Origin of the sequence: Clostridium sp. AM29-11AC (assembly GCF_003480545.1) — a bacterium.
GTDB lineage: Bacteria > Bacillota > Clostridia > Lachnospirales > Lachnospiraceae > Otoolea > Otoolea saccharolyticum_A.
In genome coordinates this window covers 1-115,343 of record NZ_QUJI01000003.1, presented here as the reverse complement: position 1 = coordinate 115,343, position 115,343 = coordinate 1, and the positions used below count along the sequence as shown (strand labels likewise).

Below are 115,343 nucleotides of genomic sequence, written 5' to 3'. Positions count from 1 at the left end.
GAATGAACGCTCCGCCATGCAGATGACGGCGGTATATTCCTGTGTGCGTATCCTGGCGGAGGCAGTGGCAGGCCTTCCCCTGCATTTGTACCGCTATAAGGAGGACGGCAGCAAGGAGAAGGCACTGTCTCATCCCCTGTACCTTTTGCTCCATGATGAGCCAAATTCGGAGATGAGTTCCTTTGTATTTCGGGAGACGCTGATGACCCATCTTCTCCTGTGGGGAAATGCCTATGCTCAGATTATTCGAAATGGCAGGGGCGAGGTGATCGCACTCTACCCTCTGATGCCGGATCGGATGGCGGTAGACAGGGACGTAAACGGGCAGCTTTACTACGAGTATACTACCAGCACCGATGACGTGCCTACGGTAAAGGGGAGCATCGTCCGGCTGAAGCCTTCGGATGTGCTGCACATTCCAGGCCTTGGCTTTGACGGCCTTGTAGGATACTCGCCTATCGCTATGGCCAAGAACGCCATCGGTCTTGCCATTGCCACAGAGGAATACGGCTCCAAGTTCTTTGCCAACGGCGCACAGCCCAGCGGTGTGCTGGAGCATCCGGGAACCATCAAGGATCCCCAGAGGATACGTGATTCCTGGATGAGCCAGTTTGGCGGCTCGGCAAACAGCAACAAGATTGCCGTGCTGGAGGAAGGGCTGAAATACACACCCATCTCCATCTCACCGGAGCAGGCACAGTTTCTGGAGACAAGGAAGTTCCAGATCAATGAGATTGCTCGTATTTTTCGTGTGCCTCCCCATATGGTGGGCGATCTGGAAAAAAGCAGTTTCTCTAACATTGAGCAGCAGTCACTGGAATTTGTGAAATACACGCTGGAGCCCTGGCTGGTGCGCTGGGAGCAGTCTATTCAGCGGACACTTTTTTCTTCAGATGAAAAGAAAACCTACTTTGTCCGTTTCAACGTGGAAGGGCTTCTCCGTGGAGACTACGCCAGCCGCATGAACGGCTATGCTGTGGGACGGCAGAATGGCTGGATGAGCGCCAACGATATCCGGGAACTGGAAAACCTGGACCGCATCCCTGCTGAAGAAGGCGGGGATTTATACCTTATTAACGGCAACATGCTCCCGTTAAAGAACGCAGGAGCTTTTGCAGATACACAACCAGGAAAGGAGGAAAACCCCGATGAAGAAGTTCTGGAAGTGGACAAACAGAACGGTGACGAATCAGGAGAATCAGACGGAAACAGCGGAGAGGACGCTGTTCCTGAACGGCACCATCGCCGAGGAAAGCTGGTTTGACGATGATGTCACGCCGCAGCTTTTTAAGGAGGAACTGATGGCAGGAAGCGGCAACATCACGGTCTGGATCAACAGTCCCGGCGGCGATTGTGTGGCGGCTGCCCAGATCTACAACATGCTGATGGACTACAAGGGCGATGTGACGGTAAAGATTGACGGCATTGCGGCATCTGCCGCAAGCGTCATTGCTATGGCAGGCACAAAGGTGCTGATCTCTCCGGTAGGTATGATGATGATCCATAATCCGGCCACCATTGCCTGGGGCGATTCAGCGGAGATGCAGAAGGCCATTGAAATGCTTGGAAGCGTGAAGGATTCCATCATCAATGCCTACGAGATCAAGACAGGGTTATCCAGGACGAAGCTGTCCCATCTCATGGATGCGGAGACATGGATGGATGCCCATAAGGCGGTGGAGCTTGGCTTTGCCGATGGGATTCTTGGAAGGGCTGACCTGCCGGAGGATGTGGAGCCGCCAGCAGTCACCATGCTGTATTCCAAGGCGGCTGTGGTTAATTCTCTGATGGATAAGATCGCAGCAAAGTGTGCTACAAAACCGAAAACTGAACCTGCAGGCCGCAGCGTAGACAGTCTCTACGAGCGGCTTAACTTATTGAAGAATTAAGGAGGATTTCGACAATGACTATTTTAGAGCTTAGAGAAAAGAGAGCAAAGGCGTGGGAAGCGGCAAAGGCATTCTTAGATTCTCACAGAAATGACAAGGGTGTGCTGTCCGCAGAGGACGACGCCGCCTATACCCGTATGGAGCAGGAAATCATCGACCTGGGCAAGGAAATCTCCCGCATGGAACGCCGTGAGGCGCTGGATGCCCAGTTAAACCTTCCGGTGAACCAGCCTTTGACTGGTAAGCCTTTAAACGGCAGGGAGACTGCAAAGACCGGACGTGCTTCGGATGAGTATCGCCAGAACTTCTGGAACATGATGCGTTCCAAGACTCCCATGCCTACTGTGATGAATGCCCTGCAGATCGGCACGGACTCCGAGGGCGGGTATCTCGTACCGGATGAGTATGAGCGAACCCTGGTGGAGGCGCTGGAGGAAGAGAACGTGTTCCGCCAGCTGGCCAAGGTGATCCGCACCTCCAGCGGTGACAGAAAGATCCCTGTGGTGGCTACTAAGGGAACCGCTTCCTGGATTGACGAGGAAGGGGCTTATCTGGAGAGCGATGATGCCTTCGGCCAGGTTTCCATCGGGGCTTACAAGGTGGGCACCATGATCAAGGTATCGGAAGAGCTGCTGAATGACAGCGTCTTTGATCTGGAGGCCTACATCTCCCGTGAGTTTGCCAGAAGGATTGGCGCTAAGGAGGAAGAGGCATTCTTTACCGGTGATGGTTCCGGCAAGCCTCTGGGTGTGCTGGCGGCCACCGGCGGAGCGGAAACCGGGGTGACTGCGGCATCTGCTACGGCCATCACTGCTGATGAGCTGATTGACCTGTTCTACTCCCTGAAGGCACCTTACCGCAGAAACGCCGTGTGGGTGTTAAACGACTCCACCATCAAGGCCATCCGTAAGCTGAAGGACAACCAGGGACAGTACCTGTGGCAGCCTTCCCTGACCGCAGGTGCGCCTGACCTGCTGCTTGGAAAGCCGGTACGCACCTCTGCGTATATGCCTGCCATTGCAGCAGATGCAAAGACGGTAGCCTTTGGTGATTTTAGCTACTACTGGATCGCAGACAGACAGGGACGTTCCTTCAAGCGTCTGAATGAGTTGTATGCGGCAACCGGCCAGGTGGGCTTCCTTGCCTCCCAGAGAGTGGACGGCAAGCTGATCCTGCCGGAGGCCATCAAGGTGCTGGCACAGAAGTCTGCGGGCTAATGATTCATAAAGTGGGCGGTATGGGAAACTGTGCCGCCCTTCATTCTGGAGGTGAGGATGATGGTGACATTGGAAGAAATGAAGAACTATCTCCGGGTGGACTACGAGGACGATGATGCCTTAATCCAGGACATGATTACAGCAGCGATCCGGCAGTGTATGGATATCCTGCGGACGGACAGCGAAGAAGACCTGGTTGCAGCCCAGAACGGAAAAATCGCTGTCATGTTTACAGCGGCTTATTTGTACGAACACCGGGAGGAAGCTGACCATCACGCTCTGAACCTGACGCTTCGGGCGCTTCTGTTTGGAAGCCGGAAGGAGGGATTCTGATGGATGTGGCTCTTTTCAACCGGAAAATCGTTGTACAGAAGAATTCCGTTACAGTGGATGCCATTGGAAATCATCTGAATGAGTGGGTGGATTTCTATTCCTGCCATGCCACCATCAGCGGGGAATCTCCAAACGAGAGTACATCTGCCGGAACGGTGGTGGATAACACCAAGGCAGACTTTACGGTAAGGTGGTGCAAAGCTGTGTCGGAGATCACCTCTGACGGATACCGAGTCGTGTATAACGATGAGATTTACAACATTCTTGGCATTGACCACCAGAATTACAAGAAGAAATCGATAAAACTTAAATGCCAGAAAGCGAGGCGGTGAGGATGGGAAGAAATGTGCAGATCGGTGATCTGGCGGATGCCATTAGGGAGACGCTGGAGGATTATGCTGACCTTGCCGCTGAGGATGTAAAGCAGGCGGTCAGGGAAGCCGGGGATACGGTACGGGATGAAATCCGCACACATGCTCCAAAGGATACTGGGGACTACGCAAAAAGCTGGGCGGTAAAAAAGAGGAAGGAAACATCCAACAGCCTCACTCTTGTGGTGCATTCCAGAAACCGCTATCAGCTGGCGCATCTGCTGGAGTTTGGCCATGCCAAACGGGGCGGAGGCCGTGTATCTGCACAGCCTCATATCGCTGCTGCGGAAGCAAAAGGCATGGAGCAGCTGGAGGATGAGATCCGGAAAGTACTGGAGGGATGAGATGGAGAGACTGGTTTCGATCATAAAAGAGATGGGCATTCCTTATGCCTATGATCACTTCGCAGAAGGGGAAGCGCCGGACCCGCCCTTTCTCTGCTATCTGCTTCCGGGAAGCGACAACTTTTCCGCAGACGGGAAGGTATATCATAAAATCAGCGAGGTGCGTCTGGAACTGTACACGGACTTCAAAGACCTGTCTTCAGAACAGCAGGTGGAGATGGCTTTGGATGCGGCGGGGATATTTTACAACAAGACAGAAACCTGGATTGACAGCGAGAAGCTGTATGAGGTTCTGTACTCTTTTGATATGGAGGGAATGTAAATGCCGAATAAGAAGAATAAAGTAAAATTCAACATCTGCAATGTGCATTACGCACTGATCACGGTGGATGAGGATGGGGACATTACTTTCGGGACGCCGGTAGCCATGCCGGGTGCGGTATCTCTGTCCCTGGAACCCAACGGTGAGCCGTCCAATTTTTACGCGGATGGGTATGCCTATTATACGATCTCCAACAACATGGGCTATGAGGGGGATCTGGAACTGGCCATGGTACCGGAGAGCTTCCGTACCGATGTGCTGAAGGAGTCTTTGGATGACAACAGCGTGCTGGTGGAGAGCGCCAACGTGGAGACGGCGAACTTCGCCCTGCTCTTTGAGTTTGACGGGGATGTGAAGAAGATCCGCCATGTGCTGTATAACTGCTCGGCGGCAAGGCCGAACATCGAGTCCACTACCAATGAGGAGGAGATCGAGGTACAGACGGAAACGCTGGCCATCACGGCGGCTCCCCTGGCTAACGGCTATGTGAAGGCCCGCACCGGGGACAGCACCACGGATACGGTCTATACCGGCTGGTATACCTCGGTGTATATGCCGGCGGTGACGGACCCGGAGACGTCCGGGACCCAGCAGTCCAGCCTGCAGAATTTTGAGGAAGAAGAAACGGGAGGAGAAACCTTATGAGCATGAAGAAAAATATCACGATTGACGGGCGGGAGGTCGCTTTCAAGGCCTCCGCCGCCATCCCCAGAATCTACCGGATGAAATTTCACAGGGATATCTTCAAAGACCTGCGGGACCTGGAAAAAAGCATTGACAAGAATGACCCGGAAAATTCCAGCCTTGACCTGTTCTCTTTGGAGATGTTTGAGAACATTGCCTATGTGATGGCGAAGCACGCGGACTCTTCCATTCCAGGCACGCCGGAGGAATGGCTGGACGGCTATAACACCTTTTCCATTTATCAAGTACTGCCTCAGATCATCGAGCTTTGGGGACTGAACACCCAGACGGATGTGCAGGCTAAAAAAAACTTCGCCCGACTGACCGGGAAATGACAACGCCCCTGTTTCTTTTACGGTGCGTGCAGCTGGGGCTGTCCATCCGGGATCTGGATCTTTTGACCATCGGGATGGTGAATGATATGTATGTGGAGAGCCGGAACGATGAATATAAGTATGCGGTGGTGGCAACACAAAAAGATTTCGATCAATTTTAGCGGCTGTCCTGAATTTTCTTTGATTTGACGGATTGCTTAAATACGGTTTCTCTGTTATACTCGCCTTGTGCGCACAAATAAAATACAGGAAGGGGTATGCTGTTTGAAGAACAACGGATGTGCTATTGTATCAAGCCGGGAGGCTTGCGTGCAATAACCCGGCAAACCTCCCGGAGGATTTGGATACATCAAAGACTTTCAGGAGGAAAATACAATGAACCGTGAGAACAAACGGAAAAAATACGAGAAACATTATTATAAGAACCATGCCTGTACCGAATCCTTTACCTGTAAGGTATGCGGCCGTCTGGTCGTTCCTGGAGGGGCAGGATCAGACCACAGGAACCACTGCCCGAACTGCTTAAGCAGCCAGCACCTGGACAATGAACCCGGAGACAGGGAGTCAGACTGCGGCGGCGTGATGGAGCCTGTTGCAGTATGGGTAAGAAAAAATGGCGAATGGGCCATCATCCACAGGTGCCGTATCTGCGGCAAACTGTCATCTAACAGGGTGGCAGCGGACGATAACCCGATGAAGCTCATGGCAATCGCCATGAAGCCCTTATGTGAACCTCCGTTCCCAGTGGAGCGCATTGAGGAACTGACCGCCCTTATGGGAGGGGAAGGCAGCTTAAAATGATGATTATGGAAAGCATTTGTCACAATGGCAAATGCTTTCTTTTATGCTCGGAGCAATCCGGGCTTTTTCTTTGCCCATTTTCAGGAGGTGAGTGATACATGGCAAGCCGGATCAAGGGAATCACGGTGGAGATTGGCGGCGATACCAGCGGCCTGGAAAAGTCACTGTCTGACGTCAACAATTCCATAAAGAAGACCCAGAGCCAGCTGCGGGATGTGAACAGCCTCCTGAAACTGGATCCGTCCAACACGGTTCTCCTTGCCCAGAAGCAGGAGCTTCTGCAGCAGGCCATCAGCGATACCGAGAAAAAGCTGCAGGCCTTGGAGCAGGCGCAGGAGGACGTAACGAAAGCCTTTGAGCGGGGTGACCTGGGGAAAGACCAGTACATGGCTTTCCAGCGTGAGGTGGAAGAAACCAGGGGGACACTGAACCGCTATAAAGCCGATCTGTCCGGCCTGCAGTCTGAGCAGGAACGACTGGCTTCCAACATGGAGCGGCTCAGCAAGCTGTTTGCCGCTACGGAATCCAATGTAGATGATTATGCGGATGTGCTGGGAAGCCGATTGGTAAATGCCATCAGAAACGGCACAGCATCCTCAGACCAGCTAAAGACTGCCATTGAGAAGATCGGGAAATCCGCCACAGGCGGGAAGGCGAACATCAGGCAGCTGACGGATGCCCTGGATACGGTGGATGACGGGCAGGCGATACGGAACCTGATCGAGGACCTGAATGATGTGAGGAACGCTGCCCAGGATGCCGCAGGCGATATCGGGGAGATCGCGGGAGCCACAAAGGGCGCAGCCCTCATGGAAGCCGCCGACCAGCTTTCTGCTGTCGGTGATAAGATCCAGGATATCGGGGATAAAGCGGTGTCTGCTTATGCGGAGACAGAAAATGCAGTCACAAAGGTGAACGCTTACTTCGGGGAAACGGGTGCCGCAGCAGAAGCCAGTGCCGCAGTCGTCAAAGAAGTCTATGGGTCTGGTGTTGGACAGAGCATGGATTCTGTGGCGGAAGCGGTCATCATGGTAAAGAAGAACCTTGGGGAGCTTTCCGATACAGACCTTACGCACCTGACACAGCAGGCGCTGACGCTGGATGAACTGTACGGTATTGACATGAACGAGACCCTCCGTGGCGTCAACTCTCTGATGAAGCAGTATGGCATGACGGCGCAGGAGGCGATGGATTACATCGTCACGGGTACGCAGAATGGCCTGGACAAGACCAACGAGCTGGGCGATAACCTGTCTGAGTATTCCGGCAAGTTCGCCCAGGCCGGCTACTCCGCATCCGAGTATTTCCAGCTCCTGCAGAACGGCCTGCAGGGCGGCGCGTACAACCTGGACAAGGTTAATGATGCCATCAATGAGGTGACCACCCGTCTGGCGGACGGGACCATTGGGGATTCCATTGACCTATATTCCCAGAAGACCCAGTCCATGTTCCTAGCATGGCAGAATGGGGAAGCCACCCAGAAGCAGGTCATTGATTCCATTGTGGCGGATATCGCAAACTGTACCAATGAGCAGCAGGCCCTGAACATGGCGGCGGAAGCCTTCGGTACGATGGCTGAGGACGGGAACCTCAGGTTCATCACTTCCCTGACTTCGGTAGGCGAAACCTACGACAGTGTGGCCGGTTCTGCGCAGAACCTGTTTAACCAGACAGGCACTCCCATGCAGGAGATGGAGGCCAATACCAGGAAGCTCCAGCAGGCCCTGATCCCGCTGGGCGAGAAGATCGTGGAGCTTGCCAATGTGGTGCTGCCGCCCCTGGTGGCGGTTATTGAGACTGTGAGCGGGATCTTTGGCATGCTGCCGGAGCCGGTGCAGAACTTCGTGGTGATCCTCGGAGCGCTGCTTGTGGCTTTTACTGCCCTGACACCGGTTATCGCAGCGCTTTCCGTGGCATTCGGGGCACTCAATATCTCTCTGCTCCCGGTGATCGGCATCATTGCCGGAGTGGCTGCGGCCATTGCCGCGATCATAGCTATTGTGAAAAACTGGGGCGCGATCACGGAATGGTTCGGCCAGCTCTGGGAGACGGTATCCGCAAAGCTGATGGAACTTTGGGACAAGGTGGTGGTGTTCTTCACGGAAACCATCCCTGCGGCGGCGCAGGAGTTTATCGACTTCTTCTCTGCTATCCCGCAGTGGTGGAGCAGCCTGTGGTCGCAGGTTTCCGCATTTTTCGTCAATATCTGGAACAATATCAGAAATACAGCCGCACAGGTCTGGAACACCATCAGGCAGATAGCGGTCGATGCGGCGAATGCGCTGAAGCAGGGTGTCCAGAATATTTTTTCTGCGCTTTCCCAGTTCATTTCACAGATCTGGAATACACTGAAGCAGACAGCGTCCAATATCTGGAATGGTATCAAGACTACGGTAGTAAATATTGCCACAGGATTAAAGGATGCGGCGGTAAATGCCTTCAAAAGCCTGGTTTCCGGCATCCGTTCCGCCCTTTCCGGGCTGGCATCGGTTGTGCAGAACGGTTTTTCCGGCGCGATCTCCTTTATCACGAGCCTGCCGGGGAAGGCCCTCCAGTGGGGCAAAGATTTCATACAGGGGCTGATCAACGGAATCAAGAGCATGGTGCAGGCAGTGGTTGACACGGTATCCGGCATTGCCAGCAAGATCGCATCCTTCCTCCACTTCTCCGCCCCAGATGAAGGCCCGCTCTCGGACTATGAGAAATGGATGCCGGACTTCATGAAGGGACTGGCTGGCGGCATAGAAAAGAGCCGCAGCCTGGTGGAGAAAGCGGTAAAGGATGTAGCTTCGGATATGGTGATTACTCCGAAAGCAGGTGTGTCCGGATATGGAGACACAGATGGAATGATGGCTGGCACCAGCATGTCGGATATGATCGCTGGAGTCTCTTCTGCGGTATCGGAAGCCCTGGCCGGTTTTTCCAGCCCGCAGGGGAACATCGTAATCCCGGTGTATGTGGGCGGTACGTTGCTTGATGAACTGGTGGTGACAGCGCAGGCGAGACAGAACCTGCGGTCAGGAGGGAGGTAAGCGATGGCATTTATACAGTATCTGACTTTTGACGGCACAGCCCTCCCCCTGCCGGATTCCTATGAGGTACAGATGGATGACATGGAGGCGGATTCCGGCGGGGAGACAGAAGCCGGGACGGTGCAGCGGGATGTGGTGCGCGCAGGCGTGGTGAGCATCCCGGTGTCCTTTTCCGTTTCTGCGAAATGGCTGAGAATTTTGACGGAATTTAAGCAGCAGGAAAAGATTACTGTAGGGTATTTCGATACAGAGACGCTGGCGGTAAAGACGGCGGAGATGTATGTGGAGGGGTATAAGGCTTCCCTTGTCAAAGATACGTCCCGAAAGGGATTGTGGACAGTGAGTTTTACGCTGAGGGAATTTTAAAGTGGAGGTGATGCCCTATGTACCCGGTAAGTGAAGCATTCCTGCAGGCGGTGCAGATCAACACCCGGAAGTATTACTGGACTGGAAAAATTACAACAACAGCCGGGCTGGAGTATCCGTTTACGCAGAAAGATATCGTCAAAGGGAGCGGTTATATCACAGCGCAGTGCTGCGGCAATTCTGAGATCGAACTGGGTGCGGTGTACGCGGCGGAGATGGGGATCAGCCTGTTCCTGGACATTGACCGGTACACTTTGGAGAACGCAGAAGTGGAACTGTCTTACCACCTGCGGCTGGCGGACGGGATTTATGAAGCTGTCCCTATGGGGATCTTTGAGGTGAGCGAGGCAAACCGGACGGTGCATGTACTGGAACTGAAGGCTTATGACCGGATGCTCCGTTTTGACCGGGCTTTCAATGGTTTTGAGACCATCGGCACGGCTTACGGGATGATGGCGCTGTGCAGTACCGCCTGTGGGGTGAAACTGGCACAGACACAGGCGGAGATTGAGGCGCTCCCGAATGGTTCAGAACTGCTCTCCATTTATCCGGAGAATGACATTGAGACCTATCGGGACGTGCTGTATTTTACGGCGCAGGTGCTGGGCGGCTTCTTCTGCATCAACCGGGAAGGGAAGCTGGAGTTTCGGCAGTACGGGGAGACTCCGGTGATAGCGATCCAGCAGAAGCACCGGTTTTCCAGCAGTTTCTCTGATTTTGTGACCCGGTACACGGCAGTCAGTTCCACCAACCTGCGGACGCAGACTTCCGAGTATTACGCTTTGGAAACAGACGATGGGCTGACCATGAACCTTGGAGTCAATCCATTATTGCAGTTTGGTTTGGAAGAGACAAGGGCAGAGCTGTGCGGGAACATTTTGACGGCCCTGTCCGCAGTCAATTATGTGCCCTTTGATTCGGATACCATCGGGAACCCGGCGCTGGATCTGGGTGATGTGCTGACCTTCTCCGGCGGGCAGGCGGATGCCCAGCAGATCACATGCGTGACGTCCTTTACGGTCAAGATCGGCGGCAGGCAGAGCCTGAAATGCGTGGGGAAGAATCCCAGGCTTTCCCAGGCAAAGTCCAAGAATGACAAGAACATCTCCGGGCTGTTAAATCAGATCGAGGCGGGGAAAATCGGGATCCATACCTTTACGAACGCCTCTGAGTATACCATCGGGGAAACAGATGTGCGGATCATCAGCATTGAGTTCGCTTCCAAAGAGGAAAACCACGCCCAGTTCTTCGGGCAGGTAGTGGTGGACGTGGAAGCGCAGGCGGCGAAGAAATCCGCCCAGGCCAGCGGCACCATCGTGATCCCGTTCCCGTCCGGGAATGTAGGAGACAGCGGCGGGGCGGCGGATACAGAAAATGGTTCTGAGGATGGAGCTGCCGGGGAAGAAATCACGGATATTCCTGTAGATGTAAGCCTTCCGGTGACCTGGACGGAGGACGGGAAGGCGGTCTGCTATGTGACCTTTGAACTGAACAACGCGGAGATCCTGCTCCATCATCCGGTGGAGACCTGGCACAGCGGGAAGCACATCCTGTCTTTGTATTACCCCATTGAAAATATCGTGCCGAACATCACAAATACCTTCAATGTGTATCTGCGGATGGAGGACGGCTCCGGCAGCGTGGGGATCGGGGACTGCATCGCTTCCATCAGCGGCCAGGCCATGGCTGCCGCAGCGGCCTGGGACGGCAGAATCGATATTGAGGAAACGTCGGCACTATTTTCTGTCAGCGGCGGCCTTCAGGCAAGGGACTTTACGGAGGCAGTCGATGTGGGGACGATGGAACTGGTACAGAAAAGCTATGCGGATACTATGACGGGAAGGACTGGGATCGGCGCATTCTGCCGGCCGGTCACACTCACTTAAGCAATGGGAGGATTGCGATTATGGTTTTGAAAGGCGTTATGACGATCGAACTGACGGATGAGAATACCGGGGCGGTGGAAACTGTCACGGAAGAAAATATGATCACGGAAGCAGTAAACAACATCCTTGGCCTGAACCCGATGGGGATTTTTTATGCCGCCACCGGGGAATACGACGCTGCAGTCTTGTGGAACGACACCCTTCTGCCCATCTGCCCCAACATGATCGGCGGCATCCTACTGTTCTCCAAAGCCCTGGAAGAAGATGCGGGACATATCTATGAGCTGTCCGACAACCTTCCTGTAGCGTATGCGTCCAACGATGTAAATTCCACGGCAAACACAGCCAGGGGAAGCCTGAACCTGACGGAGAGCATGGCCATTGCAAACGGTTATAAGTTTGTCTGGGAGTTTACGCCCAGCCAGGGAAACGGCACCATCGCGGCGGTGGCGCTTACCAGCTCTTTCGGCGGTCAGAATGCCTACGGGAGCCTTGTGGGGGACGCCAGCACATTCCTGCAGTTAAAAGCGGCGGACATCGGACCGATCCCGGATGCCAATAAGATGGTACTTTTTGAAGCCGTGGAGATGGATTTCGAGAACAGCCTGCTCTATTCTATCACTTACGAAAATGACAGCGTCCGGATACGGAAGCTGCGGATCCCTGTCTTTTCCATCGGGCTGAACGAGCGGCTGGATGATTCCACCTATACCGTCCTGGAGGACGAAGTGCTGACACCGGAGACCTTTGAATTCCTCGGCAGCTATACGAAATATGGGGAGTTCATGGACGGGCAGGATGGGTACTGGTACGGTTTTTCCAATGAGGAAAATTCTTCTGGGGATGCCGTGATGCTCTGGATCAAAATATCCAAGGCAGACTATTCCTTTACCGAAGGCCAGTGGACACTGTCCAACGCGAAATTGATGGATGTGGGCACCCGCGACCTTGATACCTTTGCGGAACGGAGTGTGAAATGCTGTGTCCGGGGCGGGTATCTGTATGTGCCGGCCTATGACAAGACGGGGATTTACAAGATCAATCTGGCCAACTCCACGGATGTGACACTGATTGAGTTTGGCTTTACATCCGAATGGACGCCTTTATGCGAAACCGGCTCCTGTGAACTGTATCTGACACTTATTGGGGATCTGATCATCGGCGGGGACTTCCAGATCACAGCGGAGGATACGGTGGTCCACACCCAGGGGAGCGCAAGGCTTAATAATGCCGCTACTCCCCTGTTCCAGTACAAGAACTTTCTGGTCGGCTGGGGCGGAAGCTATGGGAATGAGTATCGGACGGCATATCTTCTGGCGCCGTACCTGGCGTCCATCAATAATCTTCCGTCAGCGGTGGTAAAGACCGTGGACAAAACCATGAAGATCACCTACACGCTGACGGAGGAGTGAGTCCTGGAGTTAGCAGGTCATTTCGTTCGGGAACGGTAGCCGTGGGAGCTTTCCGCTACAAGGGAAAGTGCCTGGAGATCCCCGTTCAGGCTTTTTTGGAGTTTGCGGATGGATGCGGATTTGGCTGCAAGTTCCTTTTTAAGTTGTTCCCTCCGGCAGTCAGCCAGTTCCTCCTCCGTCATCTGCCGGATACGGATGGAACCTTCGTCATACTCTACTACGATGGTGCTGCCGATGGAAAAGCCAAGCTCTTCAAGCCATCTGCCCTCCATCTGGATCTTCGGGACCTGGGTGTAGGAGCCGCCGGTGCAGCGGCTGGTGTATGCTACTTTGATGTTTTTCTGCTTCATGGGCGTACCTCCTTGTGCGGTTTACGGCGGCTTTTCCTGGAAAGCCAGCAGGCATCGTGGTTTCGGATCTGGCCGAGACAGCCGGAAAGCGTGGCCCCGTGGCCATGCTCGTGATAGGGTGTTCCCCTGTGATGGGTGTGGTAGATCAGACAGCTTCTGAAATGCGGGTACTCCTGCAGCAGGATGTGCCAGCAGTGTCCGGTGTTTTTTGACTGGATCGTAAGGGTGCATCCGCCGGACGCGATGACGGAAAAGTACCCGGCATCAATGTTTTTCAATTCCTTCGCAGTAAACATTTTTGACCTCCTTCCTGCGGTTTTTGTGATTGTATCTATCACTCTGCCCGGCAGGAATAGCAACCTGATTCTGTGCCATAAACTGCACGAATCTTTACCCGCAGAATTGTGCGGGAAGGCACTGTATATAGAAACTTACAAACGGGCGCTCTTATAGGGCATCCTTTTTCGTTCAGGAAAGAGAGGAATTTCGTTATGAAAGAATTCTGGAACACCATCCAATTCATCTTTACCGCTGTGGGCGGCTGGCTTGGGTACTTCCTTGGCGGCTGTGACGGCCTGCTTTATGCGCTCATCGCCTTTGTGGCGATCGACTACATCACGGGTGTGATGTGCGCCGTCATCGACAGGAAGTTATCCAGCGCGGTCGGCTTTAAAGGGATCTTCCGCAAGGTGCTGATCTTCTTGCTTGTCGGCATTGCCAATATCATCGATGTACAGGTGGTCGGCACCGGGGCGGTCTTACGGACAGCAGTGATCTTTTTCTACATCTCCAATGAAGGCGTGAGCCTGCTGGAGAATGCAGGGCATTTGGGCCTTCCCATCCCGGAAAGGGTCAAAACGGTATTAGAGCAGCTCCATGATAGAGCAGAAAACGGAAAGGAAGGTAATGAATAATGGCTTACACAAACAGTTCACTGGTATCTTATACAAACTTAAGTCCGAACCACTCCGGGCTGAAGACGCATTCCATTGACCGGATCACGCCCCACTGTGTGGTGGGGCAGCTCTCCGCAGAGAGTATCTGCGGATGCTTTACCAGCCCTTCCAGAGAGGCCAGCTGTAACTACGGCATCGGAAAGGACGGGAAGATCGCCCTTTGTGTGGAGGAGAAGAACCGCTCGTGGTGTTCTTCCAGCAGCGCCAACGACCAGAGGGCAGTCACTATCGAGTGCGCCAGCGATCTGCATCATCCCTACGCAATGACTACTGCTGTTTATAATTCCCTCGTGAAGCTGTGTACGGACATCTGCAAGCGGAATGGGAAGAAGAAACTTCTCTGGCTGGGGGATAAGAATAAGACGCTGAACTATTCCCCGAAGTCCGATGAGATGGTGCTGACCGTCCATCGCTGGTTCGCCAACAAGTCCTGTCCGGGAGACTGGCTGTATGGAAGACTTGGCGACCTTGCGGCAAAGGTCACAGCACAGCTTGGAGAAATGGCTGCTGACAGCGGCGGGACGCTGTACCGGGTGCAGACAGGCGCTTTTTCCAAGAAATCGAATGCTGACGCCCTGGAAGAGAAACTCAAAGCCAGAGGTTTTGATACCTACATGGTGCCAAGCGGCGGGTTTTACAAGGTACAGGTCGGCGCATACAGCATCAGGGCAAATGCCGAGACAATGATGGAAAAGGTTAAGGCGGCCGGATTTGACGCTTTCATTACGACCGCATCTGGGTCAGCTGTATCTTCTTCCAATGCTAAGTCCATTGATACCCTTGCCAGAGAGGTGATTCGCGGCGATTGGGGAAACGGCGCGGAAAGAAAGCAAAGGCTGTCGGCCGCAGGATATGACTATGCGGCGGTGCAGCAGAGAGTAAATGAGTTGTTGTCATAACAGGAACGAAACGGCCTGCGGGTATCTCTTCGGGGAACCTGCAGGCCGCTTTTTTCTTTTTTGGCCAATTCTTCCAATGCTGTCCAGATAGGTAATTGAGGAATTCTCTCAGATTGGAGGAAAACACAATGATTCTATCTACCGGATCAGATATAGCACACACTGCTGCGCTTGAAGGCATAAGCACAGAGCATCTTTTCACACCTGAACAATTCCAACAGGATGTGGACTATTATAGAGCCCAGTGCATTACAAAATCACTGCTGGATTCTGGACTTATTTCCTTGTCGCAATTTAACAAATTAACCGCATTAAATCGGAAATCTTTCTCTCCTTTCCTCGCCGAAATCATGCCAGAACCCGTTGATATCACCTCCATTCAGAGGTAATATGTCACACTACCGAAGGGAGGTGAAACCGTGAAAAAGATTACAAAAATCAGCAGCGATAAGCCTAAGCAGAATGCAAAGAAGCTTCGTGTAGCGGCCTACTGCCGTGTCTCCACGGATAATGATGCTCAGCTTGAAAGTCTTGAAGCACAAAAAAAACATTATGAGGATTACATCTCTAACCGTGAGGATTGGACATTTGCAGGATTATATTTCGATAAGGGTATCACCGGCACGAAGAAAGAAAAGCGGCCGGAATTACTGCGGATGATTGCGGACTGCAAAGCAGGTAAAATCGATTTTGTCGTAACAAAATCCATCAGCCGTTTTGCAAGAAATACCACCGACTGCCTGGAATTGGTTCGCAAACTTTTGGAATTGGACATTCCTATTTATTTCGAGAAGGAAAATCTGAATACCAGTGCAATGGAAAGTGAATTATTCCTGTCTATCCTGAGCAGCATGGCCGAGGGCGAGTCCTCCTCCATTTCTGAAAATAACAAATGGTCCATTCAGAAACGATTCAAAAACGGCACCTTCAAGATCAGCTATCCGCCCTACGGATATGACTGGAACGGGGAACAAATGGTTGTAAATCCGGAGCAGGCCAAGATTGTAGAATGGATTTTCTCCCAGATTCTTTCAGGAAAAGGAACTCTGGCCGTCGCAAACGAACTGAATAAGAAAGGTGTGCCCACGAAAAAAGGCGGACGCTGGACAGCTTCGACCGTGCGCGGTATGCTCGCCAACGAAAAATATACCGGCGATGTCATTTTTCAAAAGACCTACACAGATTCTCAGTTTAATCGTCATACGAACTATGGAGAAAGAGATCGCTATGCCCTTGCCGGCCACCACGAAGCCATCATCAGCCGTGAAGATTTTGACGCTGCAGCCATCCTGATCCAGCAACGGGGCCGTGAGAAGGGCATCGTAAAGGGCAAGAATAAATACCAGAATCGCTACTGCTTTTCTGGAAAAATCTTTTGCGGCGAATGTGGGGATACGTTCAAACGGCGAATACACACCTGCAGCAATTACAAGTATGCCGCTTGGTGCTGCAATACACATATTGAGGATAAAAACCACTGCTCTATGAAATTTATCCGGGATGATAATCTAAAGGCAGCCTTTGTGACAATGATCAACAAACTGATCTTCGGACGACGGTTAATTCTCAAACCCTACTTAGAAGCATTAAAAGACTCCAACAAGGACAATTCCCTGCGAAGGATCCAGGAAATTCAAAGTCTTTTGCTGGAAAATTCAGAGCAGCGCGAAACCCTTGCAAAGCTGATGGCCCAAGGCTATATCGATCAGATTCTCTATAATGAAGAAAACAACTTGCTTTTAGCACAGGCCGATCAATATAAAACGGAGATTTCCGCTTTAAACAAAAGCATCTCTGGCGATGCCACACTCGTTAAATCTACCCTCGATCTGCTGCGCTTTGCGGAGAAAGGTGTGATGTTGGATGCGTTCGACGAAGCATTGTTTGAAAACGTGGTAACTCGCATTCGGGTACTCTCCCGACAGAAGATCGTCTTTGAACTGAAGTGTGGACTTACCCTAACGGAAAGGATGTGATGGAATGGGACACACACCATACGGATATCGAATAGAAAACGGGGTTGCCGTCATTGATGAGGCGGCTGCCGGAAAGCTGCGAAAACTCTATAAAAATTATCTTTCCGGTATGGGACTGCAAATGGCTGCGGCAGAAGCTGGCATTCAAACATACCACGGAACTGCCAAACGTCTGCTGATGACACAACACTACCTTGGAGATGATTTCTATCCGGCGATCATTGATGAAGAGACCTATCATAAAGCACAGGAGGAGCTTATGACGCGTGCGGCTGCTCTCGGCAGACTGAACAGAACCACTAAGCAAAAGCCCATCAAAACTCCAACTCTTTTTACTATCCGGGATATTGAAAAGCATTTTGATAACCCGGCAGCACAGGCTGAATACCTTTACAGCCTGATTGATTGTGAGGTGGGCTGATGGGAAATGTAATGGTCATCCCTGCAAGAAGACAGGTCGGCAATAATGTCAAAAGATCTGAGAAGCCAAAACTCCGAGTCGCAGCGTACTGCCGCGTCAGTACTGACAGCGATGAGCAGGCTACCAGCTACGATGCACAGATCGAGCATTACACAGAATATATTTCAAAGAATCCCGACTGGACTCTGGCTGGCATATTTGCGGATGACGGAATCACTGGCACTAACACGAAAAAACGTGAAGAATTTAACCGTATGATTGACGAATGTATGGCTGGGAACATCGACATGATTATTACGAAGTCAATCAGCCGTTTTGCCCGGAATACATTAGATTGTCTAAAGTATATTCGGCAGCTCAAAGAGAAGAATATTCCAGTTTTCTTTGAAAAAGAGTCCATAAACACAATGGACTCAAAGGGCGAGGTGCTTCTGACCATTATGGCTTCCCTTGCCCAGCAAGAAAGCCAGAGCCTTTCTCAGAATGTTAAACTTGGCCTGCAGTACCGTTACCAGCAGGGACATGTACAGGTCAATCATAACCGCTTCCTCGGCTACACCAAGGATGCTGACGGGCATCTGGTCATTGATCCGGATCAGGCTGAGATCGTCCGGCGCATTTACCGAGAGTATCTGGAAGGCTCCAGCATGGATAAAATTGCTGCAGGCCTGGAAGCGGACGGCATCCTGACTGGCGCTGGAAAAACAAAATGGCATACCAGCACCATCAACAAGATTCTCCGCAATGAAAAGTATATCGGCGATGCGCTTCTGCAAAAGACCTATACCACAGACTTTCTGACTAAAAAGCGCATCAAGAATAACGGCATCGTTCCACAGTACTATGTGGAGGGCGACCATGAAGCAATTATTCCAAAGGACATCTTTTTACTGGTGCAGGAAGAACTGGTCCGCAGGCGGCGCGTCCACACCAGCAAAAGCGGCAAGCGCCATTGCTACTCCTGCAAACATTGTTTTGCCCAGATCGTGTTCTGCGGCGAATGCGGAGAGTTTTACCGGCGAGTCCACTGGAATAACCGTGGCTGCAAATCCATCGTCTGGCGCTGCTGCAGCCGCCTGGACAACACCGGCCATTCCTGCCGCAGCCGCACGGTAAATGAAAGTCTACTGGAACAGACAGCTATCGATGCCATCAATCAGGTGCTCTGTAAAAAAGATGATTTTCTGAAAACCCTGCAGGCCAATATTACTACAGTCATTAAACAGGGAGACAATCTCTCACCGGAAGTAATCGATACACGCCTGCGGGAGCTTCAAAAAGAACTTCTGAAAAAAGCCAATCAAAAAGACGATTATGATGCCATTGCAGATGAAATACTCAGGCTCCGGGATATGCGCAAACAGTCCGAAGTGGACAGCGTGATCAAGGATGAGCAAATGAAGCAGATCAATGATCTGCAGGATTTTATTCGAAGCCAGCCTACTACCATCACAGAATTTGACGAGGTACTGATCAGGAGGCTTATTGCAAAGATTACAGTCTTTGCAGATCACTTTGCTGTAAAATTCAGGTCTGGGATTACAATCAGAGTATAAATCACTTAAAGCCCTCCCGATCAGAATTGCTGAACAGGAGGGCTATTGTTTATTTTATAAAATCAAACATTGTTAGTTGTGATTTCTTAAATGATTCCATTTTGCGTTCCTTTATTACATCTTCAGAACTAACCTCACCAAAAAGGAGTGGTGATAAGGGGTTATGCACTTGGGTGTTTCTTTTGACTGTTTTATAGCTATAATTGGCATAACAATAAAGACACCCGTTTTTACAGGTGTTATATGTTCCTATATCAATACTTGAAACACAACCACATTCTGACCTTTGATTTTTATCTTTCCCTACCGCAAGCTTACAATTTCCTATTCGTTCAAATCGTTCTCTATCGATGCAGCAAGCATGTGTAATACCGAATTTGTCAAGTTCAATCGCTTCAGAGCAAGTATCAATATAGATACCATAAGATTTTGCAATTTCAGAAAATCTTTGCATTAGCTCTATTTGCAGCTCTTTTGACTCTGATTGAATATTTAATGGCTGAGTGTTTCTTGTTGTATTGCGGTAAAAGTCTAGAAAACTTACAGTGCATTTTTCAGTATATTCTCCTAGTTTTGCTGCTAAAACCCTGAAATATTTGCAGTGATATTCCATAGTATATCTATCATTGAAAAAGATCGGGTCATACCGCCAAATGACCTTTTCTCTTCCTATTGATTTGGATAATTGCTGGAATGCAGGAATTATTATATTGTTTTTAGATGGGATATTCGGTTCCACATCCTTATCATAAGCTGTTAATGTAAACTGAAAGTAATAATTATATCTTTCAAGTTCCGACAAGCGGTTTAGCATAGGCACTGGATTTTTTGTCCAAAAAACTATTCCATCAACAACATCGGGTGAGAGATTTATCCTTCCTATTTGATGAATATTCATCGGATTCCTGACTAATACATATTCTTCTTTAAGCCTGTTAAAAAGCCAGTCAGAATAATATGTTGGAATGTCAGTTCTTCGACTGGCACTTATTATCATTTTACCACCTTCTTTATTATCATTTGCGCACTTGCACAAGTGTCAAACGGGGAATAACGCTTCCAACGAGACCAATCAAATCGATTGGTATTTTTAGGGAATTCTTCTCCGTACGGATAGCCACCTGCATAATAACCTTTTCTGTGATCATTATGAAAATGTCCTTTCTCATAAATAACATTATCTAACTTTGAGAGTAGCTTGTCAAAATACTCTCTCCCACCACCATAGCCGCATCCCAGATTAACATCATTAAGAATGATATATGCATTAGGAGTAACTTTCGAATTAAAGTATTCGGCAAATATATTTATGAATACATCTATCTCCTTGTGTGATGAATGTTTCTGCATATCAGAAAAAACATACTGGAAAACAACAAGATTTGGTACCCAATTTCCTTCTGCGATTTCATGAATCAATCGGCATGCGTCTTGATAATAAAATCGGAATAAACTGTTTGCAGATTGCATAGATTCAATGTCTCCATGAATCCAATTCCAAACTTTTCTACTGTAATCAATACCACGATATTCTATCTTATCATAACTAATCACCCCACACTCACGCAAAGCGTCAATTGCAAATAAGTCTGTACAAGGTCCACATCCAAATGAAAGCACCTTAAAATCCCTCAAAAAATGTAAGTCTTTACACAGTTCAAGTGCATACATTATTTCCGATGCATAGCGGCAAGAATACTTACAAGTATAGAAATCGGCCATATGAGTACAGTCATATTTTCGATCAGGAGCACCCTCTGGTGCATGACTTGGGTCATGAATGAAGTCCAAACATTTTTCGCAATCATGTGGGCAACACTCTCCATACGAACAATCTTCACACTGTTCATTCTCTGGTTTCTCATAGCGAGCATCACACCTTGAAAGAATTTTATTAAGCATCATAACATCATTCCCCCATTCTCTTTAAGTAATAATCACATGGAATATCTCTATTTCACACATTTAATTTCTATTTACACAATCAATACTTTCTCGCCACTATTGAAATATCCAAACCACGCACACAACCCTACTGAAAAAACATCTAAATCGCTAACTCACTCGGTCTACATCCAAATCGACTACTCAACCCTCTGTAAATTTCAGTAGATATGTTCTGTCATAGGCTATTTCGCAGTCAGTTCCGGTCTTCTGCTCTGACGGCAAGATGCTCGAAAACACCCAGAAATCAAACACTTTTCATGAGTCAATCCTTCACGCGTGACATCAATACCACCGTCTCCACATGCCCCGACTGCGGAAACATATCCACACACCGTACTCTCTTCACCTCATACCCCTTCTCTCCAAGGTACTTCACATCCCTGGCCAGCGTAGCGGAATCGCAGCTTACATACACCACCTTCTTCGGCCCCATCCTGACGATGGTTTCCAGGCACTTCTCATCGCACCCCTTCCGCGGCGGGTCCACCACAATCACATCCGCATACACCTGGTTTTTCTCATACTGCTCCGGCAGAACCTCCTCGGCCTTTCCCACGAAGAATTCCACATTCTCCATTCCATTGATTTCGGCATTCCCCCTCGCGTCGTCTATCGCCTGGGGCACAATCTCCACGCCGTACACCTGTTTTGCCTTCTGGGCCAGAAACAGGGAGATTGTCCCTATGCCGCAGTACAAATCCCACACAGTCTCATCTCCCGTCAGCCCGGCATACTCCAGAGCCGTCCCGTAAAGCCGCTCCGTCTGCACCGGATTGACCTGGTAAAACGAAAGGGGGGAGATTCTGTACTTCACATTCCCGATATAGTCGGTAATATATCCCGGCCCGTAGAGATTCACAATCTCCTTTCCAAGGATCACGTTGGTTTTCTCCCTGTTTATGTTAAAGGAGATACTGGTCATTCCGGCAATTTTCAGCAGCCGTTCCACCAGAATCTCTTTTTTCGGAAGCTCTGTGCCGTTTAGAATCAGGCACACCATAAGCTCTCCCGTCCGAAAGCCCTTTCGTATCAGCACATGGCGCACGAGTCCCCTGTGAAGTTCCTCATTGTACGGCTCAATTTTATATTCATTCATGAAATTCCTGATAATATCAAGAATTTCCCTGTTTTCCTCCACACCCAGCAGGCAGTCCTCATTTTCCACTATGCAGTGGGTCCTCCCCGCATAGAACCCTGCTATAATCCTGCCGTCCTTATCCCTTCCAAAGGGAAACTGAGCCTTATTCCTGTACCGCCAGGGCTCCTCCATCCCGATAATGGGCTCCATTCTGACTGTCTCTTCCCTCTTCTTTTCAGTACCCTTCAGGTTCTCCTGCCCCTTTTCCTCTGGAAGCAGAAGCCCGGAAAGCCCTCCGATCCGCTTCAGATTATTGTATACCTTCCTCTCCTTAAACCGCAGCTGCTCCTCATAGGCCACTGCCTGCATCTGGCAGCCTCCGCAGCGGCGGGCCACAGGACATTTTTCCTCAACCCGGCAGGCGGACGGCTCTATCACGCGCACCAGGCGGGCAAAGCCAAAGTTTTTTTTCATCTTCATTGCGCTTGCCTCAATCCGGTCGCCGATCACCGCATCCTTCACAAACCAGATATAGCCGTCCAGACGTCCAATGCCCTCCCCGTTTTCTCCCATGTCCTCTATATCAAGTATAAACCTGTCATTTTTCTTCATCTCCACGCTCGTTTCGTATCCTTTCCTTTTTTCGCATCTCCCTTTTCGGTTTTATCCGTCTCCCCCTGGCCAGCTGTCACTCTTTCAGCTTTCTCCGGGCCGCTTCCATCCACTTTTTCTCTGCTCTCCCTGTCTCTTCTCTTTTCCCTCTCTTATTTTCTCCTTCTACCTGTACCTTGCCCTCTCTCCGCCGATGTATTTAAGCCTCGTTCTGGCGCAGTTTACATGGGCGCTTCCGATCTCCCGCAGGGAGGTTCTCACCGGAACAGCTACGGGGCGAAGATGCATGCCGATCAGGGTATCGCCGATGTCAACTCCTGCATGGGCCTGTATGCGCTCTACAGCCACCGGATTCTCAAATCCCGCAAAGGCGGCAGTGGCAAAGGAGCCTCCTGCCTTGAGCTGCGGCACGACATTGACCATCTCAAGCCCGTATTTCAGGGCACACTCCTCCTCCACAATCAGCGCTCTGTTTAAGTGTTCACAGCACTGGGCAGCCAGATAGATGCCCCTGCTTTTAAGCTCCCCGTAAATCACCTCAAACACAGCTCTTCCAACCTCCTCGCTGGAATAAGAGCCAATCCGATGGGCCTCTATCTCGCTGGAGGAACAGCCTGCCACCAGTATCTGTCCCTCTTTCATCACGGCGGCGTCGAGAAGCTCCCGAAGCACCTGAGCCGTCTGCTCCTTTATCCTGTTAATCTCCTCCCTGTCTGTGGGATTCTCTGCAACTCCCTTAACTGACATATGCCTGTTCTCCTTTCATTCTGTCTTTCTCTGTCTTTCACTGTCTTTCACTGTCTTTCACTGTCTTTCACTGTCTTTCACTGTCTTTCGCATCATTCCCATATCCAAAAGAAGATGCCGCGAAACCGGCATCTTCCCACACTGCAGACGGCAGACAAATTCACGGCTGCGCCGTCCGCTTACCTTGCGTAAAACTCCTTCACCCGATCCATCCTGGCGCCCATTCCGCACAGCATCATGTCAGCCACTGTGAAGGCGGCCATGGCCTCCACCACAACCACTGCCCTGGGGACAATGATCGGGTCATGGCGGCCCTTGATGCTTATCTCAATCTCCTCGCCGTCCCTGTTCACGGTCTGCTGAGGGGATGCAATGGACGGCGTCGGCTTAAATGCAGCCCGGAATACAATATCGCTTCCGTCGCTGATTCCTCCCAGGATTCCGCCGGCATGATTCGTCGCTTTTACAATCCTCTTTCCTCCCCGCATTTCTTCCGGGCAGGCTTTTCTTCTCTCTGCGGCTTTCTGAGACTCTTCCCTCAGGATCTCCCTATCCAGGATCTCTTCCTCCTGAGGCCCTTCCTCACGAATCTCCTCCGCCCAAATCTCTTTCTCACGAAGCACTCTGAACGCATCGTTATTTTCGGCTCCTGTGGAGGCTGCGGCGGCAAAGCCGTCGCCGATCTCAAAGCCCTTCACAGCTCCTATGGAGCAGACGGCCTTGGCAAGATTGGCGCTGAGCTTCTCAAAGACAGGTTCCCCCACGCCTGCCGGAACGCCGGAAATCACACATTCCACAATCCCTCCGGCTGAATTTTTCTGTGCCATCTTCTCCTCCAGGAACTGCTCTGCCTCCCTGGCAGCCTCCTGATCCGGCATATAGAGGCGGTTTTTCTCCCTGTCCTCCAGGCAGAAACACTCCGGCGATATGCTTACAGGCCCTATCTGCCTGGTATATGCCTTTACGGAAATCCCCAGCTCCCCCAGAATCTTTGCCGCTACGGCTCCCGCCGCCGTGCGGCCGATAGTTTCCCGGCCTGAGGAGCGTCCGCCTCCCCGGTAGTCCCGAAATCCGTATTTTGCGTCAAAGGTATAGTCTGCATGTCCCGGCCTGTAGCAGGATGCAATCTCTCCATAGTCCCTGGAACGCTGATCCTGATTCCTGACCATCATGGAAATGGGAGTTCCCGTCGTCCTTCCCTCAAAGATGCCGGACAGGATCTCCACCCGGTCGCTCTCATTTCTCTTTGTGGAATATCTGCTCTGCCCCGGTTTCCTCCTGTCTAAATATGCCTGGATATCCTCCTCGCAGAGCGCTATCCCCGCCGGGCAGCCGTCCACCGTCACGCCCACCGCCGGGCCATGAGACTCTCCCCAGGTTGTCATCGTAAGAATCGTGCCAAATATTGATCCTGCCATCTGTAATTCTGCCTCCTGCCTCTCACTGCCGTGTTTCTCTATCTGATTCTCTTTTCCGTCCTCTTTTTCCTCTGCCGGCCGGGCCTTGTACGGCTGCGGCTTGCTTCTCCAGCCTGACCGGGACTTTCTTTCTCTGCCTTTCGCCGCTTTCGTCCTTTTCGTACTATTCCTTTGGAATCTTTGTGATCACGCAGCAGTTGGGCTCATTGACCTCGATGGAGCGGTGATTCATCATCAGAAGCCCGTTCTCATAGTCGACACTGAAAAAGGAGATCGTACCGCTGGCGTGATTGATGCTGGCCAGATGCTTCTGATCCGGGAAAACGGCAATATCTTTCGGATAGTCTCCGCTGATCGGGAGACAGCATATCAGGGTGAGAAGTCCCGTTTCCAGATCTCTCCTGTAGATGCTCACACTGTTGTCCCCCGCATTGCTGCAGTAGAGGTACCTGTCATCCGGCGACATGCGGATGGCGCAGGCTGCCGTAAGCTGGCCGGCCGGTGCATCCCCTGTGGAGGAAACGGTCTGGACTCTCTCAATGACCGGGACTCTCTCGCCTGTCTCATAGCTGAACACGTCGATGGTATTCTTTAACTGGTACATTAAATAGAAATATTTTCCGTCCTGGCTGAAAATAAACTGTCTGGGAGCAGATTCCAGCTCGCAGCGCAGGGCATCCACCAGCGTCATGGTTCCCTTATCCCCGTCGAATCGGTAGATTTTCACCTGATCGATTCCCAGATCTGCCACCATCAGGAACTTTCCGTCCGGCGTCCGTCTGGTGCAGCTGATATGAGGCCTGAAATTTCTCTCTGCCACGCTTCCCAGACCTTTGTGGAATACCTTGTCCGCAATCTCCCCCACAGAGCCGTCCGGGTTCAGGCGGAGGGTAGTCTCTTTTCCGTCATGGTAACCGGATACAAAGATAAATTTGTCTTCCTCGTCCGTGGCCAGATGACAGCCCCTCATCCCCTTGATACTGGCCCTGTTTAAACGCGCAAGCCCCCCGTTTGGAAGGATACGGAAGGATACCACACCCTCGTCTGCAATGGAATACAGAGTCCTGCCGTCGTGGGACACAGTCAGGTAGGAGGCGTTGTCCACCTCCATCTCGCATCTGTATTTAAAGTATCCGTTCTTCACATCTACATCGTAAACTGTAATTCCCTTTGCCTGTCCATTGTAGGAATAAGATCCCACGTAAGCCATGTACTTGCCTGTCATAATACGTTCTCCTCCTAACATGCCGGCAGCTGCCGGCTCTACCAAGCCTTCCGGCCGCAGCAGTCCTCCGCCTTGCCCGGCAAAACTGTCAAGGCCAGACCGCCGTCTCAAATCAGCCATTTTGATAAACACATAATAGCACAGTTTTTACGGTTTGTGAACCTCAAAGACCTTATTCGGGAACCTGTCATTTTCTGACAGATACGTGTCGAATAATGGTTGACACCCTGGTAAAACCATGTATAATGATAGTTGCTGTCTGTTTATTATTAGTAAACTTTATTTTTATTTTTACATTCATTTAGCAATAATAAACTTTAAACTTATTATCATACAACCTGCGCTCCTGTTTTCCGGGCGGCGCAGGCAAAGAGCGCGCCGGCTAAGAAGCGGAGACGAAACAGAGCCAGAAATGAAGCGGCACCGGAGATAAAACACACCGGAGACGAAGCAGCACCGGAGATGAAAAACGCCGGAGACGAAGCAGCACCGTGACACAGACAGAGCGTGCCGCAGACAGGGCCGCAGCAAAACGAAGGAGGGAAGGCATTTGAGCATCGGAGCAAAATTAAAGGAGCTGAGAATCCTCAAGGGACTTACGCAGGAGGAGCTGGCCGACAGAGCCGAGCTGTCCAAGGGCTTCATCTCGCAGGTGGAGCGCGATCTCACCTCTCCGTCCATTGCAACGCTGATGGACATTCTTCAGTGCCTCGGCACAACCATCGGAGAGTTTTTTGCGGAAACTGCTGACGAGCAGATTGTATTTGGAAAAAATGATTTCTTTATTAAAGAGGACGGAGAGCTTAAGAACACGGTCAAATGGATCGTTCCCAATGCCCAGAAAAACTGCATGGAGCCCATTCTCCTGACACTGGAGGCCGGAGGCGCAAGCTGTCCCGATTCCCCCCACGAAGGCGAGGAGTTCGGGTACGTTTTAAGCGGGAGCATAGCCATCCATCTGGGAAACCGGGTTTTTAAGGCAAAGAAGGGAGAATCCTTCTATTTTACAAGTGACAAAACCCACTATATTGAGAGCAGAAGCGGAGCCTCCCTTCTCTGGGTCAGCTCACCGCCCAGCTTTTAGGAGGATGCGGGCAGCTGCCTGCTTACTAACTTTACGGAGGATTTGGAAATGAGTCAGCCACTGATTGATCTCGTAAATATTACGAAAAGCTATGACGGCACGATTGTCCTGGACGATCTGTGCCTGTCTGTCAAGGAAAATGAATTTGTCACCCTGCTGGGCCCCAGCGGCTGCGGGAAGACCACTACCCTGCGCATTATCGGAGGCTTTGAGTCGCCGGATAAGGGAAGAGTGATCTTCGGCGGGCAGGACATCACAAACGTGCCGCCCAACAAACGGCAGCTCAACACGGTTTTCCAGAAATATGCTCTCTTTCCCCATATGAGCATTGCAGAAAACATCGCCTTTGGACTGAAAATCAAGAAAAAGCCGAAAGCCTACATTGACGATAAAATCAGGTATGCTTTAAAGCTCGTAAACCTGGACGGCTTTGAGAACAGAACCGTGGACTCCTTAAGCGGAGGCCAGCAGCAGCGAATTGCCATCGCCAGGGCCATTGTCAACGAGCCGAAGGTCCTGCTTCTGGACGAGCCCCTCGGCGCCCTGGATCTGAAGCTTCGTCAGGATATGCAGTATGAGCTGATCCGGCTGAAAAATGAGCTGGGAATCACCTTCATCTACGTCACCCACGACCAGGAGGAGGCCCTCACCATGTCCGACACCATCGTCGTCATGAACCAGGGCTATATTCAGCAGATGGGCTCCCCGGAGCAGATTTACAATGAGCCGGAGAACGCCTTTGTGGCTGATTTCATCGGGGAGAGCAACATTATCGACGGCCTCATGATCCACGACGAGCTGGTGGAGATCGCCGGGGCGAAATTCGCCTGCGTGGACAAGGGCTTCGGGAACAGCAAGCCGGTGGACGTGGTAATCCGGCCGGAGGACATCGACCTGGTAAAGCCGGAGGACGGAACCCTTCAGGGCACAGTCACCCACCTGATCTTCAAGGGCGTCCACTATGAGATGGAGGTAACAACTCCTGACGGCTACGAGTGGCTGGTTCACAGCACAGACATGTTCCCGGTTGGGGAAAAGGTAGGCATCCATGTGGAGCCGTTCGACATCCAGATCATGAACAAGCCTGCCTCTGAGGACGAGGAGGCCGTGGGAATCGATGAATAGGAAACACAGAAAATCACTGAAACAGTACCTGGCAGGGCCTTACCTGATCTGGATGACCGGCTTTACCATCATCCCCCTGTTTCTAATCGCATGGTACGGACTGACGGACGCCTCCGGCTCCTTCACCCTGGACAACGTGCTGTCCATCGCCACGCCGGAGCACGCAAAGGCTCTGTTTCTCTCCCTGGGACTTTCCCTCTTGAGCACGGCAATCTGCCTGCTGCTGGCCTATCCGCTGGCCATGATTCTGAGGAAAAAGAACATCGGCCGGGGCAGCTTCATTGTCTTTATCTTTATTCTGCCTATGTGGATGAACTTTCTTCTGAGAACACTGGCATGGCAGACGCTGCTTGAAAAAAATGGTGTGATCAACGGAATTCTGTCCGCACTCCACCTGCCGAATATCGCGATAATCAACACTCCGGCAGCCATCGTGCTGGGCATGGTGTACAACTTCCTGCCCTTTATGGTGCTTCCGGTCTACAACGTGCTGATCAAGATCGACGACAATACCATAAACGCCGCAAAGGATCTGGGCGCCAACAGCTTCCAGACATTAATCCACATCTGGCTTCCCTTAAGCCTTCCGGGAATTATCAGCGGCATCACCATGGTGTTCGTGCCTGCCCTCACCACCTTTGTTATCTCCAATCTCCTTGGAGGCAGCAAGATCCTGCTCATCGGAAACGTCATTGAGCAGGAATTTACAAAGGGAAGCAACTGGCACCTGGGCTCAGGCCTTTCTCTGGTGCTGATGGTCTTCATCCTGATCAGTATGGCTCTCATCGCCAAATACGATAAAAACGGGGAGGGGTCTGCATTCTGATGAACGGAAAATTAAATGTAAATGAAAATGAAATGATAAATACTGCGGCGGCGGACGTCATCTCTTCCTCCGGTGAAGCAAAAAACAGCCCCCATCTCTGGAAGAGAAGGCTTCGGAAGTTTTTTCAGGATTTTTACCTGGTGATCATCCTGATTTTCCTGTACGCCCCGATTTTCACCATGATGGTTCTGTCCTTCAATGACTCCAAGTCCAGAACCATCTGGGGCGGGTTCACCACAAAGTGGTACGCGCAGATGTTTGAGAACCAGTCTATTATGGATGCCCTCTACAACACGCTGCTCATCGCCTTCATCTCAGCCCTGGCGGCCACCATCCTCGGAACTCTGGCAGCCCTGGGCATCAACAGCATGAAGCGGGTTCCGAAAAACATCACCATGGGCATAAACAATATCCCGATTTTAAACTCCGAGATCGTGACTGGTATTTCCCTGATGCTCACCTTCATTGCCTTTGGAATCTCCCTGGGCTTTAAGACTATCCTGATTGCCCACATTACCTTTAACCTGCCCTTTGTCATTTTAAGCGTCCTGCCCAAGCTTCGGCAGACCAGCCGCTACACCTACGAGGCTGCCCTGGACCTGGGCGCAAACCCGCTTCAGGCATTTTTCAAGGTAGTGTTTCCGGACATTATGCCCGGCGTGCTGTCAGGCTTTCTGATGGGCTTTACCCTGTCCCTGGACGACTTTATCATCACCCACTTTACCAGAGGCGCAGGCATCAACACCCTGTCCACCCTGATCTACAGCGAGGTGAGAAGGGGAATCAAGCCCTCCATGTACGCCCTGTCCACGATCATCTTCGTGACCGTGCTGGCCCTCCTTCTGATTACCAACTTTGCTCCGAAGGAGAGTGGAGCGAAACCGCAGAAGAACATGCAGCAAAGCGCGGATAAGGGAAGGAAAATCTCCGGCCCGCATCTGAAGAAAGGGCTTTTGGCCGCTGCCTCCTTCGCCATTGTAGCCGTTGTCTGCTTTACCACCTACATCAGATATACGTCAAAGCCGGCGAATGAGCTCTACGTGTACAACTGGGGTGAGTATATTGATCCGTCTGTCATCGAGGAATTTGAGGCGGAGACAGGCATCAGGGTTACCTATGACCTCTTTGAGACCAACGAAGAAATGTATCCCGTTGTGGAGGCTGGAGGCGTAAGCTATGACGTGGTCTGTCCTTCCGACTACATGATCCAGAAAATGGCGGAGAACGGCCTTCTGGCTGAGCTCAACTACGACAACATTCCAAATATTAAGAACATTGACAGTCAGTATCTGGAAAAGTCCGAGAGCTTTGATCCCGGAAACCGGTATGCGGTTCCCTACACCTGGGGAACGGTGGGTATCCTCTACAACACAAAGCGGATCGAGGAGCTGGGCGTACAGCCCCCATCCAGGTGGGCGGATCTGTGGGATCCGGCCTACAAGGGCGAGATTCTCATGCAGGACAGCGTCCGGGACGCCTTCATGGTAGCTCTCAAATCCCTGGGATATTCCATGAACTCCACAGACGAGGGAGAGCTTGCCCAGGCAAGAGATCTGCTGATTGCCCAGAAGCCCCTCGTACAGGCCTACGTCATTGACCAGGTGAGGGACAAGATGATCGGCGGCGAGGCTGCCGTGGGCGTCATCTACTCCGGCGAGATGCTCTTTATCCAGGAGGAGGTTGCCAGACAGAATCTGGATTACAGCCTGGAATACGTGATCCCGGAGGAGGGAACGAATATCTGGATTGACGCCTGGGTGATCCCGAAAAATGCGAAAAATAAGGAAAATGCAGAAAAGTGGATTAACTTCCTGTGCAGACCTGATATTGCCAAGAAAAATTTTGAATACATTACCTATGCCACCCCAAACAAGGCGGCAAAGGAGCTTCTGGAACCGGAAATCCAGAATAACAAGGCCCTCTTTCCTGACACGGACAAGCTGGAAAATTCCGAGGTGTTCCAGTATCTCGGCGATGCGGTGGATATGATTTACAATAACCTCTGGAAAGAGGTAAAATCTCAGTAGGCGGCAGAAACAGCTCTTATTTTAGGCGAAGAAAGGAGTTTTTTATGAAGATAGCAATTCCCTATGCAGACGGCCTTGTCTTTCAGCATTTTAATGAGGCCTCCCTTTTTAAGATTTACACGGTGGATGATTTCGACATCCTGTCCTCCGGGCTCGTGACCATCTCCCAGGGCACGCCGGCGCAGACTGCTGAAAGCCTTCGGGAGCAGGGCGTCAACGTAGTCATCTGCGGAAATATCGGAGTGGCATCGCTTCTGAACCTGCAGGATGCAAAGATCCAGGTCATGGGAGGCGCCTACGGGGAGGCGGACGCTCAGGTGGAGAGCTTTCTGAACGGCCAGCTCCACTTTGAGACAAAGGAGAGCCGCAGGGAACAGAAAGACGGGGAGAGCAACGGAAACGTGAGCGCCTGCGGCAGCACCCAGTGCTTCTAAACTTCTCCTTCTGCTTATCTGCCCAACAGGAACTTTCCTGCAGGGCAGGTAAGAAGAGTAAACAAGCGCAGCGCCGGACAGGCTTTAAAAGATGCCTGTCCGGCGCTGCGCTTATTCTTTCTCTCTGTTTTTTAGTCAACCAGCTTGTCCAACTCTTTCACATGCTCCGTCTCATTGGAGGTCTTGTGCTTTGCCTTGGCCGCATACTGGTTTACTGCAACCTGGGACTTCTTGATCGGCTGCATGGTTCCTGCTCCGGCCACACATCCGCCTGGGCAGGCCATTCCCTCAAGCAGATAGCCGTTGTACTTTCCTGCCTTTGCCAGGGTTAAGAGCTTGCGGCAGTCCTTTAAGCCCTCTGCGTTGGCCACCTTGATCTCCCGATCCGGGAACCGGTTCTTGATAACGTCCACCACGGACTTGGCCACTCCTCCGGCTACGGCAAAGTTACGTCCGTCTGTGGAGGCGTCATTTACACCGTCCGGATCTTCTTCGATATTCTCAATATCCACATGCTTTGCATCAAAAATTCCCGCCATCTCCTCAAAGGTCAGAACGAAATCCACCTCGCTGCGGACGCTCTTTCTCATGGCCTCCAACTTTTTAGCAGCGCACGGTCCGATGAATACAACCCTGGCATTCTCGTGCTTGCTCTTGATCAGCCTTGCTGTCAGAGTCATAGGAGTCAGGGCCATGGAAATGCAGTTTGCATAGTCCGGGAACAGTTTCTTGGCCATCATGGACCAGGCCGGACAGCAGGAGGTTGCCATAAACGGGAGCTTCTCAGGCACTTCCTTCACAAAATCAATGGCCTCCTGAGTTGCACAAAGATCCGCTCCGATCGCCACCTCAAATACATCGGCAAAGCCCAGAGCCTTCATGGCTGCACGGAGTTTTCCAGGTGTTACCTTCGGGCCGAACTGTCCCACAAACGCCGGCGCCACAGCAGCGTACACACGCTCACCGGACTGAATCGCCCTGATGACCTGGAAGATCTGGGACTTATCTGCAATCGCTCCGAATGGGCAGTTTACAAGACACTGGCCGCAGGAAACGCACTTGTCATAGTCAATGTCAGCCTTTCCGTTCACGTCGGAGTGGATGGCATCCATGCCGCAGGCAGCAGCGCAGGGGCGCTCCTGAACGATAATGGCGTTATATCCGCAGACCTCCTTGCACTTTCCGCACTTGATGCACTTATCCTGATCAATGTAGGAGCGTCCGTTTGTCCGATCCAGGGTGACAGCTCCCTTGGGACACACCTCCACACACGGGTGGGCCAGACAGCCCTGGCAGCCGTCTGTCACATAGACGCGCTTTTCATGACAGGCGTTGCATGCAAATTTGATTACGTTAATTAACGGCGGCGTGTAATAGGTCTCGGCCCTGTCAGCCGCCTCAATATTGTCAGACAGCGGCGCGTGCTCGCCGGCTCCCCTGCAGGGAAGGCCCATGGCAAGTCTCAGTCTCTCGCCTACGATTGCCCTCTCCAGGAAGACGTCGTTTCTGAAGTTTCCTACCTCTCCCGGGATAATCTTGTAGGGAAGCTCCTCAATTCTCTTGTCCACCGGCCATTCTGTGTGATAGGCCATGCGTGCTACTTCGCGGAAAATCCTGTGTCTGATTTCCTGGATTCGTGTTTCTACTCCTCTCATACTGTAACCTCTCTGTCCTTTTCCTCATACTCTGTTTGATGGTTTTTATTTGCTAAAGGGCGCTTCATGCCCTCTATATGCCTGAACCGTTAAGAATATAACGCATTTCCGGACAAAATAGCAAGTTTTTAATTGCATACAATCCACATTTTAACAGGTTTTTTCTACCTTTCCCAGGTTTCGGCTTCCTCTCCGCCTCTTTTCCTCTCCTTTTTGTCTGCCCCCGCTTCCAGAATTTCCCTGTCCTTTTTGCCTTTCCCGGTATTCTGCAGAGCATCCATGGTCAGTTCGTGCAGTGCCTCTTTGCGGAAGCGGTCGCTCTGCATATAGTGAGAATAGAGAATATCTACCAAAATGAGAATAGGGAACTGAGGGGAAATGGCTCTTCCGTTTTCCATGTGCTCTTTCACCGCAAAGAGAAGCACCTCATCGCAGAAGGCGTCAAAGCTCCGATCCCTTCTGGAAGTCATTAAAACTACCCTGGCCCCCTGGGCCTTGGCCGCCTTCAGCGAATGGATTACCTCCTCCGTCTGTCCGCTGACGCTGATGCCGATCACCAGGCATTCATCTGATACGAGAACCGAGTGCATCTTCATCAGGTGGCTGTCTGTGATGGCCTGCACGTTGACGCCTATCCTCATGAAGCGAAACTGCATCTCCTCTCCCGCCAGACCGGAACTGCCCTTTCCGTATATATAGATTCTCTTCTTTGCCAGAAGCAGATCGAGAAAACGGCCTACCTGCGACTCGTCCACCACGGCATACGTTCTGCTGAGAAGCTCCTGGTAGGTTTCCAGCACATGCTTGGTGGTGTCGTTGGCCTTTTCCTCTGTCCTCTGCTCCTCAAAGCTGTCCAGATAATAAAAGAGAAATTCCCTGTAGCCCTTATAACCGCATTTCTTTGCAAACCTGGACAGGGAAGCCTCTGAGACAAAAAGGCGTTCTGCTACCGCCTTCGCTGCCAGATTTTCGCGCTCAGTATTGTGAATAAAGAAATCGCCGATTACCTTTTCCATGGGAGTAAAGGTGTGATAGGACGATTCAATAAAAGGGACGACGGTCTTCTTTCCCATAATCATCACTCCTGTCTACATCGGGAGGCCGCCATGGCGGCTCATAAAATGGCACCAGGCCCCCAGCATTCCTGCCTGATTCTGGTTCTCAGCGAAGGCCAGTCTCGTATGTTCTGATACTGCGGGGATCAGGTACCGGTCCATTGCTTTTCGGATCCTCCCATACAGGTACTCCTTCTGAGCCATAATTCCTCCTCCCAGCACTACCACCTGGGGATTCAGAACGTAGCAGATATTCGCAATTCCCATGCCCAGAGCGTCAGTCATCTCATCGATGGCCTCCACACAGTCCGGATCGCCTGCCTTGGCGTGCTCGAAAATCCATTTCCCATTGATTTTCTCCGCCAGCTTCGGCTCTCTTTCAGCCTTCCGCTGTGACACCCTCCTGGTCAGGATACGGCTGGCACCAATCTCCTGAAACGTGCTCCCCATCATGTGCATATAGCCTACCTCGCAGGCGCTCCCGGAATATCCGTGGAATACCTTTTTGTCTATTACGATAGCCCCTCCGATTCCCGTTCCTATGGTCAGGCAGAGGCTGATCCCTGCATCCCGGGCCGCTCCGAAGTGCGCTTCTGCAAGCCCTGCGCAGTTCACGTCATTTTCCACCTCACAGGGCAGGTGAAATTTCTCCTCTATCAGCTCCTTCACCCTCATTCCCGTATAATCCGGTATCAGGTGAGGCGCAGCGTGGAGAATCGTACCTGCCTTTTCGTCTACCATCCCTGCCGTGGAGATGCAGATTCCGGCAATTTCTCCTGAGATCTGCCCGTTCAGGGCCTCCCCGGATTTCACCTCATCGATAATCCGGTATATTTTTTCCATTATCGCAGGCCCGCCAGCCAGAGCATCCGTAGCTGTCTCCCCTGTCATCAGGAATTCTGCCTTTTCATTTAACAGGCCGTACTTGATGGAGGTGCCTCCCACATCGATGCAGATATATCGTTTCATACACTTATTTCCTTTCTGAAAACCGCACATGCTCAAACAGGGGGCCTGAAAAAGCCCCCTGCTCCCCTCTCGGGGATCAAATCTGAATTTTAAAAATTGCTTTTTTGATCATCCGGCTCACTCCGCCGGCGGCTACAGCCGTCCTGTGTCCGTCCTTCGGATAGCAGATGAGGAAATCTCCTTCTGTCAGAACCGCATGGCTGTTGGGTTCTCCCTCGCATGGAAGGAAATCGTCCTTCTCCACAAACTCCTTCTGAACCATATTGTCGATAAAGTTCAGATCGATCTGCTCTGTCCCGTCCAGCATAAGGTGCAGATCCAGATACTGTCTGTGGGCCTCCCAGAAACGGTTTTCCGGGACTGTTGTCTCGTACTCCACAATATTGACAAACAGTCTGTCCCCGTCAATGGGGTGGCTTCCCTTATCAAAGCTCTTTAAATCGTGCTCCTTTGCATAGTCAAAGCACTTCTTAACGGCGTCCGGCAGAAAACCATAGTCCCCCAGATCCCTGATATTTCCAAATATCATACTGTCTCCCTCTCTCTTTCTGTTTTCACTGACAGAATACCACATCCGGCACTAGCCGTAAATGGTCGTATGCTCCGGCGGTTCCTCCCCTGCTTTCTTCGTCGCCAGGCTGACTGGGATGCCCACAATCAGGGACACAGCGATGGAGATAATGGAGTAGGACCAGATAGATACTGCACCTGGCGGCGTCATGTACTTAATGGCAATCATCACAATGGAGGCCACCACAAAGGCTGCGTATGCGCCCTTTGTATTTGCACATTTCGTAAAAGTTCCAAGAATAAAGGTTCCCACGAGAATTCCCAGTACCAGTCCCATGAATCCGTTAAACCACTCATAGGCAGATTTGATTTCTCCGTTTGCCAGAATCATGGAGACAGCGATGGAGAAGATACCGACGCCCAGAGATACAAACTGGGCGATTCTCGTCTGCGTCTCAAAACTCAGCTCCTTCTTCGTAAGCCTCTCCTGAATGTCCAAAGTCCAGCTGGTTGCCACTGAGTTGAGGCCTGTGGACAGAGTAGACTGGGAAGCCGCATAAATCGCTGCCAGAAGAAGTCCCGTGATTCCCACCGGAAGCTGGAATGCAATGTAGGATGCAAAAATCTGATCCTGCTGCGCTGCCGGAGGAAGAGGGTTTCCCTGAGCCTGGTAGAACACATAAAGTCCTGTTCCAATCAGATAGAATACAGTTGCAATAAAGATGGAAAGCGCTCCGTTTGTGAGCATCATCTTGTTTAATTTTTTCGTATCCGTCGTCGTCGTGAAGCGCTGTACAATATCCTGACTGGACACATAGGATGCCATGGTGTTTAATCCTGCGCCCACAATCATCAGGAACACGCTGTCCCTTAACAGGTTCGGGTCAAAGATCGGCTGGTCTGCAGCCAGGAATTTTCCTTCCGCCGTAAACTCGTGCATAATGGCGCCGAAGCCTCCGTCGATTCCTGAAATCAGGTAAATAAGAGCGAAGGTAACGCCTACCAGAAGGACGCTTCCCTGGATAAAGTCTGTCCAGAGGACGGATTTGAGTCCTCCTGTATAGGAATAGATAATTGCAATCACGCCCATTACGATAATCAGGATATTGACGTTGATGCCTGTAAGCTGTGACAGAACCATGGAGGGAAGGTACATGATAATAGACATACGTCCCACCTGGTAAATGATGAACATAGCCGCGCCCAGAATCCGAAGCCCCTTGCTTCCAAACCGGATTTCCAGATAGTGATAGGCCGTATCAATATCCAGCCTGCTGTAGATCGGCAGGAAAAATTTGATGGTCAGCGGAATGGCAACCAGCATACCAAGCTGGGCGAACCACATGATCCAGGTTCCCGCATAGGAGTTTCCTGCCAGAGACAGGAAGGAAATCGGGCTGAGCAGCGTGGCGAAGATGGAAACGGAGGTTACCCACCATGGAATGGTTCCGTCTCCCTTAAAAAATTCTTTTCCCTTCATCTCCTTTTTAGAGAAATGAAGACCTGCAAACAATACGGCTGCCAGGTAGACAACCAGAATGACTAAGTCTATGACTGTAAATCCCTGCATTTTCTCTCCCCCGTGCTATTTTACACGTACTTTTCGATTGTTTCTCTTACCATTGCCGCTGCTTCCACAGCAATTTCTCTGTCAGCATCATTTAATCCTGTCAGAGGCTCCCGCACGCTTCCGATGTCAAGACCTGCATTAATGCGGAGCATTTCCTTTGCAACTGCGTACATGTTGCCGTGTCCGCTGCACATCTTGTAGATAATGGCGTTCACTGCGTGCTGAAGTTCACAGGCCTTCTCATTCTCATGGGCTTTAATGAGGTCATTAAGCTTCAGGAACAGCTCCGGCATCACGCCGTAGGTTCCGCCGATTCCGCCGTCTGCACCGATGGCCCGCCCGCTTACGAACTGCTCGTCGGGGCCGTTGAATACGATAAAGTCCTCTCCGTCTGCTGTTCCGGCAGCCTTAAACATCTGGATGTCCTGTGTGGGCATGGAAGAATTCTTGACTGCAACCACCCTCGGGTTCTTCTTCATCTCTGCAAACAGGCTCATGGTCAGAGCTGTGCCGGCAAGCTGAGGAATATTGTAGATGACGAAATCTGTATTGGGGGCTGCCTCGCTGATGGTGTTCCAGTAGGCAGCGATGCTGTACTCCGGAAGGCGGAAGTAAATGGGAGGGATGGATGCGATAGCGTCAACTCCCACGCTCTCGGAGTGTCTTGCCAGCTCTGCGCTGTCCCTCGTATTATTGCAGGCCACATGGTTGATTACCGTGAGCTTTCCCTTAGCCACTGCCATAACATTCTCGATGATAATTTTTCTCTCTTCCACGTTCTGATAGATACATTCACCGGAGGAGCCGTTTACATATACGCCCTTTACTCCCTTGTCCACAAAATACTGTGTCAGTGCGCGCACCCGCTCCGGGCTCACGTTGCCATTGTCGTCATAGCATGCATAAAACGCCGGAATAATTCCTCTGTACTTGTCTAAATTTCTCATTTTACCCTTCCTTTCAGGCCTCTTTGGCCACCCTGCGAAATCATTTATCTTTCCTTTGCCGCCTTTTCTCTCCCAAAAAGCAGCGGCGCCGCTGCCAGGCTCTCTGCCTACTTCCCGGCCAGTGCGTCTGTAAACGTCTTTGTAATTACCTGGGGTCTGGTGATAATGGAGCCCACCACCACGCTGAAGCATCCAAGCTCAATCACTCTCTTTGCTTTTTCCGGCGTGTTGATATTTCCCTCGGCAATGACCGGGTGCGTTACCTTTTCCAGAATCGTCCGTATGATCTCAAAATCATTGGCCTCAATCCTGTCTCCCCGGCTCTGCTCTGTGTAGCCCACCATGGTTGTCCCGATGAAGTCAAATCCCAGTTCATCTGCATGAAGGGCTTCTTCAATAGTGGAGCAGTCTGCCATCAGAGGCTGATTTGGATATTTTTCCCTGATTTCCCGGTAAAATTCATCCAGCGTTTTTCCCTCCGGTCTCAGCTCAATGCCGGCCTGAACGGCTATGATCTCCGGTTTCACCTCCATCAGCTCATCGATCTCCTTCATGGTCGGAGTAATGTATACCTGGCTGTCCTCATAATCTCTCTTTACAATTCCAATAATCGGCAGATCGACGTTTCTTCTGATCTCTGCTATATCCTCCTTCGTGTTCGCCCTGATTCCAGAGGCTCCGCCCTGCATGGCTGCCAGAGCCATTCTTCCCATAATGAAGGAAGAGTGGAGAGGTTCCTCCGGCAGTGCCTGACACGATACAATCAGATGCCCTCTCAGTCTCTCTAAGCATTTATCCATCATTCCGCTCCCTTTCCGTGTTCAGCAGCTTTCTCGCCTGCTTTATTCCGTTTGTGGCCTTAGTATAGCATTGCTGAAATTTTTTTCAATATAAAAACGCTCTTCTGAAAGTTCTTTCACGAAAACCAGAACTTTACCTCTCTTTTTCCTGAAATACTCCACCTCTTTTTGTGGAAAATGCATAGTTTTTGAAAGTCCTTTCAATTTTTAATTCCCATTGAAAAAACATATTCTTTTCGTTTATAATGGGTTTAACAGAATATAGATTGCCATATAAAGGAGATTTCAATCATGAGAATTATCAGAACTGAGAATTATGAGGAATTGAGCCGCAGGGCAGCCGATCTGATCGCTGCCCAGATCCTTGTAAAACCGGACTGTGTGCTGGGCCTGGCCACAGGCTCCACTCCTGAGGGAACCTACAAAGAGCTGGTAGACCGCTATGAGAAGGGGAGCCTTGACTTCTCCCAGGTTTCCTCTGTGAATCTGGACGAGTACAAGGGCCTCTCCGGCGACAATGATCAGAGCTACCGGTATTTTATGAACCACCACTTATTCGATCACGTAAACATTGACAAGACGCGCACCCACGTTCCAAACGGCCTTGAGCCGGATTCTGACAAAGCCTGTGCAGACTACAACGCTCAGATCCAGGCCATGGGAGGCGTTGACCTGCAGCTTCTCGGAATCGGCGGCAACGGACACATCGGCTTCAATGAGCCCTGCGAGGAGTTCATCGTGGAAACCCACTGCGTGGACCTGACTCAGAGCACCATCGAGGCAAACGCACGCTTCTTTGCCTCCATCGACGAGGTTCCGAAGAAGGCCTACACTATGGGCATCGGAAATATTATGGCCGCAAAGAAGATTCTTCTCCTGGCCTCCGGCAAGGGCAAGGCTCAGGCCATCTATGACACCTGCTTCGGCCCGGTTACGCCTCACGTTCCGGCCTCCGTCCTTCAGCTTCATCCGGATGTGGTGATCATCGCTGACGAGGACGCTCTCTCCCTGGCTAAGGAGAAGGGTGCCATCTAAAAACGGTCCTTTCATCAGAAAAGGCTGCCGTCGGAATTTTCATTCCGCAGCAGCCTTTTTTAATAACAGCAAGAATGCCGCTTTCGCGGCCCGCCGCAGGTGAAGAATCCTGCAAAGCAGGATTCTTTCTTATTTCATGCAAATTTCTACAGCATTTTCTTTCCCCTGCAGTACGTCTGGGCCACATCGTAGTTATCTTCCAGAACCACAAGATCCGCATCGTATCCTGCGCAGATTTTTCCCTTCCTGTCATCCACGCCCAGGCATCTGGCCGGGTTGATGGTGCAGGAGTTGAGCGCATAGTCAAATGGAATCATGGCCTTCTCCACCAGGATCTGAAGCCCTCTGTTCATATGGAGGGTACTTCCGGCGATGGTGTTCGTGCCCTTCAGATAGGCAAGACCCTCCCTGCTGATCTCGATGTCATGGCCGCCAAGCTGGTACTTTCCTCCCGGAGGGCAGTGCTTAGCCCGGAGGGAGTCGGTGATCATCATGGCAAAGTCGCGTCCCTTCAGCTGATAAAAATTGTTGAGGGCGGACACATCGGAGTGATGGCCGTCCGCAATAATCTCACCGTAAATATCCCTCACCCGGAATGCAATTCCTACCAGCCCCGGCTTTCTGTGGGTAAACGGCGTCATCCCGTTGTACACATGAGTCATGGATTTCGCTCCGTTTGCGATGGCTGCCATGGCCTGCTCATAAGTTGCGCAGGAATGTCCCATACTGGCCACAACGCCTGTCTTTGCCAGATAGCGCAGAAGCTCCATATCTTTGTCATGCTCCGGCGCGATGGTGATATAGCGGATATGGCCTCTGGCCGCCTCCTGGTACTTTTTAAACTGCTCCACGCTTGGCACTGCAATGGCCTCCGGCGGCTGAGCCCCCTTGTACTCCATGTCCAGAAACGGCCCTTCGAAGTGGATTCCGAGAATCTCCGCGCCCTCATACTCCCCTTCCATCACATCCGCCACATTTCTGACAGCCGCTGTCAGAACGTCCGGCATCTGCGTCACGGTAGTCGGAAGAATGGAGGTAACGCCCTCCTCAGGGATCCTTCTCATCCAGTTTTTCAGTCCCTCCGGCTCTGCGTCATTTGTGTCAAAGCCGTAGGCGCCGTGGGTGTGTACGTCAATGAACCCCGGTACAATCCGCTTCTCCTCCCAGTCCTCGTCGGCCTCTCTCTCTCCGTAGGCCAGGACCCGTGAAATCACGCCGTCCTCAATCTCAAGCTGGAACGGAAGGAACTGCCCTCCGATCCATACGCGTTTACTCTGAAGAATCATACTATTCCTCCTTTTCGTGTCTGACTTCCCATCTGCGCTCTGCCTTTTCAGCCATTTTTCGCGGCGGCAGAACTGCCGCTTTCTGTCTCCTGTCCTCTATTCCCACTCGTAATTTCTCAGATGCCCCTGCATGGTCATCTTCTCGAAGCCGTTCTGTCTGAGCGCCTCATAAAGAATGATGGAAACGGAATTTGACAGATTCAGAGAGCGGATATCGCCCCACATGGGAATCCTGACACAGGTTTCCTGATTTTTCACCAGGATGTCCTCCGGGATTCCCCGGCTCTCGGGGCCGAACATGATATAGCAGTCCGGCTCATAGCTGGCCTCTGTGTAGACATTGGGCGCCTTGGTGGTAGCCATATAGATTTTTGCCCCTGGATTTCGGTCGAGAAAATCCTGATAATCGCTGTAGACCGTCACATCCAGCTTGTCCCAGTAATCCAGCCCAGCCCGTTTTACAGCCTTCTCGCTCAGCTTAAAACCCAGCGGCTCTATCAGATGAAGCCGCGTGCCCGTAGCCACACAGGTTCTCCCGATATTTCCCGTATTGGCCGGCATCTCCGGCTCATAAAGCACTATGTTCATCTTACGTCAACCTCTGCTTCTGTTCTGTTTTCCCGCCGCATATCTGCAGCGTTTCTTTCTCCTGCCTGTGGGCTTCTCAGCGCCCTACAGTGTCCAGCCTGACTACGAACCGGCGGATCCTTCTGATCGCACGCTTCAGATCTTCCATGGAATAGGCGTAGGATACCCTCAGATAGCCCTCTCCGCAGTCGCCGAAAGCAGTTCCCGGCACTATAGCAATTTTCTCCTCCCTGAGAAGCCTGGTGGCAAACTCCTCCGAGGTCATGCCAAAGCGCTTGATACAGGGGAACATGTAAAAGGCTCCGTAGGGCTCAAAGCAGTCCATTCCCAGGGATCGGAACTCTCCTAACAGGTATTTTCTCCTCTCATTGTAGGAGCGCTTCATCTCCTCAATATCACTGTCCCCGTTTTTGATCGCCTCCACTGCCGCATACTGGCTGGTGGTAGGAGCGCACATGATAGCGTACTGGTGGATCTTTAACATCTGTTTTAAGATCTGCTCAGGCGCGCAGGCGTAGCCGATTCTCCACCCGGTCATGGCATAGGCTTTGGAAAAGCCGTTGATCAGAACAGTTCTCTCCCTCATGCCCGGAAGGGAAGCAATAGTCACGTGCTTTTTCCCGTAGGTCAGCTCCGCGTAGATCTCGTCGCTGATGATAAAGAGATCCTTCTCCCTCACCACCTCGGCGACAGCCTCCAGATCCTCCTTCTCCATAATGGCGCCCGTAGGATTGTTCGGGAAAGGCAGAATCAGGAGCTTCGTCTTCGGCGTAATCTTCTCCAGCAGCTTTTCCCTGGTGAGCCTGAACTGATCCTTTGCCTCCAGCTCAATCACCACGGGAACTCCGCCGGCCAGAATGGTGCACGGCACATAGGACACATAGCTTGGCTGAGGGATCAGCACCTCGTCGCCCGGATCCAGCATGGCCCGCAGCGCGATGTCAATGGCCTCACTGCCTCCGATGGTGACCATGACCTCGCTGCTGTAATTGTATTCCACCTTCATCCGCCGCTTCATGTAATTGCAGATTTCTATCTTCAGCTCCTTGAGTCCTGCATTGGAGGTGTAGAAGGTTTTTCCCATCTCAAGTGAGCGGATGCCCGCATCTCTCACATGCCACGGAGTGTCGAAGTCAGGTTCTCCCACTCCCAGAGAGATGGCTCCCTCCATCTCATTGACAACGTCAAAGAATTTCCTGATTCCTGACGGCGGAATCGTCACGATTGTACTTGATAACGGATTTCTCATGGGTTAATCAACATCCTTTCATCCTGGGGGCCGTCACTCAAGACAGTCCCATGGTCTTTATATTTTTTCAGTACAAAATGGGTGGCCGTGCTGATGACGGAATCGATGGTCGCCAGCTTTTCAGATACAAACTGGGCCACCCCGCGCATGGTCTTTTCCTCCAGGATAACGGTGAAGTCATAGGCCCCGGACATCAGATACACTGATTTCACCTCGCTGTACTGGGAAAGCCTCTCCGCAATCTTGTCAAAGCCCATCTGTCTCTGGGGAGTCACCTTCACCTCAATCAGGGCAATCACCTTCTCTTCCTCCGTGTTGTCCCAGTTAATCAGGGTGTGGTAACCGCAGATAACATGTTCTTCTTCCATTTTCGCGATCTCCGCCGCGACTGCCGCTTCGCTCTCCCCAAGGATTTCCGCCAGCTCCGCTGTGCTGATCCGGCTGTTCTTCTCGATGACCGCTAAAATTTTTTCTCTCATACTTTTACCTCCCGCTGATTTAAAATTTTCTCTATCTCATCCGGCTTTGGCCGGTCAAGAAACGTCTCTGTCTCTCCATTCAGGATCCGCCTTGCGATCCCTTTCTCCACTTTTCCGATGACGGCTCCCTCAACGCCTCTCTTCCTGAGAGCGTTTAACGCCGAAAACCCGTTGTCCGCCGCCATGAGAAGGCATCCGCCGGAGCTTAACCGGTACGGGTTTATGTCAAATACCTCACACACCTCCACCGTTTCCTGAAGAATGGGGATGGCGCGAAGCTCTATGGTACATCCAAGCCCATAGGCTTCCAGCAGGTTCCAGAGGCTGTTCATAATGCCTCCGTCTTCAGCCGGTTCTGCCTCCGTCACCCCTGCCTCCCGGAAAAAGCCTTCCCCAAGTCTGTTCTGTGCAAAGTTTTCTGCATCTTTGTCAAGGCTTAAAAGCCGCTCTGCATAGGAAGCGGAAAAACGTTCCCTGAGAGCCTTCTCACCGGCCCTCGCAGCTGCTGCGGCGCCGGTGAGACCGATGCTTCCCGCCACAATTAAATCCTGGCCCGGCTTAAGAAAGCCGGGCCTCTTTTTTTCTTCTCTGCTGTGATGTCTGTTCATGCCTTTCCTCCCCTTCCTCTAAGCCGCCGGGCTTACAGGATCTGAGGGCGGAGCCGCCGGACTCTGGGCTGCCCCGTCAGGCGCAGGTGAAACAGGGCTTACCGCCTCTCCTGCCGGGCCCTGGGAGTCGCTTGCCGGGCCTGCCGGCTGCGTCTCTGCCGGCTGCGTCTGCGCCGGCTGTGTCTCTGCCGGAACGGTCGGTTCTGTCACTGCCGGAGCTGCCGGGCCGATACGGTACACCGCCTTGGAAGCCATGTAGGTATCCGTGTGGAGAATCTCTCTTTCTGTCTCCACTCCGTCCACATAGACCACCTTCCAGAGCCTTGACTTCTTCCCGATATGGCCGGAGGACTCCTTCACCCTTGCTCCGGGCGCCAGGGAATTGTCCACCTTCTCTGTGGGGGCGCCGGGATCAATCGTTCCCAGTGTCTCTGACACGAACTCAATGGTGCGGTTTGCAGGCCTCGTCTCCTTGCCATAGGCTGTAAAAGTAAGTGTACTTCCGGAAACGCTTCCTTCAATATAAATCGGAGTCTCATAGTTATTCTTAAATTTCAGGTCCTTGTAGGTTCCGGCAATGGCCGCGTCCTCAGATGGTTTCACATACCCCACGGTCATGGAGTGGTTCTGTCTCTGGGTCACCTCCAGCTCAGCCCGAAGGACTGCATTATACAGGGTCGTACACAGCTGGCAGGCACCGCCGCCGATGGAATCCACCGTCCGGCCGTTCTCATAGGAACCGGCGGCTGCATAGCCATTCTCTATGGTGAACGGTGTCAGATACTCATAGGCGGAAAACTGATCCCCCGGCATCAGCACTGCTCCGTTTATCTTGGCTGCCCCGGTCTTTAAATTCTGGGTTCTCGACCTGTCACCTGCGTTAAAATTCGTGCTGAAGGTTCCCAGCACGTCAGAGATGGTTTCCAGATCCGCGCGCCTGATGCGGGGCTGTGTTTCTGTCACCACGGCCTCCACCGATACGCCCTCGGAAAGCCCCTGATTTAACGCCTCATCGAGAGCCGCCTTCGTGGCCTCCAAATCTACGGCAAGCCCTGTCACCTCATCTGTGATGACAAAGGCCCCGTTCTCCCTGGAAACAGAGGCATCCTTCGCCTCCCTTACATAGGGGGCGCAGTTGTCATTTACAAAAGCCTGCAGCTTTCCGTCATCAAGCGACGTCTCCACAGACAGGCCGGCGCCGCCGTCTTCCAGCTCCTTCACATGGACAAACCGCTCCAGAAGGTTGCCGCCAGCGTATTTCTCCAGCTCTGCGCCGATCTCCTCCCTGTTCTCCCAGTAAAAACCCAGATCTGCCGCTGTGGAGGCCAGGCTGTTTCCGTCTATGGCAATGGAAACCTGCTGTCCTGCCAGTGAATTAACATAAGTTTCCAGCTCCGCCTCCGCCTCGCTGGCCGTCATGCCGGAAAGGTCGAAGCTCTTCTCCCCGGATCCGCTCACCGAAAATCCCTGGGGAAGAACTCCGGCGGCTGCGTCCTGCGGCGCAATAAATAAAATTCCGGCTGACAGCAGAGCTGCCAGACCGGCAATCCGAACATTCCCTTTCATACTTTCCAAACTCCCTCTGCCTAGAATAACGAGGACAGGCCTGCAATCACGGTTCCTCCTACCATGGTTACGAGAATAATGACAACCATCACTGTAGTGAAGATTTTTTTTGATTTATTATTCCCCATAAACATATATCTCACCTCTTTTTCATTCTTCCATAGTTAAGTATGATTTTATCTGTGAGCCTGGACGCTTCACTGCGCGTCAGATACTCTATGTCAACAGATAGATTTATTCTATGATATTTTGCTAATTCCCGCAAGCCTTCTTTTTGTCTTTTTGAGGCCGGCTGCTCTCTTTTTACTTTGTAAATCAGAGGTTTTGCAGCAAAGGCCTCTTCATTTTCCTGAAAGTGGCAGTCTCTGAGACTTTGGTAGAGAAGGTGGGCGGCTTTTGCGTCTGACAGCGCCCTGTGAGCCGTTTCCCGGGGAATCTGAAACCAGCCGCAGGCGGCTGACAGGTTCTTTTTCTCCTCCGGCGGCATAAAACGCCGGCAGAGGGAGAGGGTATCTATGCCGTTCTTTTCAAAAGGAAGCCCGGCATTCACTGCCGCATGCTTTAAAAAGCTGTAGTCGAAGATGACATGGTGGCCTAACAGGGGAAGCTCTCCTACAAAAGCAGCGATCTCCCCTATCACCTCCTCGATTCCCGGCGCATGCTCTACCATCCTGCCTGTAATTCCTGTGAGGAGTTCCACCCGCTCTGAGATCTCCCTGTGGGGATTAATAAGAAATGAAAGCTCCCTTTTCACCTTTCCCTGCTCTACCAGACAGGCGCCCACCTCGATAATCTTGTCGCGCTTCGGATCAAGACCTGTGGTTTCCAGGTCAATGGCCGCATAGGAATCCCCGAAAGAAACCGGGTCAGCTGTCTTTTGATTCTTTTCTTCCATCTGATTTTTTCCTGCCTGTATTTTTTTGTTCTGCCTGTTCTCTGGCGGTACGCTTTCCAGAGGCATTTTTCCTGCCCTCTCCTTTTTCAGATGTGCCTTTCCTCCTGCCGGCGGAGCCTGGAGAGGCAGGGACGGGGATGACGCCGGCGCTGGGGCAGTCGTATCTTAAAAAGCACTCCCTGCACCTGGGGTTTCTGGCCGTACAGATGGTCCTGCCCAGGGTGATGATATGAATATTCCAGAGGATCCAGTGATCCCTTGGCAGCACCTTCATGAGGGCATACTCGATTTTTTCCGGATCCTCCTCCTTCGTAAGCCCCAGCTTCCTGGAGATCCGCTTTACGTGGGTGTCCACCACAATGCTCGGCTCATTGTAGATGTTTCCCCGGATCACGTTGGCAGTCTTTCTGCCCACTCCCGCCAGGGAGGTCAGCTCCTCCATGGTTTCCGGAACTCTTCCCCCAAACTGCTCCACTAAGGCTCTGCAGCACGCGATGATATTCCTTGCCTTGGAGTGGTAAAATCCGATGGAGTGGATGTCCTGTTCCAGCTCCCGGATATCTGCCGCTGCAAATTTTTCCAGTGTGTCGTACTTTTTAAACAGCTTCTCCGTCACCAGATTCACCCTGGCGTCTGTACACTGGGCGCTCATAATGACAGCAATTAAAAGCTGCCACGGCGTTTCATGGTTCAGATAGCAGCGGTACTCCGTCCCGTACTCCTGGTCAAGCAGCCCCAGAATACGCGCTACCCTCTCCTCTCTCTGTGCTTTCGTTTCTCTTTTCAAACTGTCTGTTCCCCTTTTTCGTGCAATTTCTTTATTTTCTCTGTCTGTGAGCTGCGTTTGTCCGGCGCCTCTATACTTCTGCTTCCTCCTGCCTTCTTACCTCTCCCAGCTGTCCCACCTGAAAGATCTTCGCATTCCCAAGCAGGGCATCCCGGTGAAGGTAGTCAAACAGCACCATCGTTCCTTCTCTCAGAACCTCTATATGGGCCATCTTTCCCATCTGTCTGGAATCGTATTCCTCATATCCTTTCAGATAGCGGCGGCTTTTTCCCTCTTCTATAAAAAATGCCTTCACCGCCTCCCTGAAGGGCGACAGATCTCTGGCAAAGGACGGACGGCTTTTGGCGTTTTCCCTCAGGTATACGTCCAGGATCAGCCGGTCCCGGTATTCCTCCAGCCGCTCCTGACCTGCCGGCAGTTCCCTTGGCGCCTCGTCCCCTCCCTCTTTCTCAGGTGTTTTCTGCTCATATCTTGCCCTCTTCTTTTCCAGAAGCTCCCCGATAAAGCGAAACAGGATCTCATACCTGGCCAGCCGGCTGTGGCTGACGGCAGAAAGCCCGTTTTCCTCATAATACACGGAAAGGGCCGAAAACATGTCAAAGGGAGAGTCAAACTCCTGTGCGAGGGCCTCCAGGGTATTTTCAAACTGACCGCTGTTGTAGTAGGTCTCCACCATCTCCTCCACGCCCTTCAGGCGGAGCAGCTCCCCGTAGGACAGCCATCTGGTGGAGAGTACCTCATAGGGCGGAGCCTCCTTATACCGGAGGCTATACTCTGCTGCCATCTCCATCATATGGGAGCCGGACAGCACCTTCAGAAAGCCCAGCTGGAGCTGCTCCGGCCTCATGGCAAAGACTTCGTTGAAGGAGTGGCGGAAGGATTCAAAGCCTTCAAAGGGCAGACCTGCGATTAAATCCAGGTGCTGGTGGATATTGTGAAAGCTGCCTATTTTCTCCACGTTTTTCTGCAGGCGGCCAAGATCCATTTTCCGGCGGATTTCCTTTATGGTTCTGGGATTTGTTGTCTGCACTCCGATCTCCAGCTGCACAAGCCCGGGGCGCATCTTTGAGAGGAGGGCCAGTTCCTCCTCAGACAGAAGGTCCGCCGAGATCTCAAAGTGAAAATTGGTAATACCATTGTCATTTTCCAGGATAAACTGCCAGACTGCCATGGAATGGCTCTTTCTGCAGTTAAACGTCCGATCCACAAACTTGACCTGGGGCACCTTTTTCTCCAGGAAAAAGGCAAGCTCCTCCTTCACCAGCTCCAGATCCCGGAAACGCACGGATTTGTCGATAGAGGACAGGCAGTAGCTGCAGGAAAACGGGCAGCCCCGGCTGCTCTCATAGTAGATAATCCGGTGCTCCAGCCCCTGAAGATCTCCGTAGGCAAAGGGGATTTCATTCAGATCCAGAAGCGGGGCGGGAGGCGTGGCCACAATCTCCGCCTCAGCCCGGACTTTGCCATCCTCCCGGTTTTTGCCGTCCTTCCGATTTTTGCCGTCCTCCCGGTTTTCGCCGTCCGCGCCCAGTGCCCGGAACACAAGACCGGGAATGAGAGAGAGGGCCTGATCCTTCCAGATGCTTCCCGCAGAGGTCCTCTCACCGGCAGCTCTGAGAAGTCTATAGAAGGTTTCCTCCCCCTCCCCTGCCATGATCCCGCGGACATAAGGCTCTTCCCTCAGAAGCTCCGAAGCCCTGTAGGACACCTCAGGCCCGCCGAGCCAGATTTCCGTATCCGGCAGGATCTTTTTTAAGTCGTGCACCAGCTCTCTTATATAGAGGATATTCCAGATGTAGCAGGAAAAACCCACAGCGTCAGGCGCTCTCCTGTAAATATCCCTCAGAATATCATCCGTCCGGTGGTTAATGGTGTACTCCCCAATCTCAATCTCCCAGGCGGGGCCGCCACCGGAGGGTTCTCTTTCCTGCTTTTCCCCTGACTGCTTAAGACGGCTGTCCGCATATTTTTTCAGGCTGTAAATGCCCAGGTTCGAGTGAATGTACTTCGCATTGACTGCTGCCAGCAAAAACTTCATCTACAGGCACACCTCAATCTTTCTCCCCGTATGGCTGTACTTGTAATATCTTACCCCCGCTGCATCCAGCATCCGCTTGGAAGCGCGCACAGAGGGAGTGTCCTGGTACTTGTCGCTGTCATAGACCAGGGTGCGGATTCCTGCCTGGATAATGGCCTTGGCGCACTCATTGCAGGGAAATAAGGTCACATACAGCTTGCTCCCCTCAAGGCTTCCCCCTCTGTAGTTTAAAATCGCATTCAGCTCGCTGTGGGTCGTGTAGAGGTATTTAGCGTTGTATGGATCGTCTGTCTCATGCTCCTTTCCCCACGGAAACTCGTCGTCGGAGCACCCGATGGGAAACCCGTTGTACCCCATGGACAGAATTTTATTGTCGCTGCTGACAATGCAGGCCCCCACCTGGGTGCTGGGATCCTTTGAACGCATGGCTGCCAGCTTGGCAACCCCCATAAAATACTCATCCCATGTGATATAATCCTGACGCTTTTCTGACTTATGAAAGTCCCCCCTGATTTTTGCTGTCTGCTCCATTTTTCCTCTCTTCTCCTTCCTGTCTGCGAAACTGCGGCCGGGGTCTGTCCCCGGAATTTCCCCGGCATCTCTCCCCGGTCTTCTGATCTCCCTACGCCTGAATCTTGTGGTATCCGGCGGCCTTGTTTAAGCGGTTCATGATTGCCTGCCCCAGATCGTCGGCCTGAAAGCTCTCTGAGAAGATGCAGTCCACCTCCAGATCGTCAAACTCTCTGAGAACCGCGTACAGGTTGTGGGCCACCGTGGCCTCGTTGGCTCTCATTCCGATGCTTTTTAAAATACCTGCCGGATACCGGTCCTTCGTCTCCTCTGTGCAGATGATTCCCACCCTCTGGCCTGCGCCGAGCTTTTCTGCCGCCAGGGCATTGATGCGGGACACTACTGCGTCTGTCTCTCCCTCCACCAGCGTCAGATCCGCCTTCGGAGCATAGTGGCGGTACTTCATTCCGGGAGCCTTTGGCTTTATATCTGCTCTCATGGGGCCGGTGATCGCCGGATCAACCGCAGTCTCCCCCACAACGCTTCTCAGCATCTCCATCGTGACGGCTCCGGGTCTTAAAAGCGTCGGAATCTCCTCGGTCACATCTACAATCGTGGACTCTACGCCGATCCCCACAGGCCCTCCGTCTACAATCATCTCGATTTTCCCATCCATGTCCTGAAGCACATGCTCCGCCCTGGTGGGGCTTGGACGGCCAGAGGTGTTGGCGCTGGGCGCCGCTATGGGAACTCCCGCCAGGCGGATCAGCTCCCTGGCCACCGGATCGCTCGGCATCCTGACAGCCACTGTCTCAAGACCTCCCGTGGTGCCGTGGGGCACCACCCCGCTCTTTTTAAAAACCATGGTGAGAGGCCCCGGCCAGAAGGCCTCAGCCAGCTTTCTCCCCGCCTCCGGTATCTCCGCCGTGAGAGGGGCAAGGGCCTCAAAATCTGCAATGTGGGCGATCAGCGGGTTGTCGGAGGGTCTTCCCTTGGCCTCGTAAATTCTCCTGGCCGCCGTCTCATCCAGCGCGTTTGCTCCCAGGCCGTAAACCGTCTCTGTGGGGAAGGCCACCAGTCCTCCCTCCCGCAGGACAGCAGCCGCCTCAGCAAGAACCGCCCTGTCCTCCTGGGTCAGCCCGCCGTCCCCGCTTCCGGATCCAAACGCCGCCTCAAAGGCCTCGCTCTCCTTTTTCTTCCTGTACTCCTCGTGGATTCTCACCACCCTCGTCTTCTTCTGTTCCATTGTACAACCTCTTTATTCTATCTCTCTTCCGTGTTGCTCTTTAACTCTGTTCACCTTTTTCTCCCTATCATAGCACATGAAAAAGGCCCATGCAAGACAGGGCAAAGGACATCTCATCCTCCTCCAAAACCCTTTTTTCCCTTTCTCCCCGGCGAACAGCTGCGTAAATCCATCAGAAAAAAGGAGGGTTTTCAGTGACTTTTCCGGAACTGAAAACCCTCCTTTTTTCTGCCTCGCCTCTCTTCTGCCCTTCTTTCTTTTACTCCAGCTCCCCGAACTCCTTCCTCTCAAACTCCTGAATGGAGATAAACTTTTTTCCCGGATTTGCAAACACGAAGGTCTTGTCTACATTTTCCAGGTAGTTCTGGATCTTGTCGTTGGTGGCGCTGATGATCGCCTGGAAGCCCAGGCCGCGGATCAGGCGGATACAGCTTGCCACCTTTTCCGCATCCATCTTGGAGAAGGCCTCGTCCAGCACCACCAGGCGGATGGTTGTGTTTCTTCTGAACCGGGCCGGCAGGTTGATGCGGTAGGCCTGGGCAAAGCTGGCTAAGAGTGCCACATAGAAGGGGTTCTGCCCCTCTCCGCCGGAGTTTTTCTTGATCATCCGGCTCAGTGGAATGTACATGGTCTCCTCCCCCTCGATAATCTGCTGCATGTCAAAGGAAAGATAGGTTCTGTAATCTGCATACTTTTCCATCTGCCTTCTGGCCTCCTCCTGCTCCCTGGCGGCGGCCTGATCCGGCGGAATGAAAATGTCTATGAGCTCGTTCATCATCGCCCCGTACCGGTCCTCGTGGGCCATGGTGAAGAAATTCATCTGGTTGTCCATGTTCTGGCTCAGACTGGCCGGATTAATCTCCAGGGCCTCATCCATAAACATGTCGTAATACTTTCCGTCAGCCCCCCTGTTTTTCTCGATGACAAAACGGTACTTATCCTTTCCGAAATCCAGCGAGCTGATAATCTCGTTCAGCTCGTCTCTCCGGTGGTAGGCCTCCTTGATGGCGCTTCTTATCTTAAAGATAAAGTCATCCTTAAAGTGCTCCACTGCCGTTCTGGCCTGCTCGGCCGCCTTCTCCCTGTACTCTGAAAGGCGGTCACAGGAAAGCTCCGCCAAAAGTTTGTCGTACTCCTCATTTCCTCTGTCGGAGGGCGAGAAGCGGCGGCCAGGATGGCGCCTTAAGTACTCGATCCGCTGCTTTTCCAGCCTCTCAAAGCGGCTCTCTCTGCGCTCTCCTGACTCTCTTTCCAGGTTTTCAAAGGTCTCCCTCAGCCTCTCGCACTGAGCCGGCCGCTCCAGGGCGTATTCTGCCGTGGAATAGCCGTCCGGAACTGCCTTAAAAGCTGACAGCAGGGCCTCCTCCTTCTTCGCTTCAAACTGCTCGAGAGCATGGGTTCCGCTCTTTTCCTCCATCTCTTTTTTCATTTCGGAAAGCTCTCTCTCCCTCTGTGACAGCTCTCCCTGAAGCTCTATATTCTGCTTTTCCCTGCCCTGAATATCACGATTCAGCTTCCAGAGGTTCTCCTCCAGGGCCTTCAAAGCCCCGCGGTCCTGCTCTATCTCCTTCTGAAGCTCCTCCCGCTCTTTCTCCCAGGCGCTTATCTGTCCCTCAGAAAGTTCGAGAAGGGCCTGCTCCTGGCGTTTTTTCTCAGCCCTCTTCTTTTTCAGGTTCTTCAGGTCCTCAAACATTTCCTCATACTCAGACACAGTCAGAGAAAGAGGTTCCAGGGACAGAACCTGATCGCAGGTCTGCCTGGTTTCCTCCAGAGGCTTAAGTTCCTCCCCAATCTCCCGAAGCTCCTCCTCCAGGTTTTCAATTCTCTTTTTCATGCTCAGGGCGCCGATATAGGCTCCCCTCGTATAATTTTCCGGGTTTATATACTGCAGGCGGCAGCTGTGATAGAGAAGGCAGTCGTCGGTGATGCCGATCCGGCACTGGCGAAGCTCGTCAATCCCCTCACACTTTATCACCTTTCCCAGCATAAAATCCACATAGGACCGGACGTACTCCGTCTGAGCGGACACCTCCTCCGACAGGGCATGGTCAAGCACCGGGTGACTGTCCCTGACCGCCTGCTCCGTGTCCACCACAGACACCCGGTAATAGGCCCTTCTGTCCAGCTCATTGTAAAAGCGCATGGCAGAACGCACGTATCTTGGCTCTACCACCAGGGACAGCTTATTGCCTCCCAGATAGCCCTCCACCGCATTTCTCCACCGCTCGCTCCTGATGTCCAGAAGATCCGCCAGAATATCCACCTGAACCGGCTTCTGGAACTCCTCCAGGAAGCGTTTCTGAATGTAGGTTCTGGCATTCTGGAGCTCTTTCGGGTAGGCCTTGCGCCCCTGTTTTAACTCCTTCAGGTTCTCCCTCGCCTCCGTCTGAGCCCGCTTCAGCCGGCGTATCTCCGACTCTGCCTCCTTTCTCTCCTCATCGGCCTCCTTCCTCATGGCCTCTATGCTCTGCTTCAGGCTGTGAAGCCCCTCCTCTGAGATCTCTCTTTTCTCAAAGGCCTCGATGTCCCAGAGGGTCTGGTTTGCGGTGCAGTCAGCCTCCTCCCAGCCCTTTAAGCCTGCGGCAGTTTTCTGAAACCTCGCCTCACTTTTTTCGTACTGCTCAATCAGCTCCTTCAGGGTTTTCAGCTTTTCCTTCAGATCCTCATAGCCGGTGGAAGCGATTTTTTTCAGAAGTTCCTCTCTCCCGGCTTCCTTCTCCTGAATCCGCTCCTCAAGCTGCGCTTTCGACTCAGACTGTCTTTTTGCCTCCTCCCTTGCCGCCTCTGCCTCACGTCCAAGGCGCCTGACTCTTCCCTTCAGGGCCAGAATCTCCATTTCCTTTGCAAGGGCATGATACCCTTCCATCTCCTCCTCGGCCTCCCGTACCTGCAGAAAGGCCTGATTCAGTTCTGAGAGCTCCTCCATCTCCCGGACCGTATCGTCGATTTTTTTCTTCATGCGCCCATACTGCATGACGCTTTCCTGCATATCCTCGATGTGAATGTCATCCTCCGTACAGATGTACTCCTTCACAAAATCCTCCAGGCGGATATTCATCTTAAAGGGAATGGCCCTCTTAAAGAGAAGGGGGAACTTCTCCTTGTCGAGGCCTCCCAGATAGGTGCTGTAGAGCTGAGAGCGGAATCTCTCGTTGTGAGGGCCGTAGAAGCTGTCCTCCTTTGTGAAATTTTTCTTCAGGAAGTCTCTCACCTCGCTGATGGTCATGGTGCGATCGGCAGTCCGGTAGAAATGCTCCGGCAGTCTCCCCTTATGCCAGAAAAACAGGCGGTTCACCTGGTTGGACGCCGTCTCCACGTCAAAGGCCACGCCGACACACTGGGCCTCACCGCCCTCCGTCTCCGTAAATTCCAGGGCGATTGTCGTGGAAAAGTTCTGATTCCTCAGATAGGCAAACCGGTTGTTTTCCTCTATATTCACCATTCCCCTCAGGTATTCAATCAGGCTTCTGTCTGAATCATCGGCAGCCGCCTTATTGAAAAACCCGCGGCCGTCTGTGTTTGCATAGAGAACGATCTGCATGGCGTCAATGATCGTGGACTTTCCGCTCCCCGAGTGTCCGGTGAAAAAGTTGATCCCGCTGTTTAAGGACAGCACCTTATGGCTGATATAGTGCCAGTTGTTCAGGCAGATCCGCGTCAGCGCCTTGAATCCCTTGTCATTCATCTGGAATCCTCCTCTCCGTCCGTCTCATTTTCTTCCCCGTCTGTCTCGTTTTCTTCTCTATCCGCCTCGTTTTCTTCCCCGTCTGTCTCGTTTTCTTCCTCATCCGCCGCTTCTTCTGTGTCTCGTGTCAGCTGCCTGTCCTGCCCTTCTCCTTCTCCAAGCTCTGACAGAAGCTCTCTCACATCGTTTCCGGTCAGGATCAGGTTAATGGTGGGATAGAGGATCAGCCGCATATTTCCATCCAGATCGTCCATCAGATCCAGCGGCTCGATGATCTGATACTTTTTCAGAAGGCTTAACGCCCGTCGGATTTCTGTGGGAGCCGTCCTCCCGGTCAGGCCAAACACGCCGAGCCTCTCGCTGAGCTCTCCCAGGGTCGTGTGGACTGCAAGGCTGTTGGAGGCCTCTGTCATCTGCTCATCGTAGATCACCTTTAAGATGAGCAGGTACAGGGTGGCGAGCTTCGGCAGCTTTTCTGCCAGGACTGCCTCCCCTTTTATGTAAATCACACCCAGCTGAATATCCTCATAGATAGAAATACCGGATATTTCCAGGTATTCCCGCAGAAACTCCATGTGGCGTTCCAGGGTTCTGTACACACCGGAATACTGGTAGCGCCCCGTTTTCCTGTCATATTTTCTCTCCAGCACATAGGTCTGCCGCTCCAGAAGCCGGATAGCCTGGGTAAGCTCCTCCCGCTCCTCCTGAAGCAGCTCATTAAAATATGGTATCATCTTCTCTTATCTGTCCCTTTCCTGTATGGTAGCTGCCCTTCGTCTCCTCCCCGGCGCGCCTCTCTGGCTCCCCCGCTTTTGTCTTTTCTCTGAATACAAGAGCCGGAAACACATAGGCTCCGTTGTCGATGGACTCCGGCTCCCCCTCTGTCCTGAAGGGGCTTTCTTTTTTTAAGGAGTAATCGTAGGCCAGGATCAGCTTTTCAAAATCTTCTTCGCTTCGGACGCTGTCTCCTGTGATCGCCGCAGCCTTGTCCTCCATCCGCTCTCTGATGAAGTCTGTAATCTCTTCTCTGGTGTATTTTGCCGAAACCCGGTTCAGGCTCAGAAGCTCTTCCCTGGAAAGCTCCTTGGGAGCCTCCTCCGGCTGCAGCTTCTCCCGGAAGGCTTCCCTGGGCTTTCGCTTCCTGTAGAGGGATTTGTCAGAGAGCAGCTCTCTTCTTGAAAGGTTCATCCTGGCCGCCGTCTTTCTGATAAGGGGCTCCGGATCCTCCTCCCGGGACATTCGGTTCAGAAGCTGTAAAATCAGCCCTTTCGTGTCCTCTTCCTTATTTAAGAGATAGTAGAGACGGCTCACTGTAACTCTCACATAGCGGGTGTGCTCCCTGTCCATGTTGGCAATCCGGCGTTCGATGTCATCAAATCCTCTCTCAATGTCATCGAGCAGGCGGACTGCCTCTGAAAGCTCCAGCTTTTTTCCTCCCCGGCGGATGGTGAGCTCCAGGTACTCCGGCTCCTCTCTGAGGAGCTTCAGCCACTGCTTGATATCTGCCTTGTACAGGTAGAAATTATCGGATGTCTTTAAAATATGGTATTTTTTCTTTACAATCTCTTCCACATATCCGTCCAGGTGCTCCCGCAGCAGCTCCCCGTAAAATTTCTGATCCAGCAGGCTTGTAAAAAATTTGTCCATGTTGTGAAGCATGTCCTGAAGGGTCTTGTTAAGCCTTCTGGTATTTACAAGGGCTGTGTTTAACAGGGCGATGGATGCCCGGGGATCGTTCCGGTAGGAGAAGAGGTTGGCATAAATGTTCTGGATATAGATGTCCGCCTCGTCTCCCTCCTCCCCGATCAGCCGCTCGAATGCGCCGATAAAGACTGCGGCATAGTCGGGAATGACGATATTGACCGACAGGTTGACAAAATCCTCCTGGCGGCGCAGCCACCTGGTTCTGATCAGCCAGTTGAGAATACGTGTGGCCGGCGGCTCCAGGGTATCTGCCTCAGCCTCCTCCTGTTCTCTCTCAATCTCCACCTGGCGCCTGGAAAAGTAATCGCCCAGCACCTGGATGCACATCTCCCTGCTCAGGAAATAGTTGCTGTACTGATACTCTTCGTTGATTTTTAAGAGGGCTTCTATATATATTTCCCTGTTTGGGGAACGGAAAAGTCCCCAGAATGAGGACGGGATTTCGTTCAGAAGTTTCATGTGGTGACTCCTTTGAATGGGGTGTAATCGAGCGTAAAGAGGGCTGCAAGGAAGGGGCCAGATTTCTGCTGGGGCACGTACGGCTCTGCAGGTGTACGGGCTTCGCCCTGCACCTGCCGGGCAGAGGGACTGGCGGAATTTTGCCCGCAGTGCGCGTTCGACTCCGCTTCGCTCCGTCTCACTCGCGGGCTTCGCCCTATGGCCAGGAAGAGGGGAACCGGCGCTTGCATGCGAGCATGAGCGCCGGTTTCTCCCTCCCTGGCCGCACTGCTCATTGCCAACGCGGTTATTATACCATATCCTCCCCTCACGCTGTACCTTTTTTTGTTTCGGGTGTCGTTTGCTGCGGTTGATTCTTGGGAGGACACAGAATTATCATGGTTTTCTCACAGAATGAACACAGAATTTTCACTTTTTCTTTCTATGATCCCTCCTAGATGCAGGGGCGTTTTTCTGATGCCCGGGAGTGGTTTATGGCTTCGGGGCAGACGGTTTTGCGCCCTCGGTGAAAAAGGAGGATTCTATCTTGATTGAAGTGAAAAATCTCGTTAAGGACTACGGGGGATGCCTGGCTGTGGATCACCTGAGCTTTACTATCCGGGACGGAGAAATTATCGGTTTCCTCGGGCCCAACGGAGCGGGGAAATCCACAACCATGAACATTATGACCGGATACCTGGGCGCTACTGACGGGGAGGTTCTGATCGACGGGAAAAACATTCTGGAGGAACCGGATGAGGCCAGGCGGCTCATCGGCTATCTGCCGGAAATCCCGCCTCTCTACCTGGATATGACGGTGCTGGAATACTTAAGCTTTGCAGCCGAATTGAAAAAGATTCCTAAAAAAGACAGGGAAGAGGCCGTCTTCAAAGCCATGGAGCTGACGATGCTTAACGACGTAAAAGGGCGTCTGATTAAAAATCTCTCCAAGGGCTACAGACAGCGCGTCGGTCTGGCCCAGGCTGTGCTCGGTATGCCGCCTGTCATTATCCTCGATGAGCCTACGGTAGGACTTGATCCGAAACAGATTATCGAGATACGTGATCTGATCAAATCTCTGGGGAAAAAGCACACGGTTATTTTAAGTTCCCATATTCTTTCAGAGGTCAGCGCCGTCTGTGACCATATTCTGATTATCTCCCACGGAAGGCTGGCGGCAAACGGCACCCCGGAAAGCCTGGAAAGCCAGATGGCAGGAGCTCAGACTGTGGTTATGACGGTGAAGGGCTCCCCTGATGCAGTGAGCAGCGCTCTGTCATCTGTAGACGGGATCGCTTCCATCGAAACCTCGGAGCCTGAAATAAAGTATGAGATGAAACCTGAGATAAAATCTGAAATGGAACCTGAAATGGAATCAGAAATGGAATCAGAGACAGAGCAGGCTGAAAATCAGGAGGCAGACAAAGCTTCTGACCGAAGCTGCCTTACCAGCCTGCGCCTCTCCCTCTCTCCCTCTCAGAATCCTGACAGGGACAGCGTCAGGGTCCGAGAAGATATTTTTTATGCCCTATCTGAAAACAGGCTCCCCATCCTCTCCATGCAGCTGGAAAAGACCTCTCTGGAGCAGGTATTCCTGGAACTGACCCAGTCCGGCCAGCAGCAGCCCGAACAGGGGGAGGAAACAGCGGGCCGTGGAAGAGCCGGAAAGCACGTTTCAGAAAAGAGGCACTGGCGTCCGTCCAGACATCACGGGAATATATCCGGCTCCCTGCCTGCAGAAGGAGGATCTGTGCATCTTCACGGAGAAGACCCGGCTTTGACTTCTGGAGCTACAGAACAGGCCGGAAGCGATATACCCGATTCCTCACTTTCATCTGTGAGCAAAACTTCAAGCCCCGAACAGGAGGACAGCAATGGCAGCGATTTATAAACGTGAACTGAAATCTTATTTTTATTCCATGACAGGCTGTATCTTTATCGCCTTCATGACACTTTTTCTGGGCATTTATTTTATGTCCTACAACCTGGGAAGCGGTTATCCCTACTTTTCCTTTTCTCTGACAGGCATGCTGTCCATTATGATGTTCTCCATTCCTGTCCTGACCATGAGAAGTCTTTCCGATGAGAGAAGGAGCCGGACTGACCAGCTTCTCTTAACCTCCCCTGTGTCTGTCACGGGGATTGTCCTGGGCAAGTACCTGTCCATGGTAACAGTGTTCGCCGCAACGGTTCTGGTTGCTGCCCTCTGTCCACTCATCATTATGGCAAACGGCACGGCGTATCTGGCTGCTGACTATGCCTCCCTGCTGGCCTATTTTCTGCTGGGCTGTGTTTACATCTCCATCGGACTGTTTCTTTCGTCCCTGACAGAAAGCCAGATTATCGCAGCAGTTTCTACCTTCGGCGTGCTGCTTCTTCTGTTCTTGTGGCCCAGCCTTATGATGTTTCTGCCGACAACGGCATCTGGATGTGCCGTGGGCTTTTTCCTCATCTGGACAGCGGCAGTGCTGATCATTCTCCGGGTAACGGACTGGGCGGCCCTGGGATTTGTGCTGGAGGCGGCCGGTGCAGTAGTCCTGGCTGTCCTCTATTTTGCAAAGCCGTCCCTTCTCGAGCACAGCCTCTCTGATGTGCTGGGAAAACTGGCATTTACAGACGTGTTCCAGACCTTTGTGGCGGATCACATCCTGGATATAGGCGGACTTTTACTGTACGTGAGCACGATTATTTTCTTTATTTTTCTCACCGTTTTGTCCGTAGAAAAGCGCAGATGGAGTTAAGGAGGGCATTATGAATAAGAAGCTGAAAAGAGGCGGGTATACAGCCATCCTTGCTTTAATTGCGGTGGCCGCCCTGATCCTGTTTAATATGATTGTGGGAAAGCTTCCCGAAAATCTGACAAAAATTGACCTGAGCAATACGAAAATCTACTCGATTGGCGAAACTACGAAGGAAGTCCTGGACGGACTTGACAAAGATGTGACCATCTATGTGGTGGCTGATCCCGATTCTGTGGATACGAGAATCACCCATTTCCTGGAGCAGTACGAATCTGCATCCTCCCATGTGAAGGTGGAAACCCTTGACAGCATCCTCCATCCGGATCAGGTGCAGGCTATGGAGGCGGAAAATAATTCCCTTCTGATCTCCTGTGAGGATACAGGCCGAAAGGAAACTGTCCCCTTTGACGATATTATCCAGACAACCTACACCATGTACGGCTATCCTCAGGAGTCTGCCTTTGACGGAGAGGGACAGGTGACAAGCGCCATCAAGGGAGTGGTAAGCGATATTCAGAAAATCGCCTATCAGACCGGCAGCCACGGAGAGTCACAGCTCTCTGAATCTGTGACATCCATGCTGAAAAAATCCAATTTTTCCCTGGCTGACGTAAATCTTCTGACAGCCGGCTCCGTGCCCGAGGACTGCAGTCTTCTGATCATCAATAATCCCCAGACGGATCTGGCCGAGGACGAAGCAGACATGATCCTCTCCTATCTGGACAGGGGAGGCCATGTAATGATTCTGTCAGGCCCTCTCACAGAGGAGCGTCCCCACTTTAAAAAGGTTATGGACGCCTACGGCATAGAACAGCTTCCGGGATACGCTGCAGATATGGATCGGTATTACCAGAACAACCCATTTTACATGTTCCCGATCTATAACAGCGCCCATCCGATTACAAGCCCGCTGGATTCCAGAAGTCTGGCCCTTGTGGCCCAGAGCGGTGCGCTGAGGATCTCAGATTCTGTTCCTGAGGGAGTCACAGCTGAGGCCTTCCTCACCACCTCTGACAATGCGGTGCGCATTGTCTCTGACACAGAGCAGGTACCGGGAAGCTTTGTGCTGGCTGCCTCCGCTGAGAAAGAAACAGACAATGGAAAGGCAAGTCTCGTTGTGTTCTCCTGCCCGTCCCTGATTGATCCAGGCATCACAGAAGTATTTTCCAATCTGACCAACCTGGACATTTTCATGAACGCAGCAGTCTGGAACTTTGAGGATGTGGAAAATGTGTCCATCCCTTCAAAGAGCCTTGAGATGACCTTCAACACGATTTCAGGCAGCGGAACCCTGTCCTTTATTTTCATCCTTGTGATTCCTGCCGCAGTGGCTCTTGTCGGTTTTATCGTCTGGATGAAAAGAAGAAAACTGTAGAACAGATAAAAGGAGGGACAAATATGTCAAGGAAACATACTCTGGCCATCGGCTGCCTTCTTCTGGCAGCCCTGGCTGCAGCCTATGCCTTTGTGTCCGGCTTTTCGGCAAGAGAGGACAGGAAGCGGGAGCAGGCGGAGGCAGCGGGCGTGATCCCGTTTACAGACTGCGCTGAGCTTGCTGCTCTCTCCTATACTTCGGCAGGCACCTCCATCTCCTTTGAGAAAGACAAAGTTGGAATATGGAAGTATACGGAGGACGACGATTTTCCCGCTCTTCAGGCCTCTGTCCAGACCCTTGCCAATGATCTGGGAGACATAACTGCCAAACGGGATCTGGGCGAGGTTACGGACCTTTCCGTATACGGGCTCGACGCCCCTGCTGCCACCTTTTCTTTTACAGGCACTGACGGCCAGGATACCGTTATAACCATCGGAAATGAAACAGAAGACGGCGATTACTATGCGATAAAGAGCGGAGACAGCCATGTTTACACCATAAGCGATGTGCTGATGAACTACTCCGATTACACACTCTATGACTGGCTTAAGACAGATGAGCTTCCCTCTGTTTTCACAGCAGATGTGAAGGAATTTAAGATTGACGCAGAAGGCAAGTCCTTCCACTATATCCGTACCGGAAAAGATGACGAAGGTAATTTTATCTGGTACCGGGATTCGAAAGAAAGCGAGGAAAACCGAGTGGAGGACGTAAGCATTCCCAACCATCTGGCCACAGCCATCACGAACCTTGCCATCTTCGACTGCGCAGATTACAAAGTCACGGACAGCGAGCTGTCCCAGTACGGTCTTGATAACCCCAAAGCCGTCATCTGGTTTTCCTACGAGGAGGAAGATTCACAGAGCGATTCCGGCTCTGAGACAGAGGATGAGACAGAAGCTGCAAAGCCCTCTGAGGAAGATTCCTCTGATGATGAAAATGCCGAAGATGCCGAAAATGCGGAAAACGGCTCTGATGACGGTTCCGGGATGAGCTCTCTGAAGGAGTTTTCCATTGAAATCGGAAGCCTGGACGAGTCAGGCGAATACTACTATGTCCGTCCAGCCGGCTCCATGGCCGCAGACCGGATTGAGAAATCACTGGTAGATGACTGCCTGAATGAGCCGTCCTCTAACGCCGGTTCAGATACTCCATAATTCCCATATGTATTGTCCACGCGAGGCGGTCCTGATATTCATCTGTATTTAACAGGGCCGCCTCCTCATAATTGCTCAGGAAACCGCACTCCACAATCACAATGGGGCTTTTCACATGAAGAAGCAGGTAATAGCTGTCGTTTGCCTTTGCCTGTCTTGTATTCTTTTCTCCAAGCACATAGTCAAACCGTTTCTGCAGAATCTCTGCCAGCTTTTTCCCCTTTACCGAGCCGTTATAGTAGAACACCTGGCCTCCCGAGACATTTTCCTCATGGTAGCTGTTCTGATGGATGCTGACTACCAGATCCGGCTCTGCCTCGTCAATCAGGCTGCATCTGGCCTTCATGTCTGCCGACTTTTTCCTGCTGTCCGTTTCACTGTAAAGCCCCTTGTCCTCGCTTCGGGTCATCACCACCTCCACGTCCGCCAGCTCAAGATAGCGGGCCAGCTTTTTTGATATGGCAAGGTTAATGTCCTTCTCGAGACTCTGATCCACCCCCACCTTGCCGGGATCATTGCCTCCATGAGGAGGGGGCCGGATGCGCTTCTCCTCCCCGCAAATCCCCGTAGAGGCAGACCAGCTCCACACTCCCGTCCTCAAAAATCAGGATTTCCTCCGCCATCTGTGCAAGGAGTCTGCGCATGGAGCTGTCATCCCGCCTTACGAGAATCCCGGAAACGCCTGCAAGAGGACAAAATTCCTCCTCCCTTTCCTCGTTTTCGGCCTCCTCCTGTCCATTTTCTGTCTGTTCAGCCAGTTCCCACGGCCACTCCGTCTGCCACCTCTCCTTTTTCCTCCCCCCTCTCTTTTCTGATACCGCTCCTGTACCCTGTTTCATTCTCCCTTTCTCTGCTCTCTCAAACAGCTCTGCAAGGCTTCCCCTCTGCTGTTCCTCCTCCACTGCCCGGGCAAGCTCTGCGAGCACGATCTCCTCCAATTCCTGCCTTTTCACCCCATGGCCTGAACAGTAGGCCTTTCCGGCCCGCACATAAGTTCCGCACAGGTACCGGTCTCTTCCCTTTCTGACCATGGCCCGGCCGCAGTCCCCGCACCTGACAAATCCGGCAAACACATTTTCTCCTGCTGCAGGCTGAAACGGGGCATAACGGCTCTTCAGAAGCTTCCTGGTCTGCTCCCATACCTGCCTGTCTATGATTGCCTCATGGGTTCCCTCCACCACAATCCAGTTTTCCCTGTCCACCTGCTTTGCCTTCCCCCGCATCCTCTGGAAACGCCGCCCCTGTACCATATTGCCCAGATACATCTCGCTGTGGAGGATCTTATTTACAGTGGAATACGTCCAGCAGGACTGTCCCGAAAGACGCCCTCCGTTCCTGTAGTTTTCCCCGTTCAGCCGCTTGTACTCGGACGGGCAGGGAATCCCCCGGTCATTCAGCATCCTGGCAATGGTATTTTTTCCCTTTCCCTCCAGAAAAAGCTGAAAGATCATCCTCACTACCTCAGCTGCCCTCTCATCCACCACCAGGCGGTTTTTTTCGGACGGCGACTTCCGGTAGCCGTAGCAGGCAAATGCTCCGATAAACTCTCCGGCCTTCTGCTTGGTTCTGACCACAGCGTGAATTTTTCTCGAAATATCTCTGGCATACTGCTCATTGAAGATGTTTTTGATGGGGAGCAGCATGTCGTACTCCTGCTTTCTGCTGTCAATCCCGTCGGCAAGAGAGATAAACCTCACTCCCATGTCAGGAAAATATCGTTCCAGCAGCCGCCCCGTGTCAATGTAGTCTCTGCCCAGGCGCGACAGATCCTTCACCGCCACGCAGTCCACAAGCCCGGCCTCAATATCCCTGATCATGCGCTCAAAAGCCGGCCGCTTAAAACTGGTCCCCGACCAGCCGTCATCTACATACTCAGAAAACAGGGAAAGCTCCGGCTCCGACTTAAGAAAATCCATCAGAAGCTTTCTCTGATTTCCCACGCTGTCGCTCTCTGCCTTATCGCCGTCCTCCCTGGAAAGCCTGATGTACACAGCTGTCTGGTAGACTGCAGCTTTTCCGCCTCCCGGCCGGCTCACAGGCTCGCCTCCCGGCCCGTCTTCTGCCCCTCTCTCTGCTTCCTTTTGCAGACAGCCTGCCCTTCCTGTAAGCTCTTTTTCTCACCTTCCCCTGTATCGCGCTTCAGAATTCCGGCCTCTATAAGCCTCCTCAGAAACTCTGCTCTGGAGTACCGGTCAAGGCTTTTTCTCCTCACGCTCCTGCCGGAAATTCCATCCGGTTTGCCCTTTTTTGTCTCCCTTTTTTTCTCTTCCATCTCTTATCTCCTGTCCGTTTTTGCTACAGGTTATTCGCCGCTGCCTGTCCACTATTCCGGCTGTTTCAGAGCGTCTTCCTCTTTATCTGCTAGTTTCCTCCCGTCCTTTTCTCCATCATGTAATTCGTCAGCATAACCCCCTTTCTCTCCACCTGCTGCTCCTTTACCACCCTGTATCCCCGTTTTTCAAAAAATGGTCTCGCCGTAACAGAGGCGTGAGTCACAAATCTCTTCTCTTTTCCTTCTGTCCTGCTCCCCGCCTCTGCCTGCTCCCCTTCCAGATAATCACAGATAGCAGTCCCGATTCCCTGACCCTGCTCCTCCCTGTGAACGTACAGCCTGTCCAGATAACCGTCCGGCGCCATATCTCCAAAGCCCGCAATCCGCCCTCCAAGCTCGGCAATCACCGTCCTGTGGCGGCAGAAGGACTCGTGCCAGGCCCTGTGATCCACCTCTTTGTCCGCCCAGGCCCAAAGCTGCTCTTCTGTGTAATCAGCTGCGTTTACCGTGTGCACTGTCTCAAAAAACAGACGCTCCATCTCCTCCAGATCCTCTCTTCTGTACTCCCTCAGTCTAAGCTCCCTGTCCTTTCTGTTCTCTTTCATTCTGTATCCTTCCTTCACTATTTTACTTATCTGTGCCTGACTTTTGCCGGATTCCCCCTGCCGTTTTTCCTCTGTTCGGCCGCATCCGTCCCCTGCCATGCCCTGCGTCAATGACCACCACCGGCTTCTCCTTTCCGATATGGACACTGCGCCCTGCTGCGTCCAGCCCGGTGTAGCGGAACACAGAAAACAGAAAGACAATTAAAAACACAGCCGCCAGCGTTCCTGTCAGATGGCGGTCCAGAAAGCGCACAATTTTCAAATTACTTCACCTGGAAATCGTCTCCTTATGCCCAGTATATTCCCTGTTTTCCTCGTCCCATTCCACCAGGGCCAAAGCCATCCCCTTCTGCCCTGAGGCGGCGGCTTTAAAAGACTCCCACCCGGCATTATAACACCATAACAAAATAACAAAACGGGAAAAACCTCCCGGCTCGCGCCGAAACCGTCTCTCCCGTTTTCGTTTTATCTCTTATCTTTCCGTCTCATTTGTCCCGGTTTTGCCTTCTCTTTTTACTCACCTTCTCCTAATTGCTGCTGTCCGGCTGTTTTTCCTCTCCGTCCGGCTGATCCCACTGGATTACGTCCCAGATCTCCTCGCTTTCAAGCCCCAGCTTCCAGCAGGCCACGCCTGCCAGATCATTCTGGCGGATCAGATCCATCTTAAGCCCAAGGGAACGCTCCTCCTCCATCCAGAGATAGTCCATGGTTCCGTCTGACTCCTCAAGATCCCCGTAATACTGGCCTGTTTCATCCTGCCAGGAAAGCTCCACATGATTTTCCTCTATCCAGTCCTTGGCCTTATAGATTCCCAGAGCAGAAGAGGTGGTCTCGCCGTCCTTCTCCTGCCACAGCCTTGTGTAGAACGGCACGGCATTGATCACCTTTTCCTTCGGGACCTCCTGAAGCGTGTCCCTGATTCCCTGCTCCACAAAGCCTAAAGAAGCGGTGGAGCCCTTCTCTCCGCCGGCAAAATGCTCGTCATATCCCATAACGATCACATAGTCTGCCACAGTGCCCTGCTCTTTTCTGTTGTAGCCCGCTGTGTAGGCAGAAGGCACGTAGTTGTCAACAGAGAGGACAATCCCTTCCTTCCGGCAGGACACAGACAGCTCCCTGATAAACTGGACATAGTGAGGCAGAGCCTCCGTCTTCATGCTCTCAAAATCCAGGTTAAAGCCGTCAAAGCCATAGGTTTTGGCCTCATCCATCAGGCTTTCAATGAGCTTTCTCCGGGTGGAGGTTTTCGACAGAAGGATCTCGGACTGGACATTCCTGCTGCACTCTTTGCTGAAATTGTCAACCATGGCCCACACCTGAAGTCCCCTCTCATGGGCCTCTTCCACATAGCTTCTGCTGGCCAGGGACTCATAGCTTCCCTCGTTGTCGCTGAGCGTAAACCAGGTAGGTACAATGACATTGACCCCTTTGGACGGCTCCAGCAGCTCCCCCATCTTCTGGTTGGCCTCAGGTATCGTCACCTGGTGGAATGCAAGCACGATCTTTTCATCCAGAGAAATATTTTTGTATTCCGGCTCCTTAAAGTCAGTTTCCGGCACCACGGAGCGCAGATTCTTAAGCTTTCTGTTTTTCACATATCCGATATGGCCGTCTGCTGTGGCGATCTTCACCCACTCGTCTGTAGTTTCCAGCACAGTGACGCTGTCGCCTCTGTAGCACTCTGTCAGAATAGGGCTTTTTACGTCCGCCTCCACGCGCACCTTCACCCTGCCCCTTACATCTGCAGTGGGCGTCCCGTCCCAGTCATTCTCGATAAATACCCTCTTGATATCTGTGCTGTCGAAGGCCTGTATCCTCACCTTTGTATAATTGAGCACAAGACCCATGGACAGATAAACGCCGTCCTCCCGCTTCACAATCAGCGGCTCCCCTGAGCTTCCCACGGCAGTGTCGTCTGTATAGAGAATCTCTTCCGGGAGAGCATAGACCAGCATCTCCTCATTCTCGTCCCAGTAGAAGCGGCTGTTGACATGCTCCGCCACCCAGTCTGCCGGCAGATAAGTCTGCCCGTTCTCATAGATTCCCTGGGCCTCCTGTTTTTCATAGTTCAGATATAAAATCGTTCTGTTCTCCTCAGCCTGATAAACCTCCCTGAGATCTGCCCTCTCCCTGGAAGGCGCAAATTTCCAGTACAGAAACGCTCCGCCGGCCAGTACAGCCAGGATCAGAAGGAACAGGAAGGCCTTCAGGATAGGATTTCTCCTGCTTTTCATACATATCCTCCGAAAATCACGTGAAGTGGATCATATCCGTTCAGGCGCCGGGAGATTCTCTCCCCGATGCCTGTTTCTATTCTAGCATATCCATATACAACAGACTACTTTATTTTTTCTTACAATTTTTATGGTTCTCGTTTTTTATTCACGTAATTTATCCCTGTTTTGCGTTGGCAATATTTTTCTTTCCAACCCAGTGCGATCCCCGCGGAGCGTTTTTATATCACAGGAAACGAAGTTTCCTGTTATGTAAGAAAGAATCCTGCAAAGCAGGATTCTCCGCCTGCGGCGGGTCGCAGAAGCGACATTTGCCTTTCCGCCGCAGTGCGAGCCCCGCGGAGCGTTTTTATATCACAGGGAACGAAGTTTCCTGTGATATAAAAAACAGCCGGTTTGGACAGCAGACATGTTCTCAGATTTCCTGTCAAGGCATAACAGTATCCTCCGTATTTCCGTCTTTTTGTCCTCTCCGGCTGTCAGTGGGTTTTAAAATGGCGTTTTCCTGTTTTTTTCTGACGGCGTCATTGTTCTATCTATCCTCCCCGGGCCGGCCAAAGTCCAGGCTCATGTATCCCATGGATTTTTACCTCCTCCTTTCCTGATTCTCTTCCTCTTTCAGCTTATCCGGGCTTTCGCTCAGTCTTTATTCTGTGCCGCCCGTCCATTCCTTCTATCTGTGGTAAACCTTGTCGAAATGGATCTCCACCAGTTTTCCTGTTTCGTCAGTAATGTAATCGCCCATATAAAAGGCTCCATCCTCCCTGACTTCCACAATCTGCTCCAGCTCGCCTGGACCCGGCTCTTTTCCATCTACCAGCACGGTTACTCCCACACTCTGATATCTCCTGATTCCATCCAGATAGCGGCGCTTTTCCTCCTGTTCCCGCTTTTTCTTCTGTACTGTTCTCAAGCTTTTATCCCTCATGTTATATCTCCTGTCTGGAAAACGGTATGAAATCCCTCCAAGGAGGTTGTGTGATATATTATTTTACCATTTCCCTAATATTCCAGAAATTCCCCAAAGAAATCCATCGCCTCCCCCGTCACGGAGAGTGCATCCTCTGTTCTCGGAATACGTCTGATAACAATCCCAGGATACCGTTTCAGTTCTGTCTCGAGCTCCCTGCTTCCCGAGCAGGCAAAATATTCCCAAAGCCCTTCCGAGTGTTTTTTCCCCTCTATCAGCTCCAGGAACGCTGCCAGTTTCCATTCAGCCAGGGATCCTACGAGAAATTTTTTCCGGCAGAGCAGGAATTCCGGCCTGGCTGCATCGAAATTATTTCCAAAATCAACGACAACCGTATCGAAGTCTGAATTAGCAAGATCTGAAAATGCATGGGATCCGGCTCCCTTGATAAAGGAAATTTCCAGAATATTGAACGAACATCCATTTTTCTTTAATACAGGATGTGTCTCAAACACCTCCTCTATCCGGGCAAAATCCCCGCTGTCATTGCGCTCCAGCAGGGCAGTTTTCTTTCCCAGGACTCCAGACAGATAGGCGGCTGTCATGATGGAAAAATGCGTTGTTCCAACGCCGCGGCTGCTGCCGGCCACCCCTACCATAAGGGGTGCACCGTAGCTTTCGCCTGGCTCCGCTTTTTTCGGAGCCTTGTCTCTTCTGCCCATCAGATATATGTCCTTTCTCTCTTTTATCTTCGGTTTTGGCCTTTAATCAGCCTTAAAAGCCCTCTGATACGGTGTTTCCGTCCTTTCTGCTCTCTTTTGAGGAGCCACTTTGCGGCCTCTGTTCCTGAAAGGAGACTGTAAAATGCCTCCGTGGCTGTCTCCTCCTCTCCGGAAATAGGATCCTCAATCCAGGGCAGAAATCCTGCGGCACAGTCCCTGGCTTCCTCCGGAAGCAGAATATTGCCCGCAGACTCCCTGCGGTTTACAAGAATTTTTATCCTTGCTTTCTGTGACTCCCACGGCTCCTGGGACGTCTGTGATTCCCGAAACAGCTTCCCTGCCGCCCTCCGGCAGTCTGAAAGCTCCCACGGCCTGCCCCCGCAAACCAGAAGGAACAGCTGTGCCTGGAACGCCTCATGATCTTCCCGGGAAATCCCCTTCAGATTCTGGCTGTCCAGAGCTCCCATGTCCAGAACCCGGATTCGGAAGCTGTTCTCATCGGGATGAACATTTTTCCCAAAGAGAGGTTTGACAGGCACGATTCCCGCCTGAAAAATCCCTCTTCTGTCAGGCCGCTTTCCCATAGCTCGTCCCAGTGACGCCGCTGCCCCCGAAGAATTTCTCTCCTCGTAAAGGCAGGGGCCTGCATGAAGGTTCAAAAAGGCTGACAGAGCCAGGGCCGCAAGAGTAGTTCCCGTGCCCGGGCGGCTTCCGGCCACAGCAATCGTAAGAAGTGGCATTTGATTCTCAGTGAAAACTCCCGTTCTGAGGGCGCCAAGCGCCTCCAACAGTTCCTTTGCAGTCTGAAATCGCTTCTCTTTTTGCGGACTTAAACACTGCTCAATAACCGCTTCCAGCCTGCCGTCAAAGCCGGCATTCTCCACACAGGTTTCTCCCTCCGGGCTTCGCCCCGTCCCCATATAGAACAGAAGGGCACCAATGGCATAGATGTCTGCTCTCTCATCAGGAGCTTCGTTCCGATAAAGCTCAGGAGCCGCAAACCCGGGAGTCCCAAAGCGCAGAGCTCTGCCCTCATTTCCGGCAGAAAAGACAGCCTGGTCAAAATCAATTAGTTTCAGTGCGCCGCCGCAGATCATCAGATTCTTCGGCTGCAGATCCAAATGTAAAATAGGGTTTGGTTTCAGCGAATGCAGATAAACCAAGATCCGGCAAAGCTCGCTCCCATATGCTGCGATCTCTGCTCGGGTAAGACTGCCCCTCTCTTTCATCAGGGCAGATAAAGAATGACCTTCCAGATATTCTTCGATAATATAGAAATAGTTCTGATCCTCTTCCAGATCGTAGATAACCGGTATTCCCGGATCTCTCAGGCTTTTTAAAATCTCAGCCTCCCTCAGAAAGACGCCTGGCCGCTGCTCCTTCCTCACACGCTTAATGGCTCTGTATTCACGAAGCCCCAGGTGTACCGCCAGAAGGACGGTGCCGTTTCTTCCGGTTCCCAGCGTTCCGGTTATCTGGTATTTTCCAAACAGTACGGTGTCTTCTGTCTCCTGCACCTCCTTTCGGAACTACCACTTCTTAACCTGTATTCTAATATACGCCGCGGTGATTTACAACCATTTTCAGGCAAATTTCCTAAAATTTCTTTTAATTTTTTTACATAGGAATTGCCAATCTATTATATTATATAGTATATTGGGTATATAGAACCCAAATTCAGGCTGTAATGAAAGGCGAGTGATCCGATGAAGATAGAACGTATCAATGAAAACCAGATTCGCTGCACTCTTACCAGCTTCGACTTAAGCATACGGAACCTGAATATCGGGGAGCTGGCCTATGGCAGCGAAAAGGCCAAAAAGCTGTTCCGCGAGATGATTAAGCAGGCTGAAGCCGAGGTTGGCTTTGACGCAGAGGACATACCGCTGATGGTTGAGGCAATTCCGCTCTCAGGAGAGAGCATCATGCTTGTCATCACGAAAATAGAAGATCCCGAGGAGCTGGACACGAGATTTTCCAGGTTCTCCCCAGCCTCAGAGGAGGAGGATTCCCCTCTCGGCTCTCTTCCCCAGGATCTGCTGGAGGGAGCAGACAGTCTTCTGGGGCTCTTTGCCTCCAGCCTTCCCGACGGGAAGGAAGGCTCCCAATCGGGACTGCTGTCCCGGCTGAATGCAGCTTCCACCCCGGAGAGCAGTCCGCACGCCGCCGATAAACAGCGCGGAAGTCAGGGAAAATCTGATTCCTCCGTTTCCGGCGCTGGAAGTTCAGGAAACGTAGAAAACGGCAGAACCTATGCAGACACCCTGTCGCAGCGCATCTTCTGCTTTGACTCCCTGGACGCAGTAACCAGGGCAGCCCGCATCGGCGGACAGGCATTTGAGGGAGAAAGCCGCCTGTATAAAAACAGTCGGACTGGCAAGTATTACCTGGCCCTTCAGGAGCTCACTCCGGGATGCGAACATTTCATACGATTCTGCAATCTGCTGATTGAGTACGGAAGCAGCGTCCGGGCAGAGTATGCATCCCGCGCTTATTTCGATGAGCATTATGACTGCATCATAAAGGAGAATGCCGTAGCTGTCCTGAGCCGCCTGTAGCATTTTCGGCGGCAAGGCTGAAAATGCGGACTGCTTACGGCCCTGTCTGCATGAATCAAATACGCCGGAGTACCGGCAGCTGTCAAGCGCTGCCGGTACCCCGGCGTATCTTTCATTTCCCAGCTCTTATTACTTCTGAGCCAGGTATTCATTGATCGCATTTACTAATGTATCAACCTGTATTCCATGAACCATACTGGCCTCTTCCAGAGACTCCATCTGAGAAGCCGGTCAGCCTAAGCAGTGCATTCCAGCTCCCATAAGGATAGGTGCAATTCCGTCATCCAGACGAACCAGATCTCCGATTAACATTTCTTTATTAATCTGCATGTTTGTACCTCCTTCTGTTTTTATACCCATAATATAATACTTTTCGACTTCTATTGCAAGGCTTAATTTCGTCAGAAAAGTATGTAAATTTGCAAAAATTCTGAGCAGAATCCATCAAAATCCGTCTGTTCTGCCGCCCCTGTCTCTGTAACTTTGCAATTTTTTCCTTTGCTTCTATTTTAGAACAAGGATTTTTCTGGTACCATCTTGAATATTTCGCATTTTTAGTTTAAAATGTAGGAACAGATTAATTAAAGGAGGTAATTTATCATGGCATATGTAATTACAGATACATGCGTTAGCTGCGGAGCTTGCGCTGGCGGATGTCCAGTAGGCGCAATCAGCGAGGGAGACGGCAAGTACGAGATCGACGCAGCAGCTTGCATCGACTGCGGAGCTTGCGCTGGTACATGCCCAACAGGCGCAATCGAGGAGGCTTAATTTAAGCTGAGTGTTCTGCCGTAAAGGCAGGAGTCATGCGATTGCACAGGAGGGTAACGCCGGAGTTGTTTTTACACTCTGACGTTACCCTCTTATTTTTTTCCGGGCTTTACAGTACTATTTTCTGCAGGCATCCGCAAATTATACGCGGGCTGCCGATGCTTTCAAATCATTTTTCTTTCTGCCGGTCATAATCCCTCTTCTTTCAGAATACCCTTTATACAATAAAACAGAATGCTCAGGCATCAGGGAGTGTAATCTTATCATGTATCACTTTCTTACAGCCGGTTTCAGAAATGAGCGCCCGGAGGGCAGACTTCCCCTTATCGGCCTCTCACCAGGGCAGACTGACGACGGCAGCCTGTCCCTGCGCCGCTTTTATATGGACGCAGTAAAAAAAGCAGGAGGGCTTCCCGTCCTGCTTCCTTTCCTGTCAGACGCCTCTGAGGCAGTCCCCTTTGCCGACCGGCTGGACGGACTTCTTCTCACGGGAGGGCCGGATCCGCACCCCTCCCTCTTTGGCGAGGAGACCCGAACCGGCTGCGGCTTCGTTTCTCCTGTCCGCGATCAGACGGAGCTTTCTCTCCTGCACGCCTTTTTCAGGGTTCAGAAGCCTGTATTCGGTATCTGCCGCGGCGCGCAGATAATCAATGTCTGTTTTGGCGGAACACTGTGGCAGGATCTTCCCTCCGATCTTCCCTCCGACTGTCCCGAAAGCCGTATCTGCCACAGTCAGCCCTATTCGCCCGACCTTCCCGCCCACAGGATTTCCATCCTTCCTGGAAGCCTTCTGCACCGGATCGTCGGAAAGGAGACGCTTTCCGTAAACAGCTGTCATCACCAGGCCGTCCGCGTTCCAGGGTCCTGCCTGACTATCTGCGCCCGCGCCTCTGACAAAGTTGCAGAGGCTGTGGAGCACAGAGAGCATCCCTTCCTGCTGGGTGTGCAGTGGCATCCTGAACGGCTCGGCAGAGATGAGGGGGAAGTGCTGTTTGAGGCCTTCTGCAGGGCCTGCCGGCAGAATCTCTGAAACAGCCGCCCAGAATCCTCTCTTTCCCTAAATCATGCCCATGGTCTTAAAAAACAGTACCCATAGGAAAATGGTTACAATAGACACCGCTGTGCTGATAACCACGAACTGTCCCGCCAGCTCCCCGTCGCCGCCCATATTCTGGGCCATGGAGTAGGAAGCCGTCGCCACAGGAGTCGCATACATTGTAAAAAGCACGAAGCGTTCCAGATTTCCAAAGCCCATGGCTGTCGCCAGAGCTGTGATCACTGCCGGAAGAAACACCATTTTCACTGTCAGAGACGGTACCAGATATTTCAGGTTTCCTCTTACCGCGGAGAAGTGAAGGGTGCCTCCCAGAACGAAAAGCGCCAGCGGCGTTGTGAGATCGGCAAACTGTGCAGCCGTTTCGTCAATGCAGGCCGGGAGTTTAATCTGAAGCATGAAAAAAATAAATCCCACAAGCGCTCCTAAAATCAGAGGGTTCGTGCATACATTTTTTACGAGGACACGGATATCTGACTTGCCTCCGTGAAACAGCTCCAGGATAATCACTGCCGTTACATTGTAGATGGGAATGACGATGGCCACCATCATAGAAGCCAGGACAGAGCCTGTTTCTCCGAACAGGCTTGTGGTCAGGGGAATCGCAAACAGCACAAAATTGCTGCGGTAGATAGCCTGAATCACGACGCCTCTCTGGGGATTTCCCTTCACAAATTTCGGCACCAGAAAGACTAAGATGAGCTCCAGAAGGAGCACGCTCCCGACGCCCACAGCCACCAGACGTCCGTCCAGCGTAAAGCCCGGTTCTACCTTATACAGATTATTAAACATCAGAATCGGGAAAAACGCCCTGAAAATCAGCTTATTCAGCTTGTTCATAAAGGCCTCGTCCACCAGTCCGCTCATTCGGACTCCATATCCAAAGGATATATAAATCAGAAACGGCATAACTGCGTTGACGGCCACAAGAAAGCTCTCCATAATACCTGTTCCTCTCCTCTGCCAGAATTTTCAAGCGGCAGCCGCAGGTTCCAAAGCACCTGAAAAGCCTTGCGCCTTACCCTGCAGCACCTTACCAAAATAGAGCATTATGCACTCTATTATAAGAGTTCGCAGAAGGTTATTCAACCAAAAGCAGCCATAATTTTTAATTTGAAACGATTATATACCAGGACAGCAAAACAGCGGACAGGGCCCATTGCAGGAAGCCTGTCTCTGTGTTATACTGTCCTTACGAAAGCATACATTCCCCATATCGGGCCTTTTCCACAGGCCCAGGCGTGATTTTCATTTCTCTCAGAACATCAGAAAATCTATGCTTTTCCCACTATCATACAAGAGCAGAAGGTTTTCTGGCTTCAGCAGATGCACATGCTTCTGAGCGCTTAAAGGCCTTCTGCGAAAGGAGGTTCTATGAGTGAACAGGAAATGAAACAAAAGAAGGCAGGAAGGGGCAGTCTCGCTCCCGTCCGGCCCAGGCGCGATTACAAGGATACCCTGTTTCGCATGCTTTTCAATGACAGGGAAGCTCTGCTCTCCCTCTACAATGCAGTAGGAAATACGGACTACCGGGATCCCTCCCTGCTCCAGATCGTTACCCTGGAAAATGCCGTCTACATGAATGTGAAAAACGATCTGGCATTTCTCCTGGGCTTTGAGCTGAATCTCTATGAGCATCAGTCCACCTGGAATCCGAACATGCCTCTTCGGGATCTGTTCTATGCTGCCAGAGAGTATGAGATGCTGATTCGGGATCAGTCCCTCTATTCCTCCCGACTGATAAAACTGCCTGTTCCCAGGTTTATCGTTTTCTACAACGGCAGAGAGAAGCAGGAGGAGCGGTGCGTCTTAAAGCTCTCCGACGCCTTTGAAACGCCTGTGGAGGAATGTATCCATGAGGGGATCCTCAGAGATTTTTTATTGAAATATCGGGCGGAGGTGACCAATGTGAGCATTTTTGAGTACAACGAGGAGCGGGAAAAAGAATTGCTGAGGAAGGCCGAGTATGAATTCGGCAGAAAAGAGGGGATGGAACAGGGAATGGAGCAGGGGATCTGTGCCCTGATTCAGACCTGCCGGGAGCTGGGGGCCTCCAGGGAGACCGTTTCATCCGCCCTCATCAGGCGGTTTTCCATTTCCGGCGAGGAGGCTGAAGGGTATCTGGAGAGGTTCTGGGAATAACAGGAAACCGTTTTTAAAAGGGAACTTTCCAGAAGCCGCCATTTTGCAGCGGCGGCCATACGGACAGGGAGCACTGAAGGAGTATCTCACTGATCATTTTTCGGCGCTCCCCAAGCGTTTTGGCTCCGTCTTATGTAAAATCATTTCCCAGTATGATCCTGGAGATCCCTGCCGGCAAACAGATACAGGATTTTCGAGCCTGCCCTCCTGATTTTAGAGCCCGCCCAAACCGCCGATGACCTCAATAGATGGAAGAAGTCAAAGGAAGGATCAAATAAGTATCTCAGACTAAAATATAATAAAATAAAAACCGCCTCTGTAACACAGACATAAATACAGAGAACCGCATCGGAGGCGGCACAGAGCACAGTTTTTGCCGACAGCAGCACTATGCTTAAAATTGTATATACAAGAATCTTTCCATGGCCTGAAACGCATAATTTCATCGTGCAAAACAGTATGGATATTTCTAGCAGCCACAAAAAACCGTCTCTTTTAAGCAATACAGTCATCATCGTTAAGAAGAAAATTCCCAATAAAAAAGATATATTCCACACATCAGACAGCTTTCCTTCCTCTCTCATAGGAAATAGAATATCTGTACTTACTGTGCATTCCCGATGTTGAGACATCTTTTCAATCAACGTATTGCAGTAAGATTTTGTGATTCGCTCCCCGCCCCTCTTTTGTGTGAAAGCTTCATGTGCCCAGGGAAGGACAGCAGAGAATTCTCCCAGACACATGTAGGAAAGAAATAAAAGAAAAAGGAGAATATTCATATTTGTGCTGCCTGCCGCCTCTGCCTTTCGATTCCAGAAATCCGGACAGGACGCCCAAAGGCCTGAGAAAAATCTGACCGGATAGCCGAGGCTTACCAAAAAGAACACCATTCGGTCCCATTTCTTCGCTCTTCCCGCCTCATACATAACAGAAATCACCAGAATCACCGACATACTCACCGCCAGCGGAACGGCAATCTCTCCGCCAAACTGAATAACTATAAACCCTGCGGCAATTATCCTGGTGAAAACGATGAAAAAAGCCGCCAGTCCTGCTCTCCTTTCCCCAAGACAGTGAACCGGCAAGCGCCCCTTCTCCCCTTTCCTGATATCGCCGATTCCTCTCACATCATTCCAGAGATACCTGGCCTGATAGACAAGAAACTCAATTACAAAAAAAGAAAGGAAAAAAGGATTCCACATCTGCCAGGTCATATGAGCGTCATAAAACAAAAAAATACCTGTTGCAAAGCCGATGCCGATGATAAAGGATTTCTGAAAATCCTTCTTTTTCGGATAAAGATAATACAGAAAAATTTGTATTTTGTCTTTTAATTGTAACTTTGTCTCTCCCCCCAGTACCCTTTTTCTCCTTCTCTCCCGCGACACGCGCGCTGCCCAGCAAAACATCTTCTGCGCTTTGACAGACATGATGACAAATGCACCGCAGTCAAGGACAGCTATGGCTCCTAAAACAAATATAACTGCTTTATCCACCATGTCATGAGGCTTAATACTGATATACTGGACATACTGGATCACCAGGCAAAAAGAAATCGCACATACCGTCGCTATCGCATAGGACAGATAATGAAAAATACTGTACCCATTCTTCAGATGAAGGGGATTTCTGGTTGTTATGGGAGAAGAGAAGCTCATCCAGTGCACCATATCATTCCGATTTATACAATATAGTCTGTCCTCCAAATCCCTGATATAATGAAACCGAAGTACATTTCTCATTCCCAGCGCGGTAATATAGGACAGTGTCAGGATCAGTACAAGCGAACTCAGGTAAAATAAATAATGACGCATCTGCGCCATCGAGGCATCTATCTCTTTCAAATATGAAGACACACCAAAAATAACGCTCAAAACTGTCCCGGCAGTAGAGATCACCTGGACAATCTGGTTCTGAGCGCTCCTCTCATCCTCCCGGCATTCACTGAGCTCCATCCGAAGCTCCTCTGCAGTTTCTTCCGAAACAGTCCCTTCCTTTTTGACTTCCAAAATTTCCCGCCCCCTATTTTGATATCGCTGTTACCATGCCACTGTAACATATCCTTCTGGTATGGCAGTCCCCGGCAGAATTTAGTGCCCGGCTTCTTCTGTCATCCTGATCTCCTCCATCACCTTCGCCTGCACCACCCACCGGTGGGTGTAGCCGTTCCCCGTACAGGTGACCAGTGTCACCAGGTGATCGTCCGCCCCTGCCTCAGTCCCCGTATCATAGTAGGCCCTGGACTTCATCCGGCTGATGAATGCCAGCTTCTCCTCCTCCGTCTCAAAACGGGTGGGGAAATTTTCCTCTGCCGCCTCCTCCTGATGGCTTGACAGAACCGTGCAGCGCAGGATTCTTCCCGGCAGATACAAGTCAATCTCCGGGTGGCTCTTATAGAACTCCTCATCGGCATAATGGCTCAGGATTCCGAACATGGAGCCGTTTCTCATGTTGTGTCCGTAGAGGATCGTATTGTCATCTGCGAGGGACGGATCGTTCCGGAAATCCATGAAAACCGTCCCGGCAAAATTGTAGGAACCGTTCAGACTCCGTTTCAGGTAATAGTCATTGTCCGCCGCCTGGGCCACCGGGTAGCTGACAGAGGTGCCCGGAATGTCAATCCAGAGCACCACATTTTCTGAGATCTCCTGCAGGGCCCCGAAATCGATGGTGAGGGGCTCCCAGACTGCCTCTGCACCTTCCCCTTCTTCCCCCGTGTCCGTTCCCTCCTGCCGGGTGACAACGGCCTCCTCCAGCTCCTCATAGGCCTTCCCGGCCGAATAGTAGGAATACCATACTACTCCCAGATACCCCAGCGCTCCGAGAAAAATAAGAAGCGCCAGAATAAATATGATTTTTTTCAGCTTCATCGCTCTGTCCTCCTGCCTGTCTGATTTGATCAGCTGCAATAACCCCGGGATCAGCAGAAGGCCCTGAATTTCTCAGGGCCTTCCTGTTTCTGAAATCGGTCTTCGTTTCTTTTGCTTTGCTGATTTTCTTGATTGTTCCTGCCTGGTCTTTGCTTTCTCGTTCCTGTCCTAGCTTGGGCTCTCTGTCTCTTTCTTCTTTCTCAGGGAGCTTCCCAGCCACAGCAGGATAATTCCGCTTCCCAGTAAGGTCACCACTGCCGGGATAATCGGTGTCTCGTCACCGGTCTTTGGCAGGACGGCTAACGGTACCGGTTCGTCCAGGATGGTCTCGTCGGTAAGCGGTGGGGAAAGAGGCGTCTCATTGTCAGCGATGTCAATCCGTCTTCCGCCTCCGCCTCCGCTGCTTCCTCCGCCGTGGCTTCCGCCTCCGCCGCCATTGTCTCCATTTCCGCCTTCGGTCTTAACCTCTGTGACCATAAACTGCCAGTCGATCTTGGAAAGTACCCCTGCGTAGTGGTTGACCAGGCTGCTCTCTCCTTCTCCCGGAGTAAGGCTTGGATCTTCTTCCAGTACCAGATTCGGATCCAGAGTAAGCTCTACCCGGATATAACCGGTTTCCCCTGCATCGTAGTTTCCGATGTACACCGCACGCATTCCGTCGGCTCCGTCGGCGTTTCCTTCGTCTGTCAGGAAGGTGGAACCCATGGCAGTTCCCTCATAGAGCTTTGTCTCGTTCTCCATGTCCGGCGTCTTATACCACACGGTCATGGAAATCTTCTCGAGAAGTTCATCTTTGATGGCTTCCTGCTCTCTCGGGAGGGCCCTCATATAGAGGTTCCACTCTTTATTGCTGGCGTTTTCAATGTTTAACAGATCCTTGTACACACCGCCGGGAACCATGTCGGTAAAGCTCATGAACCAGTTGCCTTCCTCCACATTTCCGTTTCCGTCCCGGTAGGGCACATAGGTCATGGTTCCGTTGGTCTCGTCGAATTTCAGCGTCTTAACTTCCTCTGAGTGGTCGAAGACCGCCTCATCCGCCAGCTTTACCAGGTAATCCAGAGTCTGGCTGTCTGCATCCGTACCAGGATCTTCTTCTGCGTTTCCTGATCCGAAGATCTCCTCCACCGCTGCCTGGGTGGCCTGCACGGTGGTGGCGTTGATGGTCATCGTATAGCGGGCATTCTCATAGCCAGGAACCTCTCCCACCGTGTCGATGGTGATCTGTTTTACATTGCCCTTCTCATCCCTGGTGTAGACGGTGTCCTTTCCCGTCACACTTCTCGGGATGTCCGGGTTCATGGTCACGCTGTCCAGAAACTGCGGGGATTTCGCCCCTGCCTCGATGGTCCCCATGTAGTAGAGGGTGAAAGTTCCCTCCTCCCCCTGGGGCTCCTCGTTCATCAGCAGCCACTTTCCCTCCGCCTGGCCAAGGGTTTCTGCTTCCTCAAGGCCCCAGCGGTTTCCCGGCTCTCCGTCCGCATCGGCGGATGCCAGAAGAACTACATTTTCCCTGCTGAATTCAGGAACTGCTGCATATTCCCTGCCATTTCCGGTGTCAAACGTCAGAGGAAAGGATTCTCCTGCCAGTGGTTTTACTGGTACCTCCTCTGTTGCGTTTCCGTCACTGGCGAGCACAGTAGCCATTACATCCTCTGTCCGCACCCAGCTCTGACTGATTACAACCTTTGCCATGGCGTCCACTGTCCCGTCGTTGGCAACCCACACCGCTTTCTGTGTGGTGGTTCCCGGCTGCCAGTTGTCTGGAGATTCAAAGGTTTCGTCCAGAGAAGTATGATAGTCCCCGGTCATAAACTCATTTCCGGCTTTCAGTTCCTGAGTCCAGCTTGCCCATGTTGCGCCGATGGCAGCCACTGATGCGAGCGCTGCCAGGCCTAATACTGCATGTTTGCCTTTCCTCATATCGTTCTGTCTCCTGTCTTTTGCCCTTCCCCGGAAGCCGACAGGCGTCAGACGTCCGCCGGCTTCCGGGGAGGAGCGGGATTCATTCCTTTCCGGAATGATCAGCTATTTACTCATAATTGGCATTAATTGGCGTTGCTTGAAGTAGCCTCCAGGTATGCGTCGGCAATATCATCAGCATTTGCGGAAAGGAAACCATCCACATCTACGCCCTCATACTGGGAGAAGATCTCGCGGATTGCATCGCCTGTAGCCTGAACGGTGTTTACATGGATGTCCATGGTATACTGGGCGTCCTCATAGTTCACTTCCATCCATCCTTTTTCTTCCACCTGCTGCTCTCCGTTTTCGTCATAAAAATAATTCTTCTCTGATACCCATGATTCGATTTTGGAGTTTAATGTCACGGAATTCAGAAGTTCCGGTGTTTCCTCCCCAGCTGGAACGATGCCGTTGTAAACGAAGATCAGCTTGGAATAGTCATCGCTCACATCCACTAAAACCCACTTATCTTTCGCCTCGCTGTCCCCTAAACTGCTGACAGAGGCAGTGATTCCCATCTCCCTGGCTTCCTCCGCCACAGAGTCAATGGCTGTAATATCATGCATTGCTGTATTCTCGCCCCAGTTGATGACAGCTGCATTTTCGTATCCCCGAGTTATTGGAGAAGGATCCGGAGCTGCGAACCGAATCGGAAGGCTCTCCCCCTCCCGGTTCCACTCCTGCGTAATCTCTGCTACAAGGGCCATATCTACGTCGCCGCTGTTGGTAACCTTTACATTCTTTTCTGTGGTCACGCCAGGAAGCCACTCGCCCACTGCCGGAGGTGTAAACTGCTCCACAATATCAGAATCAAATTTTCCTGTCTCAAACTCATTGGTCGCTGTCAAATCCTGGCTCCAGTATGCCCAGGTTCCGCCAATCACTGCCACTGCTGCGATTCCCGCAAGGCCTAACGCCGCTTTCTTTTTCATCTCGATCTACCTCTCTTTTTTGCAATGTATCTGCCGGCCGGCTTATCAGCCGGTATTGATTCACTCTTGTGCAGATGGTTCTTTTTTCTTCTTTTCCTTATCCGGGAAAATCATGTCAAGAACAATATTTATAATGATGATTGCCGCCATCACGGCGATTGTTGTTATGTTTTTGCTGTAATTTACAAAATATCCTGCATAGGGTATGTTTATCTTCCATACCTTACCGAGTACATCGCTGTATTCAACGGGATTCGGATCCTCGGAAAGGTTCGCATCTCCTTTGGTTGTAAAGGTCTGGGAAAGCTCACTCTTTTCTGTTACCCGGTGAGTTACCATGCCATCCTCTCCTGCCCGGAAAGTGATAGCATCGCCGACATTAATATCTGCGAATTCCGCTTCTTTATAATAGATCACACTTCCAACATGAAAGGTAGGCTCCATACTGCCGCTGAGAACGACGACGGGATGGTATCCCGCCAGCATCGGAGCTGCGATCAGAAGATAGCAGGCGATGCAGGCGTATACCGCCCAGGACAGGATAGTAAATAGTCCTTTGATTAGCCGCATGAATTGTGTCCTCTTATCAAGCAGTCATTTTATTCTGCCTCAGCCCAGGCAACCAGATACTGAAGGCTGTCCTCTCCCCACTCTGCAATAACTGCATCTTCTGTCGGCTGAACCATCTCAACAGTAATTGTCAGCTCATATTCAGCATCTGCATATCCTGCAGCATTTTCATCAAGTGCAACCTCTTTCTTAACATGGAAGGAATCTCCCGCCTTCTTGGCAGCCTCCGCTGCAGCCAGCATGTCTGAGTCCTTCTCTCCACCAGGAGCTACTGTCCACTCAGTGTCTCCATTTGGCAGAGAATCTTTTCCCTCTGTCGTGCAGTACTGATACGTTGTCGTATACTTACCAAGGTCAACATTTTCAGCCAAGGTTACAGATTCAAGAAGAGCCTCGGTACTGGTTCCAGGGGCTAACTGGCCATTGTAATACCAGTATCCATCTCCTCCCTGAGTCCACATATTATTGTTAGCAAAGTTTTTACGCACTACTGTCTGATCACCTACAGTATCTCCATCTTCTGCATCCACCTGATCCACTACTAAAAATGCTTCTCCATCTGCACTGGTAATATTGGGAAGTGTCCCTGCCATTTCATTTCTGGACCAAGTTTCTGCCATCTTTACACGAACTAATAATGGCTGATCTCCTGTATTCTGAGCGATAACTTCCTTGTCTACAGTTGCACCTGGCTGCCAGTCACCGCCGTCGCTGGGGTTGAAGTGCTCGATTACGCTTCCGCCGTATTTTCCAGTATCAAATGGGTTCGTAATCTCTGCTGTCTGATTGAAATATGCCCATGTTCCTCCCACTGCTGCAAGCGCTACTAAGCCACCTAATGCCGTCACTTTTTTGTTCATTTTCATAGCTATTTCCTCCTAATAATTAATAGAAAATTATAAAATCAGTTCTACTGATTTTTTACTACATCTTCCTGGAATTCCCAGAGCCAGCCGCTTTCTTTTGCGTAGGATAGTACGTCCTCACCAAACAGATCGCTGACCGCTTCCTCTGTGGGCTGAACTGACTGTGCTGTAATAATCAGGTTATAATCTGCATCAGAGTATCCCGGAGCCTCAGCACTGACTACAATTTCTGTTTTCAGATGATAAGCCGTTTCTCCGTTTTCTTTCAAAAACTCCACAAGCTCTCTTTCTGACATCTGTTTTCCATCTGCATTTAAAGGAAACTCCTTCCAATCGCTTTCTGTAAGGTCATTTCCCGGTTTGGTAGAATATTTTTTAACAAACTGCATCTCTCCCAAATCAATATCCTTATCCAAGGTCACAGATTCCAGAAGCGCACTTGTAGTCGTCCCAGGCGTCAATGTCTTTTCATAATAGTAATATCCTTTATAGTAGGACCAATCATCTCCTGATCCCGTCTGTAAGTCCTTCCAGACGACGGAATCATCAATGTCATTCCCGGCCTCTCCGTCTGTATTATCTGACTGAAATACACTTTCAATCTTATTGTCTGCTTCTGGGTTATTCCCCAGCACTTCCGGTTCTTCTGAGGTATCGATTGAGAGGAACGGCTCATCCTCCCCCTTCCGCGTCCAAGTTTCCTGAAGTTTCACCCGCACCAGTGAATCGATCGATCCGGAATTTTTCACAGAATACTGTTTATTTACCGTTTCTCCCGGCTGCCATTTTTCTCCTTCTTCTGGATTAAAGATCTCCACAACCTCTGTGTCGAACTTTCCCACATTTAAAACATTTACTGCTTCCAGATTCTGATTGAAATATGCCAGGGAGCCGCCGACTGCAAACACTGCTGCGATACCTGCCAATGCAGCGATATGTTTCTTCCTCATTTTCTGTCTCCTCCTGTCCTGCTTCCCTGATGTTCAGGAAAGGTTTTCCAACGATTTTTCCGTGTTCTATGATTCTGGAAGCAGTTCTGCCCAGTCTAACAATCCGTCTGCATCTGTCTGAGTTAAATCCCAGTCTGCAACTTCGATGGCCAGCTCATCTGCCGGAACTGCCTCCGCATGAAAATCAACTATGAATTTGCAGCTGCTGTAATCTGCTGCATGAGCATCGTTGGAAACCTCTGGACTTAAGGTCAGATGATCCAGAAAATTTGAAGTCGTGTTCTGAACGCCCTCCTCCTTGCCGGGAAGAATGTGCTTATAATAGTAGTAATCCTCTATCTGCACCCAGTCGTCATCCCATCCATCCGGAAGATACAGAGTGACATAATCATCCTCCTCAGGTTGTAAACCCCCGAAAATATACGCCCCTCCCAAATCATCTTTTCTGTTCCCGTTCTGATCGATCCAATAGGTATCCATCTTAAGCCGGAGCACTAAATCTGTGCTTCCCTGGTTGACAAAATATGGCTCCTTCTCTACGGTTTCTCCCGGCAGAACCGTCTCTGCCGGGTTATAATTCTCAATCATGTCAATGGCGCTGTTGCTTGTATGAAACGGGTTGGCAATATCATTTCTGTCGGAAAAATACGCCCACGTCGCGCTGATTCCCACCGCCAGGACACCGCCGGCCAGGATGATACCTAATTGCTTATAACACTTCATAATTAGTTACCTCCTTCCTCTGTCCAGTCAATATAGGCGTTTAACCGATCTTCCTGCCATGTCTCGCTGTTCATCTCTTCTTGTTTGTCTGCCGTCTCATATGGAACAAAACCTTCCCCAAACAGCTCCTCAGCCGCATCCATACTTACCTTCAGCTCATCGCTGGCCTGTACGGCCTCTGTCTGAAAATACAGTTCGTAGCCGGCATTCTGATAATCTGTCAGGTTTTCATCGATTGTACCTGTTAATTTGGAGAAATCTACACTCTTTAAAACAGGTTCCGTTGTCCCTCCGGCAGGGAGAATCTTTGTATAGTAGTACCAGCCGTCGATATAAACCCAGTCTGACCCGCTCAGAAATCCCTCCGGACTATTCTGCTTGGTCACAACAGGAATCTGGCCCTCTTCATCATAATTGTTCAGAAGTTCCTCTGTCCCGCCGCCTGCATCCAGCTTCCAGCTTTCTGCATAGGAAACTCTCAAAAATATGTCCGCCGTGCCATTGTTGGTAAATTTCACCTCTTTGGGTTTGTCTCCACCTGTCAGATCCCCGTCTAAGTTTTCGTTCACGCTGACCTCAACAGTAGGAGTGGCAATCTCATTTCGCATATTCACCTGATGGCGAATGACAGCGGCCGTGCCTCCAATCCCTGCGGTGAGGGCTGCCAAGAGGGCGATTCCTGTCAGCTTCACCATGCTCTTTTTTGCTCTGCTTTTATACAAGTGGCTCACCCTCCTCTGTCTCAATTTCTACCTTCTTTTTAGCCGCCTCCGCTCTCGGAAGCTCACTGGCAGCCTGCTGCGCTGCTGAACCGTTGCTGAACGGATCCTCAGGATTTCCGGTTGTCGTATTCTTTACGTCCGCCGTACTGTGGAAATACCCCTTGTGTCCCAGAATATTCTCTACAGTCACTTCCAGTTTGTCTGCCGGATGAACGGTAAAGTACACAGCCTCCCCGTCCTGTGTCACAGAAACTTCCTCAGACTGCCCGTCTGCATTCTTCGTCACAGTAATCCCGCGCAGGCTGTATTCCATAGGAACAGCCTCTGAAATTCTGAATGTTCCTTCGCCCTCTGTCCTGATTTCCGGCGATCTCTCACCGTTTGCAAGGGCTACGGAGGAGTAGGGAACCCACTCTCCCTCTTCCGTCCGCTTTTCAATATAAATGATAAACTTCTGGTCTGGATCTGCTCCCTCTGCCGGATTTCCATCCTCATCTACAATTAATTTTGTAACTGTGAAACTGCCCTCCTCGGGAACCTGGAGAACCGGATGTCTGTATTCCAGATCCGGCTGCGGGTATCCGTCGTAGGAGTAGGAAAGCGTTGCCTCCTCGTTGGACGGGAAGCCAGGCTTTTCAGAGCTGTGACTTCCGGTATCTTCCTCTCCGGTTGTCTCCGTATCGGAGAGCTGCCCGTCATCGCCCAGCTCGTAGTAGCCTCCGTTTGCTGCAAACTGCTCTTCCGCATACTGGCTCGGCTTTACCTTAAACCGGATTCCGTAAGTCACACCATTTTCCAGCGCATAGCCGGGCTTAAACGTAACAGTTATCTCCTTCCCATTTATGCTTACGCTCTCTACTGCCTCCGCAAATTCCGTCTCATTCATTGGTTCGTCATTTCTTAAGATTTCAACCTCGCCTTCTGTGGAAACCATATCCGCATATTTGCTGAGGGTATCTCTGATTACCACGCTGCTGATTCCTGCCGGAGGAGTACTTGTACTGATAATCTCGTCCTTTATCTGAGTAAACGCATCTCTTATCAGCTGGGCAGACGTTCCTTTAAATGTCTCAGGAGCAGTCATTCCATTCCTTGAGGCCGTCAAACGTATACCCTCCATCAGGTCAGTTGACGCGTCAGATGAAACTCCTATTGTGTAGATGCTGGCTCCCGGGACAGGATTGTTACTAATAGCATAGTAAGACAGTACCTCGCTTTCGGTAGGCTCTCCGTCTGTCATGAAAATCAGATATTTCTTTACATTACTCTGATTCTGATGAGCCTGCGATCCTGTTTTCAGCATATCCAGCGCATCTGCCAGCGCCTGTGATGGCTCCGTATTATAGCTCGTGTTACTAATCTTTAGGTTGTTGAGCACCTGCTGTTCCTCTCTGCTCCAATCCAGAACACGAGTGCTGCTGCCGCTGAACTGATACCCGGCAATCTGTATATCATACTGCTGGGAACACAGATCCGGAATTATCTCATCCAGAGCGTCGTTCACTATATCCTTCCTGCTCTCCGTTTCATCCTCCCACCATTTAATCTCATCGCCGTCTATGTCATACTCCATACTGAGCGATTTATCGATCACAAATACAAGATCCACCGGATACGGCGTGGTTACTGTAGCCGGATTTCCCTCAATTCCCGTCACATCCAGCGTCAGAGAATAGGTACCGTCATCATTGGGTTCGATGCTCTTATTGTAATCATCCGGCAGTACCGGTTCTGGAATCTGGAGCACCGGATGCGGATATTCAAACCGCCCCGTCCCTCCGTCATAGGTATACTGAAGCGTCGCCCCTTTATTGGTCGGGAATCCGGGCTTTCCAGAGCTGGTCCAGGAACCTTCTGGTATAGATGGAGCGTCTGTCTTCTCATCACCCTTGTATTGATTTTCTTCCGATGGTTCTTCTCCGTCAGCTAAAATGTAGCCTCCATCTTCATTCCGGTAGTACCCGCCGTCCTCCTCGAATTTGTTATAGGCCTCTTCTGAAGGCTTCACATCAAAGGATATGCTGTAAGTCGCATCTTTCTCTAATTCATAATCTGATCTGAACTGAACGGTAACGGTTCTAGTCGCCTGATCATAGGTTGCCGTATAGTCGCTGGCTGACAGCTGGACGCCGTTGCTGCAGCTGACTGTTATACGGGCCGGATTTACCATGTCAGCGTATTCGCTGAGCGTATCTGTGATTACCACATTGGCAGCCCCCGGAACAGTCGTTCCTGCGCTTCCTGAAATCTCAGCTGCCATCTGAGAGAAAGCAGCGTTCAGAGAATCCGTGCTGTTTCCGACAAATTTCTGTGCCGTAACGCCCTCTACAGAATTGGCATTACTGACCATAGATTCCATAAACCCATGGGAATCACTGTTAGCTACCTGAATCGCATAAAAGGTAGTGCCTGGATCCAGAGCTTTAATTGCAGAGTAACAATTTTCTGCCTCTTCGTCGCTGAAACTATCACTATTTTTTCCTGGTTCGCCGTCTGTCAGGAAAATCAGGTATCTCTTCCCGTTTTCGCCAAGTTCAACATTTTCTAATGCGCTAATGGCTGAGCGCAGGGTTTGGGAGGGGTATGTACTTCCATCCGTTTCCCAGGATGTAAGCTTTAAATGGCTGAGCGCATTTGAAGTATCACTTTCCCAATATTTATTATCCTCATAGAAGTTATTCTTAAAGTTGACTTTTTCTCCGCTATCACTGAACTTATATCCGCCAAACTGAATATCGTAGTCTCCATCAGAAAGCTGATTAAAAAACAGCCCAAGTGCTGAATTCACTACTTCTCTTCTCGCACTGCTATTTCCGCTTCCAAAACTCTGATCCATACTTCCCGACTTATCGATCACAAACATGACTGCTGTCGGTGTCGGATCCTTCTGCCCGGTTGTTACAGAGCCTACATCAGACTTTACATCCAGCGTCAGAGTATAAGTACCGTTCCCATTATCCTTAATATATTTTTTATATTCAGGATTATTTGTGGCCGGAGCCGGAATAACAGGGTGCGGGAAGCCTACCCTTGTGGTTCCATCTTCACCGAAAGAGAAGTAGGCATCTGTATTGGTAGGCACTCCCCTCTGACCGGAGCTGATATTTTCATTTTTCCTGTAATCGGTATTTGGATCTCCCACTATCTTATCATCGGGAGTTATGACTATGCCTTCCTTCAGCTTGATATCAAAAGACAGCTCATAAACGACGCCTGACTGGAGTTTTCTGTCTTCCCCAAACACAAGTTCAATCTTGCCACTTTCCTTATCAAATATAATATTCTCGTAGTTTGTCCCTTCCTGAAGGACTTCTCCACCGACAAGTTCTCCCGAACTGTTTCTCGTAAACTTTTTGACCTGTACATTCGATGCACTTTCAGTGTCTCCCGCAAAAGTTACAAACCGACTCAGGGTATCGGAAATTGTTACATTCTCCATTTTCAGGTTATTCAGAATACTCTGGAACGCGGTCGTCAGCTCAGAACTCTCTGCCTCCACCTCGATCGTTGTGGCACTTTCCGTGGGAGCTATGTACTTATCATCCTGATCTTTCGTCCAGTCGATTCCCTCGGCAATCGCGTACAGGTACTGTTCTGGATCGTAATGGTCATAGTCGTCGCTCGTCAGCTCTGGAATGCCAAAGCCCACACAGTACGTGATCCCCTGCAGCGCCTCCATCTCCTCATGGAACCTGCCTGCAGCGAAAATAGTGCCGTCGCCTGTATCTGTGTCAATACTGCCGCCATCACCCTCGCGGTTATCATAGTTACCTATTATGGGCAACCATCCTGTCTCCAGTCCATTGAACTCATCTACATCTGAATAATAGTATGTCGGCTTTCCATCGCTGAGGAAAATCACAACCGGTATATTGCTGCTGTTTCCGCGTTCTTTAAGCACTTCCACGGCCTGATATAAACCGGCCTCATAGTTCGTACCGCCGTTTGCCTGAAGATCCCCTATCGCCTTTTTGATTGTCTGCTGACCGCTTCCATTCCGGCCATACTCTGTCCATCCCAGCTCTGTGGAGGCATCTGTCGAATATGTCACGATAGAGAAACGGCTGTTCGGAGACTGTTCAAACAATTCATCGATAAAACCTTCTTTTTGTGTATTCCAGTTTTCATAGTACCCCAGAGTATCTTTCAGCACTTTCAGTCTGCTGTCACTGCTGTCCTCTGAGATTTCGTCATCCATGCTGTTTGACAGGTCGATCACCAGAACAATATCCAGTCCCTGCTGATCGCCGCCGGTAATGCCCAGATGCAGACGGTAGGTTCCATCACCGTTTGCCTCTATCTGTTTGTAGTAGGTATCCTCAGAAGGAACCAGGTCGCTTAACGCCGCTGTCCCGGCCATCACCACCGCCGGTGTCTCCTCTGCAGCCGCTTTCATGCGGAGCAGGCGGGCGATCGGGTTGGCTTTCTTCTCTTTCTTCACCGTAGCGCTTACAGCCGGAAGCATGCTCATTCCAAGATAGGTCGTTCCGTCTTCATCCTCATAGGCCAGATCGGTCTCTTCTATGTAGTCCTCGTAGTCTTCGTCTTCGTCTTCCTCTTCTTCCTCCTCGGCCTCTTCCATCATCTCCTGCCACTCGTCGAAGCTGATGTCATCGCCGAATTCGTCGCTCTCAAACTCTGCGTTTGGATTCGGGCCCATAACAACAGGGACATCATAGCTGGATTTTGACAGCTTCGCTGTGTCAGAGCTTCCGCCCTTGTCGGAGCTTCCTTTATCAGAACTGCTGCCACTGTTTCCTGTATCGGAGCTTCCCTTGTCAGAAGAGCTGCTGCCGCTGTCTCCCTTATTGGAATCTCCCTTTCCGGAGTCTCCCTTGTCGGAGCTTCCTGTGTTTCCTGAACCTGTGTTTCCTTCACTTCCGGAGCCGCTGTTCTTGTCCCCTTCTGTTCCGGAGCCGCTGTTTCCTGTATCAGATCCATGGTCAGAACCGGAATTCTGGCCATCATCGGAATCATCTGGTTTCTGGCTTCCTGTATCGCCGGAGCCGTCCGGTTTTCCGCTGTCGGTATCACCGGAACCTGTGTCGGAACCGGAACCTGACTGGGAACCGTCTCCGTCCTCAGAGCCTTCCCCTGCATCCTGACCGCCGTTCTGGCCGTCATCGGAATCATCCGGCTTATCTGCATCTTCTGCGCCGTCAGAGCTGTCGGAGTTTCCTGCATCCTCGCTTCCCTGACCGGCTCCATCTGTGCTGTCCTCCGAGCCTCCATCTGTGCCTGACTCGGAACCCTGGCCGTCGCTAGAGCCGTCCGGCTTATCTGCGTCTTCTATTTCTTCCATATCCCCGGCGCTGTCGGAGCTTCCCGCACTGCCGCTTCCGCTTCCTGAACCGGAGCCGCCTGCGCTTCCTCCGTTCTCGCTTCCATCCTCTGCCGGCTGGGCAGCCGGGTTATTGGCTTCTGATTCTTCCTTGCTTTCCTCTTCCTCTGCCTTCTGCTCCTCCCTAAGTTCACTGTAGCTTGGAACCACAATGTCATCTGCCTGGAGGTTTTCAATATTTAATGTGAAGGTTACGCTTCCGTCATCTGCATTGATGTAGAGGAATACTAACTCCTCGTCTCCCGTAAGCGTCCAGCTTCTCTCTGCCGCATCAGAGTCCGTGGCATTGGAATCCGTCGCTTTAGCGGCTCCTGCCTCCTCCTCAAATGCTTTATAGTCTTTCTCATCTACCTGAACAAGAATATAACCATAGGCATTGGGATTGTCCCCCTGGATGCGTCCGCCGTTTCCGTTGTCCGCAAACAGCACAAAGCTTCTGCGGCCCTTAAACAGCTCCTCATATCCCTCATCCTTTCCCTGGTCATCCTTCTTCACCTGAATCTCAGAGTCAAAATCAAACTCATTTCCCTCCGAGATTGCCCGCGCTGCCTCTGTGGCCAAATCCTCTCCGCTGATTACTTCCTCCGGCATCAGGATTTCCATGGCATCGCTGTCTGTTGCCTTTGCGTCGCTGGGAGTTGCCGCCATAAGAGCGTTGCTGGCAGTGGCAATCTCAGCCGCGAATGCTGCCGAGTTCATGTTCGCCATACACATGCAGAACACAAGCAGCCATGCAACTGCCCGACGGAGGCTTCTCTTCAAAGGCCTGTTACTTTTTCCACGCGATTTTCCTCTTCTGGAATCCATTCTTACTCCCGCCTTTCCTTCCATTTTTTCAACTCAACCTCCTCTTTTTCTATATCAAGGGCACTGTCCATCATCTTTAACAGTTCCAGCATACTTTTAAAGCACCTGAACGCTTTTTGTCTGCCCATATTGCCTGCCCATGCCAGGCGGCATCGCGGCGATACTTGATGTTAATTACGAAAGCTGCCTCCACTTTTCTGTTGTCTGATGCTTTCTGTATCAATACCTGCTCCCCTTTTTTGTAAAAATATGTTTTGTTTATAAATTTTCTTAAAATTTTCTTAGGCTTTCTTATAGTGTATTAGAAGGGCAATCACAAAACCTATCACAAAAAATGATTTTTTTTGTTTTTCTTATTATTTTGAGGACATAGCTGAAACCGCAAAAGATTGTAAAAATTTGTTCTGAAGATGAAGGGAATTTTCCCCTCTGAGATAATGTCAGACGACTTGTTTTAATGCTTTGTTTGCCTCCCGGCTTTTTTTGGTTTTTCGCCTGCCGCAGGCTGCTTCGTCGGTAAATTCTGACCTGATGTGTTCCCGCCAGGCAGGGCTTTTTGATTATAGGAGATTCGTAAGAATTTCCTATAATCAAAAAACCGGCCCTTTCTCCAAAGGCCGGTATAGACATATATTTTTTGTTTTTCTGTCAGAAAAGAGCCTGGCGTTCTCCGCCCTTTTCTCTGTACGCCTCTTAAAACCTGATTTCCTGTCCGGTCTGGTAAGCGGATACGGAGAAATTCACCTCCGCCCTCTTTCCGCACAGAGTCTTAAAATAACGGCTGATTCTGTTTCCAATAGAATGGCTGCTCTCCACGCTTACGCCTGTAAGAAGAATCAGGTACTGATATGCGCTGTACCTGGCATAGACGTCGCCTCTTCTCAGCACATGTCCGATAGCCTTTTTCAAAAGCTCAGAACGGGCCTTCTGCTTTTCCTGGTTCTGAATAATTTTCCCCTCATAATCTACCAGTGTACACAGCATCAGGCACATGGGCTGTCCGCTTCTCTCACTCCTTCTGGCCATAAGTCTGTAGATATCTATGAAACTTGGATAAGAGCAGTAATAGGCATTCTCCCCATCTGTGCCGTTTCTCTCACATAGTTCGGCCCTGATATTGTCCAGGCCGTCGGGACAGCTCACAAACTGCTGGCTCATCTTCCGGTAGCATTCCAGCATCTTATCAGAAGGAGGCAGTCCCATCTCCTCGGAATATCTTCTGGCTGTCTGATCATAGAGGCGGAAAGCTTCCTTGTAATTGCCCATAAATATCATGCTCTCAATCTGCCCGGTCTGCCAGCCGTCAAACGGATACACCTGAGCGGCCTGTCGGTAGAGCCGGTACATTCCCGGATAATCCTTCTGAACCTTCAGATAATCCCCCAGCCAGGAAACCGCCTTCTCATACATTCTCTTAAAACGCAAGCTCTCCACAATCACCCAGTTTTCTGTGGAATTGGCGCTCAGAAGCTCTCCCTGATAGAGTTCCTCCGCCTGTCTGTAGCATTCATACGGATCCTCTCCCCGCTGCTCCATGCGTTCTCCTGCTTCTATAAGGTTCTCAAATTCTCTGGCATCCACCCACACCGGAATCTCCTGATCCCAGAAATAGACTCCGTCACGATTGATGACATACTGAGACTTGGGAAAACCTCCCAGCGGCAGGACATGGCGCAGGCGGTAAATGAGATTATTGAGGCTGTTGTTGAGACTGGACAGAGAATCCCTGTCATAGAGCATTCCCACCAGATCGTCTCTGCCGATCCCCTTCTCACCGGACAGCCACAGGATCTGAAGAAGCTGGGCGAGCTTAGAGGCGCTGTTTCTCCCCAGTGACAGAACCTCATCCCCATACTGAAGTGAAAAGCGTCCCAGCATATGAACTGTCAGTTTCTTCTTTCCCTCACCATTCACAGATCCGTCCCCCTTTCCGTCAAAACAGCAGCCAGCCGCTGTCCCTCCGTACTTTCTCCGCCGTATTTTTTATCATACAACAAAGTGGAAGGTTCGTCCAGATTGATTGTGAAATATCGGCCTGAATTACGCAGCAGTAATGAAATATTTTTCCTCCTCTTTCTGATCCGCCGCAGTGCGATCCCCGCGGAGCGTTTTCATATAACAGGGAACGAAGTTTCCTGTTATATGAAAAAACACCGTCAAATGCCTCCCTGTCCGACTTTCATCGTCAGCCCTCCTCATTTGACAGTGTTTTATTTATCCGGCCTCTACTCCAGATGCCTTCCGCCAATCTTCTCTGCCAGCTCTGCTATCAGCTTTTCCTCTCCAAAGCCTCCTGATTTTGAGATAATGCTGTAGGTTCTCCCATCTATATCCACCTGGGAGAGCACTGTTCCCGGCGCCATCTCGCACACAGGCACAATCTCGTCACAGCCGATGTGCCTCATAAATCCCATAAGCGTATCTCCGCCTGTCAGAAGCATGGTGCTTTTCACGCCTGCTCTGACCAGGTGCTCCACCACCCGGCCGAGCGTATCTGCGATCCGCACTCTCAGCTCATCCAGCGAAAGCCCATGGCTTCCGGCATACTCACAGGCAGCGCGGCAGCCAGGCAGATCATTGGTATCAAAGATGCAGCACTCCTCCTCCAGTGCCGTCTTCGTCCACTCCTCTAAAGCCCTGTTTCCTTCTTCCGATTCCAGATAGTCCTTTTCCAGTTTCTGCTCTGGCGTCAGACGGATCCTCTTCATTCCGGCCCTCTCTGCATAATCCAGCTGTCTGACTGTGATTGGATTGACGCTTCCGCAGGCTACCAGAAACTTTTTATCCAGGGAAATCCTCTCACGCCTCTTTCCAGAGAGTCCAAGAAGCTGCGGAAGAACTGCTGCAAAGCCGGCGCAGCCGGCAGTCAGCCCAAGCTCTCCCTTTTCCTTCAAAAAGGAGCCTATACTCATCAGCTCCTCATCTGTGGATGCATCGTAAACCATAACGCCGTTCTGCCTCTCCCAGCCGTCCATACTCTCCACAACCGTTACGGGAACCTCTCCCCTCATCATATCCGGTATGTAGGAGCAGGTCACAGGCTCAAACGGATCCTTTCCAAACACACTCTCATGGACCGGACTTCCGTCAATATAGTGGATACCGTTTCTGGTCACCCGGTTCATTCTGGGAAATGCCGGCAGAAAGTGGAGAGTGTGCTTCCCCGCAGCATCGAGAACTGCTTTTAATTCACTTCCGATATTTCCCCTGAGCGCTGAGTCTGTCTTTTTATATAGATACGGGATCCCGCTCTCACAGGCTCTTTTGGCGATGCCGTAGACCATGCGGTAGGCCTCCTCCCACTTCACATGCCTTGTCTCTGCTACCAGCACCAGAACCTGAACCTCTCTTCCAGTCCGGCTGAAATCATACTCAATATTTGTAACTACTCTCGTCTCTGCTCCACTCGCCGCAAACTGTACTCCTGTATCAAGTGCGCCAGTGAAATCATCTGCAATAACCAATAATTTCACCATAGTCAATATTCCTTTCTGTGCTCCCCTCGAGCATCAGTCGCTTTTTTATTTATTCTACCTGAGATGTCCTGCTCACACAACCTTTTGCCTCTGCCTTTTTGTTTAATTTTGAAACGATAATTCGTTATAATTTCAGAAACCTTCATATTTACAAAAAAGCGTTTCATATTGAAATCATTGAGGGCGCTGCACTCTTGAATGAACCGCCTCCATCAAAGGACAGGGCCTTCTCCAACCCCATTTTACCGGAACCGGTTTTTCTGCTCTTGACACCCCGGATTGCCGATGATAGTATTTTTTGTAACAGCCTGCCATCAGGCGTCTGCAGCATAAAAAGAAAGAGGAGGACTTGGGTATGTATATTGTATGTTTGGATATGGAGGGAGTTCTGGTTCCTGAAATCTGGATTGAATTTGCAAAGGCCAGCAATATCCCGGAACTTACGCGCACTACACAGGATGAGCCGGACTATAACCGTCTGATGCGGTGGAGACTTGACATTTTGAAGCAGCACGGGCTGGGCCTTGGGCAGATACAGGAGACCATCTCAACCATTGATCCGCTGCCGGGCGCAAAGGAATTTCTTGATGAGCTCCGCTCCTTTACCCAGGTAGTCGTCCTCAGCGATACCTTTGAGGAATTTGCCATGCCTTTGATGAAGAAGCTGGGCTACCCCACCCTTCTGTGCAACAGCCTGGAAGTGGCACCGGACGGCACGATCACGGATTTTAAGATGAGAGTGGAGCATTCCAAACTCACAACTGTGCGTGCACTTCAGTCCATCGGCTATAAAACCATTGCCAGCGGTGACAGCTACAATGATCTGGATATGATACGCGCAAGCCATGCCGGCTTCCTCTTCAGAAGCCCGGAAAGCATCCGCTCCTCCGTCCCGGAGATTCCGGCTTACGAGACCTTCGACGAGCTGCTGTCCGCTGTCAGGGAAGCTGTAAAGCAGAAAGACTAACCGTTTCAAAATTGGTTATGGTTTCTTTAGTTTTCCGTAAGATTGATTTAGAAGTTTTTTAGAGAATAGACAAAAATTGGACACATTTATCCTTTATTATAATTCCTGTAAACAACAAGAGGCCAATGAATCCGGAACATGCGCGCATTGTTTCATTGGGCTCGCCTAACAACAATTTCCTTTATATAGATTTTCTGGAACCCTTTTCCTTTCCCCCCTTTTACGTTTCAGAAAAAACGGGAGCACTGCATGATACGGCGCAATCGCCTGGCAGTGCTCCTCTTTTTGTTTTCTTTTTCTTTTTTTCCTGTTGTCTGCATTCTACCGGCAGTTTATTCCAGCAGTTTATTCCAAATGAACCTCTGCCATCCTGTTATCCACCGGCAGTCTCCCTACCAGCACAGAACCTCATGGCCATTTTCTGTCACAAGTACCATGATCTCCCACTGGGCAGACGGTTTCCCGTCCTCTGTATAGACGCCCCAGCCGTCATTGTCATCCACATAGACCTCGCTGCCGCCCATATTCACCATCGGTTCAATGGTGAAAACCATTCCCGGGGCCATCATCATTCCGGTTCCTCTGTCCCCGATATAGCCCACCCACGGCTCCTCATGGAATTCCAGTCCCACTCCATGTCCTCCAATCTCACGGACAACGCTGTAGCCGTTCTTTACCGCATGCTCATTGACCGCATGTGCCATATCTCCTAAAAATCCCCAGGGCTTTACCTCCTTAAGGCCAAGCTCCACACACTCCTTCACGACTTCCACCAGGCGTTTCTTCTCAGGGCTAACTTCACCGATGCAGAACATGCGGGAGGAGTCGGAATAATATCCATTATATATAGTAGAAACATCTACGTTGATGATGTCTCCGTCCTTCAAGACTACCTCCTCAGAAGGGATCCCGTGACATACCTGGTCGTCGATAGAAGTGCACACGCTTTTCGGAAAGCCCTCATATCCAAGGGGGGCAGGAATCCCTCCCATCCGCGTGGTTTCATCGTACACCCACTGATCAATCTCAGCTGTCGTGACACCCGCTCTGATATGCTGGGCCACATAGTCCAGCACCGCAATATTGATTTTGCAGCTCTCTCTTATCTTCTCGATCTGCTCCGGCGTCTTAATCATATCGTGGGACGGAATGAAATGTCCCTCCCTGGCTGCCGCCTCCAGCTTTTCATCAAATGCCTCATGGCAGTGCTTATACTTTTTCCCGCTGCCGCACCAGCAGGCGTCATTTCTTCCCAGTTTTTTCATTTTCTGCTCTTCCCTTCTTTATTCATCATTTTATTCATGTTCTTCATGCTCAATCCATTTTCGTAATCCCGGCAGATACACAGGACAGCTTCCGTTTTCATCGATTTTTGCCCGTAAATCCATCCCAACATCAGAAGTCTATCACATAGATCTGGAAAAATCAATTTTTCCAGGATCTTATCATATTTTTTACTTTATTTTTTACAGGAAACAGGTATAATGAACTCTAGGCTCAGCTGGCAGGAAAGCCTTACTGCTGCCCAAACCGCACAACGGGAGAAATCATTAATGAAAAAATGCAAGAATAAACTGTTTCGTTTTCTGGAGTCGCAGACCAGGGTCTCCAATACTGTCATTATGCTGGTTCTGCTGTTTACGGCCACGGCAGTTTCCTTTTTCTTTTTTGCGAAAATGGAAGCCCCGTCGTCCAGCATCAGCCTGTGCTATATTCTGGCTCTGTTCCTGACAGCCAGGTATACGTCCGGATATTTTTATGGGATCCTCTCAGCCCTGGTGGGAGTCGTGTGCGTGAACTTTCTGTTCACCTACCCGTACTTCGAGCTGAACTTTACGCTGAGCGGATACCCCATTACCTTCATCGCCATGTTCACCATATCCATTATCACAAGCGCCCTGACAACCAACATCAAGGAGCAGGCAAGGATTATCTCTGAAAGAGAAAAGATGCTTATGGAGGCGGAAAAGGAAAAGATGAGGGCAAACCTTCTGCGGGCGATCTCCCACGATATTCGGACACCGCTTACGAGCATCATCGGCTCCAGTACCGTTTATCTGGAAAACGAGACATCCCTCAGTGATTCCGACAAAAGAGCGCTTGTGAGCCATATTTTAGAAGATTCCAACTGGCTTTTGAATATGGTGGAAAACCTTCTTTCCGTCACCCGAATCAACAATGAAACGGCAAAGGTAAGCACCTCTATGGAGCCAGTGGAGGAGGTGCTCGGCGAATCCGTCAGCCGCCTTAAAAAGCGCCTTCCGGACGCGCAGGTGAAGGTGAGCGTCCCGGACGAGTTCCTGATGATACCCATGGATGCGATTCTCATTGAACAGGTATTAATCAATCTGATGGAAAACGCAATCGTGCACTCCAAAAGCACAAAGCCCATTGAATGCTTTGTAGAGGCAGGTGTCTCTTGCGTCACCTTCCATGTGCGGGACTACGGAATCGGAATCCCTCCGGAGAAGCTGAAAACCATTTTTGACGGCTCCTCCTCTACTACCAGCACGTCCACAGACGGACGAAAAGGAATGGGAATCGGGCTTTCCATCTGCAAGACCATTATCACCGCCCACGGCGGCACGCTGGCCGCTGTCAACCACGCTGACGGGGCGGAATTTTATTTTACACTTCCAAAGGGGGAACAAAACATTGGCACATAAAATTTCTATTTTATTAGTGGAGGACGAGCCAAATATCTGCGGATTCATCACCGCTGCCCTGGCTTCCCATGACTACAAAATTACTCTGGCCCATACAGGAAAGGATGCTCTCTCCATCATCACTTCCCTCTGCCCGGATCTGATTCTTCTCGATCTGGGACTGCCGGACATAGACGGCATGGAGATTATCCGCCAGGTGAGGACATGGGCAAGTATCCCGATTATTGTCATCTCCGCGCGCACACAGGAGCAGGAAAAGGTGACTGCTTTGGATCTGGGAGCTGACGATTACCTGACCAAACCCATCGGAACCTCTGAGCTTCTCGCCCGCATTCGTACAGCTATGCGCCACAGCAACAAACTGAACACAGATTCTCTGCTGTACAAACGGCCTTTCCAGGCAAAGGATCTGATTATCGACTTTGAGAAGCACCTGGTGACTCTGAACGGCAACGAGATCCATCTGACACAGAATGAGTTTAAAATCATCTCCCTCCTGGCCAAAAATTCCGGCCGCGTCATGACCTATGACTCAATTATCGAGAATATCTGGGGCCCCTACGCAGACGGGGACAACAGCATTCTGAGGGTAAATATGGCGCATATCAGAAGAAAGCTGGAAAAGAATCCGGCAGAACCGGAATATATCTTTACGGAGATAGGTATCGGGTATCGGATGATTGAAGATGAGATGAATTAAATATATAAGATGGGAAGAGGGAGAAGTTTTCCTCCAAAGGCTCTGGCCGGAAAACTTCTCCCTCTTTCCTCTTCCCCTCCCTACAGTCTGTTGGACTGGTAAATATAAAAAGAACAGTTTTCACCGTTAAATATCTGGACTCCCACATACAGAGGCTCATTATCCTGGGTATATGTGACGCTCTTAATAAAAAGCAGAGGAGAGCCCTTGCTTACTCCTAACAACTTTGCTTCCGAAGCAGTAGTCCTGCAAAGTCCAATCCATTTTTCTGACGCTGAAACGGTTACTTTTGCCTTTTCATGAAGAAATGAAAATAATGAATTATTATCAAATGTTTCATCTAATAAAAACGCATATTTTATTGGAAAATAATTTTTTTCGATTGCTACAGGCTGTCCGTCTGCATATCTTAAACGTGAAATGGAAATAACCTGGCTGTCTTTCTCTAGTCCTAACAGTTTCCTGGTTTTCTCATCCGGAGATACAAGACAGTTTTCCAGCATCTTCCCCCCAGGCTCCATGCCCATATAGCGGCACATCTCCGTAAAGCTCTGAAGGTTTTTCATATCCTTGGTGAATTTAGGCTTGGAAACAAAGGTTCCCTTTCCCTGTTTTTTCTCCACCAGCCCCTTCTCTACTAAGCCGCTGACAGCACTTCTTACTGTGATAATGCTGACTCCAAAGGATTTTGCCATCTCGCTTTCAGACTGGAGTCTTTCACCCGGCTGATAAACGCCGCATCGTATTTTTTCTTCTATCTGATTCATCAACTGTACGTATAATGGGGTCACTGTCTTTCCATTCAGCATAACTATCGTTCCTCTATCTCTTTTTCAATATAATGTTGCCAACAAAACATATTAATATGTCTCACCAATAACATTATATCTCAATCTTCTGTAAAAGGCAAAGAGATTTCCCCTATTCTCCCAGTATTTGAACGGTATAGTGCCTGATTTTAAGGCCATCAAACTCTACGAAATAAATATCCTGGGCGCTCCCTCCCGCCATCTTTCCATCTGCAACCGGAAGAACGCAGTGGTTTCCGCACAGCATGGATTTTAAATGGCCCGGAGCATTGCCGCTGCAGGTTCCGTAGCTGGGCAGCATATGGGTATGGACATAGGGAGCGTCGGAAGGAATCAGGCGTTCTAAGGTAAATTCTATATCCTTTTCCACGCAGGGAAGGCTTTCATTAATCATAATTCCTGTAGTGGTGTGAAGTGAAATGACGAAAACAACTCCATTTTTCACTCCGCTTTCCTCTACATCCTTTTTTACCTGCTCTGTAATCTTCACCATATGGAATTCTTCACTGCTGGCAATCTCATGAGTAAAGGACTTAATAAGCATAGTCTCTCACCTCCATTCCCAGGAAAACTTTTGCGTTTCCTCCCAAAATCCTGTCTAACACATCCTTTCGGATCGGCAGCTTCTCAAGCCCCTCCCTGCTTCTGACCTGTCTGAATCGTGGCAGGTTGGAGCCAAACATTACCTTATCCATCAAATTGTTCTGGAGCCATCCAGGCGCCATATTTTTCATAAAAATCTGATCGTAATAATTGGCCGGACTGTCCATAAATACAGTAGCTGTGTCTGTATACACGTTTGGATATTTAAGCAGCATCATGGACATCTCATCTATCCACGGCCACCCCAGATGGGCCAGGCAGAACCTGAGCGAAGGATATTCCACCGCAATATCCTCATACAGAATCGGCCTTCCGTACTTGGACGGTGAATCCGGTTCCCAGCTGAATCCACTGTGGAACATCACAGGCTTTTTATACTGCACGCACAGCTTTAACAATGGCTCCAGCCGCTTATCGTCAGGATACATCTGAAGATGGCTTAAATTCAGCTTCAGGCCTGAAAGCTTTAACTCTGAAAATGCCTGCTCCAGCTGCTCCTTGGCTCCGCAGTCCCTGGGATCCACGCTTGCAAATCCAATAAACCTATCCGGTTCCAAATTTACCAGCAGTTTTACCTCTTCATTGCTGATAATTGGCTGTCCCATCTCCGTCGAATAGTCTTCTGCCAGCAGCACCGCCTTGTCTACTCCCGCGTGATCCATCACAGCCATTACCTGGCTCATGGGAATGGAGGAGGATTTATAGAGGCCAAATTCCTGTTTCCTAAACTCCACTTTCTCTTTATCTTCACAAATCGGCCCGAACAGGATCGGGTGAACATGCATATCTATCACCATAATTATTCTCTTCCTTTCCTATGATAGGGTTCAAAAATGCTGACGATCTCAGCCGCTTTTCTGGCTCCCCGTTCCATACACGCTTCAATACTCTCTCCACGGATGATTCCGGCCATAAAACCGGATCCATAGGAATCCCCGGCTCCCACCGTATTCACCAGATGCTCGGAGGCCAGACATTCCTGACGGTAAAAGTTCGTTCCGTCATAGGCCAGGGAACCTTTTTCTCCAAAGGTTGCCAGAAGGATCTCTGCCCCTCTTTCACACCCCATTTTAAGCAGTTCCCTTACCTCCTCTGTTTCCTCTTCAAATGAGAAAATGCCATAGTGAATAGAGCTTAAAATCTTTGGTACATCCGGGTGCTGATACCGCTTGGAAAAATCAAAATATATCTTTGTTCCTCTCTTCTTAATCTCAGGAAGCAGATCAACCACATTCCAGGACAAATCCGTGTGGATATAATCCTGGCTGCATATGAAATCCATATCTTCCTTTGTGGCCCTGTAATCCGGCATGACGCCTCTGTCTGCAGAATGGTGAACCCTGTCCTTTCCATTTAACAGCATTTCTATCACAGCTGTCTTTCCTCCAGGAACCACCTGTACGTGAGAGGTATCCACCTGTCTGATTCTGCACTCCTCTAAAAGCTGCCTTCCATTTTCATCATCACCTACAGCTGTAACCACAGAGGGCTCTATTTCCTCCACCTGCTCCATCAGATTAAACAGCAGATCAATGCCGTTTCCAGTGGGATACTGAATTCCCAGATTTTTATAAATGTCAATACATGTAAATCCTACTGCTGCAAATTTCATACCATTTCCCTCTTTTCTCCTAAACTCCACTATTTAAGTCAGACAGCCGGTGGAGGCTTTCCTTATTATCCTCATAGAGCCTGCAGAATATCTCATAATACGGGCGGTACAGCTTCGTCCGCTTCTCATCAGGTGTATATATTTTCTTAATGTTTATAATACTCCTCAGCTCTTCAAATCCCTTAAAATGCCCGACTCCAATGGCTGCCATAAGGGCGTCTCCATAACATGCCCCGATGGTCTCTTCCCCGACTGCCGTCGGAATACCTGTAATATCCGCTGTCATCTGCATCCAGACAGGATTTTTCGTTCCTCCTCCGGCTGCTAAAATTCTGGTTGGTTCAATCCCCTTTTCCCTGAAAATTTCAATGTGCTGAAGAATGGAAAATACGATTCCCTCCAGGGCAGAACGGTATAAATGCTTTCTGGTGTGATTCAGGGTAAGGCCAAACACAATTCCCCTGGCAGCCGGATCGTTAATCGGCGTTCTCTCTCCTGCAAAATAGGGAAGTGTCACCAATCCCTCACTTCCTGGCTCGATTTCTTCGATTCCCTCCATCATCTGGGCGAAAGAACTTCCAGCCTCTGTCTCTTCTGCCTTCAAACAGTCTGAAAACAGAGTATCCCTGTACCAGTTCTGCAGGGTTCCCGCATTATTGGTGCCTGCCGCTATGCTGTACCTGCCTGGAATGACGAAGCTGTTTCCCCGAACACGCCCATCGGTTACCATACGATCTGTGCAGCAGTAAAAAAACAGGGAAGAACCAAACTGAACCATCAGATCTCCCGGTGACAGCACTCCTGTACTGATGGCCTCTGCCGCTGAATCTCCCGTTCCCACAATCACAGGAGTTCCCGGAGCAAGGCCGGTTTCTGCTGCCGCCGCTTCTGTCACGCAGCCGGCAATATCTGTTACTGCATGGCCCTCCGCCAGCTGTGAAGGACTGCAGATCGGATCGCACATCTCCTCCCGAATGGTTCCGTCCATCTGGTAGAAGGGGCGAAAGGACGCAATGCCTAAAAAACGATCTATGGTGTAATTACCTGTCAGCTTTGCAGTGACATAAGAGGAGCCTGTCAAAAATTTATAGGTTTTCTTATAGACTTCCGGTTCGTTTTTCTTTAACCAGAGAATCTTGGCCGCCACATCTCCGGAGCAGATTGGGCGTCCGAATAATTCCTGAACCCGCTCTTCCCCATAGTAGCTGGTCATCTCTTCCATTTCCTCTGTACATCTTGCATCGATTCCATACAGAATCGCCTTCCTGAGAGGCTTTCCCTCCTCATCCACGGGAAGGCAGTCTGCGCCCAGGGTGCTGGAGCCTACGGCTCCTATCTCTTCCGGAGAAATACCGCTTGTCTGAATCAGCTCCCTGGACAGCTTGCAGAAATCTCCCCACCAGATCTGTTCTGCATCCTGTTCAAAATAGCCGGGAGCCGGGTTTTCCATGGTATGGGGTACTGACGCCCGCGCCTTTACTCTTCCGTCCTCTCCCACAAGCACCCCTTTGCTGGAAAAGGTTCCTATATCAATCCCCAAAAAATACATCTTGTTCCCCCTCCCTGCTACAGGGTATTTCTGTACTCCTTTACTGCCTGCATGAATTCCTGTACTCTTTCTCTCTCTACAAAGTTTTCAAATTTTCCGTCCTTCTTAAATGCAGTTCCCACACAGGCTCCGTCGCTCTGTGCAAGCTTTTCTGCAATATTTTCTTTCGTACAGCCTGTGTTGCAGAAAACAGGAATATCCCCTGCCACGTTCTTCACGCGGGTTACCAGGCTGGAATCTGTCTCAGAACCTGCGCTGGCTCCTGACACGCATAAACCGTCCGGGAAACAGTGGAAAATCATGGATTTTGTAATTTTTTCCAGGCTTCTCTCTGCCATATAAACATCCGATTCCGGATTCACCTTAAACAGCAGCTTGAGATCGTGAAGGCCTAAGGCAGCCTTTCTTCTCAATGTCTCAGAAATATTAGTATCCGTAATTCCATTTTCTCCAATATAAGCTCCTGTAAAGGTGCTTCTCACAAAGTTTGCTCCTGTAGCTGCCGCTAAATCAATGGTTGCCAGCGGATTGGAGACAATATTTACGCCAAAGGGAACTTTGACATCCCTTGACAGCTCTCCCACGATTCGTCCCATGGCTGCCACTGTAACATGGGAGACCTTTTTTTCATAGGGCAGGCTGAACTCATTTGCAATCAGAATTCCGTCTACACCGCCTTCCTGAAGCGCATTCAACTCTTCTCTGGCCTTCTCGATGACAGCGTTCATAGAACCTCCAAATAATGGATCTCCCGGCAAAGCCCTCAGATGAAGCAGCGCAATAATCGGTTTCTCTACCTTAAACAGTTCTTTTGTCCACATAATTAATCCTCCATATACATTCTTAAATTCTGAACATTTTTCTTATCATAATAAAATGGATCCAGGTAGTAGGCAGGATCCGTCAGCTCCTGTGTAAAATACCCTTCATATCCATTCTTTACCATTACCTCTAAATCCTCTCTCAGATTCCTGGTTCCCTGTCCCCATATGTAATGGCCATAGGGGTTGCAGTCCTGAAAATGGGCATGGGCAATGTTTTCTGTTCCAAATACGTCAAACCAGTCCTGAATGCTCTCTCCGGCAACAGACATGGCCGTAAGGTCTACCATAACCTTGAAGTTCGGGTGATTGACTCCGTCAAACAGACGTTTCATCTGGGAAAGGCTGTATCCAATCCTGGACTCCTGAGGGCGCAGGGATTCCGCCACGATGGTAATATTGTTCTGTTCCGCCACCTCAGCCAGCATCTGGTGCATTTCGATGGCTCTTTTAAGTCCCTCCTCTTCCGGCTCATCCCAGTAACCCCAGCCTGAATTGGCTTCCATATACTTCGCACCCAGAGCGGCGGCTAATTTAATTCCATTGGAGAAAAATCCAAAGGTCTTTTTTCTAAGCTCCGGCTCCTTTACGCCAAACTGATAGCCGAATCTGCAGTTCTGCGGCGTAAATACTGGACAGTGCAGGTTTCGCGACTGAAGCTTCTTTAAAATCGGCTCCGGATCCTGGTACTCATTGGGATCCAGCCACATTCCCTGGTGCCCTCCTAACAGCTCCACATTTTTGATTCCCAGATCCACCATCCGATCCAGGAAGTAATCCAGGGAATACTGGAAATAATGCAGATTCAATACAGATAATCGTTCAAATGAAACCAGCTTCATACAAAATCCTCCATCTATTCAACAAACGCCTTCAATGCCTTCCAGTTCTTTTCGTCTGCCTCCCTGGGGTTATCCAGGTATCTCGGATCGTTCACAGAAAGGCTTAGATACCCTGTATAGCCATACTGTTCGATCCAGCCAAGCTGGTCTTCCAGAGGTCTGAGCCCGTCTCCCCAGGCAAGCCTGCCGCCAGGCCTTCCATCTGTAAAGCGGATATGGCACACCTTGTCTCCTAAAAGCTCAAACCAGTCCCTCATGGTCTCTCCTGCTATGCCTGCCGCCGTCAGGTCGAGACATGCCTGCACGTTTTTGCTGTCCACAGCGTCCAGCAGGCGCTTCAGCTCTGTCAACGTATTAAAAGCAGGAGAATCACCCGGACACAGGGTCTCCACTGCAAGCAGAATGCCATGTTCAGAAGCTGTCTTTCCTAAGCAGGCAAGCCGATCTACAGCCCGTTCAAAGATCCGTTCCCTTTCCTCATCCCTGAGACCGCCGCAGCAGTTTACCACCATAAGCTTCGCCTCCGCCTGCTCTGCCGCCTCAACAGCCTTTTCAAAATAACCCATGGAATGTCTCGCCGCCGTCTCATCCTGAGCGCACAGGTTGTAGTTGTACACCGTACACTCCGGGGAAAATGCAGCCAGCTTCATTCCATAGGAATCAAGCTTTTCTCTCAGCTTTCCTATGTCCTCAAATCCATAATCATCCAGCAGAAAATGAGGTCTGGCACACCAGAACTCGATTGACTGGACTCCCAGCTCCTGCTGGCTCTTCAGAAAATAGTCAAGGGTTCTGAACTTGTAATGCATCCCCATTCCTGCGATCCGCTCTCTCTTTACAGGCTTCATAGCTTTTCCTCCTTCTACGGTTTAAGGCCGGTTCTGTAAGAATATTTACAGACCGGCCTTTTTACACTGCTTTTAATATTTACTTTCATCCCAGACTGCATGGGGGTGTTTGTGCCACCATTTAAAAATGACAGGAACAATAATCAAAGCGGCCAGGTAAATCAGAATAGGAGCAACTGCTGCAATCCAGTTTCCCTGTACGCAGGCTACCGGTACAGCTGCCAAAGCAAAAATCTCAATAATCGACTCAATCGGCGTTACGATAGCTGCATCGTCCAGTGTACAGCTCTTGTTCTCCGGATCCACGATTCTGAGAAGCGCCATTCCAATGGCTGTTACGCCAGTAGAATATCCGTATACGTAAATTCCTCTCTCAAACCACTCCTGCTTTAACAGCCGCGGAGCAATTACTGTAAAGTGGAATACAACCCATGCGATACCGAACAGCATCAAAAGTCCAAATGGTACTGCATACTCAATAATAACCGGAATTTTAATGGAGGCTACTCCAAAAAATACCAAGAAATCAGTTGCGCAGCTTCCCATACGGGAGATAATCCGGTTGTCCACATACTTATCTGCCTTGATTCCCTTTAACAGGAAATGGAACACAATGGCTACCAGGAAGCCTACGGAGAAGCTTGGAACTCCCAGGCCGGTTGCCGCCTGAATTGCATTGGTGAGAAGGTATCCAATTCCTGTCGGAATCAAAATCAGCATTAAATGCCATGCCAGAGGATCGAGCGCCATAGGAGAAACCGTTTCCTCGCCAAGTACTGGCCTCTTTCCTTCCTGAATCAGTCCTGTTCTCATATCATCAGGAAGCTGACTGAAATCCTTAACAAACTTTGTATAGTTTTTCTTTGTTCCGATTTTGATCAAAATAATTCCGCCGAAAATTCCGGTTAAAATTCCAACTGTGGCTGAAGTCATACCCAGGTCTGTGGCGTCTGCCCAGCCCAGAGAATCAAGAGTTGCTCCAAGAGCTGCCGCTGTACCGTGTCCTCCCTGGAAACCTGCCGGAATCAGCATTCCGAATGCCGGGTTTAATTCCGGCTCAATCACTTTCAGAACCAGCATGGAGAAGATAATCGGCACTGCATACTGGAATGCCCATCCGATATTTCTGAAGCAGTAATAGCTTCCGATTCTGTCAAAGTTAGTCTTCCATCCGCCGCTGCTGAAGTTAAATCCTCTCAATCCGATGGATACGAACACTGCGATAATTAAAAGTCCTGCATAGGAACCAAACTGTGAAGAAAAATTGATGATTCCAAATCCGTTCTGGCCCATGGCAAGTCCAATGAAACCTGCTAACAGGCTGACAGGAACGAATAAGCTCTGCAGTATCTTAATCTTCTCTCTCAATAATTTTGCTGCAAATAAGAATATTCCTGCCCACATAAAATCTATCAGCATTGAGTAAGCATTAAATTCCATGTTGTCTCTCCCTCTTAATTTTTATTTTCCCTTTCCCAGAATATTTTCTTTTATATAATATTTTATAATATTATATTTAATTATATAATACTACTTATTTATGCAGTAAAACAGCAGCCTCTTTTCTCATCATCTCCAGTTCTTCTGCCGTCATATCACAGTAGGTGCTATTTTGTTCCGTCGTTCCGGCATCCTGTACGTAAATAAGCTTTGTATCCTTCTCTGTGATGGTATTAAACCAGGTTTCCTGTGGAACATTGTAAACCTTTCCTGGCTCCATTAAAGTCAGGCTAATCTGGAACTCGTTATTTTTCCTGGATGCTGTCAGCAGAACTGCCTTACCCTGTACAAGGATAAACTGCTCGTCTGTCTCGTGATGAACCTCTAAATACCTGATTTCCCCTATATCATTGTTAGGCTTCCAGTTTTTTATGCACACCACCCACTGTCCATTGTTGTATACGCACTCAATTCCTTCACCCTGGTATTCAAAAACCTCTGCTTTCAAATAAATCCCTCCAATCTCTTTTATGTACATACCTGTTGTTCTTGTTTTATCGGCCGATTGCTTATGTTATTATAATATATTATATATCATTATGCTGTCAATAGCTTTTTACGCTTTTTTTAGCTATTTTTTACAATTTCTTTTTCTTCCTGCCGAACAGTTATGACAAAACTGCTTATCTCAATCTCTGTTTTTACAAGAAAAAATCCTGTTTCGCATATTTTTCCTCCTGCGTAGGGCTGCAAAAGCGGCGTTTTTCCTATCCTCCTCACCACGATCTCCGCGGAGCATTTTTCTATAGCAGGAAAAAATTTCCCGTTAATGGAGCTAGAGGAATGATTAGCTCTCGTTCTCTCTTGCAAACTTCCATCTTTTTTCCGTGCCTCCCCATGGGTTCGGATATAAATTTCCTTTCCGTTCTTCCCAAAACAAAAGCCAAAGGACTGAAAATTTCGGATTGCAAATACACTGGCCGTCCGGCTTCCTTCAGATTCCGCCTCACGATAAACATCCTTGTCCTCGGGCTGCACTCTTCCCGCTTCCGGTCGGATTTAGAATTTGTGCCTTCAAAAAGCATGTAAAGCCAGGCGCACGATATAAAAAGGGCAGCAGAACTGCTTTTTAATATGCTTCCTCTATAAGAGACAGTGAAATGAAATCACTGTAAACGCAAGAACTTGTCCAAATGGTCAAGCAACACATCCGTCATTACTATACCAGAAGGGCATAGCGCAACTTAGGTGTACTGACGCCGCCGATGGAGAAATACGAGCTGTGCCTTACTGCATAAAAAACGGCCAGCAACACTAAGGCTGCTAGCCGTGAAAACTTTATATTTTTCACTGTCCTCTTGACGGGTAGCGGTTCATTTTTCAGCTCTGCCGCCTTTTTAATTTTCTATCTGGAGCAGTCTAGTACTCTACCTTCCACATATAACGTCTCTCATCCATAGAATGGCCTCTCACCTCTGCCATCTGAGCTACGTAGTATCTCTCAATCGGGATCATGACAACTGGGTTAAAGAACTCTGCTACTTCCGGCGCAATTCTGCCCTGGTTTAACTCCTTAAAGTCAATGATAATATAATTTTCTGCATACTGCTTCAGGAACTTCAGACATCTCTCGTCTAAGGCTCTCGTTCTTCCCTCGCTCATTAAGAGTACCATCGGAAGCTGTTTATCTGTAGTCTCGAACGGTCCGTGGAAATACTCTCCTGTATGCAGGCATACGGCATGCTTCCACTGCATTTCCATGAAATGGCAGCAGCACATAGAGTAAGCCACGCCATAGTTAGGGCCGGATGCCAGTACATAGAAGATCGGCTCATCCTTGTAAGTATCAGCCCACTTCCGAGCGGCTGGAAGAACCTTCTCTTTCCCCTCTGCAACGATCTGGTCAATCTCTGCATAAGCTGCCATAGCCTTGTCATAGTTTTCATAGTTCTCAAACTGTTTTAATAACTCAAATCCAATACGAAGAGCATTCGCCTGGTTAGAATCGCTGTATACCTGGTTGTCTCCATTGGAGTATGTTACAACATACTGGCCCACCTGTGCCATGCCTGTCTCCATAGAACCTGTCATGGCAATCGTCACTGCGCCTGCGGCATTGGCTGTCTTCACTGCTTCCACAGTCTCCGGTGTTGCCTTTAAGGAGCAGATCACTGCCACGCATCTGTTATCTAACTCCTTCGGTGTAGCGTATACGAACTCGTTGCTTGTGTAGGTAGTGGCGCCAAATGTCTTAGCCTCGCTCTGAAGCAGGTAAAGACCTGGGAAAATCGCAGCCTTAGAACCTCCGCAGGCAACAAAATACACATGCTTTAAACCGCCTGCCTGATCCATCTTTACTTTAATTTCACTTACAATCTCTTTTACCGTCTTTGTCATCTCTATATCCTCCTCTTAATAAATGTTTACTGAATCTTTTTTCCATGTCCAAACGCGCCCTGAACCATACAGGTTTTAGCCGCAAAGGCAGCGCCTGAGGCCATGGCCTCTTTAATAAACGTCTCTTTTGATTCCTTTGCCTTCTCAGGATGTTCTGCGGCTTTTTCCAGATTTTCTACATAAGAAAGTAAGAACGCCGCTGCAAAGGAATCCCCGGCCCCTAGTGTGTCTACCGCCTCTACCAACTGTGGTTTCTGCTCATAAATCCTGTTTCCGTCATATAAAATCGAACCGTAGCTTCCCCTTGTAGCAATTACCATCGGGCATCCTGCCTTATGAATAGTGCGGCAGATTTCTTCTGCCTCCTCTACTAGGATTGAACCGCAGGATAAAAAAGCATATCTAATATACGGAGCCACCCGAGCCACTTTTTCCGGATCTGTCCACTGTCCGGAAAAATCATAGGAAACTGATAAATCTGCTTCTGCTAACTTAGGTAGCTGACTGTCGAAATAGCTGTTATTGCTTGTATGAATATGGGAAAACTGCTTTATATATTCCATATCATCAAAATCCAGCACTACCGGGTGTTCTTTCGCAATTCCACCTTTGTTGCTTCCTAAAAATACCCTGTCTCCATCTACCAGAGTTACTCTGGCATATCCATTTTCACCATCGTATTGTCTGCAGCGCTCATGCTTCACTTCCAACTCATCCAGAGTAGACAGTATGTGCGCCGCCACTTCATCGCAGCCAAACGTTCCCATATATGAAGAATCCGCTCCCAGCATTTTTGCATATACAGCAAAATTTAAAGCCTGTCCCCCCGGAAACATCGTATTCAAATGAACATACTTGTCACACACATTGTCTCCAATACCGATTACCTTCATGACTTTACCCTCTTAATCACATATTGTTATATAATGTTATAATATAATATAAACTTATATTTCATTATTTGTCAAGAGTTTTTTACAAAAAAAGCCGGAGTTCTTGAAACCTCAAGAATTCCAGCCAATAAAAGCGCGAAACAGAATTCAAATCCATAGGTTGCCCGAGGCCCTGATAAAAGGAGGCTTGATTACACCTCATTCCCCATCGGTTTAACATCCTTTATTGACAGCCAGGGAAAGCCATAATATATCAAAGAATGGAAAGCCAATGTATGTTACCAGGACTTAGTTCCGATTGAAATATTCGTTGCAGCTCTCACGGGATTGTGTTATACAATCTTTCAGAAAAAAAATAGCCGCCAATACTACAATAGTGACGGCGGCCCATTAGGGTTGTAAATTTACTATTTAGAGGGTAGGGACATGTATTTCTGGCTCTCCCTTTTCTGTTTATATTAGAGTACCACGCATCCAAAACCTTTTCAAACAGAAAAACCGGCGGAAAATCATGCCCTGTGCAGGATTACAATATTTCCAGGGCTCTTTCCGTTTCTATCTCTATCCAAGCGCCACATCCAGCGCCATCATCACCGCAAATCCGACGGCAAATCCAATAGTCGCCGTATTGCTGTGCTCACCTTCACTGGCTTCCGGAATCAGCTCCTCCACCACCACATAGATCATGGCACCGGCTGCAAAGGCAAGAAGATACGGCAGAACTCCTGATATCTGAGAGGCCAGGAGAATAGCAAGAGCCGCTCCTGCCGGCTCCACGATACCGGAAAGCATTCCTGCCGTAAAGGCCTTAAGCCTGCCGGCCCCTGCACTTCTTAAAGGAAAGGATATAATAATTCCCTCGGGAAAATTCTGAATTGCTATTCCTATGGACAGAGCAAGCGCTCCCGCCATACTGATCTGCCCGCTTCCGGAGAGAACTCCCGCATAGGCCGCTCCGGCTGCAGCTCCCTCAGGAAAATTGTGGAGAGTCACTGCCAGCATGAGGAGAGTTGTTCTCTGAAGCCTGCTCTTTGGCCCCTCCGGCTGGGCATTTCCCAGATGCAGATGGGGGATCACCCTATCCATTGCCAGCAGAAAGGCAACTCCGGCTAAAAATCCAACGGCCGCCGGAGCGAAGGCAAATTTTCCCAGATGCGAAGACATATCCATTGCCGGGATCAGAAGGGACCACACAGATGCAGCCACCATCACCCCCGACGCAAACCCCAGAAGTGCCTTCTGCACAAAGGGTCCAATCTCCTTTTTCAGGAAAAATACTTCCGCCGCTCCCAGCGTTGTCCCGATAAACGGGATCATCAAGCCCAATAAAACATCCATATTTTACTCCTTTTTTTCCGCGCAGCTTCCAGGACCACAGGACGCTGTCCGTCCTGTTCCCGTCTCTTCATCTACTGGATAAACAGCTGAACCCAGTAATGTACACCATTTTCCACATAGCAGGCCGCTCCTGTCTTTGTATACCTTTCCTTCAGGAGATTCGCCCGGTGCCCTTCTGAGCTTAGCCAGTCCTCCATCGCCTCCTCGGAAGTGAACTGTCCTTGGGCAATATTTTCTCCCCATGCCATTGTGACAATACCTGCTTCATCGATAACCGTTTTCCAGCTTCTCCCGTCCGGCCTTGAATGTGCGAAATTTTTCCCGATTTCCACTGCGCGCGTGCGTGCGCATCCTGCCAGACCCTCGTCCCATTCCAGTGTTCCCACTCCTGCCTCTGTTCTGGCCTCATTTGTGAGCTTCAGCACCTCCTGCCCGCTCTCCTCATCAAAACGCCCTGATAGCTGCGCCTCTTTTCTTCTGTCTGTCTCACTGACAATTTTTCCGTTGCTGTCTGTCTGGTAATAGATTTCATTCTCCTCAAAGGAATCCATCCTCAGGCTCCCGTCTGAATTGAGATAGTACCGGTCGCCTGACACATAAATCAGCCCTGTAGCCATGTTTCCGTTCCCGGAAAAATAATACCAGTTTCCGCGGGTGTACTTCCATGCATTCCTGAGGAAGCTGCCGTTTTCATAATATTTCCAGCCGCCGTTTTCATAATGCCAGCCGTCTGAACCGCTCGTTTTCCCTGACTGAACCTGCTTTGTCTGGACAGTGCCATCCACAGTCCATGCTCCATTCTCATTTACCATATATCCGTCCGGTGTGACCGTGGATTCCAGCATATAGCCATTTGAGTCAAAATAGTAACCCTCTGCCGCCCCGTCAGAATTTCCGTCCACCCACTGCCAAATCCCGGCCGGCCATGAGCCGTCATCATTTCGATACCACCAGCCGGCTTCATTTTTCTGCCAGCTTCCCGCCATAGCCGGAAAAATTGTCCCTGCGCTGAATACCGCAGTCAGTAAAATCACCGCCGCCTTATGTTTCATCTGAACCTCCCGCCCTCCAAGCCTGTTTTGCCTGCGTGCAACGGCCGCAGGCACCGCCTTGCTTTTAAGCTGTTTTCTTCTGCATTTTCCTCTGTATTTTCCTGTCCTGCCGGAATACCTTCTGCGTCTGCAGATATATAGATTATTATAACGGCAGAAAATCCTATCCGCAATCGCCTTCTTTCTTACATATTTCTTTATATTCTTTTCTTTTAACCGGCGATCCGGTTCCAGTCCCTTAACTGGACTGATTATTTTTTACTTTTCTGGCTATTTTTAATCTGTCCGCATCCTGCTATACTTTTGTCATCATAATAATCGATCTGCATCGAATCCCCGCCGGCAAGCTTTCCTGCGGCGGATTCCCATGGCAGGAAAAATTCAGGAGGACAAGATCAATGAAACGAATCATCACATTACAGGATATTTCCTGCGTAGGACGCTGTTCCATCACCGTAGCCCTGCCCATTCTCTCTGCGATGGGTGTAGAGTGCGGTATTCTGCCCACAGCCGTGTTATCCACCCACACCATGTTTAAAACCTTCACCTGCAAGGATCTCTCGGATCAGATTGAGCCGATTTCCGAGGCCTGGGAGAGAGAGCAAATCACCTTTGACAGCATCTACACCGGCTATCTGGCCTCCGGCGATCAGTGCCATCAGATCTGTCAGTTCTTTGACCGCTTCGGCACGAAGGATAATCTGATTCTGGTCGATCCGGCCATGGCGGACAATGGAAAGCTGTATGCCGCCTTTGACGATACCTTCCCGGCAGAGATGGCCAAGGTCTGCGCCAAGGCGGATATCATTCTTCCCAATATCACAGAGGCCTGTCTGCTCACCGGAACACCCTACCGTACAGAATATGGGCCGGACTATATCCGCTCCCTGATGGAAAAGCTTTTGAAGCTGGGCTGCAAAACTGCCGCTCTCACCGGAGTCAGCTACCATCCGGAACAGCTGGGAGTGGCCTATCTGGACCGCAGCGGAAAGGAATTTTCCTATTTTACCCGCCGCTGTCCCCAGAGCTTCCATGGAACCGGGGATCTCTACTCTTCCACCGTACTGGGCGGACTGATGCGGGGATTAGATCTAGGCGACGCTCTGGCCCTGGCGGCAGATTTTGTGGTAATCTGCATTGAGGCCACCGCTGCCTCCGACTCCGCCAGATGGTACGGAGTGGAGTTTGAATCACAGATTCCAAAGCTGTGCCAGATGCTGGAGGAGCGGTTAAATAAAGCTTAATAGGGCTGCCTGTAAAACCTGTTCTGACGAGGCGGCTCCTGACGTGATTTTTGAAGTAATCTCTGAGGTGAGGAGCCGTCTCCCGTCTCACATGAAAAACCGCCGCTTATGAGGAGCTGTCTCTTATAAAAAGCCTGAAAAATCGATCAAAAGAGACCGGAAAACCTGTCCATATCAGGTCTCCGGCTGTAAAATAAAAAGAGCGCGAGACGGGATTCGAACCCGCGACCCTCGCCTTGGCAAGGCGATACTCCACCACTGAGCCACTCGCGCATATTTCAGATAATCGGGGTGACAGGATTCGAACCTGCGACCTCCTGGTCCCAAACCAGGCGCTCTAGCCAAGCTGAGCCACACCCCGTCTCACTGTCATCTATATCTGTTTATTCAGTTATCAGGTATTCATACATACCCTCAAAACCACACATTGAACTTCCGCTCTTCCTTCTTCTTCCTACCTTTCCATCCTTCCTACCCAACCTCTTGGTTAAGCCCTCGACCGATTA

Annotated in this window: 108 protein-coding genes, 2 tRNA genes and 1 pseudogene (1 of these 111 running past the window's edge); 39 read left to right on the top strand and 72 right to left on the bottom strand. The window is 50.6% G+C overall.

Going from position 1 to position 115,343, the window contains the following annotated elements; genetic code table 11:
- The 15 genes from DW757_RS03405 to DW757_RS03340 form a co-directional block, all read left to right on the top strand.
- Positions 1 to 1,264: the 3' portion of a phage portal protein gene (locus DW757_RS03405; protein ID WP_118750997.1), read on the top strand. 107 nt of this gene lie to the left of the window's left edge; 1,264 of the gene's 1,371 nt are visible here — the last part of the coding sequence; its start codon lies off the left edge, out of view; it ends in the stop codon at positions 1,262 to 1,264.
- Positions 1,149 to 1,889, top strand: a complete 741-nt coding sequence (locus DW757_RS03400; protein WP_118750996.1) for a head maturation protease, ClpP-related — start codon at positions 1,149 to 1,151, stop codon at positions 1,887 to 1,889. Before DW757_RS03405 ends, DW757_RS03400 begins: the two co-directional genes overlap by 116 nt.
- 14 nt (positions 1,890 to 1,903) lie before the next feature.
- Complete coding sequence (locus DW757_RS03395; RefSeq protein WP_118750995.1) at positions 1,904 to 3,106, top strand: phage major capsid protein; 1,203 nt, start codon at positions 1,904 to 1,906, stop codon at positions 3,104 to 3,106.
- A gap of 57 nt (positions 3,107 to 3,163) precedes the next feature.
- On the top strand, positions 3,164 to 3,439 hold the full coding sequence (locus tag DW757_RS03390) for a head-tail connector protein (protein ID WP_118750994.1): 276 nt from the start codon (positions 3,164 to 3,166) through the stop codon (positions 3,437 to 3,439).
- A complete protein-coding gene (locus DW757_RS03385; RefSeq protein WP_118750993.1) occupies positions 3,439 to 3,771 on the top strand; it encodes a phage head closure protein in 333 nt (110 codons plus the stop codon). The genes DW757_RS03390 and DW757_RS03385 overlap by 1 nt, the downstream gene beginning before the upstream one ends.
- 2 nt (positions 3,772 to 3,773) lie before the next feature.
- Entirely contained in the window at positions 3,774 to 4,154 is a 381-nt protein-coding gene (locus DW757_RS03380; protein WP_118750992.1) for an HK97 gp10 family phage protein, read from the top strand.
- 1 nt (position 4,155) lies between these two features.
- Positions 4,156 to 4,476, top strand: a complete 321-nt coding sequence (locus DW757_RS03375) for a hypothetical protein (protein ID WP_118750991.1) — start codon at positions 4,156 to 4,158, stop codon at positions 4,474 to 4,476.
- The gene (locus tag DW757_RS03370) at positions 4,477 to 5,121 is read left to right on the top strand and encodes a major tail protein (RefSeq protein WP_118750990.1); all 645 of its coding nucleotides are present in this window, start codon (positions 4,477 to 4,479) and stop codon (positions 5,119 to 5,121) included.
- Positions 5,118 to 5,495 (top strand): hypothetical protein, encoded by a 378-nt coding sequence (locus tag DW757_RS03365; protein ID WP_118750989.1) that lies wholly within the window; start codon positions 5,118 to 5,120, stop codon positions 5,493 to 5,495. Before DW757_RS03370 ends, DW757_RS03365 begins: the two co-directional genes overlap by 4 nt.
- On the top strand, positions 5,492 to 5,656 hold the full coding sequence (locus tag DW757_RS17295) for a hypothetical protein (RefSeq protein ID WP_182433239.1): 165 nt from the start codon (positions 5,492 to 5,494) through the stop codon (positions 5,654 to 5,656). Before DW757_RS03365 ends, DW757_RS17295 begins: the two co-directional genes overlap by 4 nt.
- A 214-nt stretch (positions 5,657 to 5,870) precedes the next feature.
- Positions 5,871 to 6,296: an RNHCP domain-containing protein gene (locus DW757_RS03360; RefSeq protein WP_087217975.1), complete on the top strand. Its 426-nt coding sequence runs from the start codon at positions 5,871 to 5,873 to the stop codon at positions 6,294 to 6,296.
- Between the two features lie 98 nt (positions 6,297 to 6,394).
- Positions 6,395 to 9,328 (top strand): phage tail tape measure protein, encoded by a 2,934-nt coding sequence (locus DW757_RS03355; protein ID WP_118750988.1) that lies wholly within the window; start codon positions 6,395 to 6,397, stop codon positions 9,326 to 9,328.
- Positions 9,329 to 9,331: 3 nt separating this feature from the next.
- Positions 9,332 to 9,694, top strand: a complete 363-nt coding sequence (locus DW757_RS03350; RefSeq protein ID WP_118750987.1) for a hypothetical protein — start codon at positions 9,332 to 9,334, stop codon at positions 9,692 to 9,694.
- Positions 9,695 to 9,711: 17 nt separating this feature from the next.
- Positions 9,712 to 11,580: a hypothetical protein gene (locus tag DW757_RS03345; protein ID WP_118750986.1), complete on the top strand. Its 1,869-nt coding sequence runs from the start codon at positions 9,712 to 9,714 to the stop codon at positions 11,578 to 11,580.
- Between the two features lie 20 nt (positions 11,581 to 11,600).
- A complete protein-coding gene (locus DW757_RS03340) occupies positions 11,601 to 12,992 on the top strand; it encodes a hypothetical protein (protein ID WP_118750985.1) in 1,392 nt (463 codons plus the stop codon).
- Between the two features lie 17 nt (positions 12,993 to 13,009).
- Here the strand turns inward: DW757_RS03340 and DW757_RS03335 are convergent, their stop codons facing one another.
- Both DW757_RS03335 and DW757_RS03330 read right to left on the bottom strand, forming a co-directional pair.
- Positions 13,010 to 13,342 (bottom strand): SymE family type I addiction module toxin, encoded by a 333-nt coding sequence (locus DW757_RS03335; RefSeq protein WP_118750984.1) that lies wholly within the window; start codon positions 13,340 to 13,342, stop codon positions 13,010 to 13,012.
- Complete coding sequence (locus tag DW757_RS03330; RefSeq protein ID WP_118750983.1) at positions 13,339 to 13,638, bottom strand: hypothetical protein; 300 nt, start codon at positions 13,636 to 13,638, stop codon at positions 13,339 to 13,341. Before DW757_RS03330 ends, DW757_RS03335 begins: the two co-directional genes overlap by 4 nt.
- Positions 13,639 to 13,833: 195 nt before the next feature.
- On the opposite strand from DW757_RS03330, the gene DW757_RS03325 reads away from it, so the two are divergent.
- From DW757_RS03325 to DW757_RS03300, 6 genes are all read left to right on the top strand, one after another.
- The gene (locus DW757_RS03325; RefSeq protein WP_015544231.1) at positions 13,834 to 14,256 is read left to right on the top strand and encodes a phage holin family protein; all 423 of its coding nucleotides are present in this window, start codon (positions 13,834 to 13,836) and stop codon (positions 14,254 to 14,256) included.
- A complete protein-coding gene (locus tag DW757_RS03320; RefSeq protein ID WP_118750982.1) occupies positions 14,256 to 15,197 on the top strand; it encodes an SPOR domain-containing protein in 942 nt (313 codons plus the stop codon). Before DW757_RS03325 ends, DW757_RS03320 begins: the two co-directional genes overlap by 1 nt.
- 128 nt (positions 15,198 to 15,325) lie before the next feature.
- Entirely contained in the window at positions 15,326 to 15,586 is a 261-nt protein-coding gene (locus DW757_RS03315) for an SHOCT domain-containing protein (RefSeq protein ID WP_118750981.1), read from the top strand.
- Between the two features lie 30 nt (positions 15,587 to 15,616).
- Positions 15,617 to 17,173: a recombinase family protein gene (locus DW757_RS03310; protein WP_118750980.1), complete on the top strand. Its 1,557-nt coding sequence runs from the start codon at positions 15,617 to 15,619 to the stop codon at positions 17,171 to 17,173.
- 4 nt (positions 17,174 to 17,177) lie between these two features.
- Positions 17,178 to 17,594: an integrase gene (locus tag DW757_RS03305; RefSeq protein WP_118750979.1), complete on the top strand. Its 417-nt coding sequence runs from the start codon at positions 17,178 to 17,180 to the stop codon at positions 17,592 to 17,594.
- Positions 17,594 to 19,150 (top strand): recombinase family protein, encoded by a 1,557-nt coding sequence (locus DW757_RS03300; RefSeq protein ID WP_118750978.1) that lies wholly within the window; start codon positions 17,594 to 17,596, stop codon positions 19,148 to 19,150. The genes DW757_RS03305 and DW757_RS03300 overlap by 1 nt, the downstream gene beginning before the upstream one ends.
- Positions 19,151 to 19,199: 49 nt before the next feature.
- On the opposite strand, the gene DW757_RS03295 is transcribed toward DW757_RS03300, so the two are convergent.
- From DW757_RS03295 to DW757_RS03265, 6 genes are all read right to left on the bottom strand, one after another.
- Positions 19,200 to 20,147 carry a DUF1848 domain-containing protein gene (locus DW757_RS03295; protein WP_118750977.1) on the bottom strand — a complete coding sequence of 316 codons (948 nt, stop codon included), beginning with the start codon at positions 20,145 to 20,147 and terminating at the stop codon, positions 19,200 to 19,202.
- Positions 20,144 to 21,055: a hypothetical protein gene (locus DW757_RS03290; protein WP_147355625.1), complete on the bottom strand. Its 912-nt coding sequence runs from the start codon at positions 21,053 to 21,055 to the stop codon at positions 20,144 to 20,146. The genes DW757_RS03295 and DW757_RS03290 overlap by 4 nt, the downstream gene beginning before the upstream one ends.
- 304 nt (positions 21,056 to 21,359) lie before the next feature.
- Entirely contained in the window at positions 21,360 to 22,787 is a 1,428-nt protein-coding gene (gene rlmD, locus DW757_RS03280) for a 23S rRNA (uracil(1939)-C(5))-methyltransferase RlmD (RefSeq protein ID WP_118750974.1), read from the bottom strand.
- 165 nt (positions 22,788 to 22,952) lie between these two features.
- Entirely contained in the window at positions 22,953 to 23,534 is a 582-nt protein-coding gene (locus DW757_RS03275; protein WP_118750973.1) for a TIGR01440 family protein, read from the bottom strand.
- A gap of 179 nt (positions 23,535 to 23,713) precedes the next feature.
- Positions 23,714 to 24,952, bottom strand: a complete 1,239-nt coding sequence (aroC, locus tag DW757_RS03270; protein WP_015574629.1) for a chorismate synthase — start codon at positions 24,950 to 24,952, stop codon at positions 23,714 to 23,716.
- 163 nt (positions 24,953 to 25,115) lie between these two features.
- Positions 25,116 to 26,177, bottom strand: coding sequence for a lactonase family protein (locus DW757_RS03265; RefSeq protein ID WP_021966714.1), 1,062 nt, complete (start codon positions 26,175 to 26,177; stop codon positions 25,116 to 25,118).
- A gap of 550 nt (positions 26,178 to 26,727) precedes the next feature.
- Here DW757_RS03265 and DW757_RS03260 point away from each other — a divergent pair.
- The 5 genes from DW757_RS03260 to DW757_RS03240 are packed head-to-tail and all read left to right on the top strand — an operon-like array spanning position 26,728 to position 31,673.
- A complete protein-coding gene (locus DW757_RS03260) occupies positions 26,728 to 27,261 on the top strand; it encodes a cupin domain-containing protein (RefSeq protein ID WP_021966713.1) in 534 nt (177 codons plus the stop codon).
- 48 nt (positions 27,262 to 27,309) lie between these two features.
- Positions 27,310 to 28,386, top strand: coding sequence for a spermidine/putrescine ABC transporter ATP-binding protein (gene potA, locus DW757_RS03255; RefSeq protein WP_015574627.1), 1,077 nt, complete (start codon positions 27,310 to 27,312; stop codon positions 28,384 to 28,386).
- The gene (locus DW757_RS03250; RefSeq protein WP_008396386.1) at positions 28,379 to 29,212 is read left to right on the top strand and encodes an ABC transporter permease; all 834 of its coding nucleotides are present in this window, start codon (positions 28,379 to 28,381) and stop codon (positions 29,210 to 29,212) included. The genes potA and DW757_RS03250 overlap by 8 nt, the downstream gene beginning before the upstream one ends.
- Positions 29,212 to 31,239 (top strand): extracellular solute-binding protein, encoded by a 2,028-nt coding sequence (locus DW757_RS03245; protein ID WP_118750972.1) that lies wholly within the window; start codon positions 29,212 to 29,214, stop codon positions 31,237 to 31,239. The genes DW757_RS03250 and DW757_RS03245 overlap by 1 nt, the downstream gene beginning before the upstream one ends.
- A 44-nt stretch (positions 31,240 to 31,283) precedes the next feature.
- Complete coding sequence (locus tag DW757_RS03240; protein ID WP_008396388.1) at positions 31,284 to 31,673, top strand: NifB/NifX family molybdenum-iron cluster-binding protein; 390 nt, start codon at positions 31,284 to 31,286, stop codon at positions 31,671 to 31,673.
- A gap of 131 nt (positions 31,674 to 31,804) precedes the next feature.
- Here the strand turns inward: DW757_RS03240 and DW757_RS03235 are convergent, their stop codons facing one another.
- From DW757_RS03235 to DW757_RS03205, 7 genes are all read right to left on the bottom strand, one after another.
- The gene (locus tag DW757_RS03235; protein WP_008396389.1) at positions 31,805 to 33,328 is read right to left on the bottom strand and encodes a 4Fe-4S dicluster domain-containing protein; all 1,524 of its coding nucleotides are present in this window, start codon (positions 33,326 to 33,328) and stop codon (positions 31,805 to 31,807) included.
- 164 nt (positions 33,329 to 33,492) lie between these two features.
- Positions 33,493 to 34,401 carry a MurR/RpiR family transcriptional regulator gene (locus DW757_RS03230; protein WP_021966710.1) on the bottom strand — a complete coding sequence of 303 codons (909 nt, stop codon included), beginning with the start codon at positions 34,399 to 34,401 and terminating at the stop codon, positions 33,493 to 33,495.
- A 15-nt stretch (positions 34,402 to 34,416) separates the two neighbouring features.
- The gene (locus tag DW757_RS03225; protein ID WP_044930714.1) at positions 34,417 to 35,352 is read right to left on the bottom strand and encodes an ROK family protein; all 936 of its coding nucleotides are present in this window, start codon (positions 35,350 to 35,352) and stop codon (positions 34,417 to 34,419) included.
- 76 nt (positions 35,353 to 35,428) lie between these two features.
- Complete coding sequence (locus DW757_RS03220) at positions 35,429 to 35,881, bottom strand: YhcH/YjgK/YiaL family protein (RefSeq protein ID WP_087383712.1); 453 nt, start codon at positions 35,879 to 35,881, stop codon at positions 35,429 to 35,431.
- Positions 35,882 to 35,932: 51 nt separating this feature from the next.
- Positions 35,933 to 37,432 carry a sodium:solute symporter gene (locus tag DW757_RS03215; protein ID WP_118750971.1) on the bottom strand — a complete coding sequence of 500 codons (1,500 nt, stop codon included), beginning with the start codon at positions 37,430 to 37,432 and terminating at the stop codon, positions 35,933 to 35,935.
- Between the two features lie 20 nt (positions 37,433 to 37,452).
- On the bottom strand, positions 37,453 to 38,379 hold the full coding sequence (locus tag DW757_RS03210; protein ID WP_118750970.1) for a dihydrodipicolinate synthase family protein: 927 nt from the start codon (positions 38,377 to 38,379) through the stop codon (positions 37,453 to 37,455).
- Positions 38,380 to 38,486: 107 nt separating this feature from the next.
- Positions 38,487 to 39,179 (bottom strand): N-acetylmannosamine-6-phosphate 2-epimerase, encoded by a 693-nt coding sequence (locus DW757_RS03205; protein ID WP_021966705.1) that lies wholly within the window; start codon positions 39,177 to 39,179, stop codon positions 38,487 to 38,489.
- A gap of 291 nt (positions 39,180 to 39,470) precedes the next feature.
- On the opposite strand from DW757_RS03205, the gene nagB reads away from it, so the two are divergent.
- Positions 39,471 to 40,214 carry a glucosamine-6-phosphate deaminase gene (gene nagB, locus DW757_RS03200; protein WP_118750969.1) on the top strand — a complete coding sequence of 248 codons (744 nt, stop codon included), beginning with the start codon at positions 39,471 to 39,473 and terminating at the stop codon, positions 40,212 to 40,214.
- Between the two features lie 146 nt (positions 40,215 to 40,360).
- Here the strand turns inward: nagB and nagA are convergent, their stop codons facing one another.
- The 15 genes and pseudogenes from nagA to DW757_RS03125 all read right to left on the bottom strand — a co-directional run bounded on the left by nagA (position 40,361) and on the right by DW757_RS03125 (position 57,314).
- The gene (gene nagA / locus DW757_RS03195; protein ID WP_008396400.1) at positions 40,361 to 41,500 is read right to left on the bottom strand and encodes an N-acetylglucosamine-6-phosphate deacetylase; all 1,140 of its coding nucleotides are present in this window, start codon (positions 41,498 to 41,500) and stop codon (positions 40,361 to 40,363) included.
- 96 nt (positions 41,501 to 41,596) lie between these two features.
- The gene (locus DW757_RS03190) at positions 41,597 to 42,088 is read right to left on the bottom strand and encodes a tRNA (cytidine(34)-2'-O)-methyltransferase (RefSeq protein WP_008396401.1); all 492 of its coding nucleotides are present in this window, start codon (positions 42,086 to 42,088) and stop codon (positions 41,597 to 41,599) included.
- A gap of 76 nt (positions 42,089 to 42,164) precedes the next feature.
- Positions 42,165 to 43,337: an aminotransferase class I/II-fold pyridoxal phosphate-dependent enzyme gene (locus DW757_RS03185; protein WP_118750968.1), complete on the bottom strand. Its 1,173-nt coding sequence runs from the start codon at positions 43,335 to 43,337 to the stop codon at positions 42,165 to 42,167.
- A complete protein-coding gene (locus DW757_RS03180) occupies positions 43,334 to 43,816 on the bottom strand; it encodes an Lrp/AsnC family transcriptional regulator (RefSeq protein WP_008396403.1) in 483 nt (160 codons plus the stop codon). The genes DW757_RS03185 and DW757_RS03180 overlap by 4 nt, the downstream gene beginning before the upstream one ends.
- On the bottom strand, positions 43,813 to 44,424 hold the full coding sequence (locus DW757_RS03175) for an AIR synthase-related protein (RefSeq protein ID WP_118750967.1): 612 nt from the start codon (positions 44,422 to 44,424) through the stop codon (positions 43,813 to 43,815). Before DW757_RS03175 ends, DW757_RS03180 begins: the two co-directional genes overlap by 4 nt.
- 18 nt (positions 44,425 to 44,442) lie before the next feature.
- The gene (locus DW757_RS03170) at positions 44,443 to 45,990 is read right to left on the bottom strand and encodes a VanW family protein (protein ID WP_008396405.1); all 1,548 of its coding nucleotides are present in this window, start codon (positions 45,988 to 45,990) and stop codon (positions 44,443 to 44,445) included.
- Between the two features lie 139 nt (positions 45,991 to 46,129).
- Complete coding sequence (locus tag DW757_RS03165; protein WP_015544521.1) at positions 46,130 to 46,885, bottom strand: 3'-5' exonuclease; 756 nt, start codon at positions 46,883 to 46,885, stop codon at positions 46,130 to 46,132.
- Positions 46,886 to 47,036: 151 nt separating this feature from the next.
- Positions 47,037 to 47,672, bottom strand: a pseudogene (gene nth, locus DW757_RS03160) (endonuclease III); the annotation flags it as partial.
- A 70-nt stretch (positions 47,673 to 47,742) separates the two neighbouring features.
- Positions 47,743 to 49,710 carry a B12-binding domain-containing radical SAM protein gene (locus DW757_RS03155; protein WP_118750966.1) on the bottom strand — a complete coding sequence of 656 codons (1,968 nt, stop codon included), beginning with the start codon at positions 49,708 to 49,710 and terminating at the stop codon, positions 47,743 to 47,745.
- On the bottom strand, positions 49,711 to 50,241 hold the full coding sequence (locus DW757_RS03150; RefSeq protein WP_008396409.1) for a dCMP deaminase family protein: 531 nt from the start codon (positions 50,239 to 50,241) through the stop codon (positions 49,711 to 49,713). It lies immediately after the preceding gene.
- 91 nt (positions 50,242 to 50,332) lie between these two features.
- Entirely contained in the window at positions 50,333 to 51,466 is a 1,134-nt protein-coding gene (locus DW757_RS03145) for an L-threonylcarbamoyladenylate synthase (RefSeq protein WP_118750965.1), read from the bottom strand.
- A gap of 12 nt (positions 51,467 to 51,478) precedes the next feature.
- Positions 51,479 to 51,757: a hypothetical protein gene (locus DW757_RS03140; RefSeq protein WP_118750964.1), complete on the bottom strand. Its 279-nt coding sequence runs from the start codon at positions 51,755 to 51,757 to the stop codon at positions 51,479 to 51,481.
- A complete protein-coding gene (locus tag DW757_RS03135) occupies positions 51,726 to 55,151 on the bottom strand; it encodes an SbcC/MukB-like Walker B domain-containing protein (RefSeq protein WP_118750963.1) in 3,426 nt (1,141 codons plus the stop codon). The genes DW757_RS03140 and DW757_RS03135 overlap by 32 nt, the downstream gene beginning before the upstream one ends.
- The gene (locus DW757_RS03130; RefSeq protein WP_015544522.1) at positions 55,148 to 55,885 is read right to left on the bottom strand and encodes a DUF4194 domain-containing protein; all 738 of its coding nucleotides are present in this window, start codon (positions 55,883 to 55,885) and stop codon (positions 55,148 to 55,150) included. Before DW757_RS03130 ends, DW757_RS03135 begins: the two co-directional genes overlap by 4 nt.
- Positions 55,869 to 57,314, bottom strand: coding sequence for a Wadjet anti-phage system protein JetA family protein (locus tag DW757_RS03125; protein WP_008396414.1), 1,446 nt, complete (start codon positions 57,312 to 57,314; stop codon positions 55,869 to 55,871). Before DW757_RS03125 ends, DW757_RS03130 begins: the two co-directional genes overlap by 17 nt.
- Positions 57,315 to 57,849: 535 nt before the next feature.
- On the opposite strand from DW757_RS03125, the gene DW757_RS03115 reads away from it, so the two are divergent.
- Genes DW757_RS03115 through DW757_RS03100 form a run of 4 tightly spaced genes read left to right on the top strand, consistent with a single transcriptional unit; the run spans position 57,850 to position 62,566 of the window.
- A complete protein-coding gene (locus DW757_RS03115) occupies positions 57,850 to 59,184 on the top strand; it encodes an ABC transporter ATP-binding protein (protein ID WP_347559957.1) in 1,335 nt (444 codons plus the stop codon).
- Complete coding sequence (locus DW757_RS03110) at positions 59,168 to 60,034, top strand: ABC transporter permease subunit (protein WP_118750960.1); 867 nt, start codon at positions 59,168 to 59,170, stop codon at positions 60,032 to 60,034. The genes DW757_RS03115 and DW757_RS03110 overlap by 17 nt, the downstream gene beginning before the upstream one ends.
- 10 nt (positions 60,035 to 60,044) lie before the next feature.
- Positions 60,045 to 61,409 (top strand): GldG family protein, encoded by a 1,365-nt coding sequence (locus DW757_RS03105; RefSeq protein ID WP_008396418.1) that lies wholly within the window; start codon positions 60,045 to 60,047, stop codon positions 61,407 to 61,409.
- A 23-nt stretch (positions 61,410 to 61,432) separates the two neighbouring features.
- Positions 61,433 to 62,566 carry a DUF4340 domain-containing protein gene (locus tag DW757_RS03100; protein ID WP_118750959.1) on the top strand — a complete coding sequence of 378 codons (1,134 nt, stop codon included), beginning with the start codon at positions 61,433 to 61,435 and terminating at the stop codon, positions 62,564 to 62,566.
- Here the strand turns inward: DW757_RS03100 and DW757_RS03095 are convergent.
- The 9 genes from DW757_RS03095 to DW757_RS03050 all read right to left on the bottom strand — a co-directional run bounded on the left by DW757_RS03095 (position 62,541) and on the right by DW757_RS03050 (position 70,826).
- A complete protein-coding gene (locus DW757_RS03095) occupies positions 62,541 to 63,062 on the bottom strand; it encodes an N-acetylmuramoyl-L-alanine amidase (protein ID WP_021966693.1) in 522 nt (173 codons plus the stop codon). The genes DW757_RS03100 and DW757_RS03095 overlap by 26 nt on opposite strands.
- Positions 63,063 to 63,078: 16 nt before the next feature.
- Positions 63,079 to 64,602 carry a recombinase family protein gene (locus DW757_RS03090; protein WP_118750957.1) on the bottom strand — a complete coding sequence of 508 codons (1,524 nt, stop codon included), beginning with the start codon at positions 64,600 to 64,602 and terminating at the stop codon, positions 63,079 to 63,081.
- Positions 64,599 to 64,838: a hypothetical protein gene (locus tag DW757_RS03085; protein WP_015544527.1), complete on the bottom strand. Its 240-nt coding sequence runs from the start codon at positions 64,836 to 64,838 to the stop codon at positions 64,599 to 64,601. Before DW757_RS03085 ends, DW757_RS03090 begins: the two co-directional genes overlap by 4 nt.
- An 89-nt stretch (positions 64,839 to 64,927) precedes the next feature.
- Positions 64,928 to 65,443, bottom strand: coding sequence for a GNAT family N-acetyltransferase (locus DW757_RS03080; protein ID WP_015574601.1), 516 nt, complete (start codon positions 65,441 to 65,443; stop codon positions 64,928 to 64,930).
- 22 nt (positions 65,444 to 65,465) lie between these two features.
- Positions 65,466 to 65,705, bottom strand: a complete 240-nt coding sequence (locus DW757_RS03075; protein ID WP_021966690.1) for a hypothetical protein — start codon at positions 65,703 to 65,705, stop codon at positions 65,466 to 65,468.
- Between the two features lie 265 nt (positions 65,706 to 65,970).
- Positions 65,971 to 67,677 (bottom strand): glycosyl hydrolase family 18 protein, encoded by a 1,707-nt coding sequence (locus tag DW757_RS03070; RefSeq protein WP_118750956.1) that lies wholly within the window; start codon positions 67,675 to 67,677, stop codon positions 65,971 to 65,973.
- 673 nt (positions 67,678 to 68,350) lie between these two features.
- Positions 68,351 to 68,605, bottom strand: coding sequence for a hypothetical protein (locus tag DW757_RS03060; RefSeq protein WP_008396427.1), 255 nt, complete (start codon positions 68,603 to 68,605; stop codon positions 68,351 to 68,353).
- A 74-nt stretch (positions 68,606 to 68,679) separates the two neighbouring features.
- Entirely contained in the window at positions 68,680 to 69,309 is a 630-nt protein-coding gene (locus DW757_RS03055) for a hypothetical protein (protein WP_008396428.1), read from the bottom strand.
- 23 nt (positions 69,310 to 69,332) lie between these two features.
- The gene (locus tag DW757_RS03050; protein WP_118750954.1) at positions 69,333 to 70,826 is read right to left on the bottom strand and encodes a serine/threonine-protein kinase; all 1,494 of its coding nucleotides are present in this window, start codon (positions 70,824 to 70,826) and stop codon (positions 69,333 to 69,335) included.
- Positions 70,827 to 71,015: 189 nt separating this feature from the next.
- Between DW757_RS03050 and DW757_RS03045 the strand changes: the two genes are divergently transcribed.
- Complete coding sequence (locus DW757_RS03045; protein WP_118750953.1) at positions 71,016 to 71,867, top strand: adaptor protein MecA; 852 nt, start codon at positions 71,016 to 71,018, stop codon at positions 71,865 to 71,867.
- A gap of 129 nt (positions 71,868 to 71,996) precedes the next feature.
- On the opposite strand, the gene DW757_RS03040 is transcribed toward DW757_RS03045, so the two are convergent.
- On the bottom strand, positions 71,997 to 72,197 hold the full coding sequence (locus DW757_RS03040; protein ID WP_118750952.1) for a DUF1858 domain-containing protein: 201 nt from the start codon (positions 72,195 to 72,197) through the stop codon (positions 71,997 to 71,999).
- A 270-nt stretch (positions 72,198 to 72,467) separates the two neighbouring features.
- On the opposite strand from DW757_RS03040, the gene DW757_RS03035 reads away from it, so the two are divergent.
- Together DW757_RS03035 and DW757_RS03030 are read left to right on the top strand one after the other, a co-directional pair.
- Entirely contained in the window at positions 72,468 to 72,638 is a 171-nt protein-coding gene (locus DW757_RS03035) for a 4Fe-4S binding protein (RefSeq protein ID WP_008396432.1), read from the top strand.
- A gap of 265 nt (positions 72,639 to 72,903) precedes the next feature.
- Positions 72,904 to 73,668, top strand: coding sequence for a gamma-glutamyl-gamma-aminobutyrate hydrolase family protein (locus tag DW757_RS03030; RefSeq protein WP_118750951.1), 765 nt, complete (start codon positions 72,904 to 72,906; stop codon positions 73,666 to 73,668).
- A 27-nt stretch (positions 73,669 to 73,695) separates the two neighbouring features.
- On the opposite strand, the gene DW757_RS03025 is transcribed toward DW757_RS03030, so the two are convergent.
- Positions 73,696 to 74,634, bottom strand: coding sequence for an AEC family transporter (locus DW757_RS03025; protein ID WP_008396434.1), 939 nt, complete (start codon positions 74,632 to 74,634; stop codon positions 73,696 to 73,698).
- Between the two features lie 432 nt (positions 74,635 to 75,066).
- Between DW757_RS03025 and DW757_RS03015 the strand changes: the two genes are divergently transcribed.
- On the top strand, positions 75,067 to 75,834 hold the full coding sequence (locus tag DW757_RS03015) for a transposase (protein ID WP_015574598.1): 768 nt from the start codon (positions 75,067 to 75,069) through the stop codon (positions 75,832 to 75,834).
- 140 nt (positions 75,835 to 75,974) lie between these two features.
- Here DW757_RS03015 and DW757_RS03010 read toward each other — a convergent pair whose 3' ends face one another.
- The 13 genes from DW757_RS03010 to DW757_RS02950 all read right to left on the bottom strand — a co-directional run bounded on the left by DW757_RS03010 (position 75,975) and on the right by DW757_RS02950 (position 95,056).
- Entirely contained in the window at positions 75,975 to 77,843 is a 1,869-nt protein-coding gene (locus tag DW757_RS03010; protein ID WP_118750950.1) for a hypothetical protein, read from the bottom strand.
- Positions 77,844 to 77,924: 81 nt separating this feature from the next.
- On the bottom strand, positions 77,925 to 78,704 hold the full coding sequence (gene srtB, locus DW757_RS03005; protein ID WP_118750949.1) for a class B sortase: 780 nt from the start codon (positions 78,702 to 78,704) through the stop codon (positions 77,925 to 77,927).
- Between the two features lie 168 nt (positions 78,705 to 78,872).
- Complete coding sequence (locus DW757_RS03000) at positions 78,873 to 80,627, bottom strand: BsaA family SipW-dependent biofilm matrix protein (RefSeq protein ID WP_118750948.1); 1,755 nt, start codon at positions 80,625 to 80,627, stop codon at positions 78,873 to 78,875.
- 125 nt (positions 80,628 to 80,752) lie between these two features.
- Positions 80,753 to 81,601 carry a BsaA family SipW-dependent biofilm matrix protein gene (locus DW757_RS02995; RefSeq protein WP_008396440.1) on the bottom strand — a complete coding sequence of 283 codons (849 nt, stop codon included), beginning with the start codon at positions 81,599 to 81,601 and terminating at the stop codon, positions 80,753 to 80,755.
- Between the two features lie 60 nt (positions 81,602 to 81,661).
- The gene (locus DW757_RS02990; RefSeq protein ID WP_008396441.1) at positions 81,662 to 82,171 is read right to left on the bottom strand and encodes a signal peptidase I; all 510 of its coding nucleotides are present in this window, start codon (positions 82,169 to 82,171) and stop codon (positions 81,662 to 81,664) included.
- Positions 82,172 to 82,200: 29 nt separating this feature from the next.
- On the bottom strand, positions 82,201 to 83,037 hold the full coding sequence (locus tag DW757_RS02985; RefSeq protein ID WP_118750947.1) for a BsaA family SipW-dependent biofilm matrix protein: 837 nt from the start codon (positions 83,035 to 83,037) through the stop codon (positions 82,201 to 82,203).
- Between the two features lie 44 nt (positions 83,038 to 83,081).
- On the bottom strand, positions 83,082 to 83,987 hold the full coding sequence (locus DW757_RS02980) for a BsaA family SipW-dependent biofilm matrix protein (RefSeq protein ID WP_118750946.1): 906 nt from the start codon (positions 83,985 to 83,987) through the stop codon (positions 83,082 to 83,084).
- Between the two features lie 66 nt (positions 83,988 to 84,053).
- On the bottom strand, positions 84,054 to 84,710 hold the full coding sequence (locus DW757_RS02975) for a TasA family protein (RefSeq protein WP_118750945.1): 657 nt from the start codon (positions 84,708 to 84,710) through the stop codon (positions 84,054 to 84,056).
- Between the two features lie 2 nt (positions 84,711 to 84,712).
- Entirely contained in the window at positions 84,713 to 85,432 is a 720-nt protein-coding gene (locus tag DW757_RS02970; RefSeq protein ID WP_118750944.1) for a hypothetical protein, read from the bottom strand.
- Positions 85,425 to 91,580, bottom strand: a complete 6,156-nt coding sequence (locus DW757_RS02965) for a VWA domain-containing protein (RefSeq protein WP_243033340.1) — start codon at positions 91,578 to 91,580, stop codon at positions 85,425 to 85,427. Before DW757_RS02965 ends, DW757_RS02970 begins: the two co-directional genes overlap by 8 nt.
- A gap of 2 nt (positions 91,581 to 91,582) precedes the next feature.
- Positions 91,583 to 91,708 carry a hypothetical protein gene (locus DW757_RS17890; protein ID WP_008396447.1) on the bottom strand — a complete coding sequence of 42 codons (126 nt, stop codon included), beginning with the start codon at positions 91,706 to 91,708 and terminating at the stop codon, positions 91,583 to 91,585.
- Between the two features lie 565 nt (positions 91,709 to 92,273).
- Complete coding sequence (locus tag DW757_RS02955) at positions 92,274 to 93,494, bottom strand: BTAD domain-containing putative transcriptional regulator (RefSeq protein WP_243033337.1); 1,221 nt, start codon at positions 93,492 to 93,494, stop codon at positions 92,274 to 92,276.
- A 311-nt stretch (positions 93,495 to 93,805) separates the two neighbouring features.
- On the bottom strand, positions 93,806 to 95,056 hold the full coding sequence (locus DW757_RS02950; RefSeq protein ID WP_118750942.1) for a four-carbon acid sugar kinase family protein: 1,251 nt from the start codon (positions 95,054 to 95,056) through the stop codon (positions 93,806 to 93,808).
- Between the two features lie 355 nt (positions 95,057 to 95,411).
- On the opposite strand from DW757_RS02950, the gene thrH reads away from it, so the two are divergent.
- Positions 95,412 to 96,023 (top strand): bifunctional phosphoserine phosphatase/homoserine phosphotransferase ThrH, encoded by a 612-nt coding sequence (gene thrH, locus DW757_RS02945; RefSeq protein ID WP_118750941.1) that lies wholly within the window; start codon positions 95,412 to 95,414, stop codon positions 96,021 to 96,023.
- Between the two features lie 392 nt (positions 96,024 to 96,415).
- Here thrH and DW757_RS02940 read toward each other — a convergent pair whose 3' ends face one another.
- Positions 96,416 to 97,288 (bottom strand): methionyl aminopeptidase, encoded by an 873-nt coding sequence (locus DW757_RS02940; protein WP_118750940.1) that lies wholly within the window; start codon positions 97,286 to 97,288, stop codon positions 96,416 to 96,418.
- A 288-nt stretch (positions 97,289 to 97,576) separates the two neighbouring features.
- Here DW757_RS02940 and DW757_RS02935 point away from each other — a divergent pair, with 288 nt between their 5' ends.
- Entirely contained in the window at positions 97,577 to 98,689 is a 1,113-nt protein-coding gene (locus tag DW757_RS02935; protein WP_118750939.1) for a DUF4118 domain-containing protein, read from the top strand.
- Complete coding sequence (locus DW757_RS02930) at positions 98,679 to 99,389, top strand: response regulator transcription factor (RefSeq protein ID WP_008396458.1); 711 nt, start codon at positions 98,679 to 98,681, stop codon at positions 99,387 to 99,389. The genes DW757_RS02935 and DW757_RS02930 overlap by 11 nt, the downstream gene beginning before the upstream one ends.
- An 80-nt stretch (positions 99,390 to 99,469) precedes the next feature.
- On the opposite strand, the gene DW757_RS02925 is transcribed toward DW757_RS02930, so the two are convergent.
- From DW757_RS02925 to DW757_RS02855, 15 genes are all read right to left on the bottom strand, one after another.
- Positions 99,470 to 100,198: a GntR family transcriptional regulator gene (locus tag DW757_RS02925; protein WP_118750938.1), complete on the bottom strand. Its 729-nt coding sequence runs from the start codon at positions 100,196 to 100,198 to the stop codon at positions 99,470 to 99,472.
- Positions 100,199 to 100,310: 112 nt separating this feature from the next.
- The gene (locus DW757_RS02920; RefSeq protein ID WP_118750937.1) at positions 100,311 to 100,742 is read right to left on the bottom strand and encodes a secondary thiamine-phosphate synthase enzyme YjbQ; all 432 of its coding nucleotides are present in this window, start codon (positions 100,740 to 100,742) and stop codon (positions 100,311 to 100,313) included.
- Complete coding sequence (locus tag DW757_RS02915) at positions 100,732 to 101,598, bottom strand: amidohydrolase family protein (protein ID WP_118750936.1); 867 nt, start codon at positions 101,596 to 101,598, stop codon at positions 100,732 to 100,734. The genes DW757_RS02920 and DW757_RS02915 overlap by 11 nt, the downstream gene beginning before the upstream one ends.
- 2 nt (positions 101,599 to 101,600) lie before the next feature.
- Entirely contained in the window at positions 101,601 to 102,413 is an 813-nt protein-coding gene (locus DW757_RS02910) for a PfkB family carbohydrate kinase (protein WP_015574583.1), read from the bottom strand.
- Between the two features lie 19 nt (positions 102,414 to 102,432).
- On the bottom strand, positions 102,433 to 103,962 hold the full coding sequence (locus DW757_RS02905) for an FGGY-family carbohydrate kinase (RefSeq protein WP_118750935.1): 1,530 nt from the start codon (positions 103,960 to 103,962) through the stop codon (positions 102,433 to 102,435).
- Between the two features lie 17 nt (positions 103,963 to 103,979).
- Positions 103,980 to 104,783 (bottom strand): BtpA/SgcQ family protein, encoded by an 804-nt coding sequence (locus DW757_RS02900; protein ID WP_015574580.1) that lies wholly within the window; start codon positions 104,781 to 104,783, stop codon positions 103,980 to 103,982.
- A gap of 2 nt (positions 104,784 to 104,785) precedes the next feature.
- Positions 104,786 to 105,625: a sugar phosphate isomerase/epimerase family protein gene (locus DW757_RS02895; RefSeq protein ID WP_015574579.1), complete on the bottom strand. Its 840-nt coding sequence runs from the start codon at positions 105,623 to 105,625 to the stop codon at positions 104,786 to 104,788.
- Between the two features lie 14 nt (positions 105,626 to 105,639).
- A complete protein-coding gene (locus tag DW757_RS02890; protein WP_015574578.1) occupies positions 105,640 to 106,473 on the bottom strand; it encodes a sugar phosphate isomerase/epimerase family protein in 834 nt (277 codons plus the stop codon).
- A 72-nt stretch (positions 106,474 to 106,545) separates the two neighbouring features.
- Positions 106,546 to 107,913 carry a Na+/glutamate symporter gene (locus DW757_RS02885; protein WP_015574577.1) on the bottom strand — a complete coding sequence of 456 codons (1,368 nt, stop codon included), beginning with the start codon at positions 107,911 to 107,913 and terminating at the stop codon, positions 106,546 to 106,548.
- A 94-nt stretch (positions 107,914 to 108,007) separates the two neighbouring features.
- Positions 108,008 to 108,421: a cupin gene (locus DW757_RS02880; protein WP_182433238.1), complete on the bottom strand. Its 414-nt coding sequence runs from the start codon at positions 108,419 to 108,421 to the stop codon at positions 108,008 to 108,010.
- A gap of 119 nt (positions 108,422 to 108,540) precedes the next feature.
- The gene (locus DW757_RS17290; protein WP_182433237.1) at positions 108,541 to 108,693 is read right to left on the bottom strand and encodes a hypothetical protein; all 153 of its coding nucleotides are present in this window, start codon (positions 108,691 to 108,693) and stop codon (positions 108,541 to 108,543) included.
- 639 nt (positions 108,694 to 109,332) lie between these two features.
- Positions 109,333 to 110,310 (bottom strand): SIS domain-containing protein, encoded by a 978-nt coding sequence (locus tag DW757_RS02870; protein WP_015574575.1) that lies wholly within the window; start codon positions 110,308 to 110,310, stop codon positions 109,333 to 109,335.
- 26 nt (positions 110,311 to 110,336) lie between these two features.
- On the bottom strand, positions 110,337 to 111,203 hold the full coding sequence (locus DW757_RS02865; RefSeq protein WP_015574574.1) for a PfkB family carbohydrate kinase: 867 nt from the start codon (positions 111,201 to 111,203) through the stop codon (positions 110,337 to 110,339).
- Between the two features lie 561 nt (positions 111,204 to 111,764).
- Positions 111,765 to 112,541 (bottom strand): ZIP family metal transporter, encoded by a 777-nt coding sequence (locus DW757_RS02860; RefSeq protein WP_118750932.1) that lies wholly within the window; start codon positions 112,539 to 112,541, stop codon positions 111,765 to 111,767.
- Between the two features lie 71 nt (positions 112,542 to 112,612).
- A complete protein-coding gene (locus DW757_RS02855; RefSeq protein WP_015574572.1) occupies positions 112,613 to 113,593 on the bottom strand; it encodes a CAP domain-containing protein in 981 nt (326 codons plus the stop codon).
- A gap of 398 nt (positions 113,594 to 113,991) precedes the next feature.
- Between DW757_RS02855 and DW757_RS02850 the strand changes: the two genes are divergently transcribed.
- On the top strand, positions 113,992 to 114,837 hold the full coding sequence (locus DW757_RS02850; protein WP_015574571.1) for a pyridoxamine kinase: 846 nt from the start codon (positions 113,992 to 113,994) through the stop codon (positions 114,835 to 114,837).
- A 201-nt stretch (positions 114,838 to 115,038) separates the two neighbouring features.
- On the opposite strand, the gene DW757_RS02845 is transcribed toward DW757_RS02850, so the two are convergent.
- Both DW757_RS02845 and DW757_RS02840 read right to left on the bottom strand, forming a co-directional pair.
- Positions 115,039 to 115,110, bottom strand: a tRNA-Gly gene (locus tag DW757_RS02845).
- A 13-nt stretch (positions 115,111 to 115,123) separates the two neighbouring features.
- Positions 115,124 to 115,198: transfer RNA gene (locus DW757_RS02840), tRNA-Pro, on the bottom strand.
- Positions 115,199 to 115,343 lie beyond the last annotated feature (145 nt).

Excerpts from the sequence above, each read along its gene's own strand:
- DW757_RS03400 (WP_118750996.1), top strand. The coding sequence starts at position 1,149 with ATGAAGAAGTTCTGGAAGTGGACAAACAGAACGGTGACGAATCAGGAG.
- DW757_RS03395 (WP_118750995.1), top strand. The coding sequence starts at position 1,904 with ATGACTATTTTAGAGCTTAGAGAAAAGAGAGCAAAGGCGTGGGAAGCG.
- DW757_RS03390 (WP_118750994.1), top strand. The coding sequence starts at position 3,164 with ATGATGGTGACATTGGAAGAAATGAAGAACTATCTCCGGGTGGACTAC.
- DW757_RS03385 (WP_118750993.1), top strand. The coding sequence starts at position 3,439 with ATGGATGTGGCTCTTTTCAACCGGAAAATCGTTGTACAGAAGAATTCC.
- DW757_RS03380 (WP_118750992.1), top strand. The coding sequence starts at position 3,774 with ATGGGAAGAAATGTGCAGATCGGTGATCTGGCGGATGCCATTAGGGAG.
- DW757_RS03375 (WP_118750991.1), top strand. The coding sequence starts at position 4,156 with ATGGAGAGACTGGTTTCGATCATAAAAGAGATGGGCATTCCTTATGCC.
- DW757_RS03370 (WP_118750990.1), top strand. The coding sequence starts at position 4,477 with ATGCCGAATAAGAAGAATAAAGTAAAATTCAACATCTGCAATGTGCAT.
- DW757_RS03365 (WP_118750989.1), top strand. The coding sequence starts at position 5,118 with ATGAGCATGAAGAAAAATATCACGATTGACGGGCGGGAGGTCGCTTTC.
- DW757_RS17295 (WP_182433239.1), top strand. The coding sequence starts at position 5,492 with ATGACAACGCCCCTGTTTCTTTTACGGTGCGTGCAGCTGGGGCTGTCC.
- DW757_RS03360 (WP_087217975.1), top strand. The coding sequence starts at position 5,871 with ATGAACCGTGAGAACAAACGGAAAAAATACGAGAAACATTATTATAAG.
- DW757_RS03355 (WP_118750988.1), top strand. The coding sequence starts at position 6,395 with ATGGCAAGCCGGATCAAGGGAATCACGGTGGAGATTGGCGGCGATACC.
- DW757_RS03350 (WP_118750987.1), top strand. The coding sequence starts at position 9,332 with ATGGCATTTATACAGTATCTGACTTTTGACGGCACAGCCCTCCCCCTG.
- DW757_RS03345 (WP_118750986.1), top strand. The coding sequence starts at position 9,712 with ATGTACCCGGTAAGTGAAGCATTCCTGCAGGCGGTGCAGATCAACACC.
- DW757_RS03340 (WP_118750985.1), top strand. The coding sequence starts at position 11,601 with ATGGTTTTGAAAGGCGTTATGACGATCGAACTGACGGATGAGAATACC.
- DW757_RS03335 (WP_118750984.1), bottom strand. The coding sequence starts at position 13,342 with ATGAAGCAGAAAAACATCAAAGTAGCATACACCAGCCGCTGCACCGGC.
- DW757_RS03330 (WP_118750983.1), bottom strand. The coding sequence starts at position 13,638 with ATGTTTACTGCGAAGGAATTGAAAAACATTGATGCCGGGTACTTTTCC.
- DW757_RS03325 (WP_015544231.1), top strand. The coding sequence starts at position 13,834 with ATGAAAGAATTCTGGAACACCATCCAATTCATCTTTACCGCTGTGGGC.
- DW757_RS03320 (WP_118750982.1), top strand. The coding sequence starts at position 14,256 with ATGGCTTACACAAACAGTTCACTGGTATCTTATACAAACTTAAGTCCG.
- DW757_RS03315 (WP_118750981.1), top strand. The coding sequence starts at position 15,326 with ATGATTCTATCTACCGGATCAGATATAGCACACACTGCTGCGCTTGAA.
- DW757_RS03305 (WP_118750979.1), top strand. The coding sequence starts at position 17,178 with ATGGGACACACACCATACGGATATCGAATAGAAAACGGGGTTGCCGTC.
- DW757_RS03300 (WP_118750978.1), top strand. The coding sequence starts at position 17,594 with ATGGGAAATGTAATGGTCATCCCTGCAAGAAGACAGGTCGGCAATAAT.
- DW757_RS03295 (WP_118750977.1), bottom strand. The coding sequence starts at position 20,147 with ATGATAATAAGTGCCAGTCGAAGAACTGACATTCCAACATATTATTCT.
- DW757_RS03290 (WP_147355625.1), bottom strand. The coding sequence starts at position 21,055 with ATGATGCTTAATAAAATTCTTTCAAGGTGTGATGCTCGCTATGAGAAA.
- rlmD (WP_118750974.1), bottom strand. The coding sequence starts at position 22,787 with ATGAAGAAAAATGACAGGTTTATACTTGATATAGAGGACATGGGAGAA.
- DW757_RS03275 (WP_118750973.1), bottom strand. The coding sequence starts at position 23,534 with ATGTCAGTTAAGGGAGTTGCAGAGAATCCCACAGACAGGGAGGAGATT.
- aroC (WP_015574629.1), bottom strand. The coding sequence starts at position 24,952 with ATGGCAGGATCAATATTTGGCACGATTCTTACGATGACAACCTGGGGA.
- DW757_RS03265 (WP_021966714.1), bottom strand. The coding sequence starts at position 26,177 with ATGACAGGCAAGTACATGGCTTACGTGGGATCTTATTCCTACAATGGA.
- potA (WP_015574627.1), top strand. The coding sequence starts at position 27,310 with ATGAGTCAGCCACTGATTGATCTCGTAAATATTACGAAAAGCTATGAC.
- DW757_RS03250 (WP_008396386.1), top strand. The coding sequence starts at position 28,379 with ATGAATAGGAAACACAGAAAATCACTGAAACAGTACCTGGCAGGGCCT.
- DW757_RS03245 (WP_118750972.1), top strand. The coding sequence starts at position 29,212 with ATGAACGGAAAATTAAATGTAAATGAAAATGAAATGATAAATACTGCG.
- DW757_RS03240 (WP_008396388.1), top strand. The coding sequence starts at position 31,284 with ATGAAGATAGCAATTCCCTATGCAGACGGCCTTGTCTTTCAGCATTTT.
- DW757_RS03235 (WP_008396389.1), bottom strand. The coding sequence starts at position 33,328 with ATGAGAGGAGTAGAAACACGAATCCAGGAAATCAGACACAGGATTTTC.
- DW757_RS03230 (WP_021966710.1), bottom strand. The coding sequence starts at position 34,401 with ATGGGAAAGAAGACCGTCGTCCCTTTTATTGAATCGTCCTATCACACC.
- DW757_RS03225 (WP_044930714.1), bottom strand. The coding sequence starts at position 35,352 with ATGAAACGATATATCTGCATCGATGTGGGAGGCACCTCCATCAAGTAC.
- DW757_RS03220 (WP_087383712.1), bottom strand. The coding sequence starts at position 35,881 with ATGATATTTGGAAATATCAGGGATCTGGGGGACTATGGTTTTCTGCCG.
- DW757_RS03215 (WP_118750971.1), bottom strand. The coding sequence starts at position 37,432 with ATGCAGGGATTTACAGTCATAGACTTAGTCATTCTGGTTGTCTACCTG.
- DW757_RS03210 (WP_118750970.1), bottom strand. The coding sequence starts at position 38,379 with ATGAGAAATTTAGACAAGTACAGAGGAATTATTCCGGCGTTTTATGCA.
- DW757_RS03205 (WP_021966705.1), bottom strand. The coding sequence starts at position 39,179 with ATGGATAAATGCTTAGAGAGACTGAGAGGGCATCTGATTGTATCGTGT.
- nagB (WP_118750969.1), top strand. The coding sequence starts at position 39,471 with ATGAGAATTATCAGAACTGAGAATTATGAGGAATTGAGCCGCAGGGCA.
- nagA (WP_008396400.1), bottom strand. The coding sequence starts at position 41,500 with ATGATTCTTCAGAGTAAACGCGTATGGATCGGAGGGCAGTTCCTTCCG.
- DW757_RS03190 (WP_008396401.1), bottom strand. The coding sequence starts at position 42,088 with ATGAACATAGTGCTTTATGAGCCGGAGATGCCGGCCAATACGGGAAAT.
- DW757_RS03185 (WP_118750968.1), bottom strand. The coding sequence starts at position 43,337 with ATGAGAAATCCGTTATCAAGTACAATCGTGACGATTCCGCCGTCAGGA.
- DW757_RS03180 (WP_008396403.1), bottom strand. The coding sequence starts at position 43,816 with ATGAGAGAAAAAATTTTAGCGGTCATCGAGAAGAACAGCCGGATCAGC.
- DW757_RS03175 (WP_118750967.1), bottom strand. The coding sequence starts at position 44,424 with ATGAACAGACATCACAGCAGAGAAGAAAAAAAGAGGCCCGGCTTTCTT.
- DW757_RS03170 (WP_008396405.1), bottom strand. The coding sequence starts at position 45,990 with ATGAAAGGGAATGTTCGGATTGCCGGTCTGGCAGCTCTGCTGTCAGCC.
- DW757_RS03165 (WP_015544521.1), bottom strand. The coding sequence starts at position 46,885 with ATGGAAGAAAAGAATCAAAAGACAGCTGACCCGGTTTCTTTCGGGGAT.
- DW757_RS03155 (WP_118750966.1), bottom strand. The coding sequence starts at position 49,710 with ATGAAGTTTTTGCTGGCAGCAGTCAATGCGAAGTACATTCACTCGAAC.
- DW757_RS03150 (WP_008396409.1), bottom strand. The coding sequence starts at position 50,241 with ATGGAGCAGACAGCAAAAATCAGGGGGGACTTTCATAAGTCAGAAAAG.
- DW757_RS03145 (WP_118750965.1), bottom strand. The coding sequence starts at position 51,466 with ATGGAACAGAAGAAGACGAGGGTGGTGAGAATCCACGAGGAGTACAGG.
- DW757_RS03135 (WP_118750963.1), bottom strand. The coding sequence starts at position 55,151 with ATGAATGACAAGGGATTCAAGGCGCTGACGCGGATCTGCCTGAACAAC.
- DW757_RS03130 (WP_015544522.1), bottom strand. The coding sequence starts at position 55,885 with ATGATACCATATTTTAATGAGCTGCTTCAGGAGGAGCGGGAGGAGCTT.
- DW757_RS03125 (WP_008396414.1), bottom strand. The coding sequence starts at position 57,314 with ATGAAACTTCTGAACGAAATCCCGTCCTCATTCTGGGGACTTTTCCGT.
- DW757_RS03110 (WP_118750960.1), top strand. The coding sequence starts at position 59,168 with ATGGCAGCGATTTATAAACGTGAACTGAAATCTTATTTTTATTCCATG.
- DW757_RS03105 (WP_008396418.1), top strand. The coding sequence starts at position 60,045 with ATGAATAAGAAGCTGAAAAGAGGCGGGTATACAGCCATCCTTGCTTTA.
- DW757_RS03100 (WP_118750959.1), top strand. The coding sequence starts at position 61,433 with ATGTCAAGGAAACATACTCTGGCCATCGGCTGCCTTCTTCTGGCAGCC.
- DW757_RS03085 (WP_015544527.1), bottom strand. The coding sequence starts at position 64,838 with ATGGAAGAGAAAAAAAGGGAGACAAAAAAGGGCAAACCGGATGGAATT.
- DW757_RS03080 (WP_015574601.1), bottom strand. The coding sequence starts at position 65,443 with ATGAAAGAGAACAGAAAGGACAGGGAGCTTAGACTGAGGGAGTACAGA.
- DW757_RS03070 (WP_118750956.1), bottom strand. The coding sequence starts at position 67,677 with ATGAAAAGCAGGAGAAATCCTATCCTGAAGGCCTTCCTGTTCCTTCTG.
- DW757_RS03060 (WP_008396427.1), bottom strand. The coding sequence starts at position 68,605 with ATGAGGGATAAAAGCTTGAGAACAGTACAGAAGAAAAAGCGGGAACAG.
- DW757_RS03055 (WP_008396428.1), bottom strand. The coding sequence starts at position 69,309 with ATGGGCAGAAGAGACAAGGCTCCGAAAAAAGCGGAGCCAGGCGAAAGC.
- DW757_RS03045 (WP_118750953.1), top strand. The coding sequence starts at position 71,016 with ATGAAGATAGAACGTATCAATGAAAACCAGATTCGCTGCACTCTTACC.
- DW757_RS03035 (WP_008396432.1), top strand. The coding sequence starts at position 72,468 with ATGGCATATGTAATTACAGATACATGCGTTAGCTGCGGAGCTTGCGCT.
- DW757_RS03030 (WP_118750951.1), top strand. The coding sequence starts at position 72,904 with ATGTATCACTTTCTTACAGCCGGTTTCAGAAATGAGCGCCCGGAGGGC.
- DW757_RS03025 (WP_008396434.1), bottom strand. The coding sequence starts at position 74,634 with ATGGAGAGCTTTCTTGTGGCCGTCAACGCAGTTATGCCGTTTCTGATT.
- DW757_RS03015 (WP_015574598.1), top strand. The coding sequence starts at position 75,067 with ATGAGTGAACAGGAAATGAAACAAAAGAAGGCAGGAAGGGGCAGTCTC.
- srtB (WP_118750949.1), bottom strand. The coding sequence starts at position 78,704 with ATGAAGCTGAAAAAAATCATATTTATTCTGGCGCTTCTTATTTTTCTC.
- DW757_RS03000 (WP_118750948.1), bottom strand. The coding sequence starts at position 80,627 with ATGAGGAAAGGCAAACATGCAGTATTAGGCCTGGCAGCGCTCGCATCA.
- DW757_RS02995 (WP_008396440.1), bottom strand. The coding sequence starts at position 81,601 with ATGAAAAAGAAAGCGGCGTTAGGCCTTGCGGGAATCGCAGCAGTGGCA.
- DW757_RS02990 (WP_008396441.1), bottom strand. The coding sequence starts at position 82,171 with ATGCGGCTAATCAAAGGACTATTTACTATCCTGTCCTGGGCGGTATAC.
- DW757_RS02985 (WP_118750947.1), bottom strand. The coding sequence starts at position 83,037 with ATGAAAATGAACAAAAAAGTGACGGCATTAGGTGGCTTAGTAGCGCTT.
- DW757_RS02980 (WP_118750946.1), bottom strand. The coding sequence starts at position 83,987 with ATGAGGAAGAAACATATCGCTGCATTGGCAGGTATCGCAGCAGTGTTT.
- DW757_RS02975 (WP_118750945.1), bottom strand. The coding sequence starts at position 84,710 with ATGAAGTGTTATAAGCAATTAGGTATCATCCTGGCCGGCGGTGTCCTG.
- DW757_RS02965 (WP_243033340.1), bottom strand. The coding sequence starts at position 91,580 with ATGGATTCCAGAAGAGGAAAATCGCGTGGAAAAAGTAACAGGCCTTTG.
- DW757_RS17890 (WP_008396447.1), bottom strand. The coding sequence starts at position 91,708 with ATGGGCAGACAAAAAGCGTTCAGGTGCTTTAAAAGTATGCTGGAACTG.
- DW757_RS02950 (WP_118750942.1), bottom strand. The coding sequence starts at position 95,056 with ATGGTGAAATTATTGGTTATTGCAGATGATTTCACTGGCGCACTTGAT.
- thrH (WP_118750941.1), top strand. The coding sequence starts at position 95,412 with ATGTATATTGTATGTTTGGATATGGAGGGAGTTCTGGTTCCTGAAATC.
- DW757_RS02940 (WP_118750940.1), bottom strand. The coding sequence starts at position 97,288 with ATGAAAAAACTGGGAAGAAATGACGCCTGCTGGTGCGGCAGCGGGAAA.
- DW757_RS02935 (WP_118750939.1), top strand. The coding sequence starts at position 97,577 with ATGAAAAAATGCAAGAATAAACTGTTTCGTTTTCTGGAGTCGCAGACC.
- DW757_RS02925 (WP_118750938.1), bottom strand. The coding sequence starts at position 100,198 with ATGCTGAATGGAAAGACAGTGACCCCATTATACGTACAGTTGATGAAT.
- DW757_RS02920 (WP_118750937.1), bottom strand. The coding sequence starts at position 100,742 with ATGCTTATTAAGTCCTTTACTCATGAGATTGCCAGCAGTGAAGAATTC.
- DW757_RS02915 (WP_118750936.1), bottom strand. The coding sequence starts at position 101,598 with ATGGTGATAGATATGCATGTTCACCCGATCCTGTTCGGGCCGATTTGT.
- DW757_RS02910 (WP_015574583.1), bottom strand. The coding sequence starts at position 102,413 with ATGAAATTTGCAGCAGTAGGATTTACATGTATTGACATTTATAAAAAT.
- DW757_RS02905 (WP_118750935.1), bottom strand. The coding sequence starts at position 103,962 with ATGTATTTTTTGGGGATTGATATAGGAACCTTTTCCAGCAAAGGGGTG.
- DW757_RS02900 (WP_015574580.1), bottom strand. The coding sequence starts at position 104,783 with ATGTGGACAAAAGAACTGTTTAAGGTAGAGAAACCGATTATTGCGCTG.
- DW757_RS02895 (WP_015574579.1), bottom strand. The coding sequence starts at position 105,625 with ATGAAGCTGGTTTCATTTGAACGATTATCTGTATTGAATCTGCATTAT.
- DW757_RS02890 (WP_015574578.1), bottom strand. The coding sequence starts at position 106,473 with ATGAAGCCTGTAAAGAGAGAGCGGATCGCAGGAATGGGGATGCATTAC.
- DW757_RS02885 (WP_015574577.1), bottom strand. The coding sequence starts at position 107,913 with ATGGAATTTAATGCTTACTCAATGCTGATAGATTTTATGTGGGCAGGA.
- DW757_RS02870 (WP_015574575.1), bottom strand. The coding sequence starts at position 110,310 with ATGACAAAGACGGTAAAAGAGATTGTAAGTGAAATTAAAGTAAAGATG.
- DW757_RS02865 (WP_015574574.1), bottom strand. The coding sequence starts at position 111,203 with ATGAAGGTAATCGGTATTGGAGACAATGTGTGTGACAAGTATGTTCAT.
- DW757_RS02860 (WP_118750932.1), bottom strand. The coding sequence starts at position 112,541 with ATGGATGTTTTATTGGGCTTGATGATCCCGTTTATCGGGACAACGCTG.
- DW757_RS02855 (WP_015574572.1), bottom strand. The coding sequence starts at position 113,593 with ATGAAACATAAGGCGGCGGTGATTTTACTGACTGCGGTATTCAGCGCA.
- DW757_RS02850 (WP_015574571.1), top strand. The coding sequence starts at position 113,992 with ATGAAACGAATCATCACATTACAGGATATTTCCTGCGTAGGACGCTGT.